72 protein-coding genes, 1 tRNA gene and 1 rRNA gene are annotated in these 86,368 nt (G+C 74.3%); 25 read left to right on the top strand and 49 right to left on the bottom strand.

Annotation, left to right across the window (positions count from 1 at the left end; translation table 11 throughout):
• Nucleotides 1-811 precede the first annotated feature (811 nt).
• The 4 genes from ACI78Q_RS15685 to ACI78Q_RS15670 form a co-directional block, all read right to left on the bottom strand.
• On the bottom strand, nt 812-1,810 hold the full coding sequence (locus ACI78Q_RS15685; RefSeq protein WP_456924333.1) for a DMT family transporter: 999 nt from the start codon (nt 1,808-1,810) through the stop codon (nt 812-814).
• A 49-nt stretch (nt 1,811-1,859) separates the two neighbouring features.
• On the bottom strand, nt 1,860-2,447 hold the full coding sequence (locus ACI78Q_RS15680; RefSeq protein ID WP_456924332.1) for an SRPBCC family protein: 588 nt from the start codon (nt 2,445-2,447) through the stop codon (nt 1,860-1,862).
• 505 nt (nt 2,448-2,952) lie between these two features.
• Entirely contained in the window at nt 2,953-3,906 is a 954-nt protein-coding gene (locus ACI78Q_RS15675) for an alpha/beta hydrolase (RefSeq protein ID WP_456924331.1), read from the bottom strand.
• A 487-nt stretch (nt 3,907-4,393) separates the two neighbouring features.
• Nucleotides 4,394-5,584 (bottom strand): cyclase family protein, encoded by a 1,191-nt coding sequence (locus ACI78Q_RS15670; protein ID WP_456924330.1) that lies wholly within the window; start codon nt 5,582-5,584, stop codon nt 4,394-4,396.
• A gap of 421 nt (nt 5,585-6,005) precedes the next feature.
• On the opposite strand from ACI78Q_RS15670, the gene ACI78Q_RS15665 reads away from it, so the two are divergent.
• The 8 genes from ACI78Q_RS15665 to ACI78Q_RS15630 all read left to right on the top strand — a co-directional run bounded on the left by ACI78Q_RS15665 (nt 6,006) and on the right by ACI78Q_RS15630 (nt 12,675).
• On the top strand, nt 6,006-6,653 hold the full coding sequence (locus tag ACI78Q_RS15665; RefSeq protein ID WP_456924329.1) for a cysteine hydrolase family protein: 648 nt from the start codon (nt 6,006-6,008) through the stop codon (nt 6,651-6,653).
• 9 nt (nt 6,654-6,662) lie between these two features.
• Entirely contained in the window at nt 6,663-7,115 is a 453-nt protein-coding gene (locus ACI78Q_RS15660) for a MarR family winged helix-turn-helix transcriptional regulator (protein ID WP_456924328.1), read from the top strand.
• A 185-nt stretch (nt 7,116-7,300) separates the two neighbouring features.
• Entirely contained in the window at nt 7,301-8,434 is a 1,134-nt protein-coding gene (locus ACI78Q_RS15655; RefSeq protein WP_456924327.1) for an LLM class flavin-dependent oxidoreductase, read from the top strand.
• A gap of 126 nt (nt 8,435-8,560) precedes the next feature.
• Complete coding sequence (locus tag ACI78Q_RS15650; protein WP_456924326.1) at nt 8,561-9,493, top strand: ABC transporter substrate-binding protein; 933 nt, start codon at nt 8,561-8,563, stop codon at nt 9,491-9,493.
• An 88-nt stretch (nt 9,494-9,581) separates the two neighbouring features.
• A complete protein-coding gene (locus tag ACI78Q_RS15645; RefSeq protein ID WP_456924325.1) occupies nt 9,582-10,355 on the top strand; it encodes an SDR family NAD(P)-dependent oxidoreductase in 774 nt (257 codons plus the stop codon).
• Between the two features lie 220 nt (nt 10,356-10,575).
• Entirely contained in the window at nt 10,576-11,412 is an 837-nt protein-coding gene (locus ACI78Q_RS15640; protein WP_456924324.1) for an alpha/beta hydrolase fold domain-containing protein, read from the top strand.
• A gap of 383 nt (nt 11,413-11,795) precedes the next feature.
• Nucleotides 11,796-12,191: a hypothetical protein gene (locus tag ACI78Q_RS15635; protein ID WP_456924323.1), complete on the top strand. Its 396-nt coding sequence runs from the start codon at nt 11,796-11,798 to the stop codon at nt 12,189-12,191.
• 175 nt (nt 12,192-12,366) lie between these two features.
• Nucleotides 12,367-12,675: a hypothetical protein gene (locus ACI78Q_RS15630; protein ID WP_456924322.1), complete on the top strand. Its 309-nt coding sequence runs from the start codon at nt 12,367-12,369 to the stop codon at nt 12,673-12,675.
• 205 nt (nt 12,676-12,880) lie between these two features.
• Here the strand turns inward: ACI78Q_RS15630 and ACI78Q_RS15625 are convergent, their stop codons facing one another.
• Together ACI78Q_RS15625 and ACI78Q_RS15620 are read right to left on the bottom strand one after the other, a co-directional pair.
• Nucleotides 12,881-15,253 carry a hypothetical protein gene (locus tag ACI78Q_RS15625; RefSeq protein WP_456924321.1) on the bottom strand — a complete coding sequence of 791 codons (2,373 nt, stop codon included), beginning with the start codon at nt 15,251-15,253 and terminating at the stop codon, nt 12,881-12,883.
• Between the two features lie 159 nt (nt 15,254-15,412).
• Nucleotides 15,413-17,596 carry a molybdopterin-containing oxidoreductase family protein gene (locus ACI78Q_RS15620; RefSeq protein ID WP_456924320.1) on the bottom strand — a complete coding sequence of 728 codons (2,184 nt, stop codon included), beginning with the start codon at nt 17,594-17,596 and terminating at the stop codon, nt 15,413-15,415.
• A 552-nt stretch (nt 17,597-18,148) separates the two neighbouring features.
• On the opposite strand from ACI78Q_RS15620, the gene ACI78Q_RS15615 reads away from it, so the two are divergent.
• Together ACI78Q_RS15615 and ACI78Q_RS15610 are read left to right on the top strand one after the other, a co-directional pair.
• A complete protein-coding gene (locus ACI78Q_RS15615) occupies nt 18,149-19,858 on the top strand; it encodes a molybdopterin molybdotransferase MoeA (protein ID WP_456924319.1) in 1,710 nt (569 codons plus the stop codon).
• 276 nt (nt 19,859-20,134) lie between these two features.
• Nucleotides 20,135-20,377, top strand: coding sequence for a hypothetical protein (locus tag ACI78Q_RS15610; RefSeq protein WP_456924318.1), 243 nt, complete (start codon nt 20,135-20,137; stop codon nt 20,375-20,377).
• 17 nt (nt 20,378-20,394) lie between these two features.
• On the opposite strand, the gene ACI78Q_RS15605 is transcribed toward ACI78Q_RS15610, so the two are convergent.
• The 3 genes from ACI78Q_RS15605 to ACI78Q_RS15595 all read right to left on the bottom strand — a co-directional run bounded on the left by ACI78Q_RS15605 (nt 20,395) and on the right by ACI78Q_RS15595 (nt 23,949).
• On the bottom strand, nt 20,395-20,577 hold the full coding sequence (locus tag ACI78Q_RS15605) for a hypothetical protein (protein WP_456924317.1): 183 nt from the start codon (nt 20,575-20,577) through the stop codon (nt 20,395-20,397).
• A gap of 1,101 nt (nt 20,578-21,678) precedes the next feature.
• A complete protein-coding gene (locus tag ACI78Q_RS15600) occupies nt 21,679-22,722 on the bottom strand; it encodes an esterase/lipase family protein (RefSeq protein ID WP_456924316.1) in 1,044 nt (347 codons plus the stop codon).
• A 438-nt stretch (nt 22,723-23,160) separates the two neighbouring features.
• Nucleotides 23,161-23,949 carry a PaaX family transcriptional regulator gene (locus tag ACI78Q_RS15595; RefSeq protein ID WP_456924315.1) on the bottom strand — a complete coding sequence of 263 codons (789 nt, stop codon included), beginning with the start codon at nt 23,947-23,949 and terminating at the stop codon, nt 23,161-23,163.
• Between the two features lie 361 nt (nt 23,950-24,310).
• Between ACI78Q_RS15595 and ACI78Q_RS15590 the strand changes: the two genes are divergently transcribed.
• The 6 genes from ACI78Q_RS15590 to ACI78Q_RS15565 all read left to right on the top strand — a co-directional run bounded on the left by ACI78Q_RS15590 (nt 24,311) and on the right by ACI78Q_RS15565 (nt 35,617).
• Nucleotides 24,311-27,898, top strand: a complete 3,588-nt coding sequence (locus ACI78Q_RS15590) for an indolepyruvate ferredoxin oxidoreductase family protein (RefSeq protein WP_456924314.1) — start codon at nt 24,311-24,313, stop codon at nt 27,896-27,898.
• Nucleotides 27,899-27,926: 28 nt separating this feature from the next.
• Nucleotides 27,927-29,279, top strand: a complete 1,353-nt coding sequence (locus ACI78Q_RS15585) for an MFS transporter (RefSeq protein ID WP_456924313.1) — start codon at nt 27,927-27,929, stop codon at nt 29,277-29,279.
• Nucleotides 29,280-29,491: 212 nt separating this feature from the next.
• Nucleotides 29,492-31,084 carry an FAD-dependent monooxygenase gene (locus tag ACI78Q_RS15580; RefSeq protein ID WP_456924312.1) on the top strand — a complete coding sequence of 531 codons (1,593 nt, stop codon included), beginning with the start codon at nt 29,492-29,494 and terminating at the stop codon, nt 31,082-31,084.
• Nucleotides 31,081-33,132, top strand: coding sequence for an acetate--CoA ligase family protein (locus ACI78Q_RS15575; protein ID WP_456924311.1), 2,052 nt, complete (start codon nt 31,081-31,083; stop codon nt 33,130-33,132). The genes ACI78Q_RS15580 and ACI78Q_RS15575 overlap by 4 nt, the downstream gene beginning before the upstream one ends.
• Nucleotides 33,129-34,811 (top strand): (2,3-dihydroxybenzoyl)adenylate synthase, encoded by a 1,683-nt coding sequence (locus tag ACI78Q_RS15570; protein WP_456924310.1) that lies wholly within the window; start codon nt 33,129-33,131, stop codon nt 34,809-34,811. The genes ACI78Q_RS15575 and ACI78Q_RS15570 overlap by 4 nt, the downstream gene beginning before the upstream one ends.
• 158 nt (nt 34,812-34,969) lie before the next feature.
• Nucleotides 34,970-35,617 (top strand): cysteine hydrolase family protein, encoded by a 648-nt coding sequence (locus tag ACI78Q_RS15565; RefSeq protein ID WP_456924309.1) that lies wholly within the window; start codon nt 34,970-34,972, stop codon nt 35,615-35,617.
• Nucleotides 35,618-36,011: 394 nt separating this feature from the next.
• On the opposite strand, the gene ACI78Q_RS15560 is transcribed toward ACI78Q_RS15565, so the two are convergent.
• From ACI78Q_RS15560 to ACI78Q_RS15545, 4 genes are all read right to left on the bottom strand, one after another.
• Entirely contained in the window at nt 36,012-37,391 is a 1,380-nt protein-coding gene (locus ACI78Q_RS15560) for an MFS transporter (RefSeq protein ID WP_456924308.1), read from the bottom strand.
• Between the two features lie 132 nt (nt 37,392-37,523).
• Entirely contained in the window at nt 37,524-39,458 is a 1,935-nt protein-coding gene (locus ACI78Q_RS15555; protein WP_456924307.1) for a flavin-containing monooxygenase, read from the bottom strand.
• Between the two features lie 73 nt (nt 39,459-39,531).
• On the bottom strand, nt 39,532-40,419 hold the full coding sequence (locus ACI78Q_RS15550; protein WP_456924306.1) for an alpha/beta fold hydrolase: 888 nt from the start codon (nt 40,417-40,419) through the stop codon (nt 39,532-39,534).
• A 2-nt stretch (nt 40,420-40,421) separates the two neighbouring features.
• Nucleotides 40,422-41,360, bottom strand: a complete 939-nt coding sequence (locus ACI78Q_RS15545; protein WP_456924335.1) for an ABC transporter substrate-binding protein — start codon at nt 41,358-41,360, stop codon at nt 40,422-40,424.
• A 362-nt stretch (nt 41,361-41,722) separates the two neighbouring features.
• Here ACI78Q_RS15545 and ACI78Q_RS15540 point away from each other — a divergent pair, with 362 nt between their 5' ends.
• From ACI78Q_RS15540 to ACI78Q_RS15530, 3 genes are all read left to right on the top strand, one after another.
• On the top strand, nt 41,723-42,379 hold the full coding sequence (locus ACI78Q_RS15540; protein ID WP_456924305.1) for a PadR family transcriptional regulator: 657 nt from the start codon (nt 41,723-41,725) through the stop codon (nt 42,377-42,379).
• A 540-nt stretch (nt 42,380-42,919) separates the two neighbouring features.
• Nucleotides 42,920-43,078: a hypothetical protein gene (locus ACI78Q_RS15535; protein WP_456924304.1), complete on the top strand. Its 159-nt coding sequence runs from the start codon at nt 42,920-42,922 to the stop codon at nt 43,076-43,078.
• Between the two features lie 186 nt (nt 43,079-43,264).
• The gene (locus ACI78Q_RS15530) at nt 43,265-43,939 is read left to right on the top strand and encodes a maleylpyruvate isomerase N-terminal domain-containing protein (RefSeq protein WP_456924303.1); all 675 of its coding nucleotides are present in this window, start codon (nt 43,265-43,267) and stop codon (nt 43,937-43,939) included.
• Nucleotides 43,940-44,176: 237 nt separating this feature from the next.
• Here the strand turns inward: ACI78Q_RS15530 and ACI78Q_RS15525 are convergent.
• The 10 genes from ACI78Q_RS15525 to xylA all read right to left on the bottom strand — a co-directional run bounded on the left by ACI78Q_RS15525 (nt 44,177) and on the right by xylA (nt 53,919).
• Nucleotides 44,177-44,250, bottom strand: a tRNA-Pro gene (locus ACI78Q_RS15525).
• 76 nt (nt 44,251-44,326) lie between these two features.
• On the bottom strand, nt 44,327-45,211 hold the full coding sequence (locus ACI78Q_RS15520) for an alpha/beta fold hydrolase (RefSeq protein WP_456924302.1): 885 nt from the start codon (nt 45,209-45,211) through the stop codon (nt 44,327-44,329).
• A 70-nt stretch (nt 45,212-45,281) separates the two neighbouring features.
• Nucleotides 45,282-46,628 (bottom strand): ribosome biogenesis GTPase Der, encoded by a 1,347-nt coding sequence (der, locus tag ACI78Q_RS15515; RefSeq protein WP_456924301.1) that lies wholly within the window; start codon nt 46,626-46,628, stop codon nt 45,282-45,284.
• A complete protein-coding gene (cmk, locus tag ACI78Q_RS15510; RefSeq protein WP_456924300.1) occupies nt 46,625-47,314 on the bottom strand; it encodes a (d)CMP kinase in 690 nt (229 codons plus the stop codon). Before cmk ends, der begins: the two co-directional genes overlap by 4 nt.
• Nucleotides 47,315-47,384: 70 nt before the next feature.
• Complete coding sequence (gene aroH, locus ACI78Q_RS15505; protein WP_456924299.1) at nt 47,385-47,747, bottom strand: chorismate mutase; 363 nt, start codon at nt 47,745-47,747, stop codon at nt 47,385-47,387.
• A 54-nt stretch (nt 47,748-47,801) separates the two neighbouring features.
• Entirely contained in the window at nt 47,802-48,980 is a 1,179-nt protein-coding gene (locus tag ACI78Q_RS15500; protein ID WP_456924298.1) for an amidohydrolase family protein, read from the bottom strand.
• Nucleotides 48,981-48,986: 6 nt separating this feature from the next.
• Complete coding sequence (locus tag ACI78Q_RS15495) at nt 48,987-50,342, bottom strand: glutamine synthetase family protein (RefSeq protein WP_456924297.1); 1,356 nt, start codon at nt 50,340-50,342, stop codon at nt 48,987-48,989.
• 77 nt (nt 50,343-50,419) lie between these two features.
• On the bottom strand, nt 50,420-51,328 hold the full coding sequence (locus ACI78Q_RS15490; protein ID WP_456924296.1) for an aldose 1-epimerase family protein: 909 nt from the start codon (nt 51,326-51,328) through the stop codon (nt 50,420-50,422).
• Nucleotides 51,325-52,725 carry a xylulokinase gene (xylB, locus tag ACI78Q_RS15485; protein ID WP_456924295.1) on the bottom strand — a complete coding sequence of 467 codons (1,401 nt, stop codon included), beginning with the start codon at nt 52,723-52,725 and terminating at the stop codon, nt 51,325-51,327. The genes ACI78Q_RS15490 and xylB overlap by 4 nt, the downstream gene beginning before the upstream one ends.
• A gap of 3 nt (nt 52,726-52,728) precedes the next feature.
• Entirely contained in the window at nt 52,729-53,919 is a 1,191-nt protein-coding gene (xylA, locus tag ACI78Q_RS15480; RefSeq protein ID WP_456924294.1) for a xylose isomerase, read from the bottom strand.
• A gap of 67 nt (nt 53,920-53,986) precedes the next feature.
• Here xylA and ACI78Q_RS15475 point away from each other — a divergent pair, with 67 nt between their 5' ends.
• A complete protein-coding gene (locus tag ACI78Q_RS15475; protein ID WP_456924293.1) occupies nt 53,987-55,183 on the top strand; it encodes an ROK family protein in 1,197 nt (398 codons plus the stop codon).
• A 6-nt stretch (nt 55,184-55,189) separates the two neighbouring features.
• Here ACI78Q_RS15475 and ACI78Q_RS15470 read toward each other — a convergent pair whose 3' ends face one another.
• From ACI78Q_RS15470 to ald, 8 genes are all read right to left on the bottom strand, one after another.
• Complete coding sequence (locus ACI78Q_RS15470) at nt 55,190-56,032, bottom strand: pseudouridine synthase (protein ID WP_456924292.1); 843 nt, start codon at nt 56,030-56,032, stop codon at nt 55,190-55,192.
• 51 nt (nt 56,033-56,083) lie between these two features.
• The gene (locus ACI78Q_RS15465; RefSeq protein ID WP_456924291.1) at nt 56,084-56,503 is read right to left on the bottom strand and encodes a hypothetical protein; all 420 of its coding nucleotides are present in this window, start codon (nt 56,501-56,503) and stop codon (nt 56,084-56,086) included.
• Between the two features lie 38 nt (nt 56,504-56,541).
• Nucleotides 56,542-57,360, bottom strand: coding sequence for an SMC-Scp complex subunit ScpB (gene scpB / locus ACI78Q_RS15460; protein ID WP_456924290.1), 819 nt, complete (start codon nt 57,358-57,360; stop codon nt 56,542-56,544).
• The gene (locus tag ACI78Q_RS15455; RefSeq protein ID WP_456924289.1) at nt 57,357-58,178 is read right to left on the bottom strand and encodes a segregation and condensation protein A; all 822 of its coding nucleotides are present in this window, start codon (nt 58,176-58,178) and stop codon (nt 57,357-57,359) included. Before ACI78Q_RS15455 ends, scpB begins: the two co-directional genes overlap by 4 nt.
• A 152-nt stretch (nt 58,179-58,330) precedes the next feature.
• Entirely contained in the window at nt 58,331-58,837 is a 507-nt protein-coding gene (locus tag ACI78Q_RS15450; protein WP_456924288.1) for a hypothetical protein, read from the bottom strand.
• Entirely contained in the window at nt 58,834-59,742 is a 909-nt protein-coding gene (locus ACI78Q_RS15445) for a ParA family protein (RefSeq protein ID WP_456924287.1), read from the bottom strand. Before ACI78Q_RS15445 ends, ACI78Q_RS15450 begins: the two co-directional genes overlap by 4 nt.
• A 215-nt stretch (nt 59,743-59,957) precedes the next feature.
• A complete protein-coding gene (locus tag ACI78Q_RS15440; protein WP_456924334.1) occupies nt 59,958-60,926 on the bottom strand; it encodes a site-specific tyrosine recombinase XerD in 969 nt (322 codons plus the stop codon).
• Nucleotides 60,923-62,038, bottom strand: a complete 1,116-nt coding sequence (ald, locus tag ACI78Q_RS15435) for an alanine dehydrogenase (protein ID WP_456924286.1) — start codon at nt 62,036-62,038, stop codon at nt 60,923-60,925. Before ald ends, ACI78Q_RS15440 begins: the two co-directional genes overlap by 4 nt.
• A gap of 208 nt (nt 62,039-62,246) precedes the next feature.
• Here ald and ACI78Q_RS15430 point away from each other — a divergent pair, with 208 nt between their 5' ends.
• Both ACI78Q_RS15430 and ACI78Q_RS15425 read left to right on the top strand, forming a co-directional pair.
• Nucleotides 62,247-62,852, top strand: coding sequence for a hypothetical protein (locus ACI78Q_RS15430; RefSeq protein WP_456924285.1), 606 nt, complete (start codon nt 62,247-62,249; stop codon nt 62,850-62,852).
• Nucleotides 62,853-62,901: 49 nt separating this feature from the next.
• Entirely contained in the window at nt 62,902-63,600 is a 699-nt protein-coding gene (locus tag ACI78Q_RS15425; protein WP_456924284.1) for a hypothetical protein, read from the top strand.
• Nucleotides 63,601-63,753: 153 nt separating this feature from the next.
• On the opposite strand, the gene ACI78Q_RS15420 is transcribed toward ACI78Q_RS15425, so the two are convergent.
• The 8 genes from ACI78Q_RS15420 to steA are packed head-to-tail and all read right to left on the bottom strand — an operon-like array spanning nt 63,754 to nt 74,212.
• A complete protein-coding gene (locus ACI78Q_RS15420; RefSeq protein WP_456924283.1) occupies nt 63,754-64,353 on the bottom strand; it encodes an NUDIX domain-containing protein in 600 nt (199 codons plus the stop codon).
• A 2-nt stretch (nt 64,354-64,355) separates the two neighbouring features.
• Complete coding sequence (locus ACI78Q_RS15415; RefSeq protein ID WP_456924282.1) at nt 64,356-66,095, bottom strand: CTP synthase; 1,740 nt, start codon at nt 66,093-66,095, stop codon at nt 64,356-64,358.
• Nucleotides 66,070-68,523: a hypothetical protein gene (locus tag ACI78Q_RS15410; protein ID WP_456924281.1), complete on the bottom strand. Its 2,454-nt coding sequence runs from the start codon at nt 68,521-68,523 to the stop codon at nt 66,070-66,072. The genes ACI78Q_RS15415 and ACI78Q_RS15410 overlap by 26 nt, the downstream gene beginning before the upstream one ends.
• The gene (locus tag ACI78Q_RS15405) at nt 68,520-69,668 is read right to left on the bottom strand and encodes a glycosyltransferase family 4 protein (RefSeq protein ID WP_456924280.1); all 1,149 of its coding nucleotides are present in this window, start codon (nt 69,666-69,668) and stop codon (nt 68,520-68,522) included. The genes ACI78Q_RS15410 and ACI78Q_RS15405 overlap by 4 nt, the downstream gene beginning before the upstream one ends.
• A complete protein-coding gene (murJ, locus tag ACI78Q_RS15400) occupies nt 69,665-71,284 on the bottom strand; it encodes a murein biosynthesis integral membrane protein MurJ (protein WP_456924279.1) in 1,620 nt (539 codons plus the stop codon). Before murJ ends, ACI78Q_RS15405 begins: the two co-directional genes overlap by 4 nt.
• Nucleotides 71,281-72,132 (bottom strand): hypothetical protein, encoded by an 852-nt coding sequence (locus ACI78Q_RS15395; RefSeq protein ID WP_456924278.1) that lies wholly within the window; start codon nt 72,130-72,132, stop codon nt 71,281-71,283. Before ACI78Q_RS15395 ends, murJ begins: the two co-directional genes overlap by 4 nt.
• Nucleotides 72,129-73,079 (bottom strand): copper transporter, encoded by a 951-nt coding sequence (locus ACI78Q_RS15390; RefSeq protein WP_456924277.1) that lies wholly within the window; start codon nt 73,077-73,079, stop codon nt 72,129-72,131. The genes ACI78Q_RS15395 and ACI78Q_RS15390 overlap by 4 nt, the downstream gene beginning before the upstream one ends.
• Nucleotides 73,076-74,212, bottom strand: coding sequence for a putative cytokinetic ring protein SteA (steA, locus tag ACI78Q_RS15385; protein ID WP_456924276.1), 1,137 nt, complete (start codon nt 74,210-74,212; stop codon nt 73,076-73,078). Before steA ends, ACI78Q_RS15390 begins: the two co-directional genes overlap by 4 nt.
• Before the next feature lie 216 nt (nt 74,213-74,428).
• Here steA and ACI78Q_RS15380 point away from each other — a divergent pair, with 216 nt between their 5' ends.
• Nucleotides 74,429-75,301, top strand: coding sequence for a TetR/AcrR family transcriptional regulator (locus ACI78Q_RS15380; RefSeq protein WP_456924275.1), 873 nt, complete (start codon nt 74,429-74,431; stop codon nt 75,299-75,301).
• A 214-nt stretch (nt 75,302-75,515) separates the two neighbouring features.
• Here ACI78Q_RS15380 and ACI78Q_RS15375 read toward each other — a convergent pair whose 3' ends face one another.
• The 5 genes from ACI78Q_RS15375 to ACI78Q_RS15355 all read right to left on the bottom strand — a co-directional run bounded on the left by ACI78Q_RS15375 (nt 75,516) and on the right by ACI78Q_RS15355 (nt 80,312).
• Entirely contained in the window at nt 75,516-76,232 is a 717-nt protein-coding gene (locus tag ACI78Q_RS15375; protein ID WP_456924274.1) for a methylase, read from the bottom strand.
• 173 nt (nt 76,233-76,405) lie between these two features.
• A complete protein-coding gene (gene recN / locus ACI78Q_RS15370; protein ID WP_456924273.1) occupies nt 76,406-78,283 on the bottom strand; it encodes a DNA repair protein RecN in 1,878 nt (625 codons plus the stop codon).
• Nucleotides 78,258-79,292, bottom strand: coding sequence for an NAD kinase (locus tag ACI78Q_RS15365; protein ID WP_456924272.1), 1,035 nt, complete (start codon nt 79,290-79,292; stop codon nt 78,258-78,260). The genes recN and ACI78Q_RS15365 overlap by 26 nt, the downstream gene beginning before the upstream one ends.
• A gap of 43 nt (nt 79,293-79,335) precedes the next feature.
• The gene (locus ACI78Q_RS15360; RefSeq protein WP_456924271.1) at nt 79,336-80,133 is read right to left on the bottom strand and encodes a TlyA family RNA methyltransferase; all 798 of its coding nucleotides are present in this window, start codon (nt 80,131-80,133) and stop codon (nt 79,336-79,338) included.
• Nucleotides 80,133-80,312: a hypothetical protein gene (locus ACI78Q_RS15355; RefSeq protein WP_456924270.1), complete on the bottom strand. Its 180-nt coding sequence runs from the start codon at nt 80,310-80,312 to the stop codon at nt 80,133-80,135. Before ACI78Q_RS15355 ends, ACI78Q_RS15360 begins: the two co-directional genes overlap by 1 nt.
• A gap of 299 nt (nt 80,313-80,611) precedes the next feature.
• Here ACI78Q_RS15355 and ACI78Q_RS15350 point away from each other — a divergent pair, with 299 nt between their 5' ends.
• Nucleotides 80,612-80,929 (top strand): alkyl sulfatase C-terminal domain-containing protein, encoded by a 318-nt coding sequence (locus ACI78Q_RS15350; RefSeq protein WP_456924269.1) that lies wholly within the window; start codon nt 80,612-80,614, stop codon nt 80,927-80,929.
• Between the two features lie 32 nt (nt 80,930-80,961).
• Here ACI78Q_RS15350 and ACI78Q_RS15345 read toward each other — a convergent pair whose 3' ends face one another.
• Together ACI78Q_RS15345 and ACI78Q_RS15340 are read right to left on the bottom strand one after the other, a co-directional pair.
• A complete protein-coding gene (locus ACI78Q_RS15345; protein WP_456924268.1) occupies nt 80,962-82,044 on the bottom strand; it encodes an HAD-IIA family hydrolase in 1,083 nt (360 codons plus the stop codon).
• Nucleotides 82,041-82,436 carry a tetratricopeptide repeat protein gene (locus ACI78Q_RS15340; RefSeq protein WP_456924267.1) on the bottom strand — a complete coding sequence of 132 codons (396 nt, stop codon included), beginning with the start codon at nt 82,434-82,436 and terminating at the stop codon, nt 82,041-82,043. Before ACI78Q_RS15340 ends, ACI78Q_RS15345 begins: the two co-directional genes overlap by 4 nt.
• A 216-nt stretch (nt 82,437-82,652) precedes the next feature.
• Between ACI78Q_RS15340 and ACI78Q_RS15335 the strand changes: the two genes are divergently transcribed.
• Nucleotides 82,653-83,861, top strand: coding sequence for a DUF1015 domain-containing protein (locus ACI78Q_RS15335; protein ID WP_456924266.1), 1,209 nt, complete (start codon nt 82,653-82,655; stop codon nt 83,859-83,861).
• 5 nt (nt 83,862-83,866) lie between these two features.
• On the opposite strand, the gene ACI78Q_RS15330 is transcribed toward ACI78Q_RS15335, so the two are convergent.
• From ACI78Q_RS15330 to rrf, 3 genes are all read right to left on the bottom strand, one after another.
• A complete protein-coding gene (locus ACI78Q_RS15330; protein ID WP_456924265.1) occupies nt 83,867-84,223 on the bottom strand; it encodes a single-stranded DNA-binding protein in 357 nt (118 codons plus the stop codon).
• 99 nt (nt 84,224-84,322) lie between these two features.
• Nucleotides 84,323-85,105, bottom strand: a complete 783-nt coding sequence (locus tag ACI78Q_RS15325; protein ID WP_456924264.1) for a tetratricopeptide repeat protein — start codon at nt 85,103-85,105, stop codon at nt 84,323-84,325.
• Between the two features lie 1,138 nt (nt 85,106-86,243).
• Nucleotides 86,244-86,360, bottom strand: a 5S ribosomal RNA gene (gene rrf, locus ACI78Q_RS15320).
• Nucleotides 86,361-86,368: the final 8 nt, after the last annotated feature.

Raw genomic sequence — 86,368 nt, 5'->3', positions numbered from 1 at the left:
TCCGCCGGGTGGACGCCGTAGCGATCCGGGTACCGACCCACGAACCGGCCGGGGTGGGTGAAGCCCCAGGGGGGGGTGGCGGCCTGGACCGTCGAGGCCGCCACCGAGGGCTACGGCGAGTACCGCACCCACAACGCCCTCATGGACCAGGTGATGGGCGCCTACAACCGGGGCGACGGCGCGCTGCGGACGTTCCACGAGGCCATCAAGGACGCCCTCGACCCGAACTCGATCTTGGCGCCGGGCAAGTCCGGGATCTGGGGCCGCAAGTACCGCGACCAGAGGCTCCGAGCCGCACCTGCCACCCGGGGTGGGCGGTGCCGTGGCACGGCCCACCCGGGGCCCCTCTCCTGCTTCCCCACGCGTGCTTCCCCACGTCGTGCTGCGCCACGACGTGATGCGTGGCGCGGCGGTGCCGCAGATGACTCCTCACCGATGGGCCCAACGCCGGGTCCTCCGCTGTGGTTGTGCACAAGAGACGGCGGGTAACGCGGGCGGCGAACCGGGAGCGCGCTCGACTTGAACCCGAGGTCGGCCGCTCCCCTGCTCCGGTCGCGCGTGCGGCTTCCGCGACCAGGAGGACGTCACCATGAACACGAACGAGCGAGTCACCTGGGAGACGTGCCCGACCTGTGGTCGCTGCGCCGCTGTGGGGTGGCGCGACGGATCGCCGGTCGGGGCCGACTGTCCCGGTGGCTGCGGCGTGACCGCCGCCGAGTTCACCCGACGGGTCCTCCACGACGGCCGTTCACGCATCGTCGGGCGATGGACGACCGCGGTGGGCAGATGGATGTGACGCCCGTTCTCCCGCTCACCCACCTGTTTCGGGGCTGCTGCCACCAGTGCACGTTCGTGGCGGGGCCTCCCCCCGGCGTGACCGGTCCCCGGGCTCGCTGACCGACCGCTGCCGGTCGGCAGGTGAGAGCAGGGCACCCACGACGCCGACCACGGTCACCAGGCCACCGACCACGTGCATCACGGCGAAGCCCTCACCCAGTAGCAACCACGCCAGCCCGCCGGACAGGAACGGCATGGCGAGCTGCATCACCGGCGGCACGTTGGCCGGAACCCGCGACAGCGAGTGCGTCGTGAGGAAGTGGCCCAAGCCACCTGGGACGACCGCGATGCCCGCCGCGATCAGCAGGTCCGTGAGGTCGATGCCCGAGACCCGTTCCCCGGCCACCGCAGCGAACACCGAGACGGCCAGTCCGGCGACGACCGCCACCCCCAGCAGGAAGGGCAACGCGCCGATGTGGGCCATCGCCTGCTTGGACCAGACGAAGTAGAAGGCGAAGCACACCACGTTCGCCAGCGCCAACGCCATGCCGACCGGGTTGCCCTCCGGTCCCGTGGTACCCGCCACCACGACCAGCGCCGCGCCGACACCCGCGACCACCGACCAGAGGCGGAAGGCCAGGCCAGGGCGCTCGCCGAAGACCACGAAGGCGAGGACCCCGACGAGGATCGGCTGCAGCACCTGCATCAGGGTCACGTCGACCACCGACGTCGCCTTGATCGAGATCATGAAGAACAGCTGGTGCGCGCCGAAGGCCAGGCCGGCCGCCGCCGTCCACCCCAGCCCACGTCGGCTGCCACGCGTCCCCCGTACCCGGTGCTGCCACAGCGTGAGCGCCCCGAGCAGCAGGGCGCCGATCCACAGACGCCAGAAGGACAGCACGGCACCGGACGTGGTGGAGCCTGCGACCAGCACCGGACCGAGGCTGAACAGCACGACACCGATCCACAGCATGAGCAACGGCCGCTCGTCCAGCGCCTGGACCGCCCTCGCCCGCGTCACCGGAGCGCTCACTGGTCGCGACCTCCCGGTGTCCGAGGGGGCCGGAGGCGTCCAGGCGGGGTCACAGGCAGTAGGAACAGCACCGGCAACCGCACGCGACCGTCCGCGAGCAGCGGAGCATCGCCTCGGGCCCGACGCCTGTCGGCACCGATGCCGGCGCACCGACGGCTGGGACCTCGGAGAGTGCCGCGTGACCCTCCCCGGTCTCGCGCACGGCCGGACGCCACACCCGCCCCTCGCTCCTCGTCCTGGTCCCCTCGGCCTCGGCGGTCAGGCAGCGATCGGTGAGCCGGCGGTAGAACCGTCCCATCACCCGCCCGACGGGCCCGGCCTGCTCCACCGCCAGCGTGACCCGCGTGCCTCCGGTGCCGAGGTCCTCGAGCAGGTGCCGAGCGGTGGTGCGGACGCCCGGGCCGGTGGCCACCCAGGTGAACGAGCGTCCCGGCTCGAGCTCGGTCACCACGTACTCGGTCGGGGGGATCCGGGGCTGCTCCAGCCGGACCCGGGCCCCGACGGCCAGCGGCCCGTCGTCGAGGCGCCGCACCGAGGTCACCGTCGGCGCCCACTCCGGCCACCGCTCGACCTCGCGCAGCACCTCCCACACCCGCTCGACCGGGGCCCCGACGTCGATCCTCGTGCTCCGCTCCACCGGGCCATCCTGCCCCTGGTCGCTCCTGGAGGAGGACCAAGATCATGTGCCACACGCGTCTTGCACGGCCGGAGGACGGATCCGGCCCTGAACGGCCCGTCGTCGCAGTCAGGGTGACCCAGGCGGCGGGCGACCCGGTCCGCGCCCGCGGTGAGCACGGGAGTGCCGACGTACTGGAGAAGTGGAGGTGGTCAAACGGCAGCAAGGCACCCGACCCGGGCGACTACGTGCTCGCGTCGGACGAGGAGCTGTGCCCTGAGACCGGCATGACTCTCTGAGACATCGTCACGCAGCTGGTCAGCCGGGAGGACCCGGTTCTCGTTGCGCCAGGTGACGCCCTCCCGAGGGTCCCACCGGCCCGGCCGTCGTGGAGAGCGCACGGGGCGACCATGACGACGGTGGCGTCGACCACCGCCGAGCGGGAGACGTCCGCAGGCCACCTCGCCCGCCGGTTGGGTGCGCTGCTCCGAGGAGAGACGTGGAGCCTCTCTTCGAGATGACGCGGCTACTGTCCGGACGTGCGCCCTGTCTCCGTGGCGGGTGCGCCGCTGGGAAGCCCGGAGTCCGCCGAGGCGTCGCGCGCCCTGGGCACCGACGTCGTCGATGCACGACCGCTCGGGGTGAACCGCTTGACGAAGTCCAGCGCCGTCTGGGCGACCTCGCGCCAGCCGTGGTCGATCGTGAGGGCGTGGCCTCGGTTCGGCATTCTCACGATCTCCGTCACGGCAGGGTTGCGCCGCTGCCGCTTGTAGGCGGCGTTCGCGATCGCCCACGGCACCGTGTGGTCCTTCTCGCCCTCGATGATCAGCAGGGGGCCGCGGTCGGGGTTCCTCGTGTCGACCGTCGCCTCCGTCCGGGGATTGAGGTTCGCGTTGCCCATCTGCACGAGCGAGAGCCCGGAGCCGGCGACGTGGTACCTGTCGTAGAGCTCCCTCGCTTCCTTCTCGTCGAGCGCGTTGGCCCAGCTGTACTTGAACTGGTCGAACGTGAGCGTGAGCGCCCGGCCGCGAGTGCGCGGGTTGATCAGGAACGGGCCCGCCGACCGGAGTGTGGCGACCGGCAGCGGCAGAACGCCGCGGAAGATCCCGGGGTCGATCGCCACCGTGGCCGCCGAGAGGCCCCGGCCCGCGAGCATCTGCGCCAGCAGACCCCCGGTCGAGTGCCCGATGAGGGCCGGCTTCCTGTCCAGGGCCTTGATGACCTCGGTGGTGTGGTCGGCGATCTGCCTCAAGGACTTCCCGGCGAGGACTTCCGGCTCCGCCCGGGCGGCTTCGATCGTGTCCGGATCGTCCGGCCAGTCCGGCGTGAGCGGTGCATAGCCGGCCTGCCGGAAGAGGTCCGCCCAGTTGGCCCAGCTGCTCGGCAGCAGCCAGAGGCCGTGGATGAAGACGACTGGGGTCTCGCCGGAGGCGTTGGCGGCCTCGATCTCCCGGATCTCCCGCGTGGACGTCGATGCCATGACGAGTCTCCTCCGGTCGGGTGCTGGGAGCTGACGAGGGCCTCAGCAGCGCGATCCCTGCGCCTCGGAACCGCCCCTGCCGCGGTGGCTGCTGGTCGTGTCGGCCTCGCACTGCTGCCACCGGGGTCCTCGCGCGGATCGTCCCGGCCCGTCCTGGCCCGCACCAGTGCTCTTCGTCCCTCGGGACCGGCCCTGCCCGGGGCTCACGACGACGTCGGCCGCTGACGCCCCGGAGGTCGTCCACCTCGTCGACGACGACCGGTGCTATGGCGGTGCGCGATCCGGCCCGATCGCTCCAGTCCCACTGAAGCGGCCCTCAGATCCACGGCGAGTTCACCGGTCGACCCGGGCCGATGGACTCCAGTGAACGGCCGCGGGCCCGCGGCCGACGGCTGGGTCAAGGGTCGCAGCTCGAGATCCTGTCGGCCCGACCCTCTGCAACCATCGGCACGAGCACCCTCCGCGCCGATCGCGCCGCGCTGTCTCGTCACCCCTGGCCGCGCCCCGGCTGTCCGAGCGCGGCCGGCGGCGCGTTGCCCGCGGTCGCACCCTTCGCGTACTGCGGCGTCGTCAGGTAGACGAACTCGTAGACGCCGTCCGCCGCGAGCTCGTCGGTGATGATGCCCTCGCCGATCCGGATGCCGTTCTTGACGAGCAGTTCCTGATGCACCGGGAACGCGGCCTGCACCACCGGGTTGCCCAGGACCTCGAGCCCCCAGGAGTCCGAGCCGATGATGGCGGGGCGCCGATCAGCCAGGAAACGCCCCTCGGCCAGGTAGATGCCCGGCTCCTGGGCCAGGAAGCGCTCCGGCTCGCTTCGAGCGATCTTGTTCCAGCCGGTCCGCAGCAGCACGACGTCGCCGGGGTCGATGTGTCGGATGCCGCCCCGAGTCGCCGCGGCCCTCAGGTCCGAGATCGTGATCCGGTAGTTGTCGCGCAGGACCGGGTCGCCGTCCTTGCTGCGCGACAGTGCCTCGCTGGCTCCTTCGGCGAGCTTCAGGCCCAGCACGTCGAGCAGGATGCCGCGGGTGACGATCGGCCCCATGTGCTCGTTGCCGAGCCTGGTCGTCCCGCTGGGCGTCGCGATGTCCGGGCCCCGGAAGCCGTTGTAGAAGGTCGGCCCGACGCCGACGTGGTTCAGCCCGTCGAGCTGAGTGACGATCTGGTAGGTGTGCCCCTGGGGGAAGCGCTCCTCGTGGATGCTGACCCGGTTGGGGCCCAGCGGTTCCGTGCTCTGCAGGATTCCGCCGCCCTCGGCGAAGCCGGCGGGAGGCTCGTAACCGAGGACCGTGAGCCGCTGCTCGTACACCCGCGGCGGCGTGGTCTGGTAGGCCGGAAAACCGTTGGTCATCAGCTCGCCCAGGTTGTACGTCTTCACCGGCGAGCCGTCGGCCAGCAGCCGCAGGGCGGAGGCGGTCTTGCCGGCCGTCACCTCGTTGAACGTGCCTCGCTGGTCAGTCGGGCCGTAGCGAGACGGCGCCCAGCCGCCGCCCTCGGCGAAAGCCACGTCGAACATCTCATCGTCGTAGTCGCCGCCGCCGATGGCATCGCCGGGTCCCGCCGCAGCGGCCGACGACGCGCCGGTCAGACCAACGACGCCGAGAGCGGCCGCGCCGGCCACCCCGAGTGCGGAGCGGCGGGACAGGGTGGTGTGGGCCGAGAAGAGGTCGGGACGCATGGGTGCTCCTCCGGACGCAGGAGCCGACCGTACGGGGGCCGGTGTGACGCGGACAACACTCGTCACCGCCGACACCCCGACGTCGGAACGGCTTCGACGAGCCCTGGCTGCTGGACGCCGACCAACGACGCAGCGTCAGCAGCGCTCGCACGGAAAGCCACCAACGTCCCGAGCACGAGGATGAGAGAGGGCTCGCCAGCGCGGCGTGGCGGCAGACCGGCTTCGTGTTCGCCACCGAGTTCGGCGAGCCCTTCGACCCCGCAACGCCGTCCGGCCCCTGCCCGCCGCCGCTGCCAGGGCCCTGCTCGAGCCCCGCAGCGATGGCGGTCAGGTCGCGGCTCCGGTCGATCCAGCCGAGTAGTCGCGAACCGCTGACATAGGGTGCCCGGAGATCAGCTTCCCTCCCAGGGCTGGAGCCCCGTTGGACACTGCTCTCACCGATCCCGATCAGGCTGTGGTGCTCGTCGTCGACGTGCAGAACGACTACTGCCACCCCGAGGGCACGCTCGGCCGGCGCGGGGTGGACTGCGCGCAGGCGCTGGCCGCCGTCGAACGGATCGGGGTACTGCTGCCGGCGGCACGGAACGCCGGCATCCCGGTCCTGCACGTGCACACCCAACACTCGCGGTGGACCGACACCCCGGGGTGGCGCCGTCGAGGACTGGGCGGCACGACCATCGAGCCCGAGACCGACCCGATCGTGGCGGCGGGGGGCTGGGGCGCCGAGCCGTACGGGGACCTGGTCGCCCCCGAGGACTTCACCTTCGTCAAGCACCGGTACTCCGCATTCGCCTTCACCCCGCTGGACCTGGTGCTGAGCGCGCTGGCCCGCCCGACGCTGGTGCTGGTCGGGCTCACCTCCGACGTCTGCGTCCGGGCCACCGGCGTCGATGCGGTGTCCCGTGGCCACCTGGCCGTGCTCGTGGGCGACGCGACGGCCACGGTCGGGGTGATCCCGCAGGCCACCGCCTGCGCCGAGTTCGCCGCCACCATCGGGCCGGTCGTCACCAGCACCGACCTGCTCGCCTCGTGGGGCCTTCCCACGGAGTCGGCCGCCGGCGCTCCTTAGACTCGACCTGTGGCGATCAGCGAAGATCGGGCGACACAGACCGTCGCCCCTCACCTCGCCCACCTGCCCGGCCACCTGATCCGCCGGGCCAGTCAGGTCCACAACGAGATGTGGACGCGCTATGTGCCCGGCCCGGTCTCGTCGGTCCAGTACGCCGTCCTGTCGACCCTGGCTCGCCACGAGCCTCTCGACCAGGCCAGCGTCGCCCGACTGACCGCGCTGGACCCGGCGAGCACGCACGCCGTCGTCCACAGGTTGAAGGCAGCCGGCCACCTGACCATGCAGCGTTCCACCGAGGACGGCCGCCGCTTCGAGTTGCGGCTCACCGACAGTGGCCGGGTCCTGTACGGAACGGTCGAACCGCGGGTGCAGGAACTCGCCAAGGCGCTCAGGGAGCGGTTGCCTCCGGCGAAGACCACCGTCTTCCTCGAGCTCCTCGAGGAGTTCATCGCCGCTCCGTGAGGTTGGAGATTTGTTGACGTACGAACCTTCGACCCTGTTCAATGAGCCGCGTCACACAACGGGCCCTTGATGAGACGCGGCTGACAGGCCGGTCCATCTGCCGCAGTGTCAGCAGCCCTGCCCGAACGAGCCCCGCTCGACCGCTCGCGCGCCTGTCCATGTCCCCACCCAGGAGGGCCACGACGATGTCCACACAGCCGGCCGACCAGGACTCCCTGCACGACCTCGAGTTCGGTCTCTTCGACTGGATCGACGCACACCCCGGGATGACGGCCGCCGAGGTCTACGACGCCCGGCTGCGGGTGCTCGCCGAGGCCGACCGGAGCGGGTTCTCCACCTATCACATCGCCGAGCACCACGGCACGCCGCTGGGCCTGGCGCCGTCCCCGTCGGTGTTCATCGCCGCCGCCGCGCGCGAGACCGAGCGCATCCGGCTGGCACCGACCACCTTCATCGTGCCGCTGTACGACCCCCTGCGGCTGGTGCAGGAGATCTGCATGCTCGACCAGCTCAGCCACGGCCGGCTGGACGTCGGGGTCGGGAAGGGCTCCTCCCCCATCGAGGCGGCCATGTTCGGGCTGAGCGCGCCGGAGACCGCCGAGCGCTTCGAGGAACTGTTCCCGGCCATCGTCGAGGCGATGGAGACCGGCCGGTTCCGCCGCCCCGGCGCCGAGGGCGCTGCGGGCGAGGAGATCCCCCTGCACGTGCCGGTGTACCAGCGCCCGCACCCGCCGCTGTGGTACCCGTCGTCCAACGCCGCCTCGATCCCCCGGCTGGGCGACCAGGGCTACAACGTGCTGTTCGGGTTCGGCTTCGCGTCCCCGCCGTTGGACGTCGTCCGCGAGCAGAGCCGGGTCTTCTTCACCCACTTCCGGGAGTCCGCCGAGCGCGGCACCGTCCGCTACAGCCTGCCCGGGGTGACGCCGCGCTTCGGCATGCTGCGCCACGTCCTCGTCGCCCCGACCGACGAGCAGGCCGCCGCCATCGCCCGGCCGGCGTTCGACGCCCACTACGAGAGCTTCACCCACCTGTGGCGGCTGCACGGCAGCGACCGCTTCACCGGCCCGCTCGACTTCGACCAGCTCGTGGCCGAGCGCAAGCTGTTCATCGGGTCCCCCGAGACCGTCGCCGCCCAGGTCGCCGAGGCGACGACCGTCGGGGAGATCAACTACCTCGCCGGCGCCTTCGCGTGGGGCTCCCTGGACGTCGACTCGGTGCTCTCCTCGGTGCGACTGTTCCGCGACCGGGTCATCCCGGCCGTCCGGTCAGCGAGCGCGCGAGAGGCCGTCCTCACGCACTCCACATCCGGCACCGCCTGAACGCCTTCGCTGGAGTCCGCTCCACCCCAGCTCGACCGTCACCCGCACCACACGCCATGCGATCCGCCCACCGTCGAGAGGCTCTCCATGTCACGTCTGCGCCTGACCGTCCTACTGTCGTGCTCGGTGCTGCTCGCCGCCTGCGGCGGTGACGACGGCGAAGCCAGCGGCGCCGGGACCGTCGACTCCCCCCGCCAGGTCACTGTCGGCGTCATCCCCATCGCGGACGTCGCCCCCCTATACCTCGGCGTCGATCAGGGCTTCTTCTCGGACCGCGGGCTGGACGTCGAACTGGTGACCGGCCAGGGCGGAGCCGCGCTGGTGCCCGCCGTGGTGAGTGGCGAGCAGGACTTCGCCTTCAGCAACACCCTGTCTCTGATGGTCGGCCGGGAGGCCGGGCTCCCCATCCGCGTCGTCGCACCGGGCAACGCGTCCACCGGCGACCCCTCGGACGACTTCGGCTGCGTGCTGGTGCCGCCGGGGAGCCCGCTCCAGTCCGTCGCCGAACTGGCCGGCAAGCGGGTCAGCACCAACACGCTGAACAACATCAACGTCGCGGTCATCCGTGACATCGTCGACCGTGCCGGAGCCGACTCCTCGACCATCGAGTTCCTCGAGATCGCCCACCCCGACGTCCCGCAGGCCGTCGCCGGCGGACAGGTGGACGCTGCCACCTCCGTCGAGCCGTTCAAGACGATCGCGCTGCAGCAGGGGGCGCGCTGTCTGTCGAACGTGTTCGCCGAGGCCCAGGAGGAGCCCCTGCTCATCGGCGCCTACTTCACCTCCGAGCAGATCGCGCAGTCCGACCCCGAGCTGGTGGAGGCCTTCGTGGCCGGTCTGCAGGAGTCGTTCGCCTACGCCTCCGAGAACCCCGAGGAGGCGCGCGAGATCCTGGGCAGTTACACCGAGCTGAGCCCCGAGCTCGCCGACGCCATCACCCTGGCGACGTGGCCGCAGGAACTGGAGCGGGGGTCGTTCGAGTACATGTCGGAGGTCGGTGCCCGCTACGGGATCCTCGAGACCCCAGCCGACCTCGACGCGCTCCTGCCGGCCGAGTGACACGCCGCGCGCAGCCGGTCGTCGACGACGGCGACCGGGAGGACCGTCGAGTGACCACCACAGCGTGGACGACCAGCAGGAGGACGCCGTGACCGACCCATCCCCCGCGACCGTGGACCCGGGCACCGTCGTCGTCGTGACCGGTGGTGCGCGCGGTATCGGCGCCGCCCTGTGTCGGCACCTGGCCGCGGAGGGCGCGGTCGTGGTCGTCGCCGACCTGGCCGACGGGACTGCCCTCGTGGACGAACTGACCGCGGCCGGGCTCGAGGCGTCCTCCGTCCGGACCGACGTCAGTGACGATGCGGCATGGAGCCATCTGGTGGACACCGTCGTCGAACGCCACGGCCACGTCGACGCCTTGGTCAACAACGCCGGGGTCTACCACGACCTGGGCGGGAAGATCCCCTTCACCGACATCGCGGTCGAGGACTGGGACCGGGTCATGGCGGTCAACACCCGCGGCGTCTGGCTCGGGATGCGCGCCGTCCACCCGGTGATGAAGCGGCAGGGCTGGGGGCGCATCGTCAACATGGCCTCCTCGACCGTGCACATGGGCGTCCCGTACTTCGCCCACTACACCGCGTCCAAGGGGGCTGTGATCGCCCTGACGCGGAGCGTCGCCCGGGAGGTGGGGGTCGACGGCATCACGGTGAACGCCGTGGCCCCCGGCCTGGTGGAGACCGAGGCGACCCGCGCGCTCAACGATCCCGACTACCTCGCCGCATCCGCCGGGAGACGAGCCATCCCGCGCCCCATGGTCCCCGGGGACCTGGGGCCCACGGTCTCCTTCCTGTGTAGCCGCCGGAGCGACTTCATCACCGGTCAGACGCTGGTCGTCGACGGCGGGGTCACCTTCGTCTGAACACAGATCCGTCCCACTCCCCGTCACTGGCTGCCGCCGTCCGGCCCGATGAGGCAGTTCCGGGGGTTGCCGGCGGGGCTCCGTCACGAGATCGACAGCACCAGCCTGAGCGATGAGGACACGCATGACGACGCCCGACCGCCCGGCGTCCCCTCTCGAGACGCCCTCCTCGGCCGGCAACCCGCGTGAGCCTGCCGGGGGTCACCGTCCGGTCGACGGGGTGACGGTGTACCGCGACGTCGTCTACGCCGAGGTGGCCGGGCTCGACCTCCAGGTGGATCTGTACCTCCCCGACGCCCGTCCCGCTCCACTGTGCCTGTGGCTGCATGGTGGCGGCTGGATGCGTGGTTCCCGAACGGACCGGGCCCAGGAGCGCCTCGTTCCCATGGCCCGCAGGGGCGTCGCGGTGGCCGCGGTCCAGTACCGGCTCAGCGGTCAGGCTGTCTTTCCCGCACAGCTCGACGACGTCCGTGCAGCGATCCGGTGGCTTCGGGCACACGCCGGCGAGTACGGCCTGGACGCCGGCCGGATCGGGGCGTGGGGCGCCTCGGCCGGCGGCCACCTGGCCTCTCTGGTGGCCCTCGTCCACGACGAACGGGACGCCGAACTGGGTGACTCGTCCATCCAGGCCGTCGTCCCGTGGTTCGCCCCGTCGGACCTGCTCCGGATGGCCACCGACGTCCCCGAGGGGCCGCGACCGCCGTTCCTGAGCGGACCGATGCCGGAGCCGCCGCACGAGGCGCGGCTGCTGGGCGTGGAGGCTGCGGCGTCCCGGCCGGAGGAGGCCCGCGCGGCCAGCCCGGTGACCCACGCCCACGCCGGAGCGCCGCCCTTTCTCCTGGTCCACGGAGACAGCGACGGCCTCATCCCGTCCCAGCACAGCCGCCGCCTGTACGAGGCGCTGCGCGCCCAGGGCGCCGAGGCGAGCCTGTGGCTGCTGCACGGGGCCAACCACGAGGACCCCGCCTTCGAAGAGCCAGCGAGTCTGGCCGCGGTCAGCGGCTTCCTGCGGGCCGTGCTCGGTGCTGACGGACAGCCCTCGTGCGAGGAGCAGTGACGGACGGCGCCGATCACGCGACAGCGCGGCACGAGGATCCTCGACACGCCGCCCGGACGCGTCAAGGCGACGACCCGATCTGGTGTATCCGCCTTGCACGACAACATGCCAGTCGTTCACACCTGCCGTCCGGGTCCGGGACAACGGCGGCGCGGCACGCGTCGCGCACGCTTTGTTCACGGGCGGGAGGAAGACATCGTCGCGGGCCTCGGCGAGCCGCGCGTGGGCGATGCGCTGGTAGCCGCGGGTCAGGAGGTGCTCGGCCTCCAGGCGGCCCATGAGCCAGTTCGCGCCCCCGGGCCGCGACGACGCCCGGGCGAGCTCGATCGTGCGCACACCGAGAGCCGTCAGGACTGCACGCTCGGCGTCGCTGAGGTCAACGAATGCCACCACCGCACGGGGCCGCACGGTCGTCACCATCGACTCGAGGGTGCCGCGCGACGCCGTCGCCGACCACCACGACCATCACCCACGACTACGACCGCGTCGTCGTCGACGAGGAGCGGCTCACCGCCGTCCTCGCCGTCCTCGTCATCGTGCGCGGCACGGCGCAGGGCGTGCTCTACGCGGCCGTACGAAACGACCAGCCCATCGGCGACCGGGCCATGCGGTTGGCCGCGGTCGTCTCCGGCCGGCTCTGCAGGACGCAGAGGAGCTCCAGCAGCCCGCGCCCGCGGAGACGGCGGATCCGGTCCCCCGCCGCCCTTGACGACCTGGTCCAGGTGATCGCCGAGACCGCCGATCCCGATCTGGCTCCGCGGGAGGCCGACGCCCGGTGATCGCGTCACCGGCCGCCGCGCCGCCCGTTCTTCGTCACACGCTCATGCACAGGCGGTGGAGGCGCGCCGAGCGGTTCCCGGCTCTTGCTCGGAGTCAGCCCGGCCACCGATTCCCGACCGTCGCGAACGCGCAACCGTGGCCTGCCAAGTCGTACGGAGTGCCGGAGGAGGCACCATGTCCAGGGTCATCACCATCCGTCGCCAGACGACCGGCCCCAGCGCGACGCCGGCGAGCGTCACCGGCGCAATGGCTGTCGGCGCCCGCATCCTTGGGCCGTCGGCGATGGGGCCTCTTGCTCTTGCGGTGACCGCAGTCGGCGCGATGGCCGTCGGCCGGCTCGCGATTGCCAACGCGGTGATCCGAAGACTGCGCGCCGAGGAGATCGAGATCGGGTCGCTCAAGGTTCGCGAGCTCGAGGTGGCCGGCCAGCGGTGGACCAACTCCACCATCGCGTCAAGGTCGAATGCCGATCAGCAGTCGTAGCCGCTCAGGGTGAAGGCGGCAGACGCGGTCTTGGTCGACTACACACAGTCGCTCCGGCGGCACCGTCGGCAGGTGCTTCCCGACACCTCAGTCGTAACGCAGGACGCGCCCTCTCCCCCACCCTCGAGGTCGTTGCTGAGCGTGAGGGCTCGGAGGGTCACACCCCGCAGCCCCGACCTCCGCCATGGGCGAAAGCCGAGTCGGTTCACTCGCCCGCAGCCCCGAGATACTGGCCGGTGAGGCTGTGCGGGTGTGCAGCGAGGGCACCCGGCGGCCCAGTGACGACGACGGTGCCGCCGCGGGGCCCAGCGCCGGGCCCCAGCTCGACGACGTGGTCCGCCGCGCCGACCACCGCAAGGTCGTGGCTGGCCGCCACCACCGTGGCCCCCCGGTCGACCAGACGGTGCAGGTGCGTCACCAGCATCTCGACGTCGGCCGGGTGCAGGCCGGTGGTCGGCTCGTCGAGCAGGTAGACGGTCTCCGCGCCGCCGCGCCGTGGCCGAGCGAGCTCGGTGGCGGTCTTCAGCCGCTGCGCCTCGCCGCCGGAGAGCTCGGTCGCCGGCTGCCCGAGCCGTAGGTAGTGCAGGCCGACGTGCCGGAGCGCCGCGAGAGGGCCGGCGACCGCCGGCACGCCACGGAAGAACCCGGCGGCCTCTTCCACCGTGAGGTCGAGGACCTCCGCGATCGTCGCTCCCCGGTAGGTCACCTTCAGCGTCTCCGGGTTGTACCGGCCCCCGTCGCAGGAGGCGCAGCGCGCGTAGAGCGACGGCAGGAAGAGCAGCTCGACGCTGACGTACCCCTCCCCCTCGCAGTCGGGGCACCGGCCGGCCGGCCGGTTGAAGGAGAACCGACCGGCGTCGTACCCCCAGCGGCGCGCCTCGGCGGTCGCGGCGAACAGCGCACGCACGGCGTCGAACAGGCCGGTGTAGGTGGCGAGGTTGGACCGCGGGGTCCGCCCGATCGGGGTCTGGTCCAGCCGGACGACACGCCACCCGCCGCCCTCGGCCGCGACCGCCACCTCGTCGAGCAGACTGCTCTTCCCCGAGCCGGACACCCCGGTGACGACCGTCAGCACCCGGCGCGGCAGGTCGACGTCGATGCCCCGCAGGTTGTGGCGGGACAGCCCCCGCAGCGTCACGTGCCCGTCGGGGACGCGCGCCCGCCGCGGCGCCACCGGGGCTCGCCCGAACAGGTACCGGCGGGTGATCGACGCGGCGACGCCGGCCAGCTCCGCCACCGGCCCGCTGTGCAGCACCCGGCCCCCGGCAACCCCGGCGCCGGGCCCGACGTCGACCAGCCACTCGGCCTGCCGCACCACGGCCATGTCGTGCTCGACGACGAACACCGAGTTGCCCGCCGTCCGCAGTCGCCGGAGCACCTCGACGACGGCGGCGGTGTCGGCCGGGTGCAGTCCCGCGGAGGGCTCGTCGAACACGTAGACGACGCCGAACAGGCCGGCCCGGACCGTCGCCGCCAGCCGCAGCCGCTGCAGTTCCCCGGCCGACAGCGAGGGCACCGGGCGGGCCATCGTCAGGTGCCCCAGACCGAGCCCGGTCAGCGTCTCGATGCGCTCCACCAGGTCCTCGACCAGACCCTTGGCGACCGGGGCGGCGAGGCCGGCGCCGGTCAGCAGCGCGCCCAGCTCGTCGAGCGGCAGCGCCGTCATCTCGTCGATGGCGTACCCGCCCACGGTGACCGCCAATGCCTCCTGCCGCAGCCGCCGGCCGGCGCACGCGGGACAGTCCACCGTCTCGACGAACTGCAGCGCCCGTCGCCGCAGCGCCTCGCTCTTCGTCGTCGCGATCGTGTGCAGCACGTATCGGCGGGCGCTCGTGTACGTGCCCGCGTAGGGACCTTGCACCGTCGTCGCGTCGCGGACCGGGGTCACCGTGACCACCGGCTGCTCGTCGGTGAACAGGATCCAGTCCCGCTCCTCCTGCGGCAGCTCCTGCCAGGGGCGGTCCACGTCGTGCCCCAGGGCGCCGAGGATGTCGCGGAGGTTCTTGCCGTGCCAGGCACCCGGCCAGGCCGCGATCGCCTTCTGCCGGATGCTCAGAGACGGGTCGGGGACCAACGTCTCCTCGGTGGTCCGGTAGGTGCGGCCCAGCCCCGAGCAGGCCGGGCAGGCACCCGCGTGCGTGTTCGGCGAGAACGCCTCGGAGTCCAGCGGCGGCGCGCCCTCCACCGCCGTGCGGGCGCGCGAGAACAGCAACCGGAGCGTGTTCGACAGCGTCGAGAGGCTGCCCACCGTGGAGCGGTCGCTGACCCCACCGCCGCGCTGCTGACGCAGCCCGACCGCTGGGGGCAGACCTCCGACGTCGTCCACGTCGGGGGCCGCCACCTGGGTGATCAGCCGGCGCGCGTGCGGGGCGAGCACCTCCAGGTACCGGCGCTGCGCCTCGGCGAACACCGTCCCGAAGGCCAAGGACGACTTCCCCGACCCGGAGACGCCGGTGAACGCGACCAGCGCGTCGCGCGGGACGTCGACGTCGACGTCGCGCAGGTTGTGCACACGGGTACCGCGCACCCGGACGAACCCGCCGCTGGGATCGGTCGCCGCGGCCGGCGGCTCAACCAACTGAGTAGGACGTCGCGATCCGGGCCGGCGCCGGTCCGGTCTCGTCGGCGAGCGCGCCGCGCGACTCGGAGTGCTGGTCAGCACGGCCCGGCCAGCACCCCGCGACCAGGCGCGCCGGCTCCGCGTCGGTGGCGCCATGCCACGGCAGCGTCACCGCGGTCACGGGGCGGCGGACGCCGGGGCGTCCTCGGCCTTCCGGACCTCCACGAGGTTGTCCGAGTACACCCCCGCGTTGCCCAGCATGTTGTGCCGGTCGGCGGTGATCGAGTTGACCGTGCTGCCGGAACTCTTGCTCTGCCAGTGCCCGACGTTCGCCATGACCACCCCGGGCATCAGCGTGTCCTCGATGACGGCGGGGCCGGTGAAGCTGCCGCGGTCGTTGAACACCCGCACCGTCTCCCCGCCGACGATGCCGCGCTCGGCGGCGTCGGCCGGGTGGATGAACACGCGCTGCTCGCCCTGCACGGCCTGCTTGTCCGAGGCGTTGGCGTACTGACTGTTGAGAAAGGCGTGCGGCTTGGGCGAGACGATGTTGAGCGGGTACCGCTCGGCCAGCTCCGGGTCGGACTCCGGCGACTCGAAGGGCGGCACGTAGTCCGGTAGCGGGTCGACGTAGCCGCCGGGCTGCATGGCCTCGTACATCGACCGCCACACCGGGACGACGAAGTTGCCGCCCTCGGCGAGGCTCGACCGGAACTCGCACCTGCCCGACGGGGTCGGGAAGTTGCCCTCGGCGTGCGGCGCCCGCTCGCCCGGTAGGCCGACGTCGAGGCGGGCCCAGCCGGTCTGCTTCAGCGTCTCGAGCGTGATGCCCTTCAGCGCCGGGGCGTCCCAGTCGTGGAAGTCGACGAGCATCTCCTCGTCGGTGCGCTTCCAGTAGTCCTCGTCGAACCCCATCGTGGCGGCCAGCCGCCGGAACAGCTCGACGTTGGGCACGCACTCGCCGGGTGGGGCGATGGCCGGCTGGTTGAGCGAGATGTAGAGGTGCCCCCAGGTGACCATGATGTCGAGCTGCTCGGCCTGCATGGTCGCGGGCAGCACGAGGTCGGCGAAGCGCGCGGTGTCGGTGATGAAGTGGTCGCTGACCACCGTGAAGAGGTCCTCCCGCATCAGCCCCTGCATCGTCTTCGTCTGCGCCGGGCCCTGCGAGACCGGGTTGGAGTTGTAGACGAACAACGACTTGATCGGCGGGTCCAGGGCCATCTCGCCGTTCAGCGCCATGCCCAGGTCGAGCTCGTTGACCACCCGGGTGCCCTCCGGGATCCACTGCGGCATGCAGATCCGGTCGAACAGCGTGGGGAACTCCCAGATCGGCATCTCCATCGTGCCGCCGCCGACGTGCCGCCAGGCTCCGACCAGCGCGGGCAGGCAGGTGATGGCCCGGATGGCCTGGCCGCCACCGCGGCTGCGCTCGATCGCCACCCCCTGGCGGATCGCCGCCGGCTGGCTGGTCGCGTACTCGCGGGCCAGCGTGCGGATGTCCTCGGCGGGGATGCCGGTGATCTCCGCGACGCGCTCCGGCGAATAGCTCGCCGCGCGCTCGGCCAGTTCGTCGTAGCCCAGCGTGTACCGCTCGACGTAATCCGTGTCGGTCAGCCCCTGCGCGATGATCTCGTGGATCAGCCCCATGGCGAGGGCGCCGTCCGTCCCGGGCCGGATGGGGATGTGCCAGTCGGCCTGGTTCGCCGTGCGGGTGCGGACCGGGTCGATGACGACGATCTTGGCGCCGTTCTCCCTCCGCGCCTGCAGGATGAACGGCCAGCCGTGGATGTTCGTGCTGGTCATGTTCATGCCCCACACGACGATGTACTTCGCGTGCACCATCGACTCCACGTCGAGGCCGCCGGTGCCCCCCACCGTCATGTGCCAGGCGGTCGAGGAACCCGACTCGCAGTACGTCTTCTCCGCGACCGTCGACCCGAGCCGGTTGAAGAACGCGTCGCCGGAGGTCAGGCCGTTGAGCACGCCCTGGTGCCCGAGGTAGGCGTGCGGCATGATCGCCTGGCTGCCGTACTCGTCGATGATCGCCGTCCAGCGCTGCTTGATCTCGGCGAGCGCGTCATCCCAGGTGATCGGTTCGAACTCGCCGGCGCCCTTCGGGCCCACCCGGCGCATGGGGTGCGTCAGCCGGTCGGCCTGGTAGTGGTGCTCGGGGAAGTTCTTGAGCTTGACGCACAGGCGCCCCTTGGTCATCGGGTGGTTGGGGTCGCCTTGGACGTCGACGAGCCGGCCGTCCTCGACGGTGTAGAGCATGGCGCAGGTATCCGGGCAGTCGTGCGGGCACGCGCCTCGGACGATCGTCAGTTCCTTGCCGCGCAGGCCGGCGTCGGGTGCGAGCGTCATCGGGAGGACCTCCACGGATGAGACGGGATGGGCGGCCACCGGCCCGCGCGTGGGCAGGGTCCGAGGTCGTCAGTCCAGCCGATCCGGCGTTTCAGAGGTGTATCGGAGAAATGAAGATGTGCGCGCCGCCGGAACGACGTCCCTGGGTTTCCCTTTCCGCGGCACCCGACGGTGCGGGGATGAATCGAAAATCGCCGCGGCGGCGCGGTTTCGCCAGGATGTCGTTGCAGCTCAGCGCGCTGGCCACCGGCCGGCCTCGACATCGCGGCGGTTCACCCAGCGACCGGACAATGGCACCCTGACGGCTGTTGCACCGGGCGGCTCGCCATTCCGACCGCCGTTCCTCCCCGGTGCACACCGCTCGGTCCCCGACCCGCAGGAGCACCGGATGCCCACGCCCCCGCAGGCCCTCGAGTACGCGCGTTCGGCCGTCTCCGCCGACAACTACGAGGCCTTCACGGCCGGCGGCGAGCCCGCCCCACCCGCACGGTCACCGAGCCGTTCGAGAGACTCCGCATCACCCGGGGCTGACGCCGTCTTCGGGGACCGCGAGTGACCGCCACCCAGCCACGGGCCCTCGACGACCACCCCTCGTGCGACTGCGCCGCACCCCGGGCCACCAGGCCGGCCACCGGCCCGGCCGATCCGGTGGCCGCGGCGTTCAGTGCTTGGGTGCGCACGTGCCTGTCCGCGGGCTGGCATCCCGCCGTCAGCGGCGAGACGGTGCCGGTCGGCGCCGCCCGCGACCGCGTCACCTCCGCCGAGCTGCGCGCCCGGCACCCGGTGCCCGCCTACCGGGCCGCGGCCATGGACGGCATCGCGGTGACCAGCGGCCCCGACCCCCGAGAGGGGCCGGTCGAGCTGGCCCCGGGGGAGTTCGACCGCGTCGACACGGGCGACCCCGTGCCGGGCGGCCGCGACGCGGTCGTGATGCGCGAACAGGTCGCCTTCCTGCCCGGCGGGAGTGCGGTGGTGACCGGCCCGTGGCCCTCCCCCGGCCGGCACGTGCGGCGGGTCGGCGAGGACGTCGAGTCCGGGGCCGTCGTGCTCCCCGCCGGGCACCGCATCCGGCCCGTGGACGCGGCGGCGCTCGCGGCGGTCGGGCGCACCACCGTGAGCGTGCGCCGCCGCCCGGTCGTGGCGATCGTGCCGACCGGCGACGAGATCCGGCCGATCGGCTCTCCGCTGCGCCCCGGCGAGATCCTGGACACCAACTCGCTGATGCTCGCCGGCCTGGCCGAGGACGCCGGCTGCACGGCGCTGGCCCTGCCGGTCATCCCGGATGATCCCGACCGGATCACCGCGGCCCTGGCCCACGCCGCGGAACGCGCCGACCTGGTCCTGGTGATCGCCGGCTCCAGTGCCGGACGCGACGACCACACCGGTTCAGTTCTCGACCGGCTGGGCCGGGTCGCGGTGCGCGGCGTCGCGATGCGGCCCGGGCACCCGGTCCTCCTCGGGGTGCTGGAGTGCGAGCGGATCGTGCCCGTCGTCGGCGTGCCGGGGTATCCGGGATCGGCCGAGCGGGCCTTCGCCTGCTTCGTGCGGCCGATGCTGGATCGGCTCCTGGGTCGCGAGTGTGATCCCGTCACGGAGCGCGGGATCCCCGCCCGGCTGGCCGTCGCGCTCCGGTCACCGGAGCACGTCGAGGACCACGTCCGCGTCCGGCTCGCCCGCATCCCCCACCCGCGGACCGCCGAGGAGCGGCTGGTCGCCGTCCCCCTGCCCCGCGGCGCCGGCGCGCTGACCACGCTCGTGCAGGCGGAGGCGGTGCTGCGAGTCCCCGCCGGCACCGGAGAGCTCCCCGCCGGGGCCGCCGTCCTGGCGGTGCCCGCCGCCGGCGCCCCGTGCGCGCCGGACACCGTCGTCGTGCGGGGACGGCGATCGGCCGCAACCGAGGCCTTGGTGGACGTGCGCACCGCGGAGCTGCCGGCCGGAGCGGTGAGCTGGGCGACGTGTCCCGAGGCCGACGCGATCGACGCCCTGGCCGACGGGCTCTGCCATGCCGCCGCGCTGGCCCTGCCGCTCCTGCAGGGGCGGCCGGACGAGCGCGCCACCGCCGCCCACGCACGGCGGCTGGGGCCGATCACCGTCCTCGAGGTCGCGCGCACCGCCGACCTCGTCGAGGTGCTGGTCGTTCCTGCGGCGTCCGCCTCGTGCCGGCCGGTCGAGGGGCTCCGCGCCGCCCTGGGCTCGACGACCTTCCGGCGCCGGCGCGACAGCACGGTCGCTGTGGACGGCCCGCCGTGCGCTCCACGTTGACCTCGTTCGACACCTCATCCTCGCCAGCAGGCCCGCCGGGGCTGTTGGACTCGCCGGCGCTCGTCCCCCAGGCGCGCCCGCGGATGGCGGGCATCAGAAGTACCGACACGACGCGGTCGCCGTCCACGGCGCGGACCGCCTGGTCGCGAGCGCCTCGGCCGGCACCGCGATCCCGCTCACCGGGCTGCGCCTCCCCCGCTCAACGACCCGCGGACCATCGCAGGATCGCTGCGCGGCCGTAGCACCGGCGTCATACAAGGAGCCGACGCTGGGGGCATGACGGCAAGCCTGTACGTGACCGGCACCCACGTCGCGTCGGTCGAGCGCGACCCGCTCCGGGACGGCCGGGACCTGCGCCGCGCGGTGACGTTGGCCCACGCGGTCGCCCGGCCCGTCGTCGACGGGCTCGCGGCGTCGGCCTGCGGCGTCTTGGTCACCGCGGTCGCCGACATGGACTGGCAGGACGTCTGGGCCATCTCGCGGTGCGCGGAGTGCCGGCGGATCGCTGGGCCGGCTTGACCCCGTCGCCTCCGGCCTCAGCCGGGATCGGACACCACCGCCGAGTTCGACTGGCGCGGGGCTTCCTCATCGCCGTCGGGCGGTTCCGGCCCGGACTCCCCCGCGTCCTGGAGCCGCGAGTAGGTCGTCGTCGTGTCCCAGCGGTGCCCGCACTGACTGTCGAGGCACTTCCACTGGTCGATCATGGCCAGCCGCGCCATGTCCGTCCGCCAGACGTGGTCGACCCGCGGCGAGGCACACCGGGGACACTGCACCACGAGGGCGCTCACCGATGCGGCCGCAGCCGGGACGGGCGCGGACCAGCAGCCACCCGCGCGGCCTCATCGACGGTCGGCCGGGGCGCGACCGGGGGCCGGAACCGAAGCCCCTTCGCCCCGCGCCGAGAGAAGTCCGCGGCGACCAGCCGGCAGCCACCCGGACAGTCGACCGCGACCAGAGCGCCGTCGCGCCAGCTGACAGCCGCTGACAGGCCGCACCTCGGACAGGTCTCCCAGGTGACTCGCTCGCCAGCGTTCATGCGGTCCTCTTCCCGGCCGCCGAACTCGGAGGCCGAAGAGAAGGGAGCCGGACCGCCGGTCTGAGTCCTGCAGGCTCCGTGGACGTCGCGGCCATACCCACCACGCCCGCGACAGTCACGCGACCCGCGGTGACTCGCCGGGAAACGGCTCTGAGGTGGTCACCCCCCTGGAACGGGTCAGGGGCCGTTCCGGATCTCTCCGGACACGGCCCCTGAGCTGCGGTTTCTCGCTGTCGGGCTGACGAGATTCGAACCTGCGACCCCTTGACCCCAGTCACGTTCGTGGTGTCCACCCGGGATCGTGTACGTCCTGTTCGCCCAGCTCACACGCCTGTGGCGTTCCCTGCCGTCCGCGCCGATCCGTCGCCGTTCGCCGCGCGTTGCTGCATCCGTTGCTGTAGCACTTCCCCGCGCTCGGACGTGTCAGTGCCTACACGAGGCACGACCTCATGCCGTTCATGCGCTCCGGAGCGAGGACGGCCAGCGGATGGTGCCCCGGATCGGTCCTGGGGGAGAACATCGCGGGCCAGCGAACCGATGGTGCCGACGACGAGTGGACCAGAAGCTGCGACAGAAGGCGTCATGGAGCACACGCCGTACGGCCGATGACGGTCTCATGTGCAACGTTCAGGCCCCAGGTCTTCGCAGCGATCTCGCCGCTGCCGTGGGCGTTCTCGGCGCTCCGCGACGGAAGCCATCCTGACGAGGCGACGGAACGCAGTCTCGTCCCGCTCGGCGACGGGACCATGCCGCCGGATTCGCACGCGGCTGCACGCGGAGGGCTTCAATTCGCGCCCTCGATCGCCCATCGCTCGAGATTGGTCGAGATGAACTCCAGTACGGTGGGGTCGTTGAAGAGCCGCGAGTGCGCCAAGCCATGGCGACCCTTGGTATCGGCGCCGAAGGGAGGGAGTTGGAGGATTTCCACGTGTCCGGGAGGAGTGGACTCCGTCGAGAGAAAGGCGAAGAAGCTCGGCAACGGACCATCCCATCCGAAGGCAAGTGACGCCAGCATGACCAGCGCCATGCCGAAGAAGAGCGGAATCCCGAACAGGAGCGCCAAGAAGAACATGACAACGAGCAGCAGCGTGCTTGCGGCCTCGATGTCGGGAACTAGGACGTAGCACCCCAACCAAGCGGCGGCGAAGGCCAGCGCCACGAGCCATGCCTTGACCACGGCGGTCGCCCCGGTCGTGATCCATGACATGAAGTGCCCGAGGGTCAGGATGCCGGTCGCCTCGTCCCCGGCCGCCCTGATCACGAGGACGTCTGCTCGCTCGACTTCGGGGGGTTGAACATCCCTGATCCATTGGTCTCTGACCTGTTCGACGACGTGAGGCAATTTGTCGATGTTGAATCGCCAGCCGCTCCGCCACAGACTCATCAGTACCGGCGAGATGGTGAACAAGAAGACAGCGGCGAGAACGAGCGAACCGATGGACAAGGCGAGAGCGGAGCCCTGCCAGACGCCCACGAGTGCGCTCATGATGGATGAGGAGACGGCCAGCGCGCCGATGGTCAACCAGCCCAGGATCATCGTCGCGGGGACTGCCCGGGCCCTCACGTGGATGAACGGCGTAGCAAGTGTGATGACGCGGACTCGCGCATCCGCGGTGTCCCTCTGGAGCTGCCGAACGGCGTAGAGCGCCACGTTCCCGCCATGGCTGTGAGCGATGACGACCTGCAGCCGGGCCGGGAAGCGCCGGTGTTGCTCGTTCAGGAAGGCCGCCAACTGCTCTCCGGCAGTGATGCGGGCGCGGTGTGTATTACTTCCGGACCACTTGAAGACCTCGACTGGGATCGAGGCACTCTCCAATTTGCTCGTCATGCCGGCGGAGGGTTCGATCCAAGTGGGCTTGCGTCCGAGAAGGGCGGTGCCGTGAACCAGGGTGACAACGGCTGAAGACAACTCTTGGACCTTCCTACGTCTGCGGCGCCCCAGTGTGATGTCTCAGCGCGCCGGAACTCGCCATTGACGGGTCGGGCGTGTGTCCCAGAGTGGGCCGCTCAGAGACACCGACCGGCTCGCCGGGAGGGCGGCCTTGGAGACCGTCAGCCGTATGGCTCGGTGTCGCCTCGGTCGGTCGGGGCGAACCAGATGAGCGGGTGCTGGTCAGCGCACCTTCCGCGACCCGGTATCCGGGCGTCCTCGCGACGCTGTGCGAACGTCCTCCCGGGCCGACAAGATCGCCGCCCTGGCCCGTGCCGGCGGACGCTGCGATGGGTGCACCTCCCGGCCCGACGGCGCGGGCCCGGCGCGGCCGGCTCAGGACTCGTGCCGCCCCAGCACGGTGGTCACGAAGGCGTCGGCCGGCTGCGCCAGGGCTTCGTGGGCGGCGACGAACAGCTCGTGCGCCCGGAGGCCAGGCCAGTCCTCCGGCAGCAGTTCAACCGGCAGATCGGGGTCGCGGAACGGGAATTGCCGGTAGCTGGACACCAGCTCGATCCGCAGCCGCAGCGCGTCGGGGCCGGACAGCGTGGCCAGTTCGGATGTCGCCGGCAGCTCCGTCAGGCGGGTGACGAAGTCCTGGTAGTCGCGGCCGAGCGCCTTCAGGTCCCAGCAGCGTTCGACCATGTCCAGATCGGTCGCGCGGCCACGGGTCCGGCAGGTCAGGAGGTCCAGCCTGGCCGTCGTGTCCGGCAGTGAACGTTCCACCTCGTCGAGTCGCTCGTGGGGGCTGATCCACGTCGCCGTCGCCAGTGGCCCGAACCCCAACCAGGACAGCGTGCCGCGCAGCCGCTCCCTCTCGGCTCGATCCTGCTCGGAGACCGCGTAGATGACCATGCGCCACTGTCCGTCCCACGGCGGGTGAGCCCGCTCGAAGATCCTGGTGCGCCCCTCGTTCAGCAGCCGCCAGGCCTTGTCCGTCAAGGTGTACACGGCCTGGCGTCCCTCGCGGTGGGAGCCGAACCATCCCTCTTTGCGCATGCGGGCGAGGACGATGCGGGCGGTCGGCTCCCCGACGTCGAACACCTCCAGCAGGTCGACCAGCGCCTGAGTCCGCGCGGCGCCGCCGTGGTAGCGCAGGTGGTCCCCGAACAGGTCGAAGACCACTGACCGCGGTTTCATCCAGCTCCCATCGGTGCACTCGGCGACCGATCTCGCCGCTCGTGGGCATTGTCCGACCAGCGCACCGCCTCGGCGCCATGAGGTGAAGGGCCACGCACTCGATGTGGGCACACGGGGCCGGTCGCGGGAGCGCAGCAGGGCGCGCCTCCCTCTCCTGCCGGAACAGCCGGGCGGCGGAGACCTGCGGCTGGGGCCGTCGGCCACCCCGCTGCGCCGTGACGGCATGACGCGCCGCGATCATTTGTGTCATCTACTTGACGGAGCACTGACGGATGACACACAGTGGCGCCCACCACAGACGTCGACCGGAGGGGACCTCGTGACATCGTCGCGACCTGACTCGCTCGTGCCCGCCGAGAGTGGGCCGACCGGCAACAGCGCAGGCATCGCCACGAAGCTCCGGCTGGCTGACCGGCTGACCGCGACCTCCGGGCGGCACTACGTCCCCGGCATGCAGGCGCTGGTCCGGCTGCCGCTCGACGTCGCCCGCCGCGACCGTGCAGCCGGACTGCGCACCGGGGTCTTCATCTCGGGCTACCCCGGCTCGCCGTTGGGCGGGTACGACCTGGCCCTCGAACGCGAGGCGGAGCTGCTCGCCGAGCACGGGATCGTGCACGTCCCCGCCGGCAACGAGGAGCAGGCGGCGACGGCCTGCATGGGCACGCAGATGCTCGAGGACTACCCGCACAGCCGGGTCGACGGGGTCACCGCGTTCTGGTACGGGAAGGGCCCCGGAGTCGACCGCAGTGGCGACGCCCTCAAGCACGGCAACTTCGCCGGCACCTCACCCCTCGGCGCGGTGGTGCTGCTGGTCGGTGACGACCACGAGGCGAAGTCGTCCACCATGCCGTACCAGGAGGAGCCGGCGCTGGCCTCGGCCGGCATCCCCGTCCTCTACCCCGCGTCGGTCACGGAGTTCCGCTCGCTGGGCCTGCACGCCGCAGCCATGAGCCGGTACAGCGGGTGCTGGGTGGCGCTGAAGCTCACCAACCCGCTGTGCGACGGCGGGGAGACCGTCGACTACGACCAGCCGGTCGAGACCGTCGTCCCCGACCTGCTGATCGACGGTGTCCCCTTCGCCAAGCGCACCGACTTCTCCTTCTACCCCGGCAAGAACATCGAACACGAACGGCACCTGTACGAGGAGCGTCACGTCGCCGTCCAGGCGTACGCGCGGGCCAACCAGCTGGACCGCGTCGAGGTGTCCACTCCGTCCGACACGATCGGGATCGTCGCCGCCGGCAAGTCCTGGACCGACGTCCGCCAGGCGCTCACCGACCTGGGCATCGGGGACGACGACCTGCGCCGGGCAGGCGTGCGACTGCTCAAGCTGTCCCTGGTCAGCCCCCTGGACGCCGAGACGATCCGCGACTTCGCCGACGGCCTCGAGGAGATCGTCGTCATCGAGGAGAAGCGCCCCGTCGTCGAGGACCAGGTGCGCGCCGCGGTGCAGCCCCTGGGCCGGCCCCTGCGCGTCGTCGGCAAGCGCGACGAGACCGGCGCCCGGCTGCTGCCCTCACACGGCGCCTTCGGCGCCGACCAGGTGGCCACGGTGCTGGCCGGCCGGTTGCAGCCGGTGCTGCCCGGCACAGCCGACGCGCCCAGGCTCAAGGAGCTCGCCGTCATCACCGAGCGGGACGCGCCCGTGCCGGCGGTGCGCACGCCCAACTTCTGCTCCGGCTGCCCGCACAACACCTCCACCGTGCTGGCCGAGGGCCAGCAGGCCTGGGGCGCGCCGGGTTGCGGCTGCTTCGGCACGGTCATCGAGCAGCCCGAGCGGCACATCGACACGATGACCCAGTACGGCGGCGAGGGACTGCCGTGGGTCGGCCTGGCGCCGTTCACCGACCGCCCTCACCTCACCCAGCACGTGGGCGACGGCTCCTTCTACCACTCCAGCCACCTCAACATCCGCTGGGCGGTGGCGACCGGCACGACCATCACGTTCAAGATCCTCTACAACGGCGCCGTCGCGAACACCGGCGCGCAATCCGCCCCCGGCCAGCGGGGGGTCCCCGCGCTCACCCGGCTGCTGGAGGCCGAGGGCGTCGCCGCCTGCGTCGTCGTCACCAAGGAGCCGCGCCGGTACCGCCGGCAGCGGCTGGGCCGCGGGACCACGGTCCGGCGGGCGCACGAGCTGGTCGAGGTCAGCCGGGAGCTCGAGCGCGTCCCGGGCGTGACGGTGCTGGTCTACGACGAGACCTGCGCCAACGAGCGCCGCCGGCAGCGCAAGCGGGGCATCGCCCCGCCGCCGGAGGAGTACGTCGTCATCAACCCCGACGTCTGCGAGGCCTGCGGCGACTGCGGGGCGGCCAGCAACTGCATGTCACTGCAGAAGGTCGACACCGAGTTCGGCCCCAAGACGCACATCCACACGTCCTCCTGCAACCAGGACCTCGCCTGCCTCAAGGGCGACTGCCCGTCGTTCGTCACGGTGCGGACGGCCGAGGGGACGGGCTACCGGAAGCCGACGCTGATCCCGCTGGACGCCGAGGAGCTGCCCGAGGTGGCGCCGCCGGCCCTCTCCGGGCCGTTCGGGCTCATGGCACCGGGCGTCGGGGGCACCGGGGTGCTCACCCTCAACGCGATGCTGGCGGCCGCCGCCACCGTCGACGGGCACCGGGTGCGCACCTACGACCAGACCGGCGCCGCGCAGAAGTGGGGCCCGGTGCTGTCCACCCTCCTGCTGCACGACACCGACGACGCAGCCCCGTCCAACGTGCTGGGCGCCGGGCGCGCCGACCTCCTGCTGGCCCTGGACGAGGTCGGCTCGGTCTCCCCCGCCAATCAGCGACTGTGCTCCCCGGAGCGCACCGCACTGGTGCTCAACACCGACCTGTTCCCCACCGGCGAGATGGTCCGCGACGTCCACGCCACCGTGGACCGCGTCGGCGTCCGGACCCGCCTGGAGGCTGTCTGCCGCCCCGACGCCGTGGAGGTCCCCGCGCGGCGTATCGCGGAGACCCTCTTCGGCGACTACATGGTCACCAACCTGGTCGCCGTCGGTGCGGCGTACCAGGCCGGACTGCTGCCGCTGAGTGCGGCGGCCATCGAGGAGGCCATCGCGCTCAACGGGGTGGCGGTGACGGCCAACACCCAGGCCCTCCGATACGGGCGGCTGTGGATCGCCGACCCGCAGCGGGTCCGCCGCATCATGGAGCCGCCGCCGACGACGGCCGACGAGGAGATCGAGGTCCGCCGGACCGGCCTGCCCAGCCGGTGGCACGCCGACTACGACACCTTGGTGGCCCGCGTCGGCGACTGGGAGGAGCCGGTCCGGCGCCTGCTGGCCGTGCGGATCGCCGACCTGATCGGCTACCAGGACGCCCGCCACGCCGAGCGCTACCTCGACCGGATCGAGGCCGTCCGCGCCCGCGAGCAGGAGAGCTTCCCGGGGTCCACCGACCTCACCGAGGCCGTTGCGGTCAACCTGCACCGGGTGCTCGCCTACAAGGACGAGTACGAGGTCGCCCGCCTCCACCTGCAGGCGGCGTTCCGGGAGCAGGTCGCCGCCACGTTCACCGACGCCCGGCGGCTGACCTTCCACCTGGCACCCCCGGCGCTCCGTCGGTTCGGGTACGACCGCAAGGTCGCCGTCCCAGGGTGGGCCGCCGTCCCGGCCTTCGGCGTCCTGCGCGGCGCCCGGAGGCTGCGCGGCACCAAGGCCGACCCCTTCGGCCGGCAGCGCTCCCGTGTCGAGGAGCGCGCGCTCATCGACTGGTACACGGGCCTGCTCGACACCGGACTGGCCGCCCTTCGCCCGCTGACCCGCGAGACCGTCCTCGCCCTGGCCCGGCTGCCCGAACAGATCCGCGGCTACGAGGACATCAAGGCCGGCAACGCCGCGGCCGCCCGAGACCGGGCCGAACGACTGCTCGGCGATCTGACCCGCCCCCGGCTGTCGATGCTCCCCGTCGCGGCCACCCGCCCCTGACCCGCCCCGTTCCCGAGTGAGGACGTCGATGTCCCTGTCCAGCAGCACCCCGACCGGCCGGGCCGTCGGTCAGCGCAGCGCGCTGTTCGTCGTGCTCGTCTGCTTCGTCACGATCGTCTTCGACGGCTACGACCTCGTCGTGTACGGCACGACGGTGCCCTCCATCCTCGCCTTCGAGGAGTGGGGGGTGACCCCCGCCGAGGCCGGCGCCATCGGCAGCTACGCCCTCATCGGCATGCTCATCGGCACCCTCGTCGTCGGCGCCATCACCGACATCCTCGGCCGCCGCAAGATCATGCTCATCTCGATCAGCTGGTTCTCGATCGCGATGGGCCTGACCGCCCTGGCACCCAACGTCGAGACGTTCGGCCTCCTGCGGTTCATCGCCGGGCTCGGTCTGGGCGGAGTGGTGCCCACCGCGATCGCGCTGACCGTCGAGTACTCCCCCAAGGGACGCCGGCAGCTCAACAACGCCCTGATGTACAGCGGCTACTCGTTCGGCGGCATCTTCGCCGCGCTCATCGGCCTGGCCCTGCTGCCGGAGACCGACTTCCGCGTCATGTACGCCATCGGCGCCCTGCCGCTGGTCACCGTGGTCCCCATCGCCTGGAAGTACCTGCCCGAGTCGATCGCCTTCCTGACCGCCAAGGGCCGTCACGACGAGGCACGCGCCCTCGCCGACCGCTACGGCGTGGTGCTCGACGACGTCACGGTGACCCCCGCGCCGGCCGGCACCTCGACCGACCGGCTGACCGGCATCCGGACCCTCTTCACCCGCCGCTACGTCATCGCCACGCTGCTGTTCGCGGCGGCCAGCTTCTGCGGGCTGCTGCTGGTGTACGGCCTGAACACCTGGCTGCCGCAGATCATGCGGGAGGCCGGCTACGCGCTGGGCAGTTCCCTGGCCTTCCTCCTCGTGCTCAACGCCGGGGCGATCGTCGGCGCGATCGGCGCCTCCCGGCTGGCCGACCGCATCGGCCCCAAGCCGGTCACCACGGCCGCCTTCCTCGCCGCCACCGTCTCCATCCTCCTGCTGTCGGTCAGCCTCCCGACGGCACTGCTGTTCCTGTTCGTCGCCGTCGCGGGCCTGGGCAGCGTCGGCACCCAGATCCTCGTCAACGGCTTCGTGGCCACCCACTACCCCGACGCCAGCCGCGCGACCGCACTCGGCTGGTCCCTCGGCATCGGCCGGTTCGGCGCCATCCTGGGGCCGGTGATCGGTGGCCTCGTCGTCGGCAGCTCGCTGGGGTTCGAGTGGAACTTCTACGTGTTCGCAGCCTTCGCGGTGCTCGGGGCGGTGCTCATCGTCGCCGTGCCCCGCCGGCCGATCGCGCCCGTCCCGGCGACCCCGCACGGCGAGTCGTTGGGCGTCAGCAACTGACCTCGGAGCACCTGCGCGCAGCGGTGGGGTGCCCCTCGAGAGGTACCCCACCGCTGGGCACCCGCGCGCCGTGGGATCCGGGGCCTGCGCCGTCCTCGCCCCTGCACCCGGACGGAAGCGCCGGTGCGGGGTTGTCCCGGCCACTCTACTTGTGTCAATCTTGCGTTGCTCCACACCGGGAGTGACATATATGTGCCCGAGGGGGACGCGCGATGCGCATAGCGGTACTGGGAGGCGGCCCCGGAGGGCTCTTCGCCGCCACTCTCGCGAAGGCGAGCGCGCCTGATCGCGAGGTCACCGTCTTCGAGCGCAACCGTGCCGAGGACACCTTCGGCTTCGGCGTCGTGTTCTCCGACGCCACGCTCGAGAGCATCCACGCGGCCGATCCGGTCGTCCGGGACGCGCTCACCGAGCACGGCGTGCACTGGGACCCGATCGAGGTGCGACTGCACGGCGAGCGGCTCCTGTGCCACGGCAACGGCATGGCCGCCGTGGAGCGGAAGACGTTGCTCAACCTGCTGCAGCGGCGCGCCCTCGAGGCCGGCGTCGAGGTCCGCTTCTCCACCGAGGTCGAACCCGACGAGCTCCTGGCGTCCGGCTACGACCTGGTGGTCGCCGCCGACGGCGCCAACTCCCGCCTGCGGGACCGGTTCGCCGACGTCTTCGGCCCCTCCGCCGAGACCGCGACCGCCAAGTTCATCTGGCTGGGCACCACGTACCCGTTCAGCGGGCTGACCTTCGTCCACGAGCGGGGGCCGCACGGAGTGTTCGCGGTGCACGGGTACCCGATCGGCAACGGTGTGTCCACGTTCATCGTCGAGACCGACGAGGACTCCTGGCGCGCCGCCGGCCTGGACGAGTTCGACGTCACCCAGCCGCCCGGCCCCAGCGACGAGAAGACGCGTAGCTACCTGCAGGAGCTGTTCGCCGAGCAGATCGACGGACACCCGCTGCTGGTCAACAACTCCCGGTGGGGCAACTTCCGCACCCGCCGCGCCCGCCGCTGGCGACACCGGGTGGGAGGGACCGCGATCGCGCTGCTGGGCGACTCCGCCCACACCGCGCACTTCTCGGTCGGCTCCGGCACGAAGATGGCCATGGAGGATGCCGTCGCGCTGGTGGCCGCGCTCGACGAGCACGGGGACGACGTCGACGCCGCCCTGGCGACCTACGAGACGATCCGGCAGCCGCAGGTCGCGAAGATCCAGGACTCCGCGCGCCCGAGCCTGTCGTGGTGGGAGCACTTCGGCCGCTCCCACGACGCTCTCCCGGCGTGGCAGTTCGCCTACCACTTCTTCACCCGCAGCCTCACCGAGTCCAAGCTGCGCCGCCGCGACGACGCGTTCGTCGCCGGGGCCCACGACCGCTGGCGCGAGGTCCATCAGGCCGAGCCGCTCGACAGCCCCCTCGAGGTCGCCGGTCAGCGGCTTGACGGGCGGGTCGTCGTGGTGAGCGGCGGAGCGGCCCACCTGCCGGGTGGCCCCCTCCCCCTGCGGCCGGGACCCACCGACGACGGCGGCCCCTGGGGTCTGTGGGTGGCCGCCCCGGACAGCGAGGACCAGTTGCCCGCCGCCCTGGACGCCGTGGCGAAGGGCGTGGCCGCCGGAACCGCCCTGGTCGCCGTCGGGGGCGGCACCGCGCTGACCCGCCGGCTGCTGAGCGAGGCGGCCCGGCTGGAGCACCACACGGTGAGCCTGCTGGTCGAGGAGGTCGACCCGGGGCTCGCTGCGGATGTCGCCGTGACCGCCGTGCTCTCCGGCCGCACCGACCTGGTGAGCGCACCCGTCGAGGAGGTCGACTCGTGAGCCGTCTGAACCCGCTGTTCGCGCCCCGCGGGATCGCCGTCATCGGGGCGTCCCGCGACCCGAGCAAGCTCGGCGCGGTGATGGCCCGCTCCCTGAGCCGCTTCCCCGGCACCGTGGTGGGGGTCAACTCCCGCGACGTGGACCCGGCGGCCGGCCGGTTCGCCACCGTGGCGGAGGCTGCGGCGGCCTCCCCCGACCCGATCGAGCTGGCGGTGCTCTGTGTACCCGCGGCCGTCTCCGCACGGGCCCTGGCCGACGCGGCCCGGGCCGGCGTGCGGGCGGCCCTGGTCAGCTCCGGCGGCTACGCCGAGGCCGGCGGCCCGGGCGTCGGCCATCAGGAGGACCTGGTGGCAGCTGCCCGGGAGAACGGCATCGCGCTGTTGGGTCCGAACACGTCCGGGTTCCTCGTCCCTGCCCGCGCCCTCACCGCCACCTTCGTGCCCGGCGCCGGCGCGGTACCGGCCGGCCCGGTGGCGGTGGTCGCGGCCAGCGGCGGGGTCAACCACGCGCTGGCCTTCCTGCTCGCCGAGGCCGAGATCGGCGTCTCGCTCGCCGTGGGACTGGGCAACGCCGTCGACGTCACCGCCGCCGACGTGCTCACCCACCTGGTCGACGACGAGAGCACGCGGGCGGTGGCCCTGCACGTGGAGTCCGTCGCGGACGGCCCAGCGCTGATCGCCGCGGTGAAGGCCCTGACCGCACGGGTTCCGGTGGCCGCGCTCGTCGTCGGGCGCAATGACGTCGCCGAGTTCGCCCGTTCACACACCGGCGCGCTGGCCACCTCCTGGCGCACCACCCGTGCCGCGCTCCGCTCGGCCGGCGCCGTGCTCGTCGACGACGAGCGCGAGCTGGTGGACGCGGTCACCGCGCTCTCGTCGCTGCGGCTCCCCGCCGTGGCCGACCCCGGGGTCGGGGTCGTCACCGCACAGGCCGGGCCCGCCCTGCTGCACGTCGACGGGTTGCGCGGCCGCGGCGTCGCGGTCCCGCCGCTGGCCCAGGCGACGCAGAACGCGGTGGGTGGGCTGCTGCCGCCGCTCACCTACCAGGCCAACCCCGTGGACACCGGCCGCCCCGGCCCCGGCTTCGGCCAGGTGATGGCCACGGTCGCCGCGGACCCCGCGGTCGACCTCGTGAGCGTCTACGCCCTCTCCGAGCCCGACGCACTCGACCTCCCGGCGGCGGTGGAGGGTGCCCTGGCCTCCGGCGCCGGGCCCGTGGTCGTCGGTCTGGGCGGCCCGCCCGAGCAGGTCACGCCACAGCGGCAGGCGCTGCGCAAGCTCGGCGTGCCCGCCCTCGACGGCCCCACCGCGCTGACCGTCGCGGTCGCGGCGCTGGTCGACGACGCCCGCGCGCAGGGCCGCAGGCTCCGTGCGAACTCGCCGGCGCCCGTGGCGGTGGCCGTTCCGAACCGGGATCTCGACGAGGACGAGGCCAAGACCCTGCTCGGACAGCTCGGCATCCCCACGCCGCCCCGGCGGGCCTGTGCCGACCGGGCGGAGGCGCATCGCGCCCTGGCGGAGCTGCCCGGACCGCTCGCCGTCAAGTTGCTCGACGCCACGGTGACCCACAAGTCCGACGTCGGGGGCGTGCACCTGGGCATCCGGGACGCCGCCGGGCTCGACGCCGCCCTCGGCGCGCTGGAGGGCATCGGGGTCAGCCGCTTCCTCGTCGAGTCCATGGCGCCCTCCGGGATCGATCTCATCGTGGGGGCCTCTCGCGACCCCGTCTTCGGGCCGATCGTGCTCGTCGGGCTCGGCGGCGTGGTGGCCGAGGCGCTCGCCGACGTCGCCATCGCCCCCGCTCCCCTGAGTGCCGCGGACGCCGGGGCGCTGGCCGACGAGCTCGGCGGCCGCGCCCTGCTGGACGGCTTCCGCGGTGGCCCGGTCGCCGACCGCACCGCCCTCGGCGCCGCGCTGGCCGCCCTCGGGGACCTGCTGGTCAGCCACCCCGAGATCGAGGCCGTGGAGATCAACCCGCTGCGCGTGACCGCCGACGGGCTGCTCGCCCTCGACGCCGTCCTGACCCTGGGCAAGGAGGCCCGTCCATGACCCGCACCCGCGCCATCACCCCGATCGCCGAGGGCGTCGTCCCCTGGCCGGACGACCTCGCGAACGTCTACACCCAGAGGGGTTGGTGGCGCGGGGCCGCTCTGGGCGCGGAGCTGCTCGCCGCCGCCGACGCACACGCCGACGCGGTCGCCCTGGTGGACGGGGACGTCCGGCTGACCTACCGATCGCTGGCCGCGCGCGCCGACGCCCTGGCCGGCCGCCTGGTCGACGACCTCGGCCTGGAGCGGGAGGACCGCATCGTCGTCCAGTTGCCCAACTGCTGGGAGTTCGTCGTCCTCACCGTGGCCTGCCTGCGCGCCGGGATCGTGCCGGTGATGGCCCTCCCGGCGCACCGGCAACACGAGCTCGGGTACCTGGCCGCACACAGCGAGTCGGCGGCGCTCGCGGTGCCGGGCACACTGCGCGGGTTCGACCACGCCGAGATGGCCGAGGAGCTCCGCACCGGGTCGGACACCCTGGAGCACGTCCTGGTGGTCGGCGCCCCGGTGCGCCCAGGCCACGTCGACCTCACCGCACTGTGCGCCGAGCCCGACGACCCGGCCGCGGTCCGCGCGCGGTGGGACGCCGACCAGCCGTCGAGCCGGTCGGTGGCCGTCTTCCTGCTCTCCGGCGGCACGACCGGTCTGCCCAAGTTGATCGCACGGACCCACGACGACTACGCCTACAACGCCCGCGCCAGCGCCGAGCTCTGCGGCCTCGGCCCGGACACCGTCTACCTCGGCACCCTGCCGGCCTCGCACAACTTCCCGCTGGCCTGCCCCGGGATCCTCGGCACCCTGCTGACCGGCGGCCGCGTCGTGATGCTCCCGTCCCCCGAACCCGAGCGTGTGTTCGCGACCATCGCGGCCGAGGGCGTCACCGTGGCCACCGCCGTCCCGGCCGTCGCCCAGCGCTGGCTGGCGCACGCCACCGAGAACGGCTCCGAGCAGCTGCGGTCGCTGCAGCTGCTGCAGGTCGGCGGCGCCCGGCTGGCCGACGAGGTCGCCCGCACCGTGCGCCCGGTCCTCGGCTGCACGCTGCAGCAGGTGTTCGGCATGGCAGAGGGGCTGCTCAACTACACCCGCCTCGACGACCCCGAGGACGTCATCTGCACGACCCAGGGCCGACCGATGAGCGCCGGCGACGAGGTCCGCGTCGTCGACGAACTGGACCACGACGTCCCCGACGGCACGCCGGGTGCCCTGCTCACCCGCGGCCCCTACACGCCGCGCGGCTACTTCCGGGCGGCCGAGCAGAATGCCCGGGCGTTCACCCCTGACGGCTGGTACCGCAGCGGCGACATCGTCCGCCGCCGGCCCGACGGCAACCTCGTCGTCGAGGGCCGGGACAAGGACATGATCAACCGCGGCGGCGAGAAGATCAGTGCCGAAGAGGTGGAGAACCTCGCCTACCAGCTCCTCCCCCAGGTGGCCCACGTCGCCGCCGTCGCCATGCCGGACTCCGTGCTCGGCGAGCGGGTCTGCCTGTACGCCGTCCTGAAGCCCGGCACCACTCTCACCCTGGACGACATCCGGCAGGCCCTCGCCGGGGCCGGTGTCGCCACCTTCAAGTGGCCCGAACACCTCCAGATCGTCGACGAACTGCGCACCACCAAGGTCGGCAAGATCGACAAGAAGGCGCTGCGAGAGGACATCGCCGCGCGCCTCGCCTCCGGCTGAGCCGCCGATCGCCACATCCGGGATCTGGGGCCCTTGCTCGTGGTCAGATCCCTGTCAGACTCCGAACGGGCGAAGCAGAACTGACACACCCGACGGTCGGCTCCAGCACCTCGCCCGCCCGGCCGCGCTCCCTCCCACCCACCACCCCGGAGGCTCCCGTGCCCTACACCTTCGACCACATCGACCCCGCCAGGACGGCGATGATCGTCGTCGACATGCAGAACGACTTCGTCGCCGAAGGAGCCGCCCTGCAGTCCAAGCAGGCCCTGGCGATGGCCGACGAGCTGGCGCAGACCCTCGCGTTCTGCCGGGACAACGGGATCCGCGTGATCTACACGGCCCATGTCCACCGCGAGGACGGGTCGGACATGGGGCTGTACGACGACCTCTACCCCCCGATCGACCAGCGGGCCGCCCTCGTCGACGGCACCCCCGGCTCCGAGATCTTCCCGGCCCTGGCCCCGGCGCCCGGCGAGCACGTGATCAAGAAGCACCGCTACAGCGGCTTCTTCGCCACCGACCTGGACCTGATCCTCCGCGAGTGGGGCATCGACTCGGTCGTCATCTCGGGGACGACCACGGAGAACTGCTGCCACGCGACCGCACGCGACGCGATGTTCCACAACTACAAGGTGGCGTTCCTGTCCGACGCCACGGGCACCTTCGACTACCCGGACGTCGGCTGGGGTGCCCTGTCGGCCGACGACGTCCACCGTGCGACCTTGTCCATCCTCGCGTTCTCCACCGCCCACGTGATGACCGCAGCCGAGTTCCGCGGACTCGTGACGGGGCGTAGCGCCGGATAGCGATCGCCGGAGTTGCTGGACGGACCAGCCGCTGATCAAGGACCGGCGGCTTCGCCATCGTGCACCCCGTACAGGGACACGGGGACTTCACGGTCAACGGCTGTCCGGCGGCGCACCACGACCGAAACGCGTCTTCCACGCGGCACGCACCGCCCTGCTCGCCGGGAAGGGCGCCCAGCCCCCTCGAACGCCAACAGGACAGCCGGGACGGGATGCAGGCGCAGCCTGCATCCCGTCTGGCACTCCCGAGTACGGAGTCGATCGTGGCCCGGCGAGTCGCCGGCATCGTCGCTGACTGCGTTCCACCGACCGCTCTCACCCACCGCGGGCTGGTGATCTCACGGCGGGCGAGCGACCTCGCCCTCCACGCTGGGACCACGCGGTCGGCTCGCCGTCACCCGCTGCGGCGGAGGGTCCGGTCAGCCACGGTGGCGGCCACGAGCACCAGACCGGCGGTACTGAAGACCCAGCCCATGGCGTGCAGCCCGGCGTCACTGACCGAACGGGCGTAGGCGAGGCCAGTGATGCTCGTGGCCACCATCGCCCCGGTGTACTGCGCGGTGCGGAAGAGCCCGGTCGCTGCGCCCACCTGCGCGGCTGGGGCCACCCGGTAGACCACGACCTGGTTGGCGACCAGCCCCATGCCGTTGGGGAGGCCGAAGACGGCGGCCACGCACGCCAGGACGGCGATCGGGCTGGCGGAGCCCAGGACCGTCATGGCCAGGCTCCCGGCCAGGAGTCCCACGGCAGAGACGAGCAACGGCCACAGTGGCCGTGAGCCGCGTGTCCCGAAGAGGGAGACGAGTGCGCCGACGGCGGACATGCCGAGGAGGACGGACCCGGCCGTGCTCGCCGACAGCCCCCGGCTCTCCTGCAGCCACGGCGTGAACCCGAAGAGCACGCCGTAGACGACGACGAACGTCAGGGCCACCCGCAGATAGGTCGCGACCAGCGCCGGGTTGCGGCCCAGCATCCGGACGTCGAGGAACGGGACACGGGATCGCAGCTCGACGACCACGAGCAGGACGACGCAGACCGCGAGCCCAGAGGCGAGGCACCACCGGGGGCGGGGCAGCTCGGTGAGCACGAGGAGCATCAGGGTCACCGCCCCGCTGAACAGCGCGACGCCGGGCAGGTCCAGCATCCGCCACGCGGCGGCCTGCCTCTCCCGCCGGCGCGACCGCGGCAGGTGTCTCAGCGCGAGCGCCGTCACGAGGAGTCCGAGGGGGACGTTGATGGCGAACACCGCACGCCACCCGACCGTGTCCACCAGGATCCCGCCGAGCGGGGGGCCGACCGCGAGGGTCACCAGGCCGGTGGTGTTGAGCAGGCCGAGGGCCCGGGCGGGGACCTGGATCCCCAACCGGTCGGCCTGCTCCCGCACCAGGGTGACGGCGGCCGGGTAGAGCGCCCCGGTACCGAGGCCGACGACGGCACGGGCGGCCACGATCCAGCCGAAGGTCGGCCCGAGGGCACCGATGACTCCGGCGACCGCGACGAGCACGGCGCCGGCGAGGAACACCCGCCGTGGGCCGAACTGGTCTGCGAGCCGGCCCGCGACCGGCTGGCCGATCGCGCTGGACAGGTACATGACCGAGATCAGCCACGCCGTCGCCGCCGCGCCGACGCCGAACTCCCGTCCGATCGGCGACAACGCGGTCGCGATCATCGTGGAGTTGACCGGGTTCAGCACTGCGCCGACGCACAGCGGGACGAGCAGCGCCGCACCGAGGTCCGGGGTTGCGCGGACGGCCGTTCCGCCGGCCGTCCCCACCGCGCCCTCCGCCCGTCGGCCCACTCCAGGGATCACGCCGCCGTCCGCCGCACCACGTCACAGGCCACGGGGGTCGGGATGCTCACGTCGGGTCCTCACGTGCGTAGGGACGGCCACGGCTGTTGTGACCGACTACAGGAGCTCGAAGTCCCCCCGGTCGAGCTGGTGGGTGCCCTTCCAGTACTCGAGACTGTGCAGCGGCCAGTTCTGCGAGACGCGGCCGGTCGCGTTCTTGTACCAGCTGTTCACCGACGACAGTCCGTAGGCCATCGAGCGGCAGGCGGCATCGATGCGCTCGTTGAACTCCTCGAACGCGCGCCGGTCCACCTGGATGGCGTCCCGCCCCTCATCGAAGAGCATGCGGATGCACGCCAGGACGTAGTCGATCGCCGCCTCGGAGAACATGACCAGACTGCCGTTGGCGATCAGGTTCGTGTTGGGCCCGTAGAGGCAGAAGAGGTTCGGGAAGTCGGGCACGCTGATCCCGTAGTAGGCGCGCGCGTCACCGCCCCACTGCTCGTGCAGGTCGATGCCGTCACGGCCGGTCACGCTGATCGAGGACAGGAAGTCCGACGCCCGGAAACCCGTGCCGAAGACGATCACGTCCACCTCGTGAACGGTGCCGTCCACGGTCTGGAGACCGGTGGGGTTGGCCCGCGCGATGGCCTCGGTGACGATGTGGACGTCGTCGCGCTTGAGGGTCTCCATCCACAGGCCGTCGTCCCGCAGCATCCGCTTGGCGTACGGCGGGTAGGCGGGCGTCACCTTGGCCAGCACGTCCGGACGGTCCCCGAGTGAACGCTCGAGGTGAGCGAGCAGTCCCTGCCGGAGCGCCTCGTTCTTCGCCGACACCGACACCGGGTGGTCCCACTCCGGATCGACGACGGCGTACGGCCGCCGGCTGTCGATGCTGGTGAAGAACTGGTGGACGCGGAACCACCGGTGGTAGTGTGGCACGTTCGCGAACAACCACGCCTGCCCCGTGGGCAGTGGGCTGTTGTACCCCGGGCTGGGCACCACCCAGGGGGGCGTCCGCTGGAACACGGTGACCGTCTCGGCCACCTCGGCGACCTTCGGGATGACCTGGAAGGCGCTGGCGCCGGTACCCACGACCGCGACCCGTTTCCCGGTCAGGTCGACGTCCTTGTCCCACTCCGCCGTGTGCCAGGTGGCGCCCTGGAAGCGGTCGAGGCCTTCGATGGTGGGGATGTTGGGTTCGCTCAGCTGGCCGACGGCGCTGATGACCGCCTGGAACCGGAGTTCCTCCGCCGGTCGGCCGTCCGTGCGGACCCGGACCGCCCACGTGCTCGTGTCGTCGTCCCACCGGGCCGACACCACCTCGGTGCGGAACCGGATGTTCTCCTCGAGCCCGAGATCTCGGGCGCAGCGCTTCAGGTAGTCCCAGATCTCCTCTCGCCGGGAGTAGTTGTCCTTCCAGTCACCCTGTTGGTAGAAGGAGTAGCTGTAGGCGAAGTTGCTCGTGTCGAGACGGCATCCGGGATAGTCGTTCGCCGTCCACACGCCGCCGAGTTCGGACTGCCGCTCGAAGACCACGAAGGGGATGCCGGCCTGCGTGAGCCGGTGGGCGGTCGCCAGACCGGACATCCCCGCCCCGATGACGGCGACGCGGAACGGGCGGTCGGGGGCGAGCTCCTGCTTGGTCCACGTCGGCGCGCTCACGTCCCGGGGGTGGCCGAGTTGGTGGAGCAGGACCGGTAGGTAGCCCTCCGGGACCGGCCCGACCATGTACTCCATGATCCGGCCGACGTCGGCGTCGCTCAGTCCGTCCGCCGCTGCGCCGGACTGCTGGCGGAGCCGCACGATGGCCTCCGCGCACATCTCCCGGGCCGCGGCCTGGATCTCCCACGAGAGGTCCTCCTCGACCCCCAGACCCACGGCCGCCGAGACCGAGCCAGGTCGGAACTCCTCACGCAGCAGGGACAGGTCCCCACTGGCGAACGCAAGTGCGGGGATGAGGCTCGGCAGGTGTGCGTCCTTCAGGTACTCGGCCAGCCTCTCGACGTCGACTGCACCCTCGAGCCCAGCCCTGCTGTTCGCGATCGCCATCGAAGCAACACCTTCCTTCCGTGGGTGGTGCACGGGCCGCCGGCGATCCGTGCACATCGAGGGCCGCCTGGACCTAGCCCCCCGCGCCGGCTCCCGGGTGGCGGCACGAGCGCAGGAACCCGGTGAGCACCGGCATGAGCAGTTGGGGGTGGTCGATCTGCGGCGCGTGCTTGCAGTCCAGCGTCCGCACCTGCGCGTGCGGCAGGACCGCGGTCAGGCGCTCGTGCCAGTCCGGCTCCAGCAAGGGATCACGGGATCCACGGACCAGCAGGACCGGAGTCGTCGCCCCGGCGAGCCGACCCGGCCAGCCGTCGTCCTCACGGTTCCGCACGAGGGGTTCCGGGACCGGAGCGGACACGGCTGCGAGCGCCCGGTAGTGCCCGGGGTCGGACGCCCAGGTCAGCCGCTCGGCGACCTGCGCCTCGTAGCGGTCGGTCGGATCGATCAGCAGGTCGACGATGCGCCGCAGGTCGGCTTCCGTGCCGGCCCATCGGCCCAGCTCCGCCCGCGACAGCGCCGTGCGCCACGGGCCGCCCGTGCCACAGATGCTGACGACGGACGCCAGGTCGAGGAAGCGCTCCCCCAGGATGCGCAGCGCGAGCGACCCACCGAAGGAACTCCCCACGAGGTGGGCCGGGCGCTCCACCTGCTTGGCGCGCAGGAACGCCGCCAGGTGACGCATGCGGGGCCCGTACTGGGCGCGGTCGACGTAGACGACCTTGTCCGTCCCCCCGAACCCCAGCGTGTCCGGGGCCAGGACGTGGAACTCCTCGGCCAGGTCGGCGACGACGTTCGCCCAGGTGACCGAACTGGCCCCGCCCCAGGTCCCGTCGTGGAGGAGGACGACCGGCTCAGCGGCACGCGAGCCGGCTTCCAGGTAGCGCGTGGTGATCCCGCCGGCCTCGATCCACCCCTCCTCGACGTGCGCCGGGACTGCGGTGTCCTGGCAGGTGGTGGACACCGTCACTGGTCCTCGACCAGCAGCTGCTCGACCTGGGGGTCCTCCTCGAGCAGCCCTCGCTCCCGCGCGATGCCGGCGATCTCCCGGAGCGCGTCCTGGTCGAGGTCCGACCCGAAGCCGGGCAGGGTGAGCTCGGCCGTGACCGCGGGGTCGAGGTCCATGTAGGAGTCGACGGCCTCCCGGACCGCCTCGGGGTGGTCCTGCGCGAAGTCCAGGGCCTCGTTCATGGCGGCCTTGAAGGTCTCCACGAGCTCGGGGTCCTGCTCGGCGAGCGTCCCGCTGGTGAAGTAGGACGCGATGAGGGTGTCGGTCTCCGTCAGGTCGAAGGTGTAGGCGACCGGCCGCGCACCGGCCTGCTTGGCGATCGTCCCGAAGGGCTCGTACTCGGTGATGGCGTCGACCTCACCGCGCTCGAGCGCGGGGATCATGTCACTCACCGGGAGCTCCACGAGGGTGACCTTCGCCGGGTCACCGCCGGCCCGCTCGATGGCGGCGTGGACCATGACCTCGGTCAGGCTGGCGAGCGAGTTGACCGCGACGGTCTTGCCCTCGAGGTCGGCAGCGTCCTGGACGGGGCTGTCCCCGCCGACCAGGATCAGGCCCGTGCCGGCCTGCCGGCCCGGCGACGAGCTGCCATGGGTGACGGCCCGCACGTCGAGCCCCTCCTCGCGTGCCTTCAGCAGCGAGACCACGTTCCCGTAGGCGAAGTCCACCTCGCCGTTGAGGACCAACGGGAGGAGCGCGGCACCGCCACCGGAGGTGGTCTGGGGGGTCACCTCCAGCCCGTGCTCCTCGAAGATCCCCTCGCTGATCCCGAGGTAGACCGGGGCCACGTCGACGACCGTGCTGACGCCCACGGTCACGTCCTGCAGCCCGGATCCCCCTTCCCCGGTCGGGGCCGACTCTCCCTCGGTGCCGCACGCGGCCACCACCACGACCATCGCTGCCCCGAGAACTGTGAGCGCCTTGCGCATTGCCGACTCCTCAAGATGTGTGGCCGGGCGGGCCGGGTTCGGTGCGTCCACGGCGCCCCGATGTCGGGCGCCCGGGAAGTGCCAGACGCAGGTCGAGCCGCCGCCGGATCCGCGGGCCCGAGGCCTCCGCCGGGCCCCCGGACGGTCGCTCGCGAACGTCCCGAGCGCCGGCAGTGCGACGCCGAGGAACGTAACGACCGTCACACAAGTATGTCAACGCTGACATAAATCCTTACTAAGTCCTTCTAGAGCAGCCCGCGGTGCGTTAGCGTCCCGAGAGGCCGCACTCCACGCGGATCGGCCACGCTGGGCAGGAGAGGAGTCGGGCCTTGTCGCTCCGTCACGCACTGCTGGCGCTGGTCGAGGTGCGCCCCATGACCGGATACGAGCTGGCGAAGCACTTCGACGCGTCGGTCTCCTCGGTGTGGCACGCCTCCCACCCGCAGATCTACCCCGAGCTCAAGCGCTTGGAGGACGAGGGCCTGGTCGAGGCCGTCTCCACTCCCCGGGGCAACCGGGGCACCAAGCGGACGTACTCGATCACGCCGGCCGGCTGCGCCGATCTGCAGCGCTGGCTCGAGGACGTCCAGGCCCCGGTGCTGGAGCGGAACGCCGCCTACCTCAAGGCGACGTACCTGGAGTACGCGTCGTTCGAGGCGGCACGCGCACAGTTCGAGGAGCACCTGCGGCACTACCAGCGGCTGGAGCGGCAGTGGTCAGCCCACGCCGAGGACCTGCGGCGGCGGAACACGGTCCTGATGCGGGAACGGTTGCGGCGGGCACCGGAGAGCGCCCACGACGCCATCGTCGCCTACAAGACCCACGTGTACAGCGGCCTCATCGGACGGGCGCAGGCCGAGATCGAGTGGGCCGAGCGCGGCCTCGAACTCGTGCAGCAGTTGAAGGACGAGGTGGGCGCGGACTGGGAGTCACGCCTGAGTGCACCGAAGCCGCCGTCCGAGGACGTCTCCGACGCTGTCGGCTGAGGGGGCCGGTCACCGGTCCGACCCGACGACTGGCCGAGCCGGTCGACGGGTCCTGCGCCGCGGTGTCGCGCCGACTGCCGGGACCGAGCGCGGAGCTCGGCGAACTCTGGGAGGTCACCACAGGCAGCGACGAGACCGCCGCTCAGCCCGGTGTTGAACGCATGCATCTCGTGGCCGGCCGCCTGGCCGCCCTACTGCGTTCACCAGAGCCGGTGCCCCTCCGCCGGCTTGCGCACGCGGTGGACGCGCTCGGGGCCGCGGCGGTCAGCGCGCCGGCCGACCACAGGCTGAGATCGCCCGGTGTCGCGTCCGCACCCACCCGCCCCCGGCGACGCTCCTGTAGGCACGCCCCCTCCCCCGCCCAGCAACCCGGTCGGCAGAGCACGCGCACGCCGATCGGGTCAGTCGTTGCTGACCTGCGCTGCGGAACGCAGCCCGTTCCCTCGGCATCACGGTCGCCGTCGTGCTCGGCGTCTACCGACTCATGGCGCTGACCGCGATCCGCGACGACCCGACCGCGGCGTCGTCCTCGGAGTGCCCGTGACCCTCACCACGCGCATCGTCATCGTGGTCATCGGCGGCATCGCGACCATCGAGGGGCCGTTGCTCGGGCGCTCGTCTTCCACCTCCTCCAGGACGGCCTGGCCGACCTGGGCAGCCGGCACCTCGTCGTCGTGGGCGGTGCCGCCATCGTGGTGACGCTGCTGGCCCCCGGCGGGCTGTGGACCCTGACGCGCGGGCGGGTGGAGCTGTTCCCGATCGGCTACCGGTCCGACATCCGGCGCTGACGCCCCGCCGCGGGCTTGGCCCGGCTCTGCCTTGACAGTGACCCCGGATGGGCAGACAGTGCGCCGCGACGGTCCAGCGCAGGGCCCGGAGGATGCCATGAGCCACGGTCAGGTCGACGCCGTCGAGATCCTCCGCCGTGAACTCGACGCCGTGGGGAGCCTCCTGGAGGCGCTCTCCGATGCCGACTGGGAACGCTCCACACGGCTGATCCCGGAGGGCGACGGTGTCCCCCGGTGGCGGGTGGCCGACCTGGTGGCCCACATCGACATCTCCATAGGCCTGACCCTCGGGCTGCTCGACAGCATCCAGTCGGGCCAGCCCGGCCGCGACCGGGCCAGCTTCTTCATCGCCGACCGCAGCCAGGTCGCCCCCGTCGTCTACGCGTACGCCGTCGGGCACGCCGCCACACACGACCGAGCCAGCCTGGTCGAGCGGACCCTTGCCACCTTCGCTGCGAGCCTGAGTGGGATCCGGCAGCACCCGCCGGACACGATCGGCTCGGGCTTCTTCGCGCTCATGCGCCTGGACGAGTGGGTGCCGACCCGGGTCGTCGAGGCGGTGGTCCACGGCATCGACCTCACCGACGCCCTGGACCGGCCCATGGTGGCGACCCCCGAGGGCATCGACGTCACCGCGGCGATCCTCGACGACGTGCTGGCCCGCCGCACCGTCGCCGGTCGGCCCACGGACCTGGGGGACGCCGTCGCCTGGGTCCGCGCCGCCTCTGGCCGCGAGGCGCATCCCGACCCGCGACTCCCGCTCATCGTCTGAGCGCGACGAACGCACCTGCTGGGGGGAACCCGGGCCACCAGCACGGACGACGGACCGCACGGCGACTGTCCAACGTCTCGACCGGGACTTCCGACCGGCCGTGGTCCCGCGGCGACGCGCTCCGAGCGGGGCGCGGACGCCCGGGCCGCCTGATGGTGGCCAAAGCCACCCTCAGAACGGATCAGGGGCCGTTCCGGATCTCTCCGGAGACGGCCCCTGAGCTGCGGTTTCCCGCTGTCGGGCTGACAGGATTTGAACCTGCGACCCCTTGACCCCCAGTCAAGTGCGCTACCAAGCTGCGCTACAGCCCGAGCGCCGGGCGGCTCGCACCGCCCGATCGCTGCAGGAAGCAGGTTACCGCACCGGTCCCGCACTCCTGACCGGTGGTCAGCCGCGCGCCGCCAGCGGGGTGTCCGCGGCGGCCAGCACCTGGCGGAGCGTCGCCGCGAAGGCCTCCGGATCGCCGGTCTGGCCGTACTCACCGCCGAGGAAGCCACCGTGGTCGCCGGGGAAGACGACCGTCGTCGTCCCCAGGCGCTCGGCCAGGGCTCGCGCGGCCCGGTGCGCCAGCTGCCCCTCGGAGCCGACCCCGGCGGCGACGACGACGCGGGTCGACGCCGCGCGCAGGGCCGCGACGTCGTGCTCGTGGTGGGTGCACGACACGATGTTCTGACCGGCCAGCGGATCGTCGCGGGAGCCGTCGTCCTCGGTCGGCAGCCCGAACGCGGCGGGGTCCGGCGCGGGCTGGTCGGCGAGGTCGGCGGGCACCGGGCCCTGCCAGCCCACCAGCCGGATGAACTCGGCCATCGCCGGTCCGAGTCCGCTGCGCTGGTAGGTCTCGTGCACGTGCCGGGTGGCGGCCAGCGCCTCCTCGCGGTCGGGCAGCAGCTGCGCCGCCGGCGGCTCGTGCGCGACGAGGGTGCGCACCTGCTCCGGGTGCCGGGCCACGAGCACCAGCGCGTTGACCGCTCCCCCGCTGCTGGCGAAGACGTCCACCGGCCCGGCGTCCAGGGCCGTGATCAGCCGGGACAGGTCGTCGGCGTGCTCGTCGGGCGTCGTCTCCGGCGCGCCGTCGGTGCGCCGGCTGCGCTCGACCCCGCGCGGGTCGTAGGTGACGACCGTGCGGTCCGGGAAGTGCGAGGCCAGTGTCGTGAACCCCGCCGCGCCCATCGGCGAACCGATCATCAGCAGGACCGGGCCGTCGCCGGGGCGGACGTCGTAGGTCAGCACGGCCCCGGGGACCTCCAGGGTGTGCGTCTGCGCTCCGGTCATGGTCGGCCTCCGGACGGGGTGGGAGCGGGCTGTCCTCCCTCAGACCCCCGCCGGAGGCCGGACTCATCGCTCAGCTCTTGGACTTCTCCGTGCCCCGCCCCTCGCGCACCTTGACCGAGATCTCGATCGGCGTGCCGTGGAAGCCCCAGCGCTCGCGCAGCTTGCGCTCCAGGAACCGGCGGTAGCCGGCCTCCAGGAAGCCGGTGGAGAAGACGACGAACCGCGGCGGGCGGACGTCGGCCTGCGTCACGTACTTGATCTTCGGGGCGCGGCCGCCACGGGCCGGCGGCGGCGTCTCCTGGACCAGCGCGCGGACGTAGGTGTTGAGCTCCGCGGTCGGGATGCGGGACTCCCACGAGGCCAGCGCGTCGCGCAGGTGCTGGGCCAGCTTGCCCACCCCGCGACCGGTGTTGGCGGAGATGTTGACCCGCGAGGCCCACTTCACCCGGGCCAGGTCGCGCTCGATCTCCCGCTCCAGCTGGGCGTGGCGGTCCTCGTCGAGGGTGTCCCACTTGTTGAAGGCCAGAACCAGCGCCCGGCCGGCCTCGATCACCTGGGTGATGACCCGCTGGTCCTGCTCGCTGATCACCTCGTCGGCGGCCAGCAGCACGACGGCGACCTCGGCGGCCTGGATGGCGGCCTCGGTGCGCAGGCTGGCGTAGTACTCCATGCCGCTGGCGGTGTTGACCTTGCGCCGCAGGCCGGCGGTGTCGACGAACCGCCACTCCTCGCCGCCCAAGGAGACGATCGAGTCCACCGGGTCGACGGTGGTGCCGGCGACGGAGTCCACGACCGAGCGCTCGTCCTTCGCCAGCCGGTTGAGCAGGCTGGACTTGCCCACGTTCGGCCGGCCCACCAGCGCCACCCGCCGCGGGCCACCCTCCTCCAGCTGCTCGCGCGGCGCCTCGGGCAGCGCGTCGAGCACCAGGTCGAGCAGGTCGCCGCTGCCGCGCCCGTGCAGCGCGCTGACCGGCTGCGGCTCCCCCAGGCCCAGCGACCACAGCTCGGCGGCGTTGGCCTCGCTGCGCTCGTCGTCGACCTTGTTGGCCACCACGATCACCGGCCGGTCGCTGCGGCGCAGGATCCGCGCGGCGGCCAGGTCGGTGTCGGTGGCGCCCACCGAGCTGTCGACGACGAACACGATGACGTCGGCGGTCTTCATCGCGTACTCGGCCTGCCGGCTGATCGAGGCGCCCAGCCCGGCGGCCTTCGGGTCCCAGCCGCCGGTGTCGACGACGGTGAACCGCTTGCCGTTCCACAGCGCCTCGTAGGTGATGCGGTCGCGGGTCACGCCCGGGACGTCCTGCACCACCGCGGCGCGCCGGCCCAGGATCCGGTTGACCAGCGTCGACTTGCCCACGTTCGGGCGGCCGACGATCGCCACGACGGGCAGCGGCCCGCCGTTCCCCTCGCTCATGACCGGGCTCCCACGGCGGACCGCGCCAGCTCGACGACGCGGTCGACGACGCCCTCGCGGTCCAGGTCGGTGCTGTCCACGACCACCGCGTCGGCGGCCGGGCGCAGCGGGCTGTCGGCCCGGCTGCTGTCGTACTCGTCGCGGCGGCGCAGGTCGACCGCCAGGGCGGCCACCTCCTCCGGCGTCGTCAGGCCCAGCTGCGCGGCCCGGCGCTCGGCCCGGGCCTCCGGCGCGGCGGTCAGGTAGACCTTGAGCGTGGCGTCGGGCAGGACGACGGTGCCGATGTCGCGGCCCTCGACCACCACCGCGTCGGCCGCGGCCACCAGGGCCCGCTGCTGGTCGACCAGCCGGCGGCGCACCGCGGGCACCGCCGAGACCGCCGACACCGCGCGGGTCACCTCCGCACCGCGGATGCGCACGGCCACGTCGACGCCGTCCACCTCGACGAGCTCCGTGTCCGCCGCCGTCCCGACCTCGATGCGGGCCTGCGCGACGACGGCGGCCACGGCCTCGGCGTCCTCCGGGTCGGCGCCGGCGTCCAGGACGGCGACGGTCGCCGCCCGGTACATGGCACCGGTGTCCAGGTAGGCCGCGCCCAGCCGGGCGGCCACGGCGCGGGCGACGCTGGACTTGCCCGTGCCCGACGGCCCGTCGAGGGTGATCTGCCCCCGGAACCCGGCGCTCACCGTGTCACCTCGCTGCTCCGCAGCACGTTCGCTCCGCTCCTCGCTCGCTGGCGCTCGCTGCGATGCTCACTCACTGGGCGATGTCCCGTCGCAGCGCGACCGCCCCCCGCAGGTACACGTGCTGGATCTCCGCGCGCGGGCGCTCGGTCTCCACGTGCGCCATGAGCCGCAGCACCCGCGGCAGCGCGTGCGGGACGTCGATCTCGCTGGCGCACATCAGCGGCACGTCGCCGAACCCGAGCTCCCGCGCGGCCAGCGCGGGGAACTCCGAGACCAGGTCGGGGGTGGCGGTGAACAGGATGCTGATGACGTCGTCGTGCTGCAGCTGGTTGCGCTCCATGACCGTGCTGACCAGCTCGCGGGTCGCGTCGAGGACCAGCTCCCGGTCGTCGGCGTCCACCTGTGTCGCACCCCGGATGGCTCGGACGGCCACTGCCACTCTCCTCGATCGATGCGGGGCACGGGTCGCCGTGCCCCTCGGTCGAGTCTAGGTAGGCCCTGCCACCCGCCTCGGCCGAGTCCGGGGAGGCAGCCCGTAGAGCGCGCAGGCGTTGTCCCGCAGCACGCGCTCGCCGGCCCGTCGCGCCTGGTCCGCGAACAGGTCGCCGTCGGCCACCAGCTCGCCGAGCACCGCCCCGAGGACCGCCCGCCCGGTCCGGGCGCCCAGCCAGTGCAGCTCGGGCACGCCCGTCCCGTCGGAGCTGTAGGTGAGCTTGGAGAACGGGGCCGCACCCAGCGCCGCGCGGGTCATCGCCCGCAGCTCGCCGGTGGAGAGGAAGGGGATCGCGTAGGACAGGTCCAGGTGCGCGTTGCCGTAGACCGAGGCGAGGAAGGCGCCCTCCCGGACGTAGGGCCAGCAGCCGTGCAGCAGGACCACCGGCACCGGCCGGTAGGCCGGCTCCTCCAGCACCGCGCGCAGCTGCAGCGGCGAGGCCCGGCGCAGGTCGACGTCGGGGTCGCCGTAGCCGACGTGGAACTGCACCGGCAGCTCCTGCGCGGCCGCGGCGGCGAGGGCGAGGTGCAGCAGGGTGTCCAGCAGCGGCTGGTGCCCCAACCGCACCGCGCCGGTGGCGGCCACCTCCTCCCGCGCGGCCCGGAAGGCGGCCCGCGCGTCGTCCTCCGGCCACCGCTGGATCGCCAGGCCGGTGCGGTAGGCGGCGATGCTCTTGAGTCCGGCGTACCCGGCCGCGCGGACGTCGGCGGTGGCGGCGCGGACGGCGTCCACCAGGACGGGGTACCGCGCGTGGGCGGCGACCAGCTCCTGGAAGAGCACCTCCAGCCGCAGCAGGGACACCCGGTGCGCTCCGCTGCAGGCGTCGAAGGCCTCCCCTGACAGCACGGAGTCCGGCGAGGGGAAGCCGGTGTCGACGACCACGCCGCCGATCCCCGCGTCGGCGAACAGCCGGGCCACGAGCTGCCCGGTGTCCAGCCGGCTCCGCGCCTCGAGGACGGCGTCCTCGTCGGGCGGGACGCCGTGGAAGGCGGCCATGGCCCGCAGCAGCCGGCCCGAGAAGGCCGTGTGCCGGGCGTCGCGGGCGCGCACCGCCGGGTCCGGCGACTCGGTGAACCGCCCGCGCCAGGCCGCGGGGTCGGGGTCCGGACGGCGCTCGACGCCGTGGCAGTGGCCGTCGACGACGGGGACGTCGCTGAGGTCGACGGCGGGCACGGCGGCTCAGAACCGCGCGAAGTGGGCGCGGAGCTCGAACTCCTCGTCCTCGGCCGCGAAAGCCTCCGCCTCGGAGCGGCGCACCGCGAGGTAGCAGCGCGCCAGCAGGTCGCCCAGGGCCCCGAGCAGCAGCGGGCTCTTCTCCAGCTCGTCCAGCGCCGCGGCCATCGAGGTGGGCAGCGGCCGCACCCGGCCGCGGGCGAGCGCCTCGGCGGACATGCGCGCCGGGTCGTGGGCGCACGGCTCCCCCGGCTCCAGCTCCCGCTCGATCCCGTCCAGGCCGCAGGTGACCAGCGCCCCCAGGGCCAGGTAGGGGTTGGCGCTGGGGTCCGACGGCTTGAACTCCAGGTTGGCGGTCTGCTCCTCGCGACGGTGGAACGGCGAGCAGACACGCACCGCCACCTCCCGGTTGTCGAAGCCCCAGCCGGTGGTCGCCGAGGCCCACGCGCCGGGGACCAGCCGCCGGAAGGAGTTGTAGCTGGGCGTCGTCAGGGCGACCAGGGCCGGCAGGTGCTCGCAGACCCCCGCGACGAAGTGCCGGCCCAGTCGCGACAGCCCGCCCGGCGCGGCCGGGTCGTACAGGGTGCTGTGCCCCTCGCCGTCCCACAGGGACAGGTGCACGTGCGCACCGTTGCCGATGGCGTCGGGCCAGGGCTTGGCCGCGAACGAGGCGACCAGGCCGTGCCGGAGGGCCACCCCGCGGACGGTGTCGCGGAACCTCATCTGGTTGTCGGCCGCGCCGAGGGCGTCGGCGTGCCGGACGGAGATCTCCTGCTGCCCGGGGCCGTACTCGTTCATCGCCGCCTCGACGACGAGGCCCTGCGCCTCGAGCGCGTCGACGGTCTCGACCACGACCGGGGCGGTGAGGTCGGCGCCGATCACGCTGTAGACCGGCGCGTGGTCGCGGGTGTCGAACGGCACGTAGCGCCCGTCGACCTCCCGGGCCAGCGAGAACTCGTTCTCGAACGCGGCCCGCACGTGCACGCCGAGGCCGGCGGCGCGGACGACCACCGCCTTGAGGAACGAGCGGGGGCAGGCGCCCCAGTCGCGGCGGTCGTGGCCCACCTGGTCGCACAGGACCCCGGCCGTGCCCGGCACCCAGGGCAGCACGGTGAAGGTCGCGGGGTCCGGCAGCAGCCGGATCTCCCCGACCGGCTCCATGCCCTCGACGTGCACCAGCTGCTCGAGCTGGTTGATCGCCATCTGCGCCCGGGTCAGGCCCACGCCCTCGACGAGCTTGTGCGGCAGCTGGGAGACGTGGACGGCCTTGCTGTGGGCGATGCCGCTGACGTCGCACCACTCGAAGCGGACCAGCCGCAGGTCCCGCCGTCGCGCCGCGGCGAGGACGTCGGTGCCGGTCATCGCAGGCTCCTCCCGCTCGGCCGGTGCCCAGCGCACCACGTCGCCGCCCGCGGGGACAGGGCCCGGCCGATGGCGGGTCAGCCGAGCGGGCGGATCCCCCAGGTGCCCGTCGTCGACGCCCCCGGCTCCAGCCGGATGACCGCCTCGCCGGTCTGGAACGCGTTGGGCGGGCAGGTCATCGGCTCCACCGCCAGGCCGCGGCGCCTCCGCGGCTCCGGCACGACGTCGCCGGTGAACAGCTGCAGGTACCCGTAGGCGCCGTCCATCCATACCGCGACGCCGCGGCCGTCGGGGCCGAGCAGCCGCACCTCGGCCAGCCCGTCCGGGCCGCGCTCGAGGCCGGTGAAGCAGGAGTCGACGACGAGGTCCCCGATCCGCGGTCCGCCGCGCAGGTCGTACGGCGTGCCCTCCACCGGCACCGCGCCGGTCGGGACGGCCCGCTCGTCGGTCTCCAGCAGGGTCGCGGCGGGCGCCACCAGGGTGCAGTCGTCCAGGCGCGCGCCGGTGAGGACGTAGGGGTGGTGGCCCTCCCCGTACGGCAGCGCGGCGGCGCCCTCGTTGGTGGCGGTGGTGGTCACCCGGAGACCGACGGCGGACAGCTCGTAGGCCACCCGCAGCCGCAGGGTGAACGGGTAGCCCGGCTGCGGGTGGAGCAGGTGCTCCAGCACCACCCGGTCCTCGGCGCGGTCGACCGCCCGCCAGGAGACGAACTGGACCAGGCCGTGGATGGCGGTGCCCCGCTCGGGCTCGGTCACCGGCGTCCGGTGCTCCTCGCCGTCCCAGACGTAGCGGCCGTCGCGCAGCCGGTTGGGCCACGGCGCCAGCACGTGCCCGCGGGCGTGCGGCGCCATCTCGTCGGCGCCGTAGCCGTCGACGACGTCGCGGTCCCCCACCCGGTAGGTGCGCAGGCCGCCGCCCACCTCCACGACGGTCACCTCCGAGTCGCCGGACCGGAGCACGAACTGCTCCCCGGTCGGCGGGATCACCGCACCCGCTCCGCGGTGAGGTCGCGGACCTCGGCGTAGCGCTCGCGCACGTGCGGCACCGGGTCGGCCTCGTGCACCTCCGTGCCGGGCCGGGGCCACTCGGGGGCGGTGTCGCCCCCGTGGAGCACCCACGCCGCCTGCCGGGCCGCGCCGTCGGCGACGTACTCCCCCGGCGGCGGGACGAGCACCGGCACGCCCAGGACGGCAGGCGCGATCCGGCGGACCGCCTCCGACCGGGCGCCGCCGCCCACCAGCAGCACCCGGCGGACCGGGGTGCCGGTCGCGGCGACCGCGTCCAGCCCGTCGGCCAGCCCGCACAGCAGGCCCTCCACCGCGGCCCGCGCCAGGTGCGCGGGATCGGCGGTGCCGAGGGTCAGCCCGTGCAGGGCGCCGGTGGAGGTGGGGCGGTCCGGCGTCCGCTCCCCTTCCAGGTAGGGCACCAGCACCAGCCCGCCGGACCCGGGCGGGGCGGACAGCGCCAGCCGGGACAGCTCGGCGTGGTCGACGCCGAGCAGCCGGGCGGTCGCGTCGAGCACCCGCGCGGCGTTCAGCGTGGCGATCAGGGGCAGGAAGTTGCCGGTGGCGTCGGCGAAGCCGGCGACGGTGCCGGTCGGGTCGGCGGCCGGGGTGGTGGAGACGATCGACACCACCCCGGACGTGCCGATCGACAGGACGACGTCGCCGGGCTCCGCAGCCAGGCCCAGCGCGGCGGCGGCGTTGTCCCCGGTGCCCGGCCCGAGGACCGCGCCGCCGGGCGTGCGACCGCCGGCCTCGGCGGGGCCGAGCACCCGGGGGACGACGGCGGCGTGGCCCAGCGCCCGCTCCAGCAGGTCGATCCGGTACTCGCCCCCGGCCGGTGACCAGTAGCCGGTGCCGCTGGCGTCGCCGCGGTCGGTGACCAGGGCGTCGAGGGACGGCGCCCCCGCCAGCTGCCAGGTCAGCCAGTCGTGCGGCAGGCAGACCGCCGCGGTCCGCGCCGCGTTGGACGGCTCGGCCTCGGCCAGCCAGCGCAGCTTGCTGACGGTGAACGACGCGACCGGCACCAGGCCCACCGCGTCGGCCCACGCCTGCCCACCGCCCAGCTCCTCGGTGAGGTCGCGGGCGGCCTGCGCGGAGCGGGTGTCGTTCCACAGCAGCGCCGGCCGGACCACCGCGCCGTCGTCGTCCAGGCACACCATGCCGTGCTGCTGGCCGCCCACGGCCACCGCCGCGACGTCGTCCAGCCCGCCGGCCTGGCCCAGCGCCTGCTGCAGCGCCGCCGCCCAGGCGGCGGGGTCGACCTCGGTGCCGTCCGGGTGCGGCGCCCGGCCCTCGCGGACCAGGGCGCCGCTGCCGGCGTCGCGGACGACGACCTTGCACGCCTGGGTCGACGTGTCGACCCCCGCCACCAGCGCCATGACTCAGCGCGCGCCGAGGAGGTGCTCGACCGCCAGCTGGGACAGCCGCACCGCACCGGCGCCACGCGCGGCGGCGGCGTCGACGTCGAAGTCCTCGAACGAGCCGCGGTCGGCCAGCAGGTCCTCGTAGGACTCGCCCTCGGCCAGCGTGGGCCGGGACAGCTCCGGCACGCGGGCGGCGGTCAGCGCCTCCTGCACCTCGGGGTCGGCGCGGAAGGCCTGCGCCCGCTCCTTGAGCAGCAGATAGGTGTGCATGTTGGCCGCGGCCGACGCCCACACGCCGTCCATGTCCTCGGTGCGCAGCGGCTTGTAGTCGAAGTGCCGCGGGCCGTCGTAGGCCGGCGCGCCGTCGACGCCGCCGTGCTCCAGCAGGTCGACCGTGGCGAAGGCCGACAGCAGGTCGCCGTGACCGAAGACGAGGTCCTGGTCGTACTTGATCCCGTGCTGGCCGTTGAGGTCGATGTGGAACAGCTTGCCCTGCCACAGCGCCTGGGCGATGCCGTGCGTGTAGTTGAGCCCGGCCATCTGCTCGTGGCCGACCTCGGGGTTCACGCCCACCAGGTCGGCGTGCTCGAGGGTGGAGATGAAGGCCAGCGCGTGCCCGATGGTGGGCAGGAAGATGTCGCCGCGCGGCTCGTTCGGCTTGGGCTCCAGGGCGAAGCGCAGGCCGTAGCCGCGGTCCTCGGAGTACTGGGCGAGGGTGTCGATGCCCTCGCGGTAGCGGTCCAGCGCGGCGCGCAGGTCCTTCGCGGTGTCGACCTCCGCGCCCTCCCGGCCGCCCCACAGCACGTAGACCGACGCGCCGAGCTCGGCGGCGAGGTCCATGTTGCGCATGACCTTGCGCAGCGCGAAGCGGCGGACGTCGCGGTCGTTGGCGGTGAGCGCGCCCTCCTTGAACACCGGGTGGGTGAACAGGTTGGTGGTCACCATGGGCACGACCACGCCGGTCTCCTCGAGCGCCGCCCGGAACCGCTTGACGTGCTGCTCGCGGGCGGTGTCGTCGCTGCCGAACGGGATGAGGTCGTCGTCGTGGAAGGTGACGCCGTAGGCGCCGAGCTCGGCCAGCCGGTGCACCGACTCCACCGGGTCGACCGCGTCCCGCGTGGCGTCGCCGAACGGGTCGCGTGCCTGCCAGCCGACGGTCCACAGACCGAAGGAGAACTTGTCGTCGCGGGTGGGCTGGAGCGCGCTCATGGGATTCCCTCCATCGGGTTTTGTTCTTCCGTAGAACATAAAGCAGGGACCCCGCTACTCTCAAGGGGTGCGCGCGACGGAAGGGACCGGGGCGACCCAGTCGACGCTGCGCAGCGCCAACCTCGCCCTCGTCCTGCGGACCGTCTGCGCCGCGGCCGCCCCCCTGTCCCGCGCGGACATCGCCGCCCGGACCGGGACGACGCGTGCCACCGCCGCCCGGCTGGTCGACGACCTCCTCGTCGGGGGGCTGCTCGACGAGGGCGAGCGCATCGCGCCGCCCCGGCGCGGCCGCCCCGCCACGCCGCTCCTCCCGAGCGCCCGCATCGGCGCCCTGGGCCTGCAGGTGGACGCCGGGCTGCTCGCCGCCCGGGTGCTGGACCTGCGCGGCCGGGTCGTGGCGGAGTCCGTCGAGGACGGCGACTTCGTCGGCAGCGACCCGGAGACCACGCTCGCCCGGCTCGGCGCCCTGGCCACGGGGCTGCTCGCCGGGCCGGCCGGGGAGCTGCGGCTGGCCGGCGCGGGCCTGGCGCTCCCGGGGATCGTCCGCGTGGCGGAGGACCTGCTGCTGCGCGCGCCCAACCTCGGCTGGTCCGACGTCCCCGCCGCGGACCTGGTGGCCGCGGCCCTGCCCGACGGCCTGCGCCCCGCGCTGGGCAACGAGGCCGACCTCGCCGCCCGCACCGTCGCCGAGGTGGCGCCGGGCCGCCCCGGCCCGCTGCGGGACTTCCTGTACCTCTCCGGCCAGATCGGCATCGGCGGTGCCGCCGTCCTCGACGGGCGGGTGATGACCGGCAGCGCCGGCTGGGCCGGCGAGGTGGGCCACGTGTGCGTCGACCCCGCCGGCCCACGATGCCGCTGCGGCTCGACCGGGTGCCTGGAGCAGTACGCGGGCCGCCACGCCCTGCTCGCCGCGGCCGGGCTGCCCCTGGACACCCCGCCGGCCGAGGTGGTCGCGCGGGCGGCCGAGGGGGACGCCGCGACGCTGCGGGCCCTCGACGCCGCGGCCGGCGCCCTGGGCATCGCGCTGGCCGGCGTGCTGAACGTGCTGGACCTGCCGACCGTCGTGCTGGGCGGGCACCTGGGCGCCCTCGCCGACCTGCTGCGCCCCGGCGTGGAGCAGCTGCTGGCCCGCCGGGTGCTGTCGGCGCGCTGGCGGCGACCGGCCATCCGAGCCGTTCCGGCGGCCCCGGCAGCGGGGGCCACCGGGGCCGCGCTGCGCGCGCTGGCCGACGTCCTGGCCGACCCCGTCCGCTGGGTGGCCTGAGAGCGGCTAGAGGCCGACCTGCTCCTGCAGCGCGCCGACCTCGGCGCGGGTGAGCCGGCGGATCGAGCCGACCCGCATGCGCTCGAGCTTCACCGGGCCGACCGCCGTGCGGGTCAGCCGCGACACCGGGAGGCCGACGTGCGCGAGCAGCCGGCGGACGATGTGCTTGCGGCCCTCGTGCAGGACCACCTCGACCACCGACTGGCCGGCGTGGGTGTCGACCACCCGGAAGGAGTCGACCTTCACCGGGCCGTCCTCGAGCTCGACGCCGGCGCGCAGCCGCTTGGCCATGTCGCGCGGGATCGACCCGGACACCTGCGCGAGGTAGGTCTTGCGCACCTCGTAGGAGGGGTGGGCCAGCCGGTGGGCCAGCTCGCCGTCGTTGGTGACCAGCAGCAGGCCCTCGGTGTCCTGGTCCAGGCGGCCCACGTGCACCAGGCCGGGGGCGAGGTCGCCGACCATGTCGCCCACGGTCGGGCGGTTGCGGTCGTCGCTCATCGCGGTGATGACGCCGGCGGGCTTGTTGAGCGCGTAGGTGACGCGGTCGTCGCGCAGCTCCAGCCGGGCGCCGTCGACGGCGATGCGGTCCCGCCGGGGGTCCACCCGCATGCCCTGCACGGTCACGGTGCGGCCGTTCACGCTGATCCGGCCGGCGTCGATCATGTCCTCGCAGACGCGGCGGGAACCGACCCCGGCCCGGGCCAGGACCTTCTGCAGCCGCTCGCCCTCCCGCTCCTCGTCGGGCTCGGCGGACCCGCGGTCACCGGGGTGGACGGGGGCGAGCTCCATGTCCTCCGACCAGCCCTCGCCGGCCTCGGTGGTGTTCTCGTCGTGCGGGGCGCTGTTCATCGCCGTCCAGTCTCCCACCCGGCGGCGCGGGTGCCGCCGGGTGCGGACCGGTCAGCAGTTCTCCTGGCCCCAGTCGTCGACGGCCGACCCGGTGGAGACCAGGTCCTCCTGCAACCGGGTGGCCTCACCGACGAACTCGGTGTTGGCCGACGGGTCGGTGAGGTCGACCTCGTTCAGCAGGTCGCGCATCCCGGTCCAGGCCTCGACCAGGGCCTGCCACTCGTCGGCGACGTCCTCGGGCGGATCGACGGCCTCCAGGCGCTCGACCGCGTCGCCCACGATGCCCGGCGCCTGCTCCGGCTCCGCGGTGGCGCCCTCCAGCTGGGCGGTCACGTCGGAGAGCAGGTCGGGGACGTCCTCGCAGAACGCCGCCTGGCGCTCCTCCTCCTCGGACGCGCCGCACCCGGCCAGGAGGACGGCGGCGGCCGCGAGCGGGGCCCCGAGCGCACGGACGGAGGGTGGGCGGGGCATGCGCCGACCGTAGCGTCCGGCCGGGTGCGGGGCGCGTCTCACGCGTCGGGGTGCTCGTCGAGGAGGCTGGCGGTCTCCGGCAGCAGCGGGCCGAGCTCCGGCAGCTCGTCGAGGCCGGTGAGCCCCAGCCGCTCGAGGAACAGCGGCGTCGTGCCGTACAGCCCGCCGCCGGTGTCGGGGTCGCTGCCCACCTCGTGCACCAGCCCGCGGCTGACCAGCGTGCGCATGACGCCGTCCACCCCGACGCCGCGGATCGCCGACACCCGGGCGCGGGTCACCGGCTGGCGGTAGGCGATGACCGCGAGGGTCTCCAGCGCCGCCTGGGTGAGCCGGCTGCGCTGGCCGTCGACCAGGTACCGCTCGACCACCGGCGCGTAGTCCTCGCGCGTGTAGAGCCGCCAGCCCTCGCCCACCCGCCGCAGGGTCAGGCCCGCGGCGCGGCGGTCGTAGTCGCCGGCGAGCTCGGCGAGCGCCGCCCGCACCTGCGGCACCGGGCAGCGCAGCGCACCGGCCAGGGTGACCTCGTCGACCGGGGTGTCGACGACGAACAGCAGCGCCTCGAGGCCGCCGCGCAGCGCGACCGGGTCGAGCTCCTCGGCGACCGGCTCGGGCTCCGGTTCGGGCTCGGGCTCGGGCCGGGCGGCCGCGGGTGGCGGCAGCGGGGCGGGCTCGGCGACCGGCGCCGGCTCCGCCGCCTCCTGGGCCGGTGGCCGCTCGGCGACCCGCGCGGCCAGCTCGGCGGCGACGGCGTCCCAGGTCTCGGCGTCCGGGCCGCCCTGCTCCTCGGCCGCCTCGCGGGTGGCGTCCAGCTCCGCGGCGAGGGACTCCCAGGAGATCGGCGGCCGCTCCTCGCTCATGCGTACTCCTCGTCGGCGTGGGCGTCGTCGGCGTCCGGCTCGGGCTCGCTGCCGCCGGTCCACCGGACGGAGAGGTCGCCGAGCGGGGTCAGCTGCTCGAAGGTCACCCGTTGCTGGCGGTAGAGCTCCAGCAGCGCGAGGAACCGGGCGATGACCTCCAGGGTGTGCCCGCAGTCGGCGGTCAGCGCCCGGAAGGTCGCCGTCCCGGCCGCGATGAGCTGGTTGCGCACCAGCAGCAGTTGCTCGGAGACGCTCACCGCAGGCGCGTGCAGGTGCGAGACGCCGACGACCGCGGGCGCCTTCGGGGTCAGGGCCCGGGTGGCCAGCGCCGCGAACTGCTCCGGGGTGAGGCCGAGCAGCACCTCGGGGAGCAGCTGGGCGAAGCGCGGCTCGAGGGCGGCGTCGCGCGGGTGGCGGCGGGCCGCCTCCCCCTCCCGCTCGCGGAGGAAGGCCGCGGCCTGCTTGTACGCCTTGTACTGGAGCAGCCGGGCGAACAGCAGGTCGCGGGCCTCGAGCAGCTCGAGGTCCTCCTCGTCCTCGACGTCCGCGGCCGGCAGCAGCCGGGCGGCCTTGAGGTCGAGCAGGGTGGCGGCGACGACGAGGAACTCGCTGGCCTGGTCGAGGTCCAGCTCGTCGCCGAGCGCCCGCAGGTGGGCGATGAACTCGTCGGTGACCTTCGACAGCGCGATCTCGGTGACGTCGAGCTTGTGCTTGCCGATCAGCTGCAGGAGCAGGTCGAACGGCCCCTCGAAGTTGGTGAGCCGGACGGTGAACCGGCCCGACGGCGCGGGCTCGGCGACCGCCGGGTTCCCCTCCACGCCCTCAGCGTAGGTAGCTCCCCGGCCGGACCGGTGACGCAGCGCTCCGTGCGGGCTGTCGACGGCCTGTGCACAGACCGTGGCGTCCGGCGCCTCCGGACGACGATCTGTGCACAGGCTGCGACCGCGGGACCCGGAGGACGCCGGGGAGCTCAGCGGCCCTTGAGCCGCCGGACGAGGACCGACTCCTCGCCGCGCTCGCCCAGGTCGGCGAGCAGGACGGCGATGGCCTCGCGCACGATGCGGCCGCGGTCGGCGGCCACGCCGTGCTCGGCGCGCAGCGACAGCCGCGCGCTCTCCAGCGCGAGCAGCTCCTCGGCGGAGATGTAGACGGTGATCTTCTCGTCGTGCTTGGTGCGCTCGGTGCGGGTCGCCCGCCCGCGCGTGGGCCGCGACGGCGTGCGCACGGGGGCCGGCGCCGGGGCGCGGTAGGCCGCGAGGGCGTCGTCGGTGTCGGCGGCGCCGCCGGGGACGAGGGTCAGCGGCGCGGTCGTCTCGGCCGCGGTCGGCTCGCTGCGCCGGGCGGCGGCGCCGCGCAGCGCGGGCGAGCTGACCGTGGCGCTGAGGCTGGGCAGCTCGGTGACCTCGGGGGTCGCCTCGACGGCGTCGGTGCGCCGGAACAGCTCGGCCGCGCCGGGGAGGACGGGACGGCGTGTCACAGGGCCAGGACCTCCTTGGCCAGGTCGCGGTAGGCGGACGCACCGGAGGAGGTGGGCGCCCAGGTGGTGATGGGCTGGCCGGCGACCGTGGTCTCCGGGAAGCGCACGGTGCGGTGGATGACGGTCTGGAAGACGGTGTCGCCGAAGGCCTCGACGACGCGGCTGAAGACCTCGCGGCAGTGCACGGTCCGCGAGTCGTACATGGTCGCGAGGATCCCGGAGATCTCCAGGTCGGGGTTGAGCCGCTCCTTGACCTTCTCGATCGTGTCGACCAGCAGGGCCACGCCGCGCAGCGAGAAGAACTCGCACTCCAGGGGGATCACCACGCCCTGCGCGGCGGTCAGGGCGTTGACCGTCAGCAGGCCGAGCGAGGGCTGGCAGTCGATGAGGATGTAGTCGTACTCGTGCCGGACGTCGGCGAGCACCCGCAGCAGCGTCTGCTCACGGGCCACCTCGCTGACCAGCTGCACCTCGGCGGCGGACAGGTCGATGTTGCTCGGCACGAGGTCCAGGCCGGGGATGTCGGTCTGCACCAGGACGTCGCGCAGCGAGGTCCGCCGCTCCATGAGCGCGTTGTAGATGGTGCGGTCCAGGTTCTGGGCCGGCACGCCCAGGCCCACGGAGAGCGCGCCCTGCGGGTCCAGGTCGATGAGCAGCACGCGGCGGCCGTACTCGACCAGCGAGGCACCCAGGTTGATGGTGGACGTCGTCTTGCCGACGCCGCCCTTCTGGTTGCACATCGCGATGACGCGGGCGGGCCCGTGCTGGGTGAGCGGCTTGGGCTCCGGCAGCGGGCGCACCCGCGCGCGGGCGGGGTCCAGCCGCGAGGCGGCGGCGCCCATCTCCGGTCCGGTGTCGGTCGGGAGCGCGACGGCCGGGGCGGCCACGTCCCCTCGGATCGCCATCGGTCAGGTTCCTCCACCTCGTGCCCGTTCCGGCCTCGGGGGCCGGGGCGGTCAGCCGTTCTGCCGCGCGGGTGATCCAGACGCTAGGGAGGATCCCGCGATTTACCGAGGAGGCACGCCGCGCGCCGTGTCGACATGGCGACCACTGCCAACCCGGAGCGGCGGTTCGGGCAGATCTGCTGGCAACTGCCACCGAACCAGCGGGACGCCGACTGTCAGGTGAGCGCCCGCGGGTGGCTGCTGGCGTACACCTCGCGCAGCCGGTCGACGGTGACGAGCGTGTACACCTGGGTGGTCGTCACCGAGGCGTGGCCGAGCAGCTCCTGCACCACGCGGACGTCGGCGCCGCCGTCGAGCAGGTGGGTGGCGAAGGAGTGCCGGAGGGTGTGCGGCGACACGCTGTCCACCAGGTCCACCCCGTCCACCCCACCCGCCCGCTCGGCCGCCGTCCGCAGGATCGCCCAGGCGCTCTGCCGGGACAGCGGGCCGCCGCGGGCGTTGAGGAACAGCGCGCCGCCGCGCACGCCGGAGCGGCCGGCGGCGGCCAGCGCCGGGCGGGCGCGCACGAGGTACTCCTCGACCGCGCGGACGGCGAAGCTGCCCACCGGCACGATGCGCTGCTTGCCGCCCTTGCCGGCCAGCCGCACCACCGACTGGCCGCGGTCCAGGTCGTCCACGGCCAGCCCCACGGCCTCGGAGATGCGCGCGCCCGTGCCGTACAGCAGCTCCAGCAGCGCGCGGTCGCGCAACCCGCGGGGGCCGTCGACGGCGCCGGCGGCCTCGATGAGGGCCACGACCGACTCGACCGGGATCGCCTTGGGCAGCCGCCGCGCCGGCGTCGGCGGGCGCACCTCGTGGGCGACGTCGTCGGGGACCAGCCCGTCGAGCAGGGCGAAGCGGTGCAGCCCGCGGACGGCGACCACCGCGCGCGCGGCCGAGGTCGCCGACAGCGGCGGGTGGGCGTCGTCGCCCTGGCGCAGCGCGGTGAGGAAGCCGGCGACGTCGGACTCGGCGACCTCCGCCAGCCCGCGCACCCCGGCGGCCTCGAGGAACTCGGTGTAGCGGCGCAGGTCGCGACGGTAGGAGGCGATCGTGTTCGCGGCCAGGCCGCGCTCGACGGTCAGGTGGTCGAGGTAGCCGGTGACGGTCCGCGCGACGTCGGTGGCGGGTGCGACGGCGGTCAGTGGAGGACCTCCTCGAGTCCGACGGCGGACATCCCGTGGGCCGCCGCGACCTCGGGCAGCACCACCTGCCCGGCGACCACGTTGACCCCGTGGGCCAGCGCCCGGTCCGCGCGCACCGCGGCGACGGTGCCCTCGGAGGCCAGGGCCATCACGTAGGGCAGCGTCACGTTGGTGAGCGCGTGGGTCGAGGTGTTCGGCACCGCGCCGGGCATGTTCGCCACGCAGTAGAACACCGACCCGTGCACGCGGAAGGTCGGCTCGTCGTGCGTCGTGGGCCGCGTGTCCTCGAAACAGCCGCCCTGGTCGACGGCGATGTCGACCAGCACCGAGCCGGGCTTCATGCGCGCCACCAGCTCGTTGCTGACCAGCGTGGGCGCCTTGGCACCGGGCACCAGCACCGCGCCGATGACGAGGTCGGCGTCGAGCACCGCGCGCTCGATCTCGTAGGCGTTGGAGGCCACCGTCTGCAGGTGCCCCTGGTAGATGCGGTCGGCGGCGCGCAGCTTGTCGATGTCCCGGTCCAGGACGACGACCTCCGCCTGCATGCCCAGGGCGATCGCGGCGGCGTTCATGCCGGAGACGCCGGCGCCGATGACCACGACCTTGGCCGCGTACACGCCGGACACCCCGCCGAGGAGCACCCCGCGGCCGCCGTGCGCCCGCTCCAGGCTGTGCGCCCCGACCTGCGGGGCCATGCGGCCGGCCACCTCCGACATGGGCGCCAGCAGCGGCAGCGCGCCGTTCGCCGTCTGCACCGTCTCGTAGGCGATCGCCGTGGTGCCGGAGGTGACCAGGGCGTCGGTGCACTCCTTGGACGCCGCCAGGTGCAGGTAGGTGAACAGGGTCTGGCCCGCGCGCAGCCGGCCGTACTCCTCCGCGACCGGCTCCTTGACCTTGAGCAGCAGGTCCGCCGCGCCCCACACGTCGTCCGCGGTGGGCACGATGCGGGCGCCGGCCGCGACGTAGTCGTCGTCCGGGATGGAGGACCCCTCCCCCGCGCCCCGCTCGACCAGCACCGTGTGCCCGGCGCGCACCAGCTCGGTCACCCCGGCGGGGGTGAGCGCCACCCGGTACTCGCGGTTCTTGACCTCTCGGGGGACCCCGACCCGCATGTCCGCACTCCAGCTCCCGGTGCGGGGGCACCCGAGGGTGACGGGGCCCCGTCCCGCGTCGTGGGCGCCCGGTCGGGGCGCGCCTCGCGCGGAGTGTAGGCGGGATCACCTGCCGCGCCCGAGCGCAACGGGCCGCGGGCACCGGCACGGGTGAACGCCGTCCGTCCCCGGGTAGGGGCCTCCGGCCCGATCCCCCTGGAGGACCTCGATGCGCCTGTACGCCCCCCGCCCGCGCCTGCGGGGCCTGCAACTGGCCGCGGACGCCGGCATGCTCGCCTGGCTGGTCCTCTGGGTGCTGGTGGCCCGGGCCGTGCACGGCGCCGTCCTGGTGCTCGCCGAGCCCGGCCGGGCGGTCGAGGACCTCGGCGCCTCGGTGGCCGGGAACATGGCGTCGGCGGCCGAGGCCGCCGGCGACGTGCCCCTCGTCGGCGACGACCTCGCCGCGCCCTTCGACGCCCTGGGTGCCGCGGGGACCTCCGCCGGCAGCACGGGGCAGGCCGTGCAGGACGCCGTGGGCACCCTCGCCGCCCTGCTGGCCGTCGTCCTCGTGGCGCTGCCGGTGGGCTGGCTGCTGCTGCGCTGGGCGCCGTGGCGGCTGCGCTGGGCGCGGGAGGCCGGCGCGGCGCAGGTCCTGGCCGCCGCGGATCCGGACGCCCTCGCCGCCCGGGCGCTGGCCACGGCACCGCTGCCCCGGCTGGCCGCGCTGCCCCCGGGCACCGCGGCGGCCTGGCACGCCGGTGACGCGGCCGCGACGCGAGCGCTGGCGGGCCTCGAGCTGGAGCGCCTCGGGCTGACCGCGCCGGTTTGGCGTTGAGGACGGCCCCACCCGTGCCGATGTCCCTCCCGGAGACCCGGAGGTGGGCATGGCCGGAGGGCGGCGGGGCGGTCGGCAGCAGAGCCGGCGGGACGGACGGCGGCGACGCGGCACCGGCCGGCGGTACGGCACCGCCGTCGGGGTGGTCGCCGCCGGGCTGGTCACGCTGAGCGTGCCCGCAACGCAGGTGGCCGCCCAGCTCACGGCCGTCAGCCGGCCCTCACTCCCCTCGGCGCCCGCCCCCGTCGTCCCGCCGGCCGCCGCCCTGGCCGAGGAGACGGCGACCCTGCCGGTGACCGTCGCGCCGCCGGTGGTCGCCACCGGCCCCGCTCCGCTGGCCCCCCGGGGCGTGCAGGTCGACGTCCCCCACCCGATGGTGCCCCGCGGGGTGCCGATGGAGACCGAGCTCCCGGAGGCACTCTGCGGCAGCACCGGCAGCCCGCGGCGGATCAGCCCGACGGTCGTGCCCGGCCCCGGGTCGGCGGCGGTGAGCTGGCCGGCGGACGGCCACACCGACGTCCGCCGCTACCGGGTGCAGGCGGTGAGTCAGCGACTGGTGCCCGGTGCGCAGCCCGTGCCGCCGCAGCAGGTCGTCGCCCAGGCCGCCAACTGCGTGGAGGTCGGCGCCACCCTCGCCGGCCTGGAGCGCGGGGTGCCCTACGTCTTCTGGCTGGAGGAGGAGATCGAGGTGGACTCGGCCCTCCGCTGGGTGCAGGTGGGCACCTCGAGCCCGGTGACCATCGGCTGACCCTCCCGGTCGCCCGACGTCGGCGAGCCGGATGGGGCGGCGCCGGCCCTGGTGGTCGTTGCCGGATCCTCGTGCTCTGCCCAGCCACGTGGGCAGAGCACGAGCATCGGCGAGAGGGGTGTGGACGCCGGCCGCGCGCGTCCCGGTCCCGGACTACTCCGCGTCGGCCGGGCGCAGCTCGGGCTTCGTGGCCCGCACCTGGGCGGCGGCCAGCACGCCGATGACCGCCGAGGCGTTGCGGATGCCGCCGGCGAGGACCCGGGCGACCGCGTCGGCGAGCGGCACCCGCTCCACGGTCATGTCCAGCTCCTCGTGCTCGACGACGAAGCCGTCGGGCCGGTCGATCTCCGAGAGCCCCTCGGCGAGGTAGATCAGCACCTGCTCGTCGCAGAAGCCCGGGGTGCTGAGGTTGTTCACCATCAGCGACCAGCGCTCGGCCGACAGCCCGGCCTCCTCCGCCAGCTCCCGCTTCGCGGTGGCCAGCGGCGCCTCCCCCTCGGCGTCGCGCAGGCCGGCCGGCAGCTCCCACAGGTACCCGCCGACCGGGTGCCGGTACTGCCGGACCATCACGACCCGGTCCTCGTCGTCCACGGCGGCGACGCACACGGCGCCGATGTGCCGCACGACCTCGCGGTCGCTGGTCCCGCCGCCGGGCATGGCGACGGTGTCCCGGACCAGCGTGATGATCCGGCCCTCGTGGAGGGTCTCGGAGGACAGGACCTCGTACTCCCCCGGCCGGGCGGGCTCCGTCACGGTCAGATCCCGACCTTCTCCGCCTCGTCCACCGGCACCGGCAGCCGCGCGGACTCGGAGAAGTCGATCGCCGCCTGCACGAACGCCGCGAACAGCGGGTGCGGCCGGGTCGGGCGGCTCTTGAGCTCGGGGTGGGCCTGGGTGCCGACGAAGAACGGGTGGGTCCCCCGCGGCAGCTCGGCGAACTCCACCAGCAGCCCGTCGGGCGAGGTGCCGGAGAACACCAGGCCGGCGTCGGTCAGCCGGTCGCGGTAGGCGTTGGCCACCTCGTAGCGGTGCCGGTGGCGCTCGGTGATCTCGGTGCTGCCGTAGGCCTCGGCCACCACCGAGCCCTTCTGCAGGGCGGCCGGGTAGCTGCCCAGCCGCATCGTGCCGCCCATGTCCCGCTGCCCGGCGACGACGTCCACCTGGCTGGCCATGGTGGCGATGACCGCGTCGGGGGTCTCGGGGTCGAACTCGGCGGAGTTGGCCTCCTCGAGCCCGGCCAGGTTGCGCGCCGCCTCGATGACCATGCACTGCAGGCCCAGGCACAGCCCCAGCAGCGGGACGCCGTTGACGCGGGCGTACCGGATGGCGCCGAGCTTGCCGTCGATGCCGCGGACGCCGAACCCACCGGGGATGCATACGCCGTCGACGCCGGCCAGGGCGTGCGCGGCGCCCTCCGGGGTCTGGCAGTCGTCGGAGGGCACCCAGCGGATCTCCACCCGGCTGCGGTGGGCGAACCCGCCGGCCCGCAGCGCCTCGGTGACCGACAGGTAGGCGTCGGGCAGGTCGATGTACTTGCCGACCAGCGCGATCGTCACCGTCTGCTTCGGCGCGTGCACCCGGTCGAGCAGGTCGCCCCACACGGTCCAGTCGACGTCCCGGAACGGCAGCCCCAGCCGGCGGACGACGTAGGCGTCCAGGCCCTCGCGGTGCAGCACCTTCGGGATGTCGTAGATCGACGGCGCGTCGGGGCAGGAGATGACCCCCTCGGCGTCGACGTCGCACATCAGGCTGATCTTGCGCTTGAGCCCGGTGCCGATCTCCCGGTCCGACCGGCAGACCAGCGCGTCGGGCTGGATGCCGATGCTGCGCAGCGCGGCCACCGAGTGCTGGGTCGGCTTGGTCTTGAGCTCGCCCGACGGCGCGATGTAGGGCACCAGCGAGATGTGCAGGAAGAAGCAGTTGTCCCGGCCGATCTCGTGCCGCACCTGGCGGGCCGCCTCGAGGAAGGGCAGCGACTCGATGTCACCGACGGTGCCGCCGATCTCGGTGATGACGACGTCCACGCGCTCGGCCGACTCGGCGCCGGCCAGGATCCGGGCCTTGATCTCGTTGGTGATGTGCGGGATGACCTGCACGGTGTCGCCGAGGTACTCGCCGCGGCGCTCCTTGGCGATCACGTCGGAGTACACCTGGCCGGTGGTGACGTTGGCCCGCCCGGTGAGGTCGGTGTCGAGGAAGCGCTCGTAGTGGCCGATGTCCAGGTCGGTCTCGGCGCCGTCCTCGGTGACGAACACCTCGCCGTGCTGGAAGGGGTTCATCGTGCCGGGGTCGACGTTGAGGTAGGGGTCCAGCTTCTGCATGGTCACCCGCAGACCACGGCTGGACAGCAAGGCCCCGAGGGAGCTGGCCGTCAGGCCCTTGCCGAGAGAGGAGACAACTCCACCGGTGACGAAGACGAACTTCGTCGGCTGGGAGTTGTGGAGGAGACCCTTAGCCCCGTAGTCATGGTCACGCGTTCCAGACGGTCGATCCACGGGAGACGACCGTAACACGGTCGGGCCCGGCGACCGGGTCGGGACCGGGAGTGCCGTCGGCCACCTCGGCCCCCTCGCGGCCGCTGGTGCGCGGTGCCGCGGCCAGCCAGACCAGCAGGGGCACCAGCAGGGACGCCGCGGTCGCCGGCAGCGCCACGCCCGAGTCGTTGACCGCCGCGCCGACGGCCAGGCTCAGCGCGGTCGCCAGCAGGCCGGCCCGGAGCGTGGCGAGGTCGTCGGCGGCCAGCAGGTCGGGGCGCCCGCGCAGCAGACCGGGGCCGCGCAGGGGCGCCGGCAGCAGGCCCTGCACCCACCCGCCCCGCCGTCCCCCGGCCGGGCGGACCAGCCACACCGCCGCCACCAGGGCCACCGGCAGCATCCAGGCCAGCGGGCTGCCGAGGAGGATGCCGAGGTTGGCCTCGGCCTTGCGGCTGACGACGGTCCACGCCTCGCCAGTGAGCACCTGCTCCACGAAGCGGCCCAGGTGACTGCGGTCGGCGGCGGGCCGCAGCCAGTCGGCGACCGCCAGGCTGCCGACCGCGACCACCGCCAGCGCCAGCACCGCGGCCAACCGGGTCAGCGTCACGCGGGTGCGGGTGAGCAGCATGGCCAGCAGCAGGAACCCCGGCAGCGCGGCGAGGACGCCGCCGAAGTCGCGGCCCAGTGCGGGCGTGCCGATGACCGCCACGACCGCTACCCCGGCCGCGAGCACCGTGCCGCCCACGACCGCGCGGGACCGGGACGCCGGGGCCCGCCGCCCCGCGGCCGCCGCCGCGAAGGCGGTCAGCAGCAGCGCACTGACCGCCAGCAGGCCGAAGGTGAGGTTGCCGTACCCGGTGAAGCGCCCGGCGACGATCGCGTCGTAACCGAGCAGGCCGCCCAGCTCCAGGTGCGAGCCGGTGAGCACGTCGCCGACCAGGGCGGCCAGCGTGATCGCGAGCACCGCCGCCGGCGGGCCGAGGCGGGCGGTGCGCCACGGGCCGAGCGCGGCTCCCACCGTGACCGCCGCGGCGGTCAGCAGGACCGATGCGGCCAGCGCCAGTCGCGGCGCCCCGGTGTCCTCCCAGGGCAGCAGGCCGGCCAGGTGGGTGGCCACGGGCAGGGCCGCGGCGCCGAGCGCGACCGGGCGGACCGCCCCGCGCAGCCACTCCCCCGCCCGGCGCGGCGCGCGACCCCGGCGCCGGCCCCCGGCCACCAGCAGCCCGAGCCCGACGACGGCAGCGTCCACCGCGACCAGGCCCCAGAAGAACGCGCCGGTGCTGCGGTAGTGGACCGCGGCGGTGGTGTTGGCCCGGTCGAGGACGCCGACTGCCTCCGCCAGGGGCGGCCGCTCACCGGCGACCCGCAGCGGCTGGCCGTTCATCGACGCCGGGACGTCGAGGCCGAGCGCGGTGAGCACGGTCGGCGCGACGTCGATCAACTGGGTGTACGGGGCCCGGCCGGTGCTCGCCGAGTCCAGCCACCCGGCCTCCTCGAACCCCGGCCCGGAGGCGATCCCGACGTGCAGCTGCGGACGGCCGTCGTTGACCTCCGACACGCCCTGCAGGAGCAGCAGGGTCTCCCCCGGTGCGGCGTCCACGGCGGCGGCCAGCCGGCCCACGGCGGCGTCGATCTCGCCGACGGCGGTGGCCCGCGGCCGGGGTTCGGTGCCGGTGTCGCTGCTCTCCAGGTCGGCCTCACCGGCGTCCACCAGCGGGTCGAGGGAGACCAGCGTGAGGGGGCAGCCGGCGAGCAGCTCGGCCACCTGCGCGGGGTCGGCGGGCAGCCGCTCCCGCTGGGTGAGCGCGACGCCGGGCGCGGCAGCGGCGAGCGCGGGAGCGCGGCCGACGACGGTGGCGCAGCCGACCGCGGCGCCGAGCGCGGCCGGCTCGGCCCCGAAGCGGGCGGTGGCCGGGTCGGCGGCCACCGCGGCCACCGCCGAGTACGGGTCGGCCAGGCCGGCCGCCGCCAGCCGCTCCTGCAGTCCGCAGTGCGACAGCGACGGCGCGGCCGGGGGCACGGCGGGCGCCTGCTCCTCCTCCGGGAGGGCGTCGTCGGCCGGCGCGGCGCCGGGGTCGGCCGGCTCGCCGTCGGTGCCGGGCGCCTCCCCGGGCAGGGGCACGGTGGGCAGCGGGACCGGCGGGATCGACTCGTCCGGCGCGGGGAAGCGGGCCCGGTTGCCGGCGCCGAGGGTGGCCCAGCCGTCGAGCAGGCAGCTGGTGGCGCGGGCGGCGCGCACCGAGACGGCGCTGATGGGGGCCTCGTCGGCCAGCGCCCACAGGTTCGGGGTGGCGTCGGGGTCCAGGTCGCTCCAGACCAGGCCGGGCACGCCGACGACGAGGACGCGGTCGGCTCCCGCGGGCGCCGCGGCGGCCGTCGTCGCGCCGCCGGCGAGCAGCACGGTGAGGACCACGGCCAGCAGGGCGGCGGCCCGGCGGACCGGGGTCATCGGGCGCCGGCCCCCGGGGGTCCGAGCAGCTCCCGGTAGACGGCGACCAGCTGGCGGGCGGTGGCCGCCTCGTCGGGCCAGGTGGCCGCCTGGCGGGTGCCGGCCTCGGCGAGCCGCCGGGCACGGTCGGCGTCGGTCAGCAGGCCGGTGACCGCCTCGGCCAGCGCCGCGGCGTCCCCCACCGGGACGAGCTCGGCGGCGTCCCCGAGCAGCTCGGGCAGCCCGCCGGTGCGGGTGGCCACCAGCGGCGTGCCGGAGCGCAGCGCCTCCTGGGCGGTCAGCGACCGGGCCTCCCAGCGCGAGGGCAGCACCACCAGGTCGGCGGCGGCGAGCAGGTCGGCGACGTCGGCGCGGCGGCCGAGCAGGGTGACCGGCAGCCGCTCGGCGGCGATGCGGGCGGCCAGCTCCCCCTGCAGCGGCCCGTCGCCGGCGACGGCGACCAGCGGCGGCGCGGGCAGGCGGGCGTCGGCGGACCAGCGGGCGGCCGCGTCGAGCAGGACGTCGTAACCCTTCTGCGGGTGCAGCCGGCCCACGGCCACGACCAGCGGGCGCCCGTCGACGAGACCGAGGTCCGCGCGCACGTCGGCGGCGGGCCGGCCCGGCGGGGGCAGCGGCGGCGCCGACACCGGGGCCACCCGCACGTCGCGGGCGCCCTGCCGCCAGGCGTTCTCGGCGAGGTCGCCGGAGGCGGCCAGGACGAGGTCGGCGCCCCGGATGGTGGTCCCCTCGGCGGCGCGGAGGACCCGGCGCAGCGGGCCGCCGCCGTCGGGCAGGGCGTTGTGCAGGGTGAGCACCAGGGGCCGGCGCCGGTCGCCGAGCCGGCGGGCCGCGGCGGCCACCAGGCCGGCGCGCAGGCCGTGGGCGTGCACGAGGTCGGTGCCGGCGGTGGCGCGGCGCAGCGCGGCGACGGCGCGGGCGTCGGCGGCCGGGGCCAGGCCCGCGGAGATGCCGACGGGGCTGAACTCCGCGCCGGTCGCGGTGAAGCCGAACAGCTGCTCGGTGGCGGCCGGCCCGCAGACCGCGACGTCCGCGCCGGCGGCCAGCAGCGGGGGCAGCACCGCCCGCACGTGGGTGCCCACGCCGCCGGTGCTCGTGGCGAGCACCTCGGCCACCCGGCGGCCCTGCAGCGGCAGCGGGTCAGTCACCGTTGCACCTCCCGGTCCGACGTCCGCAGCCCCCGCACGGCCGCCCGCAGCGGGCCGCGCGCCGTGACCATCATGACCGCCGCCACGACCGCGAGCGCCACCGCCGCGGCGAGCACGCCGGCGCCCACCACCGACACCAGGCTCCCCCGGGGCACGGGGTCGGCGTCCAGCGCGCGGGCGGTGAGCAGCCCGGCGGCCGCGCCGAGACCGGCGGCGAGCAGCGCGGGCAGCCCGGTGCGCGGCACCCCGGCCAGCGCGGCGGGCCCCGCCACCCGGGCGACGACGGCCAGCAGCGCCAGCCCGGCGACGGTGACCCCGAGCGTGTGCCCGGCGGCCAGCGCCGCGCCGCGGTCGGCCGGCGGCAGCACCCCGGCGAGGACGACGTCGGCGGCGACCGCGAGCAGCCAGCCGCCCAGCACGCACACCGTGGGGGCCTTCCACAGGCCGCGGGCGTACAGGGCGCGGCTGAGCAGCGCGACCAGCCCGTAGCCGGCCAGCCCGGGGGCGAAGGCGACGATCGTGTCCCGCAGGGCCCCGACCGTCGCCGGCGGCTCCCCCGCGAGGAAGACCCGCGCCATCGGCCCGGCCACGGCCACCAGCACCGCGACGGCGGCCAGCGAGGCGACCAGGACCAGGGCGGCGGCCGGGGCGAGGGCCCGCCGGTAGCCGGCCTCGTCGCCCACCTCGGCGCGCTCGGCCAGCCCGGGGTACGCCGAGGTGGCCAGCGGCACCGCCAGCGCCGCCCACGGCACCAGGAAGAGGGTCAGCCCGGCGACGTAGACGACCTGGGTGCCGTCGGGGGCGCCGGCGTTGGCCAGCCGGATGGCGACCACGGCCACCAGCTGCTGGCCGGCGAGGGTGAGCACGCCGGCCACCGCGAGCCGCCGCACCCGCGGAGCCGCGCCGACCGGGAAGCGCAGCGACGGCCGCAGCCCGAGCCCCAGCGGGCGCAGGGCCGGCAGCAGGCTGAGGGTCAGGGCCACCACGCCGAGCGTCGTCCCCACGGAGAGGACCAGCTCCGCCGGCGTCGTCAGGCCGTCCGCCGACCGGCTGCCCCCGATGGCGGCGAAGGTCAGGTACGCCCCCGCGACCACGACGCTGGACAGCAGCGGCGCCAGGGCGGGGGCGGCGAAGCGGCGGTGGGCCTGCAGGACGCCGGTCAGCACGATGCCGATGCCGTAGAGGACCACCTGCGGGGCGAACACGAGCAGGAACCGCGCGGCGAGGTCGACCTGCGCCTCGTCGTCGGAGCCGAGCAGCAGCCGCGCGATCGGCTCGGCGAGGACGGCCAGCAGCACGGCCAGCGGGGTCAGGACCAGCAGGCTCCAGCCCAGCAGCGCCGAGGCGGTGCGCCGGACCTGCTCGCGGTCCCCGGTGGCGATGCCCCCGGCGAGCATGGGGACGACGAGGCCGGCCAGCGCGCCGCCGGCCACGACCTCGAACACGATGTTGGGGACGTTGTTGGCCGCGAGGTAGGTGTCACCGGTGCTCTCGGCGCCGACGGTGTTGGTGAACACCAGCGTCCGGGCGAAACCGGCCAGCCGCGCCAGCACGGTGAGGACGGCGATGAGGGCGGCGGCGCCGGCGACCCCGCGGAGGACCTGCCGACGCGTCATGCGCGACGGCGGCCGAGCCGGTCCAGTTCCCGCAGGCCCGGCGTGGCCTCGATGACCTCCGTGAAGCTCACCTTCTCGCTGGCCAGGGTGAGTGCGACGACCGCGGCCAGCAGGCCGGCGCGGGCGGGACGCCCCGGGATGGCGGCCAGCCGCAGCCCGAGCAGGGCGCCCACGGAGTTGGCACCGCAGTCGCCGAGCATGACCCGCTCGCCGAGGTCGGCGGGCAGGACGGCCAGGGCGGCTCCCAGCGGGCCCGCGACCAGCCCGCCGGCGCGACCGCCCAGGCCCGCGGCCGCCGCCAGGCTCGCGGCCTTGGCGGCGCGGCCGGGGCGCAGGTCGAGCAGGTTCACCAGGTTCGCGGTGCCGGCCACCAGGCCGGTGGTGAGGACGGCGTCGGCCAGCGCCACCGGGCCGCGCCCGCGCCGCGTCAGCAGCGCCGAGGCCGCGGCGGCCGCGCCGATGCCGGCGACCTTGACCGCGCCGGCCGACACCCGCCCGGCGCGCAGGGCGGCCAGGTGCCCGGCGAGGCCCTTGTCGCGGGCCTGCTCGGGACGGGCCCCGGCGAGGTCGTCGTAGGCCCCGACCAGCCCGGAGGCGGTGCCGGCCAGCAGCGCCGCGGCGCGGGTGCCCGCGGGCGCCCCGGCCGCCGCGGTGGCGGTGGCGGCGACCGCCAGCGCGGGTCCGCCGAGCAGGGTGACCGGGCGGCCGGCGTAGTTGGTGCGGCGCCACGGCGCCCCGGCCGGGCGGGCGGTGACAGCGGCGGCTCCGGCCAGCGCCACCCGGGCCGCGGCCGCGCCGCCCAGCGCCAGCAGCGCCGTCCGCCGGGCGCCGTCGGACCGGCGGGTCACGGGGTGGCGGCGGGGACCGGGGGCACCGGCTGGGTGTCCTCGCCCGTGCCGTACTTGCCGGAGGTGCCCTCGCCCTCCCGCCCCAGGGCCAGCACGGTGCTGATCCGCCCGGCGGAGGCCACGACGTTGTCGACGGTGGACACCGCGGCGGAGAACCCGGGGTCGGCGCGGATGACGCCGACCAGGCCGGTGTCCCGCGCGCTGGCGGCGTCGCCGGAGACGACCGCACCCGAGCCGGCGGCGTCCAGCGCGACGGCCAGGTCGACCAGGGTGCCCGTGCGGTCCTCGGCCTCGTCGTCGGCGAAGGCGCCGGCGGTCAGGACGACGGCGAAGTCGGCCGGGGTCACCGACGGCGACTCCTGGGTGAGGACCTCCAGCGCGGACAGGCCCGCGAGGACCGAGGAGAGCGCGGCGGTGTCCGGTGCCGGCGCGCCCCCGGCCGGCCGCATGAGGACCTGCGCCAGCAGCGACCCGACCAGCTGACCGGTGTCGTCGGTCTCCGGGAGGGTCAGGCCGGTGGGCAGGCCGGGGCCGGTCACGTAGCTCTGCAGGCTGGCGGCCGTCGCGGGGTCGCTGTACTCCGGCTGCAGGCGGAGGGTGCCGGTGACCGCGCCGCCGGCCTGGCCGACCAGCGTGGCGACCTCCTCGACGGTCTCGGCCTCGACCTCCTCGCTGGTCACCACGAGCACGACGCTGCGGCCGCCGAGGCTGCCGGCGACCAGCGCGGGGGCGACGGCGTCCTCGAAGGCGTCGCCGGTGTCCAGCTGGGCCTGCAGCTCGCGGGACTGGTCCTCCAGCGACCGCTTGTCCGCGGCCAGCGCGTCGACCTGGCTCTCGAGGTCGCTGAGGATCGGCTGGTTGAGCGCGGTGGTGCCGATGACGATCCCGAGCGCCACGGCCAGGAACACCGCGATCAGCGAGACCAGGTGGTAGCGGAAGTCGATCACGAGAAGAGGTTCTCCAGCCAGAACACGAAGCTGTTCCATTGGTCGAGCAGCAGCTCGAAGTAGACGCGGCCGGCCGCGGACACCGCGAGGGCCGACCCGATGGCCACGAAGGCGGCCAGCACCAGCACGACCAGGGTCAGCGTCGAGATGCGGCTGCGGTACAGCCGGCTCACGCCCTTGGCGTCGACCAGCTTGCCGCCCAGCCGCAGCCGGGTGAGGAAGGTCGAGGCCATGCCGCCGCGGCCCTTGTCGAGGAACTCCACGAGGGTGGCGTGCGTGCCGACGGCGACGATGAGCTTGGCGCCCTTCTCGTCGGCCAGCAGCATCGCGATGTCCTCGCTGGTGGCCGCGGCGGGGAAGGTGATGGCGTCGACGCCGAGGTCCTGCACGCGGGCCAGCCCCGGCGCGCGGCCGTCGGCGTAGGCGTGGACGACGACCTCGGCGCCGCAGCGCAGGACGTCGTCGCTCACCGAGTCCATGTCGCCGATGATCATGTCCGGCTGGTAGCCGGCCTCCTTGAGCGCGTCGGCGCCGCCGTCGACACCGATGAGGACCGGCCGGTAGTCGCGGATGTAGGGCCGCAGCGCCTGGAGGTCCTCCTTGTAGTCGTACCCACGGACGACCACGAGCGCGTGCCGGCCCTCGATGGGCGTGACGACGTCGGGGACGCCCACGCCGTCGAGCAGCAGCGCCCGCTCGCGCTTCATGTACTCCATCGTGTTGGTGGCGAAGGCCTCCAACTGGACCGACAGCCCGGCCCTGGCCTCGGCCATCGCCTCGGCGATCGTCTCCGGGGTCTGCTCGGTGCCCTTGGCGAGGACGGTGCCGTCGTCCAGCAGCAGCCGGTCGCCGTCCACGCGGACCTGGGCACCCTCCTTGACCGCGGAGAGCACCTCCTTCCCGACGTTGTCCACCAGGGGGATGCCGGCGTTGGTGAGGATCTCCGGGCCCAGGTTCGGGTAGCGGCCGGAGATGCTGGCCGAGGCGTTGACGACGGCGGCCACCCTGCAGGCGACGAGGGAGTCCGCGCTCACGCGGTCGATGTCGACGTGGTCGATGACGGCGACGTCGCCGGGGCGCAGGCGCTTGGTGAGGTTCTTGGTCCGGCGGTCCAGCCGCACGGTGCCGGTCACTCCCGGTGCCGACTCCGGTGCCCGGCCACGACGGAGGGAGCCGATGCGCATGGCCTACACCCTCCCACGGGCGCTCCGGCACGCCGTCGTCCGACGCGCAGGGGCAACCGTTCCGTCACGTTACGTGAGCGACACCACGGGGCGCGCGACACGCCGGGCGCGGTGCCGCGACGGGACCCGCCGGAGGGTCCAGGTCGGCTGGCTAGCCTTGCGTGGGTGACACGAGCGGCGCACACGGTCGGCCGGACCTCCGAGGACGACGTGCTGGTGGACGGCGCGCCCTCCCCCGACGCGGAGGCCGCGGCCGAGGCCGGCGAGGACGCCCCGGTCCCCGTCGAGGACGACGACGCCACGCCGCCCCCGCTGCCCGGGGTCACCGTGCCCGCTCCCCCGGCCTCGGCGGCGGCCGCCCCGGCCGACCCCGCGCGGGGCGGGCGCCGCAGCCGGCGCGCGCTGCGCGGGCCGGGACTGCGCGAGCGCCGCCGCCAGCAGACCCGGGCGACCATCGTGGACGCCGCCGCCGAACTGTTCGCCGAGCGCGGCTTCGACGCGGTCAGCGTCGTGGAGATCGCCCAGCGCGCCGGCGTGGTGGAGAAGACGGTGTTCAACCACTTCCCGGTCAAGGAGGGCCTGGTCTTCGAGGCCGACCCGCCGATGCGGGCCGCCCTGCTCGACGCGGTGCGCACCCGGCCGGCCGGGGAGTCGGTGACGGCGGCAGCCGGCACCTTCGTCGTCCGGGCCATGAGCGGGCTGGGCGCGCCCGAGGCGGCGGCCGGCGTGGCGGAGATGGCGCGGATCATCCGCGGCAGCCACACGCTGCAGGTCCGCGAGCGGGAGATCCTGGGCGAGCTGACCGCGGCACTGGCCGAGCTGATCGCCGAGGAGACCCGCCCCGAGCCCGGCGAGCTCGCCCCGTGGCTGGCCGCCCACTCGGTGCTGGGCCTCTACGCGGCGCTGCTCGAGCTGGCCCGCGACCGGGTGCTCGCCGGGGTCACCGGCCCGGAGCTCACCGCGGAGCTGCGGGCCCGCGGCGAGCGCGGGCTGGCCCTCCTGCAGTTCGGTCTGGCCGGGTACGCCAAGCGGCGGTGAGACGGCGGTCCCCGTGACCGGTCCGCACTGCGGTCCTCGGGACCGCACCGCGGCCGGGTGCCGTCCCGTGCGGCGCGGAACCCCACCCGGCTCTCGTCGAGGGAGCCTCCGGCCCCACTCCCCGCCCCGCGTCGCCGGGCGGCTCGCCGTCCCGAACGCGGTCAGGTGCCGGCGCCGGCTGTCCGGGTCCGCCCCGCCGTTGCCCTGTGCCGGGTCAGACCGGGATCTGCAGGGCCCGGAGCAGCTGGGTGGAGCGGTCGCCGGGGATGTGGGGGTCCTGGGTGAACAGGGCGACGGCGACCATGTACTCGTCGTCCCCCGCCCAGCCGCGGCCCTCGGCGCACATCCGCCGGATGTGGTCGCGGACCTTGGGCTCGGAGCTGTAGGGCCCGTAGTCCAGGCCCATGGCCAGGAAGTTGGCCACCCGGTAGCCGAGGTCGCCGGCAGTGGCCACGGTGCTGCCCGGGTCGGAGTAGCTGGGCACGGCCACCACGACGTTGCGGTAGCCGGCCTTGAGCAGCTGCAGCACCAGGTCGTTGCCGTGCACCCCGCCCCACAGCTCCGGCATGAGGATGTCGCGGTCGGGTGCAGGGATGTAGGGCGGGTTGGCGATCACCGTGGACACGGCGGGCGACCCGGCGGAGTCCGCGCCGTCGAAGAAGTCGCCGAGCTCCACGGTGTAGCGGTCGCCCACACCGCGCGCGGCGATGTTCTCCCGGGCCCTCTCGACCGACGGGGCGCTGATGTCGAAGCTGCGCACCCGCAGCTCCGGCAGCCCGGCGACGACGTCGGCGATGGCGGTGGCGTCGCCGGTGCCGAGCTCGACCACGCCCTCCTCCGCCCAGCCGAGCTGATCGCGGTAGTGCTGCAGCAGCATGCAGACGGAGAACCCGTAGTGCGCCGACTCGTCGGCGGAGGAGAAGCAGCTCACCGGGCGGACCCGCCGCTCCGGCGGGTCCCGGGGTGGTCGACACTGACCAGGCATCGGTTGCGCACGATCGACCCCTACCCCGGCCGGAGCGCCGCCACTCCTGCCGTCCCCCGGCCGGGTCCACGGCCGGAACGACGATCACCCGGCCGGGTGCAGCCCGCCGGGGGCCCTGCTCAGGTCGCCGCGCGGGCCGCCGCGGCCACGGCGAGCAGTTCGCGGGCGTGCGCCTGACCGGTGTCGCTGTCGGTGAGCCCGGACAGCATCCGGGCCAGCTCCCGCACCCGGTCCTCGCCGTCCACGCCGCGGATGTCGGTGGCCGTGACGCCCGCGCCGGTGTCCGGCGACTTGTCGACGACGAGGTGGGTGTCGGCGAACGCGGCGACCTGGGCCAGGTGCGTGACGACGACGACCTGGTGCTGGCGGGCCAGCCGGGCCAGCCGCCGGCCGATCTCGCCGGCCGCCTGACCGCCGACGCCGGCGTCGACCTCGTCGAAGACCATCACCGGCACGGGGTCGGCACCCGCGAACACCACCTCGATCGCGAGCATGACGCGGGAGAGCTCACCGCCCGAGGCGCCCTTGTGCACCGGCCGCGGCGGGGCGCCGGGGTGCGCGGCCATGAGCAGCGCGACCTCGTCGAGGCCCTCGGGGCCGGGGGCGTCCGGGTCGGTGTCGATCGAGAAGGAGACGCGGGCGCTCTTCATCGCCAGGCCGGCCAGCTCCCGGCCCACCTCCGCGGCGAACCCGTCGGCGGCCGCGCGGCGCCCCGCCGAGACCTGGGCGCCGAGGTCGGCGAGCTCCGCGCGCGCGGTGTCGCGGGCGGCCTCCAGCGCCTCGAGCGCCTCGTCGGAGACGTCGAGCTCGGCCAGCCGGCCCCGGGCGTCCTCGGCCCACGCTAGGACGCCGTGCACGCCCTCCCCGACGTCGGCGTACTTCCGCACCAGCGCGGTGAGCGCGGCACGGCGGTCCAGGACCTCGGCCAGGCGCGCGGGGTCGGCGTCGAGGTCGGCCACGTAGGTGGCCAGCTGACCGGAGACGTCGGAGACCACGGCGACGGCGTCGGCGAGGTCCTTGGCCAGCAGCACCAGCGTGGGGTCGTCGGAGGCAGCCAGGGCACGCTCGGCGATGGCCAGCGCAGCGGTGGCGTCCTGCGGGAGGTCGTCGGCGCCGAGGTCACCGGTCACGTCGCCCACCAGCGCCATCCGGGCCTCGTCGGCGGCGGCGCGCAGCGCGTCGGCGTCGCTGAGCCGCCGCGCCTGCGCGTCGAGCTCCTCGTCCTCCCCTGGCTGCGGGCCGACCGCCTCGATCTCCTCCAGCCCGTGCCGCAGCACGTCGGCGGCCTGCGCCAGCTCCCGCGCCTGGCCGCGGCGCCGGTCCAGGTCGGCCGCCAGCTCCCGCCAGTGGGCGTAGGCGACCCGGTAGCGGTCGAGCAGCTCCAGGTGCGCCGGGCCGGCGTACCGGTCCAGCGCGCGCCGCTGCTCGGCGGGGCGGGACAGCCGCAGCTGGTCGCTCTGCCCGTGCACCGCCAGCAGCCCCTCGGCCAACTCGGCGACCACGCCCACCGGCACGCTGCGCCCGCCGAGGTGCGCCCGCGACCGGCCCTCGGCGCTGACCGTGCGGGCGAGGATGAGGCTGCCGTCGTCGTCCGGGTCGGCACCGGCGTCGGCGGCCCGCTCCCACACCGGCGAGTCCGCGGGCAGCGCCAACCGCCCCTCGACCCCAGCGCGGCCGTTGGCGCGCACCCGTCCGGGGTCGGCGCGCCCGCCGAAGAGCAGGGTCAGCCCGGTGACGACCATCGTCTTGCCGGCCCCGGTCTCGCCGGTGACCACCGTCAGCCCGTCCCCGAGCTCGAGGGTGACGTCGTCGATGGCGCCGAGCCCGCGGATGCGCAGCTCGGTCAGCCGGCCACGCCGACCTGCCGCCGGCGCGCCCTCCCCCTCCGCCGGACCGGCGCCCGGAGCCGTCCGGCCGGCGTCCTCGGGTCCGGAGTCGCCCGCCGGGACCGGCGCCGGCTTCCGGCGGGGTTCACGCGTCGTCGTCCGTGCCGCCACCGCGGCCCTCCTCCCGGGTGTCCCCGCCGACGATGCCGCGGGTCAGGACGTTGCGGGTGGGGGTCAGCTCGTGGCCCGGGTCGTGCGTGCGCGCGTCGCGGAAGCCGCGCACGGGCAGGCCGAACTTGGCCACCAGCCGGTCGCCGAAGGTCGCCTTGTGCACGCGGGCGATCCGGACCGGCCGGGCGGCCCGCCGCACGTCGACCCGGCCGCCCTCGGGCACCTCGAGCACCCGGCGCCCGTCGGCGGAGACCCGCGCCCGGTTTCCGTCGGCGGGGATGGCCACGCTCAGCACGGAGTCCGGTGAGGTGACCAGCGGCCGGGAGAACAGCGCGTGGGCGTTGGACGGCACCACGAGCATCGCCTCGACGTCGGGCCAGACCACGGGTCCGCCGGCCGAGAAGGCGTAGGCGGTCGACCCGGTCGGCGTGGAGAAGAGGATGCCGTCGCACCCGAAGCTGGTCAGCGGCCGGCCGTCGATGGCGAGGACGACGTCGAGTACCCGGGAGCGCTCCATCTTCTCCACCGACGCCTCGTTGAGCGCCCAGGTACCGCCCACCACCGCGCCGGTGCCGTCCAGCACGTCGACCTCGATGGCCAGCCGCTTCTCCACCGAGTACTCGCAGCGCTCGATCGCGGTGAGGGTCTCCTCGACCGCCTCCGGCTCGGTCTCGGCGAGGAAGCCGACGCGGCCGAGGTTGACCCCCATCAGCGCGGCGTTGCTGTGGTGGGCCAGCTCGGCGGCGCGCAGGAACGTGCCGTCGCCGCCGAAGACCATGACGATCTCGGCGCCGCGGGCGGCCTCGGCGTCGGCGGCGACCACGTGCGCGCCCTCGATGCCGAGGTCGGTCGCCTCCTCCTCCAGCAGTCGCACGGTGATGCCGGCCTTGGCCAGGCGGGCGGCCGAGCTGCGGGCCAGCTCCACGATGTCCTGCCGGCCGGTGTGCACGGTGAGCAGGACGTGCCTGCTCCCGCTGGGCGCCCACAGTGCGGGACTGACCTCGCTCACGCTTCCTCCTCGGTGGCGCCGGTGGGCGGGCTGGGCCGCCGGTTCACGATGGTCCTTCCTCGACGGCACGGCGCACGTCGTCCTCCCGTGGTGGACCGGCGTCCCGGCGCAGCCACAGGAAGAACTCGACGTTGCCGGCCGGGCCGGGCAGCGGGCTGGCGACCACGCCGGCGGTGCCCCACCCGAGCTCGGCCGCCGCGCGGGCGACCTCGAGGACGGCGTCCTGCCGGTGGGCCGGGTCGCGCACCACGCCGCCGGCGCCCAGCCGTTCCCGGCCCACCTCGAACTGCGGCTTGACCATGGGCAGGAGGTCGGCGGCAGCGGTGGCGCAGGCGGTGAGCGCGGGCAGCACCAGGCGCAGGGAGATGAAGGACAGGTCGGCGACGACGAGGTCCACCGGCCCGCCGATCTGCTCCGGTGTCAGCGACCGCACGTTGGTCCGCTCGAGCACCGTGACCCGCTCGTCGGTGCGCAGCGACCACGCCAGCTCGCCGTAGCCGACGTCGACGGCCACGACCTCCCGGGCGCCGCCGCGCAGCAGCACCTCGGTGAAGCCGCCGGTCGAGGCGCCGGCGTCGAGCGCGCGCCGGCCCTCGACCGGCACCGGGAACGCCTCGAGCGCTCCCAGCAGCTTGTGCGCCCCGCGGGACACCCAGCTCGGTGCGTCGGGGTCGGAACGGACGACGACGGGGGTGTTCGGGTCCACCGCCGTGGCGGGCTTGGTGGCCGCGCGGCCGGAGACGGCCACCCGGCCCTCGTTGATCAGCGCGACGGCGTGCTCGCGGGACCGGGCCAGCCCGCGGCGCACGAGCTCCGCGTCGAGCCGGCTGCGGCGGACCATCAGAGCTGGTCGATCGTGGCGAGCTCGCGCTGCAGCCGGGCGTGCTCGGCCTCGAAGACGGCCACGTGCTCGGCCAGGGGCCGCTCAGCCAGGTCGGCGAAGGCCCCGCCCCCGGCCTCCTCCGCCGCCGGGCTCCCGGACCCGGGCTCGACCTCGGCCGGGGCCGGGGCTCCTGCCACGGCGGCCGGGCCGGGGACCGGCGCCGGACGCGGGCCGGGGCGCGGCGGACCGGGAACCGGTCGCGGTCGGCTCGGCTCGGTCATCGCTCGCCTCTCGGATGGGTGTGTGTGTGCGGTGCGCTGCTGCGCCACGGCGCCGGACGGCCCCCGGTGGCCGGTGCCGACCGCGGGTGCGTCCCGGCCCGCGAGGTTACCGGCCGGGGACGACGGGCACGGGTCGTGGACGGGCGGATAGCGTTCGCCCGCCAGGTCCCCTCGCGCGATGGAGGCACGCCCGCGTGGCCACGATGGAGCAGTGCATGACCGCCCTCAAGGGCATCCTCGGTGACCTCGCGGCCAACCCGGCCGCGGATGGCCTCGACCGCAGCTTGTCCTGCCGGCTGCCCGACCTCGGGCAGATCGTCCGCGGCCGGCTGTCCCGCGGCGCGGTCCACGAACTGCGGGCCGAGCCGGAGGACCAGTCCCTGGAGAAGGCCGACATCCGGCTGACGATGACCAGCGACGACCTGCTCGCCCTCACCGACGGCCAGCTCTCCTTCGCCCCGGCGTGGGCCACGGGGCGGGTGAAGCTCGAGGCCGGGCTGCGGGACATGCTGCGGCTGCGCAAGATGCTCTGAGCCCGGTCCGGTCCGCCACCCCGGTCGCCCGGTCACGGGAGCCCGCCCGGGAACCAGCGCGCCAGTGCGGCGGCGGAGGCCTCGTCGGACGCCTGCACGTTCGGGGGCGCGGCGCCGTCGGCGTGCAGCGCCCAGTGCGCGACGCACAGTGCCCGCAACCCGTCGAGTCCGTCCCCGCCGTCCGCCCCCTGCGTGGCGCAGGCCAGCTCCAGGCGCCCGCCCTCCCCGACCGGCCGGGCCACCCAGCCGCCGCACCGCCAGCCCCCTCCGGCCCCGACGACCGGCGGGTGGGCCGAGAGGACCGCGGCGGCATCGGTCCCCAGCAGGTCCGGCCGCTGCATCGGAGGGGCGGCGAGCAGGCCCGCCGGATCGGTGACGCCGCTGAAGACCAGCAGGCTGGCCGCCCCCGCGCGCCGTCCCCCTTCGATGTCGGTGTCGAGGCGGTCGCCGACGACCAGCGGACGCCGGGCCACCGTCCGGCGCACGCACTCGGCGTGCATGGCCGGGTCCGGCTTCCCGGTGACCAGCGGGGGCCGGCCGGTGACCGCGCTGACGACGCCGACCATCGCGCCGTTGCCGGGCAGCGGCCCGCGCGGTGAGGGGATGGTGGCGTCGGTGTTGGTGGCCACGTGCTCGGCGCCGTTGCGGACCGCGACGACGGCCTCGGCCAGCTGCGCCCAGCCCACCTCCCGGCCGTACCCCTGGACGACGGCCACGGGCTCGTCCTCGGCCCGCTCCACGACGGTCAGCCCGGCGGCCAGCAGCGCGGCGGCCACCCCGGGACCGCCGACGGGGAGCACCCGCGCGCCGGGGCCCAGCCGCTCGGCCACGACGGACGCGGCTGCCTGGGAGCTGGTGATCACGTCGCCGGGACCCGCCGGTATGCCGAGGTCGGACAGGTGCCGGGCGACGTCCTCCGGCGTGCGCGCGGCGTTGTTGGTGACGAAGCCCAGGCGCATGCCCTCGTCGCGGGCGCGGGCCAGCGCGGCGGGCACCCCGGGCACGGCGTCGGGGCCGACGTAGACGACCCCGTCGAGGTCGAGCAGCGCCACGTCGAAGACCGTGGTGGGCGGCTGCGGGCAGCCGGCCGCCAGCGACGGCGGGAGGCCGCTCACGCCGTCCCCCGGGTCCGGCGGGCCCGGACCCCGCGCAGCGCTCGCGTGTAGTGACCGAGGTCGGGACGCATCGCGACGGCGAGGGCGAGGTGCTCGGCCGCCAGCTCGAGGTCACCGGCCCGGCTGGCCGCCAGTCCGAGCCCGAACTGGGCGTAGTCGTCGGTGGGGTTGCGCGTGATCAGCTCACCGAACGTGCCGATCGCCTCCTCGTACCGCCCGGCGTCGTACTGCGCCCGCGCCAGCGCCTCCAGCAGGCTGCGGGAGTCCGGCTCGGCCTCGACCGCCCGGCCCAGCAGCGTCGCCGCAGCCGCCGGGTCCCGGTTGGCCAGCAACTGCAGTCCGCGCTGGTACCAGTCGTAGACGTCGCCCTCGGGAGCCCCCACGTCCGCCACGCCCGCCCCCTCGGTCCCGCTGCCCGCCGCGGGCCCACGCACCGCCGGCCCCTCGCCGGGACCGGCCGGGACGACACACCCGGACAGCACGCTCCTACGATTCCCCTCGTGCCCTCGTCGTCGGCGGACGCTCCGCCCCCCACAGCGACGGGGCTCGAGGTCCGGCCCTTCCGCGCCCTGACCTACCGGCGACGTGACCCCGGGCATCTGGCCCGGGTGAGCTCGCCAGCCTACGACCTGGTGACCGCGGAGGGGCGGGAACGGCTGGCCGCGGCCGACCCGCACAACGTGGTCCGGCTCATCCTCCCCCACGTGCCGCCGGTACCCGGTGGCACCGGGGACGACGCCGCCACCCGGTCGGCGGAGCAGGCCGCCCGGACCCTCCGCGACTGGGAGGCCGGCGGCGTCCTCAGCCGGGACGCCACCCCGGCCCTGTGGGTCTACGAGATGTGCCCGACTGACGGCACCCCGGCCACGGTCGGGTGGCTGGCAGCGGTGGTGCTGCCGGCTCCCGGTTCCCGGGCGGTGCTGCCGCACGAGGACACCTACCCGGTGGCGGTCGAGGGCCGCCGCGCGCTCCTCGCGGCCACCGGCACCGACCTGGAGCCGATCGTGCTCGCCCACGACCCCGATCCCGACGTCCCGGTACTCACCGACGCCGCGCGCGCGGCCGAGCCGGACCTGGTCGTCGCCGATGCCGACGGTGTCGCACACCGGCTGTGGCGGGTGACCGACCCGGACCTCGTGGCGCGGCTGACCACGGCGCTGAGCCGCACCGGAGCGGTCATCGCCGACGGCCACCACCGGTTCGCCGCGGCACAGGCCCACGCGCGCAACCGGCCCGGTGACCCGGGCGCGCACGCCGTGCTGGCCCTGCTCACGCCCATGGGACCGGGCGGGCTGCGGGTGCACGCCATCCACCGTGTGCTGCCCGACCTGCCCCTCGACGCGGCGCTCGCCGCCGCGCGGCGCGGCTTCTCCGTGACCGACGTCCGGACCGCTCCGTCCGACGACCTCGCCGCGGCGGTGCGGCAGTGGCTCACCGACCCGGCCGAGCACGGACTCCTGCTCAGCGACGGCACCCGGCTGGTCCGGCTGGCCGACCCGTCGGCGCAGGTGCGCGCCGCCGTGCCGTCCGAGGCACCGCCCGCCTGGCGCCGTCTGGACGTCGTCCTGGCCCACCACGGTCTCGTCCAGGGGCTGTGGGGCCGGCCCGACGACCCGGGCTCGGTGCTGGTGGCGCACACGGTGGAGGAGGCACTCGCCGGTGCGGCGGCCCGGCACGGCGTCGCCGTCCTCCTGCGCGGACCGTCGCCCGCCGACGTCGCGGCGGTGGCCCGGGCGGGTGCGCGCATGCCGCGCAAGTCCACCCTGTTCGTGCCGAAGCCGCGCACCGGACTGGTGCTGCGCCCGCACACCGACTGACCGGGTCATGCCGTCGCGACCGCGGCTCCCGACGCGCGGGGGACCTTCCGGCCGCGCCGGCAGTTGACCTCGCACACCGATGCCGTGCCGGTGGGGGTGCGCCAGAAGCGGCGCTGCAGCGCGCCCTCCACCTCCACGACGTCGCCGGCCTCCCAGGCGGCCGCCCGGCGCTGCAGGCCCCGGTCGTAGGTGACACAGGTGAGGACGTCGACGGTCTGGCCCCGCTCCCGGGGCTCGGGCCGGCGGACCACCAGCCGGAAGGTGACCAGCGTGTCGCCGCTGGGCAGGGATCTCAGCTCCGCTGGGGCGGAGAGCCGCCCGCGGAGCACCACGTCGTTCCGGTCGATGACTGCCACGCTCATGACGGCAGCCTCACCGCCGGACGGTCCCCGTCCCAGCCCCGCGGCCGGTCTGTGGACGCGGAGCGCAGGTGTGGACGGGGACCGTCGCGGTGTCGGTGCTCAGCGCTGGGGGTCGTCCCCCGGCGGGTCGATCTCGCCCAGCAGCTCGGCGACCTCGGCCTCGATGTCCTCGGACAGGTCGAGCTCGTCCTCGTCAGCCGCAGCCGACTCGTCGTCCGACGGCGCCGGGGTCTCCCCAACGACGGCCGGTTCCTCCACCGCGGCCGCCTCGGGACCGCGCTCGGGGTCCACCTCGTCGGCAGGGCCCTCGTGCACGAGCTCGGGCAGCTCCTCCTCGGAGAACTCGACGTCGGGCTCCTCGGGGGCGTGCGCGGCGATCGCCTCCGCCCACTCCGCGGCCTGGGCCTCGACACCGGCCGCGGCGAGCAGCTCCGCGTAGGCCTCGGCCAGCCGCAGCGTGGCAGGGTCGGTGAGGTCGACGGAGTCCGGACGCGGCCGGCCGCCGAGCGCGGCTTCCAGGACCAGCCGAGCAGCGGGGAGCTCGCCGAGATCCTGGCGCGCTCCAGCCTCGACCAGTCGCAGTTCGACGGTCTCGTCCGCGTCCGGGCCCTCGGCCAGCGCCTCGCGCACGAGGCGCAGCGCGACCTCGGGGCGCCCGACGGCGCGCTCGCAGTCGGCGAGGACGGCGCGGTACCCCTCGTCGCCGGTCATGCGCCGGTAGGCACGCAGCTCGCGCGCCGCCTCGGCGTAGTCGCCGGCGTGGTACGCCGCGACGCCCACGGCCTCCCGGACGACGGCGATCCGCGAGGCGCGGTCCCGTGCCGCGCGGGCGTGCGCGAGTGCCTCCTCCGGCTGCTCGTCGACGAGCGTGCCGGCGGCCACGAGGTGCCGGGCGACCCGCTCGGCGTTGCGTGACTCGAGCCCGCGCAGGGCCTGCCGGACCCTCGGGTCGAGGTCCCGGGCGTCGGCCCAGTCGGGCAGGGCGGGACCAGCGGGCAGCGGCGGCGTCCGCTCCTGGGCCCCTGCCGGAGCGCGACGGCTGTCCGGCCGCCCACGGCGGTCGTCGCCCGGACGGCGGTCCCGCCACTCACCGCGGCCGCCACCGCCGGCGGCACGCTGGGGACGGCGCTCCTGCCAGCCGCCGGAGCGCTCCGGACGGTCGCCCCGCCCACCGGCCGTCCCCTGGGGACGGGACGGGCGGGAGGCGTCACCGGAGGGACGCTGGGGCCGATCCGAGCGCGGAGCATCGCCCGCGGGACGCCGGGGGCGGTCGGACCACTGGGGACGTTCCCCGCGCGGGCGGTCGGACTCTGGACGGCGGTCACGCCAGTCGCCCCGGGCCGCGTCGGGACGCTGTGCCCGATCCCGCTCCGGACGGCGGTCCTGCCACTCACCCCGCGTCCCGGCCGGACGCTGCGGCCGCCCGCCCTCGGGACGCCGCTCCTGCCAGTCCCCGCGCGTGCCGGCGGGACGCTGCGGACGCCCACCCTCGGGACGCCGGTCCTGCCACTCACCCCGCGTCCCGGCCGGACGCTGCGGACGCCCACCTTCGGGACGCCCACCGCGACCACGGTCGTCGGGACGACGGTCCCGCCAGTCGCCACGCTGCGGGCGGTCCCCGGGCGCGCCGCCCGATCGATCCCCGGAAGCGCGGTCGCGCCAGTGCCCCCGGTCCTGGCCGCCGCGCTCGTCCGCGGGACGACGGCCCTGCCAGTCGGCGCGGCGGGGGCCGGCGGATCCACCCCCGCTGGGGCGCCGCGCCTGCCAGGAGTCCTGGCCCCGGGATGCGGCGCCACGCTGGCCACCACCGGCTCCCTGGGCACGGGGCGATCCGCCGCTCCGACCGCCTCGGGAACTGCCCTGTCCGTCGGCACCGCCGGCGCCTCGACGCGGTGAAGTCATGGTGATGTGCCTACCTCGATGATCGGTCCGGCACGCACAGGTGCTGGCGGGAATTGGGCCGGACGCACGAGAACGGGGGTCAGAGCACGTGGCTCTGACCCCCGTTCCGTGAATGGTTGTCCGGCGGCGTCCTACTCTCCCACCCCGTCTCCGGGGCAGTACCATCGGCGCTGAGAGGCTTAGCTTCCGGGTTCGGAATGAGACCGGGCGTTTCCCTCTCGCCATGGCCGCCGTAACGCTGTG

The sequence above is a fragment of the Geodermatophilus sp. SYSU D00705 genome, assembly GCF_054050135.1.
This window is presented reverse-complemented; position numbering and strand designations above follow the sequence as displayed.

Coding starts and splice junctions, on each gene's coding strand:
- ACI78Q_RS15675 (WP_456924331.1), bottom strand. CDS start 3,906: ATGGCATCGACGTCCACGCGGGAGATCCGGGAGATCGAGGCCGCCAAC.
- ACI78Q_RS15670 (WP_456924330.1), bottom strand. CDS start 5,584: ATGCGTCCCGACCTCTTCTCGGCCCACACCACCCTGTCCCGCCGCTCC.
- ACI78Q_RS15655 (WP_456924327.1), top strand. CDS start 7,301: ATGTCCACACAGCCGGCCGACCAGGACTCCCTGCACGACCTCGAGTTC.
- ACI78Q_RS15635 (WP_456924323.1), top strand. CDS start 11,796: ATGCCACCACCGCACGGGGCCGCACGGTCGTCACCATCGACTCGAGGG.
- ACI78Q_RS15630 (WP_456924322.1), top strand. CDS start 12,367: ATGTCCAGGGTCATCACCATCCGTCGCCAGACGACCGGCCCCAGCGCG.
- ACI78Q_RS15620 (WP_456924320.1), bottom strand. CDS start 17,596: ATGACGCTCGCACCCGACGCCGGCCTGCGCGGCAAGGAACTGACGATC.
- ACI78Q_RS15610 (WP_456924318.1), top strand. CDS start 20,135: ATGACGGCAAGCCTGTACGTGACCGGCACCCACGTCGCGTCGGTCGAG.
- ACI78Q_RS15605 (WP_456924317.1), bottom strand. CDS start 20,577: ATGGCGCGGCTGGCCATGATCGACCAGTGGAAGTGCCTCGACAGTCAG.
- ACI78Q_RS15600 (WP_456924316.1), bottom strand. CDS start 22,722: ATGACGAGCAAATTGGAGAGTGCCTCGATCCCAGTCGAGGTCTTCAAG.
- ACI78Q_RS15585 (WP_456924313.1), top strand. CDS start 27,927: ATGTCCCTGTCCAGCAGCACCCCGACCGGCCGGGCCGTCGGTCAGCGC.
- ACI78Q_RS15580 (WP_456924312.1), top strand. CDS start 29,492: ATGCGCATAGCGGTACTGGGAGGCGGCCCCGGAGGGCTCTTCGCCGCC.
- ACI78Q_RS15570 (WP_456924310.1), top strand. CDS start 33,129: ATGACCCGCACCCGCGCCATCACCCCGATCGCCGAGGGCGTCGTCCCC.
- ACI78Q_RS15555 (WP_456924307.1), bottom strand. CDS start 39,458: ATGGCGATCGCGAACAGCAGGGCTGGGCTCGAGGGTGCAGTCGACGTC.
- ACI78Q_RS15545 (WP_456924335.1), bottom strand. CDS start 41,360: ATGGTCGTGGTGGTGGCCGCGTGCGGCACCGAGGGAGAGTCGGCCCCG.
- ACI78Q_RS15530 (WP_456924303.1), top strand. CDS start 43,265: ATGAGCCACGGTCAGGTCGACGCCGTCGAGATCCTCCGCCGTGAACTC.
- ACI78Q_RS15520 (WP_456924302.1), bottom strand. CDS start 45,211: ATGACCGGAGCGCAGACGCACACCCTGGAGGTCCCCGGGGCCGTGCTG.
- der (WP_456924301.1), bottom strand. CDS start 46,628: ATGAGCGAGGGGAACGGCGGGCCGCTGCCCGTCGTGGCGATCGTCGGC.
- ACI78Q_RS15495 (WP_456924297.1), bottom strand. CDS start 50,342: ATGACCGGCACCGACGTCCTCGCCGCGGCGCGACGGCGGGACCTGCGG.
- xylB (WP_456924295.1), bottom strand. CDS start 52,725: ATGGCGCTGGTGGCGGGGGTCGACACGTCGACCCAGGCGTGCAAGGTC.
- xylA (WP_456924294.1), bottom strand. CDS start 53,919: ATGAGCGCGCTCCAGCCCACCCGCGACGACAAGTTCTCCTTCGGTCTG.
- ACI78Q_RS15470 (WP_456924292.1), bottom strand. CDS start 56,032: ATGAACAGCGCCCCGCACGACGAGAACACCACCGAGGCCGGCGAGGGC.
- ACI78Q_RS15465 (WP_456924291.1), bottom strand. CDS start 56,503: ATGCCCCGCCCACCCTCCGTCCGTGCGCTCGGGGCCCCGCTCGCGGCC.
- scpB (WP_456924290.1), bottom strand. CDS start 57,360: ATGAGCGAGGAGCGGCCGCCGATCTCCTGGGAGTCCCTCGCCGCGGAG.
- ACI78Q_RS15445 (WP_456924287.1), bottom strand. CDS start 59,742: ATGGCGATCCGAGGGGACGTGGCCGCCCCGGCCGTCGCGCTCCCGACC.
- ald (WP_456924286.1), bottom strand. CDS start 62,038: ATGCGGGTCGGGGTCCCCCGAGAGGTCAAGAACCGCGAGTACCGGGTG.
- ACI78Q_RS15430 (WP_456924285.1), top strand. CDS start 62,247: ATGCGCCTGTACGCCCCCCGCCCGCGCCTGCGGGGCCTGCAACTGGCC.
- ACI78Q_RS15425 (WP_456924284.1), top strand. CDS start 62,902: ATGGCCGGAGGGCGGCGGGGCGGTCGGCAGCAGAGCCGGCGGGACGGA.
- ACI78Q_RS15410 (WP_456924281.1), bottom strand. CDS start 68,523: ATGACCCCGGTCCGCCGGGCCGCCGCCCTGCTGGCCGTGGTCCTCACC.
- murJ (WP_456924279.1), bottom strand. CDS start 71,284: ATGACGCGTCGGCAGGTCCTCCGCGGGGTCGCCGGCGCCGCCGCCCTC.
- ACI78Q_RS15360 (WP_456924271.1), bottom strand. CDS start 80,133: ATGGTCCGCCGCAGCCGGCTCGACGCGGAGCTCGTGCGCCGCGGGCTG.
- ACI78Q_RS15350 (WP_456924269.1), top strand. CDS start 80,612: ATGACCGCCCTCAAGGGCATCCTCGGTGACCTCGCGGCCAACCCGGCC.
- ACI78Q_RS15330 (WP_456924265.1), bottom strand. CDS start 84,223: ATGAGCGTGGCAGTCATCGACCGGAACGACGTGGTGCTCCGCGGGCGG.